Below are 112209 nucleotides of genomic sequence, written 5' to 3'. Positions count from 1 at the left end.
CCGCAAACCACTGAAATGGTTTCATGATCGCGGCGATCTGCCACGCTTTGAACGATTGTAAATCCCGAACGATCAGACCCAGCTTGAACCAGCCAACCTGAGCGGTTAATGAACGGCCGCGCCGTTTTCGGTCGCCGTAAGCGTTTACGTGAACCAACGCATCAACCGACGCCGTCGGGATCGATGCCATTTTCCAGGTTCAACGTGATCAACGCGTCCTTTCGTAGAGAAACCAGATGATCGTGGTTCGCAAACTGCCGGCGCGCTATGCGCCGATCGTGATGCCATTCGTGCTGTCCACCCTCATGACGGCGGTGGTATCGGTCATTTCGACGCTGCGGAGCCTGGGGGCAACGCTGGCGTTCCTGGCGACCTGGCCGGGCGCCTGGGGACTGTCCTGGCTCGTCGCCTTCCCGACCCTGCTCGTGGTGCTGCCGCTGGTCCGCCGGATCGTGGCCTGGCTCGTCGATGCGCCACCCGCCCGGTAACCTCGCCTAGGACAGCGCCCCCAGCACGCCTCTCGTCGCCTTGTCGATCTCCTCGACATAGCGGCGGCGGGCGAAGCTCTCGGTGAGGAAACCGACCACCTTGCGGCTGTCGGTGGAATCGACCACCGCCAGCATCTCCGCCTCGGCTTCGTCGAACACCGCCATCGCCGACTTCACGTTCATTTCCGGGATCAGCACGATGTCGATGAGGCGGGCGAGCTCGATCACCTGGATGTCGTCGGCGATGGTGTCGAGGTCGCTGGAGAACAAATCGGGCAGCAGGACGAGGCCGATATATTCGTCAGCATTGTTGACGATGACGATTCCCGGCCGCGAGCCGAGCGCGAACTCGCGGCGCGCGGCGGCAATCGTCGTGGTCGAGGGCACCTTGCCGACGTCCGAGCGCATCAGGCGCTCGACCGTGAGATTGCGCAGCCAGCCGACGTCGTTGGCGCTGCGGATGGTCTCGCCGCGCAGATGCAGGCGCCAGGTCGAGAAGGAATGGCCGAACATGAAGCGAACGCAGATCGAGGTCACGATGCAGCCGGCCAGCACCACGGCGGTGACGTCGACGTTGCGTGTCATCTCGAGCACGAGGAACGACATCGTGAGCGGGCCGCCGACGATGGCGACGCCGAGCGTCGCCATGCCCGTCAGCATCGCCACCAGCGGATCGATCGCGAAGTTCGGGCTGATGAGCAGCAGCACCGCGGCAAAGAACTTTCCGATCAGGCTGCCGACGAACAGCGAGGCGAAGAACAGGCCGCCGCGGAAGCCCGAGGCGAGCGAGATCAGGCAGGCCGTCACCTTCAAGGCGATGATCAGCGCGATCAGGCCGATCGTCATGTCGTGGAAGAGATCTAGCACCATGGCGCCATGGCCGGCCGCGAGAACCTGCGGCGTGATGATGGCGAAGCCGCCGACTATGAGTCCGCCGATCACAGGACGGAGCCAGACCGGCATCCACGCGAACAGCCGCTCGAACATCGGCGAGGAGCGCATCACGGCGATGCCGACGCCGCTGGTGATGAGGGCGAGCCCGATCAGCGCCAGATATTGCTCGACGCCGACGGCGCCGACCTTCGGAATCTCCAGCGAGTATGGCGCGCCGCCCAGCCATTGCGCGGTCAAGGCGCCCGCGAGGGAGGCGGCGAGGATCGGCGCGGCGCTGCCTACGGCATAGACGCCGACGATCAGCTCGCAGGCATAGAAAGCGCCGGTGATCGGCGCGCCGAACGCCGCTGCGATCGCCGCAGCAGCGCCGCAGCCGACCATCAGGCGCAGATCGTTGCGGCGGAGATTGAAGAACTTGCCGAGCTGCGAGGCGATGCCGGAGCCGATCTGAGTGTAGCCGGCCTCCAGGCCGACCGAGGCGCCGCAGCCGTTCGAAATCAGGGTCTGGCTGGACACCACCACGCTGTCGCGCATCGACAGATTGCCGCCGCGCAGCGCGTTGGCCTCGATGGGGTCGACCGCGTTCGATATCTTCATGCGCCGCCGCGACCATTCCATGATTCCGAGCGACAGCCCGCCAAGCGCAGGCGCGATCAATGCCGCCCAGGGACTGACGCTCGCGTGGGCGGACAGGTGGACATCAACGGGAATGCCGTAGATCACGACATGCGCGATCTGCGCGATGTGGGCCATCAGCGTCACGACCGCGCCCGCGAGCGTGCCGATCACGAGCGCCAGCGGGATCAGGTAGAACTCGTTGCTGCGCAGCAGGGCGCGCAGCCGAACCATGGTGCGGTTCGTCTTCTTGCGATCCACGAGATGTTTGATCCGCACTAACACCGTCTGGCCCGCCCTACCCTTCCGACAGGCCGTAGCCGGCCATGCGCTGACGCACCCGCTCGATCTCGTCGCTCGGGAGCAGCGGCGGTTGTCCGATCTGCAGACAGCCGTGATATTGCCGCGCCAGCGTCTCGACCTCGACCGCCAGCCACATCGCCTTGTCCAGGGTCTTGCCGATCGCGATCATGCCGTGATGATCGAGCAGGCAGGCGAGCCGGCCCTCCAGCGCCCGCACCGCGTGCTCGGACAGCTCCGCCGTTCCGAACGTCGCGTAGGGCGCGCAGCGGATGCTGTCGCCGCCCGCCGCCGCGATCATGTAATGCACGGGCGGGATCTCCATGCCCATGATCGCCAGGATGGTGCAATAGGTCGGATGGGCGTGCACGACGGCGTTGACGTCGGGCCGCGACTTCAGGATGTCGCGATGAAAGCGCCATTCGCTCGACGGCTTCTGGTCGGGCGCGTGCGAGCCGTCCATGGCCATGAAGACGATCTGGTCCGGACGCATGGCCTCATAGGGCACGCTGGTCGGCGTGACCAGGAGGCCGTCCACATGCCGGACGCTGATATTGCCCGATGTGCCCTGGTTGATGCCGAGCGCGTTCATGCGCCGGCAGGCGTCGATAATGGCCTGTCTCTTGCCGAGCTCGTTCGCTGTCATCGACATGTCGATTTCCTGTCGAGGGCTTATTGGACCGAGTTACGTCAAAGCAACATGACAGTGCAAGCGAAAGCGTCCCGGATCCCGTGACACTCCGGCCGAACGGGATAGCGACAGGTTAACAGATTGTCGCAGCTACTGGGGCAGGCCGATCCGGGCCGACCCGTTGATGGCGAACTGCACGGAATAGGCGGCGAGCAGCATGCCGAGGACGCGCGAGAGCCATAACAAAAGTTAAGGCTGGTGCGGAGGCAATGAGATCGAACGGTGCAATCGCAAAGCAACCATTCCCGACGATTGCCGTTTCACTGTGCATCGATACACGAACAGAAGCAGCCGAAGCAATTGCACGAGCCCCGTTCCAGAATTGATCCGCACGATCCCGTTGCCTGCAGCCGTTGGGCACTTCGATTAGGGACAAACGTCAGAGAGCTCAAGGCGGCGATTCATCAATTCGGCAGCGCAGCGGATGCCGTGGCGTACGGCCTTCAGCAGTGGCGGCGTAGCGCCTCGCGCGGGCAGTGGCAGGGGCGCAGCGGCGCACCGCAGATCGGCATTCTCTCCGATTCCATGGTCGCGCGCGGCGAACAGCTCGCCGCCGTTTCGATGGTCTGCGTCAATGCGATCGGCCTCGTCGCCGGCGCCGTGCCGCGGATTCTGCCCGCGGCGCCGGAGGCTGACATCGATGCCTATCTGGACAGGCTCGACGGCCTCTTCGTCGGCGGCGGACAGACCAACGTCCATCCGTCCCGCTATGGACAAACGGTCGACGAGAAGCGTGACGGCCCGTTCGACGAATTCCGCGACGAGGTCGCGCTGCGCCTGATCCCGCGGGCGCTGGCGCGGGGCATCCCCGCTCTGTTCATCTGTCGCGGCTTCCAGGAGCTGAACGTCGCTTTCGGCGGCACGCTGGCGAAAGAGCCAGACGATTTGCCCGAGGAGCAACGCCATGGCACGCCCGACGCGGACAACGAGGATGCCCGCTATCGGCTGCGGCAGAAGGTGGCCTTGCGCAAGGGCGGCGTCCTGCAGCAGATCTGCGGCGCGGATTCGATTCTAGTGAATTCGCTGCACAGCTTCCTGATCGCCGATCTCGCACCGGGTCTCGTCGCGGAGGCCGTCGCTGACGACGGCTCGATCGAGGCCGTCAGCGTCGAGGGCGCCAGCGATTTTGCGCTCGGCACGCTTTTCCATCCCGATTATTGGGCGAGCTCCGACCACGCCTCGGCGCGCATTCTGGCGGCTTTTGGAGACGCGGTTCGCCGCCACGCCAAGGCACAAGGGGCGGCGTAGGCGATGCACCGCTACCGCTTCGGCATCGAGGAGGAATATTTTCTGGTCAACCGCCAGTCCGCGGCGCCGCGATCCGAGCTGCCCAAGCCCTACATGGCCGCGGCGCAGAAGCGCCTCGGCGAGCGGCTGACCACCGAGATCCTGCAATCGCAGATCGAGGTGGCGACCCCGCCGCTGACGTCTTCGGCCGATGCGTTGGCCGAGCTCACGCATTATCGCGCGGTGCTCACCGAGGTCGGCAAGGACCACGGCGTCGGCATCATCGCGGCCGGCACACACCCGCTGGCGCAGCCGCAGCAGCAGCGCATGACGCGCAAGCGTCGCTACAGCAAGGTCATCAGCGATCTCGGGATGGTCGGCCTCGGCAACCCGATCAGCGGACTGCACGTCCATGTCGAGGTCCCCGAGCCCGATTTGCGCGTCGAGATCATGCACCGCCTGGTGCCGTTCCTGCCGCTGCTGCTGGCGCTCTCGACCTCCTCACCGTTCTGGTGCGGCTACCCGACAGGATTGCTGGGCTACCGCAATGCCGCCAACGATGCCCTGCCCCGGACCGGCTTTCCCGAGATGTTTCGGAACCTTTCCGAATACGAGACCTACGTGAAGACCTTGGTCGATGCCGGCATCGTCCCCAACGCCACCTATGTCTGGTGGGCGTTGCGGCCCTCGCTGCAGCATCCGACGCTCGAGCTGCGCATCACCGATTGCTGCACGGCGATCGCGGATTCGGTGGCGATCGCGGCGCTGTTCCGCGCGCTGGTCCGCCACGCCGTCCACCATCCCGAGCTGAACGCCACCTATTCGGCCGTGCACCGCGCGCTGGTGGAGGAGAATCGCTGGCGCGCCCAGCGCTACGGAACCGACGGCACCTATATCGACCTGGTCTCGTTCGAGCCGGTCTCGTTCAGAAGCTGGCTCGATTCGGTGATCGCCATGGTGGCACCCCACGTCGACCATCTCGGCATCGAAGACGACATCCAGCATCTGAAGTCGATCCCCAAGCGCGGCACGTCGGCCCACCTTCAGCTCGAATATTTTCGCGGCTTGCGCAAGTTCGGCCACTCGCCGCGGGAAGCAATCAGCGACGTGACGAAATGGCTGCGGACTTCCACCGAAGCCGGAGACTTCACCGCCCGGGGCGGCGAGCCGAAAGCGCAAGCGGTGCGGCAACCGCTGACCGACCCGGTCTGACGTCTCCGGCTGCGGTCGCATGGAACGAGGTTTCGACCGCCGACTTAGCTCAGCGTGATAGCAATGGACAATCGTGGAGACCAATCATGAGCGACAGCGGCATTAGCATGCTCCTGGGCCACGCCTCGGCCCAGATGCTCTGGCTCTGGTTCATCGGAGCGTTCGTGCTCGGCGGGGCGCTCGTTTACGGCGTGATGAAGGCGGGCAACTTGCGCCGCAGCGAGCGGGCGCAGCTCGATCGCAACACCGAGGCACGGCAGCGCCAGGAAGATCCCTACAAGCGCCCGACCTAGCTCTCGCGGGTGGCAGTTTGGAACTTTCGTTCATGGAGCGGCTTTGATCGCCCGAGGATTGAGGAGGGCGAGGCCTTCCCGTGTTACCTCATGAGGAGGACGTATGGCTAAACGAGCGAAGAAACGCACGACAAAGAAGACCGCGGCGCGCCGGCCGCGTCAGGCGCCGAAGATGCTCAGCGACCTGTTTCTGGAGACGCTGAAGGACATCTATTTCGCCGAGAACAAGATCATCAAGACCCTGCCCAAGATGGCCAAGGCCGCGAATTCCAAGGAGCTTACGGCCGCCTTCAACAAGCATTTGCGCGAGACCCAAGGGCAGGTCAAACGGCTCGACCAGATCTTCAAGATGCTGGGCAAGCCGGCGCGCGGCAAGCCCTGCGAGGCCATCAACGGCATTGCCGACGAGGGCGCCGAGATCATGAAGGAGTTCAAGGGCGCGCCGGCGCTCGATGCCGGACTGCTCGCGTCAGCGCAGTCGGTCGAGCATTACGAGATCTCCCGCTACGGCACGCTGCGCACCTGGGCCGAGGAGCTCGGCATGCAGGACGCCGCAAGGCTGCTCCAGGAGACGCTGGACGAGGAAGAGGCAACCGATCGCACGCTGACCGAGCTCGCCACCTCCGTGATCAACCTCGAAGCGGAACAAGAGTACCGCGCCGCAGCCTGACCCCCTGCCAATGAACGGAACGTCGCGGCCACGCCGCGGCGTTCGCTTGCCTTGATCGCACGGCGGCGCATAACACGTCAGCGCCACTGCACTGGATTTCCGCACTGGATTTCCTTGGAACCGGCCCCATATGCAGGCTTTCCCACCCCAGAGCCTGCATCATGCAACCCAAAAATCCCCTCGACTGGATGCTGTCCGAAGCCCTGGACTCGCTGACCCGCGCCGATCGGCTGCGCCAGCAGTTCGGCCGCCAGGAAGCCTGCTGGGAGCCGCCGATCGACGTGCTCGAGACCGAGCGCGAGCTCCTGATCCTGGTCGCGCTTCCCGGCGTCAATCCGGACAATGTCGAGACCGTCATCCATGACGGCGTGCTCGTCATCTCGGGTCAGCGCACCCTCCCGCCGGAGCTTCGCAACGCCCGCATCCATCGGCTCGAGCTGCCGCAAGGGCGTTTTGAGCGCCGCATTGCATTGCCCCTCGGCCGTTACGCCATCAGCCGCTTCGTGATGGACGGCTGCGTCGCACTGCGCCTCGCGAAATCCTGAGGTCGATCATGGCCACCGAACAGATGAACAACGAACAAAGCAATAACGACGTGAAGATCCCCGACGACGCGCTGATCATCGTCCCCGTGCGCGAGATGGTGCTGTTTCCCGGCGCGATCGCGCCGATCACGATCGGCCGGGCGAAGTCCATTGCCGCCGCGCAGCAGGCGCTGCGCGAGCAGCGGCCGATTGGCATCGTCCTGCAGCGCAGCCCCGAGACCAATGACCCCGGGCCGGACGACCTCTACAGGGTCGCAACCATCGCCAACATCGTGCGCTACATCACCGCGCCCGACGGCACCCATCACATCGTCTGCCAGGGCGTGCAGCGCGCGCGCATCCTCGACTTCCTGCCGGGGACGCCGTTCCCGGCCGCGCGCTTCCAGCAGATCCCCGAGCCGACCACGACCTCGCCCGAGATCGAGGCCCGCGCGCTGAACCTGCAGCGCCAGGCCATCGAGGCGATCGAGCTGCTGCCGCAGGCGCCGCCCGAGCTCGCCGCGATGTTCCAGGGCACCAGCGCGCCCGGCGCGCTGGCGGATCTGGCAACCTCGTTCATGGACATCAAGCCGCAGGACAAGCAGGAGGTGCTGGAGACCATCGACCTCGCTCTTCGCGTGGAGAAGGTGTCGAAGCACCTGGCCGAGCGGCTGGAGGTGCTGCGCATCAGCAACGAAATCGGCCAGCAGACCAAGGCCTCCTTCGACGAGCGGCAGCGCGAGGCGATCCTGCGCGAGCAGATGGCGACGATCCAGCGCCAGCTGGGCGAGGGCGACGGCAAGCAGGCCGAGGTCACCGAGCTGACGGCTGCGATCGCCAAGGCCAACATGCCGCCGGAGGCGGAAGCGCATGCCAAGAAGGAGCTGCGCCGCTACGAGCGCATGCCGGAGGCCGCCGGCGAGGCCGGCATGGTCCGCACCTATCTGGACTGGCTGATCGAGCTGCCCTGGGCGCTGCCCGCGGAGAAGCCGATCGACATCAAGGAGGCGCGAGCCATCCTGGATGCCGACCATTTCGGCCTGGAGAAGATCAAGAGCCGGATCATCGAATATCTGGCGGTGCGCAAGCTCGCCCCGCAGGGCAAGGCGCCGATCCTGTGCTTCGTCGGCCCGCCCGGCGTCGGCAAGACCTCGCTCGGCCAATCCATCGCGCGCGCGATGGATCGCCCCTTCGTGCGCGTCAGCTTGGGCGGCGTGCATGACGAGGCCGAGATTCGCGGTCACCGCCGCACCTATATCGGCGCGTTGCCCGGCAACATCATCCAGGGCATCAAGAAGGCGGGCGCGAGGAACTGCGTCATGATGCTGGACGAGATCGACAAGATGGGCCGTGGCGTGCAGGGCGATCCTTCCGCCGCGATGCTGGAGGTGCTCGACCCCGAGCAGAACGGAACGTTCCGGGACAATTACCTCGGCGTGCCCTTCGATCTGTCGCGCGTCGTGTTCATCGCGACCGCCAACATGCTCGACCAGATCCCGGGTCCGCTGCTGGACCGCATGGAGCTGATCAGCCTCGCCGGCTACACCGAGGACGAGAAGCTGGAGATCGCGCGGCGCTATTTGGTGCGGCGGCAGTTGGAGGCCAACGGCCTCTCGGCCGAGCAGGCCGAGATCGAGCCGGAAGCCTTGAAGCTGATCGTCAAGGGCTACACCCGCGAGGCTGGCGTGCGTAACCTCGAGCGCGAGATCGGCAAGGTGCTCCGGCATGCCGCGGTGCAGGTCGCCGAAGGCACGGCCGCGAAGGTCACGGTGACGGCAAAGGACATCGCCACCGTGCTCGGCCAGCCGCGCTTCGAGGGCGAGATCGCACTGCGCACCAGCGTTCCGGGCGTTGCCACCGGCCTTGCCTGGACGCCGGTCGGCGGTGACATCCTGTTCATCGAAGCCACGCGCGTGCCCGGCAAGGGCGGGCTGATCCTGACCGGCCAGCTCGGCGACGTCATGCGCGAGAGCGTGCAGGCTGCGCTGACGCTGGTGAAGAGCCGGGCCTCTCAGCTCGGCATCGATCCGCAAGCGTTCGAGAAGAGCGACATCCACGTTCACGTCCCCGCGGGCGCAACCCCGAAGGACGGGCCGAGCGCGGGCGTTGCGATGTTCACGGCGCTGACCTCCCTGCTCACCAACCGCACGGTGAGGAGTGACACCGCGATGACCGGCGAGATCTCGCTGCGCGGCCTGGTGCTGCCGGTCGGCGGCATCAAGGAGAAGGTGGTGGCTGCGGCTGCTGCCGGCCTGAAGCGGGTGATGCTGCCGGCGCGCAACAAGCGGGACTATGACGACATCCCGAAGAGCGCGCGGGACACCCTCGAGTTCATCTGGCTGGAGCGCGTCGACGAAGCCATCGCCGCGGCGCTCGAGCCGGCTGAAGCCAAGGAAGCGGCGGAGTAAAGGCGATGAAGAAACTGCTGGAAATAGCGAAGCGGTCGCGGAAGACGCAGCGGCTGCGCCAATTGCTCGATCGCGCGATCGACCGGATTCGCGATGGGCTCGCAGGACCCGAGCCGCGGCTTCAGCCTGCTACGGTCCGAGTGAAGCGCCGCAAGGGTTGAGCCCTCCGTCTCGAACCCTCGCGGCAGCCCCAGACAAAAGGCCCCCTCCTTCGAGGGGGCCTTTGCGTTGTTAGCCCACGGCGTCCTTGGCGGCCTTGACCGGGCGGGCGCGGACGATCTTCCGGGCCGGCTTGGCCTTGAACATCATCTCTTCACCCGTGAACGGGTTGGTGCCCTTGCGCGCCTTGGTCGCGGGCTTCTTGATGACCACGAACTTGGCGAAGCCCGGCACCAGGAACAGGCCGTTCTTCTTGAGCTCCTTGTGGCCGACGTCGGTCAGCGTCTCCATGACGTTCTTGACGTCACGCTTGGAAAGCTCGGTGGCGGTCGCAATCTTTTCGATCAATTGCGATTTGGACATCTGGGTCGGCATCGTGTCTCCTCTGATTCGTTGCCGGTTGCATATTAGACCAACCGTTGAAGGCCTATAGCCTTCTGCACAGTTTTGTCGCGAAATTACGGGCTTTTCTGGCCTGCTGTGACAAAAAACCCTGCTTTTTAGCTACTTCCAGAGCGGAGGAAGCCTCGGGCAGCGGTTTTTGCCTTGTTTCAAAGGCCCGCACGCAACCTTGCTAGAACTGATTCGCCGCTTTCGACAAGCGACGACCGGCCTCTTTATGAGAGGCCGGTCGTGTTTCACCCTGAAAAATAAGGGTCGGATCGCTGGTCGCCGGTCTTCTTCCCCGTAAAAATGGGGAGAAAGTCAGTGGGCGATTGGCTAGACGCGCTCGATGATGATGGCCGGCGCCATGCCGCCGGCGGCGCACATGGTGACAAGACCGCGCTTGAGGTCGCGCCGTTCGAGCTCGTCGAGCACGGTGCCGATCAAGATCGAGCCGGTGGCGCCGATGGGGTGGCCGAGCGCGATCGAGCCGCCGTTGACGTTGACCTTGGCCCGATCGAGCTTGAGGTCGCGGATATATTTTTCCGCCACCACGGCGAAGGCCTCGTTGATCTCGAACAGGTCGATATCGTCGATGGTGAGCCCCGCCTTGGCCAGCGCCTTGCGCGTTGCCGGCACCGGTGCGTTCAGCATGAGGGTCGGCGAGTCCCCCATGTTGGCCATCGCGACCACGCGGGCCCGGGCTTTAAGGCCATGCGCCTTGGCATAAGCGGGCGAGGCCAAAAGGATCGCAGCAGCGCCGTCGACGACGCCGGAGGAGTTGCCGGCGTGATGCACGAAGTCGATTTCGAGATCAGGGTACTTTTGCAGGATCAGGCCGCGATAGGTCGTGCCCTTGTCGTCGAGCGCGTAGTCCGCGACGGCGGGGAATGCCGGCTTCAGGCTGCTGAGGCCTTCCATCGTGGTCTGCGGCCGTGGGTATTCTTCATGATCCAGCGCCAGACTGCCGTCCTCGCGGTGGACCGGCACGAGGCTGTTCTTGAAGTGGCCGTTCGCGATCGCATGCGCGGCGCGCTTCTGGCTCTCCAGCCCGAGCGCGTCGACGTCGCTTCGGGTGATGCCTTCCAGCGTCGCGATCGCATCGGCGCAGACGCCCTGATGCGACTGCGGATGCCGTGCCCGCAGACGCAGATTGCCGCCGTCCATCATCATCGGACCGCCGCCGCGGCGTCCCTCCATCGACATCATCTCGCAGCCGCCGGCGATGACGAGGTCTTCCGCACCCGCCATGATCGAGCTTGCCGCCATGTTGACGCTGGTGATGCCGCTGCCGCAAAAGCGGTCGAGCGTCACCGCGCTGGCGCGCACGTCGTAGCCGGCATCGAGCGCCGACATGCGGCCGAGATCGCCGCTTTGCGTTGCCACCTGCGCGCTGCAGCCCCAGACGATGTCATCGACATCGGCGGTATCGATGCCGGTGCGGTCGGCGAGTGCGCGCAGCACGGTCGCCCCGAGCTGCTGCGGATGAATGCCCGACAGGGCTCCCTTGCCGGCCTTGCCGATGCCCCGCGGCGTGCGGCAGGCATCAATGATCAGCGCGTCAGGCATTGGCGTCGTCCTCTTGTTTATGGGTGTTGAGAACGGTTTTGAATAAGGGGGAGAAGAGAGTCAATGTGCGGCGCTCGCCCTTCGCCTCTCCCCGCGTGCGGGGAGGGGCCGGATTTTACGCGCAGCGGAAAATCCGGGTGAGGGGGAGCCTCAGCAAGAACGGTGACAGGGTGACAGATGGACTCGCGGAGAGAGCCCCTCACCCCTGCCCTCTCCCCGTAAGAACGGGGAGAGGGAGAAGAGCTACGCCCCCGCCGCGTTCTTCGCGATCACGTTGCGGTAGAAGCTGGCGCTGAGTTTTGCCGTGCGGACCTGGGTGTCGAAATTGACGTGGTACAGCCCGAAACGCTTGTTAAGGCCGTACACCCACTCGAAATTGTCCATCAGGCTCCAGAGGAAATAGCCGCGCACCGGCACGCCTTCGTCGGTGGCGCGCTGGAGCTGGGCGAGATAGTTGCGCAGATACATGATGCGATCGGTGTCGTAGATCTTGCCGTCGGGCGACACCACATCGTCGCCGGAGGTGCCGTTCTCGCTGATATAGATCGCATCCGTCTTCCAGATCTTCGCCGCCAGCTTCGGCACCCAGTAGATCGTCTCGGGCCCGACGCGCAGCCAGTCCGAATTCATGTGCGGGAACGATTTCGGGATCGGCAGCGGCTTGAAGCCCGCGCCCTGGTCGGAGGCCACCACGTAGTTCTGCGGCGCATAGATGTTGAGACCGAGAAAATCGACCGGCGAAGAGATGATCTTGAGCTCCGCATCGGTGTATTTCGGCGCGTTGGACCCGGCGTATTTCAGGAAGGCGTCGGTATAGCGGCCCGTCATGATGACGTTGAGGTAGCCGGCATTCATCTCGCGCAGCGCGGTCTCCGCGGCCCGCACGTTTTCCGGCGTGTCGAAGGCAGGCGCGCAGGCATCGATGTTCTCCGCCGGCCCCACCCTGGTGCCGCGGCGGCCATGGGCTCGCACCGCCTGCACCGCGAGCCCGTGCGCCAGCGCACTGTTGTGCCTGATCTGATTGACATCGGCTTGCGGCAGCTTCAAGCCCGGCGCGTCGATGCCGACGCCGTAACCGAAATAGACGAAGCGCCCGCTCTCGTTCAACGTGAACACGTTCCTGACGCGGTCGGTGAGGTGCGCGGCGATATAGGCCGCGTAGTCGCCGAAGATCTTGCAGGTCTCGGTCGAACGCCAACCGCCGAACCGGTCCTGGAGCGATTGGGGCAGGTCCCAATGATAGAGGGTCAGCCACGGCTCGATGCCGTTCTTCAGCAGCTCGTCGACGAGACGGTTGTAGAAGTCGAGCCCCTTCGGATTGGGCTTGCCGTCGCCGTCCGGGAACAGCCGCGGCCAGGCCACCGAGAAGCGATAGGCCTTGCAGCCGAGCTCCTTGATGAGGGCGATGTCCTCCTTGTAGCGGTGATAGTGCTCGTTGGCGCGGTCGCCGTTGGTGCCGTCCTCGATCTTGCCGGGGATGCGGACGAACTTGTCCCAGATCGAGGCCCCTCGCCCGTCCTCCTCGACCGCACCCTCGACCTGATAGGACGAGGTCGCCGTGCCCCAGAGAAAGCCCGCCGGAAAACCGGCTGCATTGCGCGGCGGCCGCGCCGGCTTGGCTTCGGCGACAAGCGGACTCGCAATCCCGGCTGCGGACAATCCCGCCAGCTTGGCAAACCGGCGGCGCGAGACCCCCTCCGTCATTGATGCTGCTCCACTTCTTTTCGTTTCGGGCCGGCACAATGAACAGTTCCGGGCGATTTGAGAAGCGGGTGCAGGAGGTCCCAGATCCGCCACCGCAGGCGCGGCAGCACAATGCCGTTCCCTTGCCGAGATGAACGCCTATTGAGTTCAAACCGGATTCTAGCTTCGGCCTGCTCCGATTGAACCGACCACAATCTGCATCAGCCACGCGATGCCCGCGTCTTTCATAGCCGCTTTGGTCGCGATGGCCCGGATCGTATCCGGTTTGCGCGCGAAAGGCAGCTCGACCAACACGAGGCCGAAACGGCTGGCGTGCTGCTCCACCAGTCGGCGCGGCAATGCGGCGATCAAATCAGACCCGGAAAGCTGGGCAAGCGCCATCATGAAATTCGGAACAGTCAAAGCGATGCGGCGTTCGAGGCCGCGCTTTGCCAACATCTCATCAACGAAACCGCGCGGTTCCCCACTGAGAGAGACCAGCAGGTGCTGTGATCGCGCGAACGCAGCATGGGTTGGCGCTTTTGCGAAGGGATGTCGCTTGCGCATGGCCAGCACGAACTCCTCCTCGTAAAGCCTGCGCGCCTCGAAACGCGGTGATACCGCCGGCAGCGGCAGCATTGCGATATCGAGCTCGCGTCGTTCGAGCATGTCTAGGCTTTGCTGCCAAGGTTCTCCGATTGCACCACCGCGCGGCGCAGGCATCAGGTGGATCAGCCCGATATCAATGTGGGGCGCCGCAGTCGCGATCGATTGCAACAGCGGACCGATCGCTGAGACCAGTACGGCATCGGGAGCGCCAATCGTAAATCGACGGCCACTTTGCTCCGGGTCGAACGGTGTGGCCGAGCCGATCAGCTGTTCGACGCGCGCGATGATCTCGGCCACCGGCTCGCCGAGCTCCAGGGCGCGCGCCGTCGGAACGACGCCCTTCGGCGTCCGCAGAAACAGCGGATCGTTCAGCAGAAGACGGAGGCGGCCAAGCGCATGGCTGACAGCCGACGGCGTCAGGCTCAGCCGAGCGGCTGCACGCGCGACATGGCGCTCTTCCAGGACCACGCGGAAGAGCACGAGGAGATTGAGGTCGATCCTGGATAAATCAATTTGGTTCAGCATGTTGCTGAAATCATATCGCTGGATTCATTGGGATCAAGGCTTCATGCATGGGCCTCGTCGTTCGATCAGGAGCTGAGAAATGACCAACAAACCGTCCGGGCTGAACAGGCGGCCATGCGAGCAGGAAAAGATATCGCGGCGCTCGATGATGGCCGCTACCGCAGCAATTCCCCTGTCCGGTCAGCTTTCGGCCGATGCGGCCGCTGGAAGCGACGCGATAGCAGGCCTCGTCGAACGCGCCCGCGAGAAGAATGCCGCCTTCATGCGTGGCGATGTGGACCGCTGGTCCCAGCTTGTCCGCATCGCGCCCGATTTCACGCTGATGCAGCCCTTTGGCGGGCCTACGAGTCGGGGATTCGACGCTAGTCCCCAGCGTCTGGCTGCCCTCTCCCGATACTTCAGGGAAGGCCAAACCGAACTTGAGGTTTTGCAAACCTATGCATCCGACGCGCTCGTCGCTCTCGTCATGGTCGAGCGCCAGCGCGCCGAGGTGGGCGGGTTGCCGGCTCAAGACTGGTCGCTGCGCGTGACCGAAGTCTACCGCAAGGACGGCACGGATTGGCAACTCGTGCACCGTCATGCGGATCCGCTGGTCCGAAGCATCACCTTGCAACAGGCGGCGACACTCGCCCGGGGATGGCCGGAGGAAAAATGACGAAGCGCTGCAGATGAGCTGGATTCGGAGCCGGCCGGCGGTCAGTCGAGACGACGTGCGATTTCGTCGCGATGATCAGCGCGAGCGCTTCGGCAATTTCGGCAGCTTGTCGGGATTGAATGCCGGCATCTGCCCTGGTGGTTCAGGTGGGGGCGGCTGTTGTTCCCTGAGGATGAGCGTTCCGTGGAGGATCATGCCCGGCGCCTGAGGTGCTGTCGCGGTGTAGGTCGCGATCTTGCCAGGGCAGCTTCCCTCGATCGTCAACGTCAGCTCTTGATCGTTGCCGAACACGGTGGCGCGTCCGTCGGTGTGACGCTTCGTCAATACGGTTGCGGTGAAGCGATCTCCATCGATCTGACAGGTGCCGTGATAGGTCATCAGGCTGTCACGGCCCCAGATCTGGCCGTCTGCGACATGGACGATCCCGGTACCCTGGTCGATGGACGTCTTGTACCAAGCGGCGTAGGTGCCGTCCTTCAGCATGGGAGCAGCCTCCCCTGGTATTCCCACGCCGACAATTGGCATCATTAGCGCCAATAAACGGTTAATGACCGGGCCCGTGCCAATCCGGTCTTTGCTTGCGCAGCTCGGCCTCGAGCTCCTCGATGATGCTGTGAAGCAGACACGCTGCTAGCGGATCGGTCACCTCGCGCTCCAGATGCCGGTACCGCGCAATCTGGAATTCCTGCTCTCTCAACTGCTGCTCAGTCATCACAGGCCCTCCGGCGAACCGACGCGGAGACGGCCGGAGAGTTTCGTTACAATTTTCAGATCATTTGCGATGGTTTCCAATCGGTTAAAGGCGCAAGCGGGCTGCGGATTGCCCGAAAAGGCTGCCGCGGGACCGGCGACACCAGCCTGAGCGCGGCGGTTGACGTCCAGACCGTTGCTTCCAATTGCGTGCGCGGCGGGCTTCTGCTAGCTTGAGGTACGTGCCTCATTTCACCTCGCCGGCCGGGTCGGTGACCCGCCTCTGCCGCAACGATGCGGGTAGCGGCTGATTGCCGTGCCGCTGGGGGTGAGGCATGCGCCCAATCTGGGTTCAAGCAGAGTTGGCCATCAAAGGGCCGACCGCCTTAGGGGAGGAATGATATGCAGCGTCTCTTGGTTGCAGGTGTGTCTGTTGCCTTCGCGATCGCAGCGGGTGTCGGCCCGACGGATGCGGCGGACAAGAAGGTTCTGGCCTTCGTCGTCAACGGGGCGTCCGACTTCTGGAAGATCGCCGAGGCCGGGATGAAGAAGGCGCAGGGCGAGCTGCCCAACTACGAGCTCCAGTTCAAATATCCGGAACAGGCTGCGGCCGCCGTGCAGCAGCGCGTGATGGACGACCTCGTCGCCGCCGGTGCCGCCGGCATCATGGTCAGCGCGGTCGATCCGAAGAACCAGACCGAGCATCTCAACAAGGTTGCGTCCCAGACGGTGCTGTTCACCACCGACAGCGACGCGCCGAAATCCAAGCGCGTGGCCTATATCGGCTCCTCCAACACCGACCTCGGCAAGGAGGCAGGAAAGCTGATGGTCAAGGCGCTGCCGAACGGCGGCAAATGCGTCGGCTTCGTCGGCCTACCCGGCGCCGACAACGCACGCGAACGCATCGAAGGCGTGAAGGAGACGCTCAAAGGCTCGAAGGTCGAGCTCGTCGACGTTCGCGGCGACGAGATCGACCAGACCCGCGCCAAGCGCAACGTCGAGGACATCCTCGCCGCCATGCCCGATGTGAGCTGCCTCGTCGGCTTCTACTCCTACAACACGCCGCGGATCTACGAGGTGCTCAAGGAGGCTGGCAAGCTCGGCAAGATCAAGATCATCGGCTTCGACGAGGATCCGATTACGCTCGGCGGCGTCAAGGAAGGCAGCATCGTCGGCACGGTGGTGCAGCAGCCGTTCGAATGGGGCTATCAGGGCATGAAGCTGATGGCGAACTACATCGGCGGCAACAAGTCCGGCATTCCGGCCAACGGTATCATCATCGTGCCCGGCAAGGTCATCGAAAAGGCGAATGTCGACGAGTTCATGGCCTCGATGAAGCAGATGCTGAAGAAATAGGAGATATCCGCGCTGCCCGCCCGCGCAGCCTGCCATGCCAGCACCGTTTCTCGAACTGGTCGACATCAGCAAGAGCTATCCAGGCGTGGTCGCCCTCGACCACGTCGGTCTCCAGGTGTCGCCCGGCGAGGTCGTTGCGCTGATCGGCGAGAACGGCGCCGGCAAGTCGACGCTGATGCGCGTGCTCGGCGGGGTCGTGGAGCCCAGCGGCGGCTTCATTCGTGTCGACGGCGCCGCGCGATCTTCGCTCACCGTGGCGGATGCGATCAAGGCGGGCATCGCCTTCGTCCATCAGGAACTGAACCTGTTCGACAATCTCGATGTCGCCGGCAACGTCTTCATCGGCCGCGAGCCCGTGCACGGCGGACCCTTGCGGCTGATCGACCGCAAACGGATGTATGCCGATGTCGCGCCGCTGCTGGAGCGGCTGGGCTGCGATTTCGCGGCCGATGCGCCGCTCGCCGACCTGTCGCTGGCGCAGCGCCAGCTCGTCGAGATCATGAAGGCGCTTTCGCTCGACGCTCGTCTCGTCATCATGGACGAGCCGACCTCGAGCCTGACGCTCGCCGAGACGGACCGCCTGATGCGCACCGTGGCCGGCCTGAAAGCCCACGGCGTCAGCATCATCTTCATCACGCATCGGCTCAACGAGGTGATGCAGTGCGCCGACCGTGCGGTCGTGCTGCGCGACGGTCGCGTGGTCGGCGCGCTGACGCGTGCGGAGCTCTCTCCGGCGGCGATGATCCGCTTGATGATCGGCCGCGACCTGAAATCGCTCTACGTGCCGCCGGCCGCGCCGCCCGGCGACAGCGTGCTGGAGATCGTCGATGCGGTCACCGACACCTATCCCGGCCGCGCCGTGAGCCTGTCGGTCCGCCACGGCGAGATCCTCGGGCTTGCCGGTCTCGTCGGGTCCGGCCGCACCGAGCTCGCCCGCGCCGTCTTCGGCATCGACCCACTGCGTGGCGGCACGATACGTCTCGATGGCGAGCCGATCCGTATCGCAAGCCCACGGGCCGCCATCGAGCAAGGCATCTATCTCGTTCCGGAGGACCGCAAGGGCGCAGGCCTGCTGCTCGACGTCTCGATCGCCGAAAACATCTCGCTGCCGGATCTGGCGTCCTATATGCGCTTCTGGCTGGTGGATACCGATCGCGAGAACGAGAACGCGGTGCGTCAGCGGGAGCGCCTCAATATCCGCGCGCCCGACGTCAAGACCGCCGTCGGCTCGCTGTCGGGAGGCAACCAGCAGAAGGTCGTGCTCGCCAAATGGCTGTCGATGCGGCCGAAGGTGCTGATTGTCGACGAGCCGACGCGCGGGGTCGACGTCGGAGCCAAGCAGGAAATCTACGGCATGCTGCGCCGCCTGACCGATGCCGGGGTGGCGATCCTGATGATCTCCAGCGACATGGAGGAGGTGATCGGGGTCAGCGACCGGCTCGCGGTGATGCATGAAGGCGCGATCTCGGGCTTCCTTGATCGCAGCCAGTTCAGTGAGCACAATGTGCTGCAGCTTGCCGTTGGCCACACAATCACGGCGGAGGGACCTTGAGCAAGAAAGACCTGAGCCTTCTCGTTCTGATTCTGGTGGTCGGGACCGTTGTCGCCCTGATCAATCCGAGATTCCTGTACGTCGGCAATCTCTCGAACACCGCCAACCAGATCGGGTTGTTCGGCATCTTCTCCATCGCCGAAGCCTTCATCATCATCATCGGCGGGATCGAGCTGTCGGTGGGTTCGGTGATCGCACTGCTGGGCGTCCTGTTCATCGACCTGATCGTCAATCACGACGTCAACTGGGTCGTAGCCCTCGCGATGATCGTCGCGGCCGGGCTCGTGATCGGCCTGGTTCATGGCACGCTGGTGACCAGGATGCGGATCCAGGCTTTCGTGGTCACGCTCTGCGGCCTTCTGATCTATCGCGGCGCGGCGCGCTATTACACCGAGGACGCGACGGCGGGCTTCGGCTTCGGCGCGAGCTTTCCGATGCTGGAATGGCTGGCCGCCGGCCGCACAAACGTGCTCGGATTCCCGCTGCCGCACAGCGTGGTGGCGCTCGCCGTGGTGGCCGTGATCGCCTGGGTGGTGCTTCACCGCTCGGTGTTCGGCCGCTATCTTCTTGCCGTCGGCAAGAACGAGGAAGCGGCACGCTACTCCGGCATTCGCACCAACCGCGTGATCATCTCGGCCTATGTCATCTGTGGCGGGCTGACTGCGTTTTCGGCGATCCTGATCGCGATGTACACCCGGTCGATTTCGCCGGCGGTGCACGGCTCGTTCTACGAGCTCTACGCCATCGCGGCCGCCGTGCTCGGCGGCTGCTCCTTGCGCGGCGGCGAAGGCTCGATCATCGGCGTCGTGCTCGGCACCGTGCTGCTCCAGGTGTTGCAGAATCTCGTCAACCTGCTGGGCATTCCGAGCTCGCTCAATTTCGCGGTGATGGGAACGGTGATCCTGGTCGGCGTGCTCGGCGATCAATATCTGGTGCAGCGACGCCACCGCGCGAGTGCGGCCAAAGGCCGGGAGCAGGCGAGCGTCGCTGCGGCTCCGCTCGAGCGCGTGAAGGTGGAGTGAAAATCTAGAACGTCACCCGCAACCCCGCGTAAAACGCGCGCGGCCTTGCCGGGCTCAGCGAGCGCGGGTCGGTGAAATCCGCGCCGCCATTGGTGAAGTTGGGCAAGGCGTCGCGGTCGAAGAACTGGCCGTAGGTCACGTAACGCTTGTCGAAGATGTTGTCGACGCGGCCGTAGAGCTGGACGTTCTTTGCGATCTGATAGGAGGTGTGGAGATTGAACACCGTATAGGACGGCAGCTTCGCGAACTGGTTGGACTCGTCGCCGACCAGATACTGGCTGGAGACGAACAGCGCGTTGCCGCCGACCTTCCAGACGTCGGTCACGGCATAGTCGACGCCGACCTTGACGCGGTGGCGCGGGACTGCCGGGATCTGATTTCCGGGCCTGACCTGAATGGTCTCGGAAGTATCGTCGGCAAACGGGCTTTCCGAGCCGAGCTCGAGCGGATCAAGGAAGCGGGCATCGACGAACGCGTAACTCGCCTGGAACTGCAGCGTCGGAGACTTGATGTTGACTTCGGCTTCGAGCCCCTGCCGCCGGGTGCGGCCTACGTTCGAAAAATAGCCGAAACCAGTCCGGCCAACGACCGGCACCGCCATGATGTCGTCGTGGTTGGTGGCGCGAAAGCCGCCGATCTTCCATCCGAGGGTGCCGATGTTCAACTCCTTGGTGCCCCGGAAACCGGCCTCCACGGTCTTGGAGACGACCTGCTTCAACGGTGGATCCGCAACCAGGAAGGCCGCAATGAGACAGGGCCTGGCGGGATCGGCGCAGCCGAGCTCGAGCGGTGTCGGCACGCGGTTGGCCTCGGAATAGCCGGCATAGGCGGTCAATTCCGGCGTGATCCTGTAGGTGCCGCCGATGATCGGATTGAAACGCGTGAAGGTGTGATCGCCGTTGAGCGCAGTCCCAAGCTGATCTTCCAACGTGATCCGCGCCGCATTGAAGCGGCCGCCCCCCGTGATGGCGAAGGCATCCGTGACGTTGAACGTATCCATCGCGTAGAGGCCGTTATACTGATTGACGGTCCGCAGCGAGACCGGGCCGGCGACGGGGTCCGCCACAGGAGTCGGTCCCAGGAAAACGCCGCTGCCGCTGACGACGTAGTTCTCTCCCATCGAGCCGATTTCGGAGGAGGCGTTGTAGCGCGTGACGCTGGCGTCATAGGTTGCGCCCACCACGAAGCGGTTGTCATGACCGAACAACTGGTCGGTGTTGGTGGCCTGCCCCGACACGCCGAACGTGGTCGAACGGATCGAGCCGCGGTCGATCGCGCCGAGGATCGTGCCCGGCGCAAATGGGTTGGCAAGCTGCACGCCGCCCGCGCCGTAGGCGGGTGAGGTGTCGTCGCCAAAGCAGAGCAGCGCCGGATCTGCAGCGCACTCCTCCACATCGGTCGGGTTGCCGTCGACGACCTTTTGCTCGTACCTGCGCACACGCGCGGTGCCTTCGAGCGTCCAGGTCGGCGTCGCGTCGACCTTGCCGGTCAGGTTGAGATAGCCGACGCGATTGGAGGTGGTCTGCGGCGTGGTGTAGGTCGCGCCCCAATATCTGTCGAGCAGCTCGGCCGGGACCGTGGCGCTGGCGCCGAAATCGTTCTTGGCCACGCCCATATTGGCGTGGAATTCGCTGTCGCCGGCCCTGTAGCCGACATCGCCGTAGAAGCGCCGCACGGTCGATTGGGAAAAATTGCGGAAGCCGTTGTCGCGCAGTCCTTCGAGCGCACCGTAGACGGCGAAGTTCTGGTCGACCTGCTTGCCCCATTGCGCCGAGCCCTGGATGCGGCCGAACGATCCGCCCATGAGGTCGAGCTCGGCGCCCTGATAGGTGAAGCCGTCCTTCATTTGCAGGTTGATCGCGCCGCCGAGTGCATTGAGGCCGAAGGCCGGATTGTTGGTCACCAGCGTCACCGACCTGATCGCGGCCGTCGGAATCAGGTCCCAATTGACGGCGTCCGAGAAGGCCTCGTTGATGCGGACGCCGTTCTGGTACACCGCAAGGCCTTGCGGCGTGCCCGTCACGGGCGAAGCGACGAAGCCGCGGAATTCGACATCCGGCTGGAACGGATTGCCGGTGACTTCGCTGATGTTGATGCCGGCGATGTTGTCGCGCAGCGCGTCCGTGACGTTCAGCGAACCGGTGCGCCTGATCTGGTTGGCATCGACGGCATTGATCGCCGACGGAACCTTGTCGACATCGAGACCCCGGCCGGTGCCCGGCGAGGTCGGATAGACGTAAAGGCGTGTCCTCGGCGCGGCCGATCCCGGCGCCCCCACGCGCGCAACAGGTCGCGACGGCGCCGCGCGCCGCGCCGAAGGTGGTGCGGTCACCTCGACCGGCGGCAGGTTCTGGACGTTGGTCTCCTCGTCCGGCGCGGCCCCGGCAGGGGTCGCATAGACCAAGCCCGATACCAGCCCGGTCGACACCGAAGCCATCAACAAAGCACGCTTGAACGAAACAACCTTGCCCATCCCCGCCTTCCCATCCGTGACCACCGACTGTTTTGATGTTCCGCCGATTGGTCGGGACGAGTTTATTCGGCCGCAATGGGGACGCCAGCCGCAAAAGGTCGGACCCTATCCACACCCATTTTCCCGACCAAATCGGGAATTTTTCCCGATCGCTTTGGATGCGATCAGGTTGCCGCTGTCGGCACCAGCGCTTCCACGGTCACACCGCCCTCACCCGAGACCACATTGAGCGTGCCGCCGAGCGCCAGGATCCGCTCGCGCATGCCGACGAGGCCGAAGCCGAGCTTCTGGCCTGGCTCCATGCCGCGGCCGTCGTCGCTGACCCGCACCCGGGCGCAGAAGCGGCCGCCGGCCTGCTCGACCGGCTCGATGACGACGCTGACCGAGGTCGCACCGGCGTGGCGGAACACATTGGTGAGCGCCTCCTGCACGATGCGGTAGATGGTGAGATCGGCGGTCTCGCCGGTGGGGCCCAGCGCCGGCGAGATCGAGGTCTCGATCGCAACGTCGGGATGCGACTCCCGCCACAGCCGCGACAGGGATTCGAGCGCCTGGCGCAGGCCGAGCTCGGCAAGGCCCACGGGCCGAAGACGCTCCAGCACGCGGCGATTGAACTGCTGGAGTGCATTGATCTGCTCCAGCATGGCGCTGCCATGTTTGCGCACGGCATCCGCACTCGGCTCGCGTCCGTCCGCCTGCTTCGCCAGCGCGCTCGCATGTGCGCGCAGCGAGAACAGATAGGGTCCGAACTCGTCGTGCAATTCGCGCGCGATCTCCTTGCGCTCGATGTCCTGCAGCGACACCGCGCGCTCGGCGAGGCGCCGCTTGTCCTCGACCGCTTCACCAAGCGTCGCGGCAAGATGGTTGAGCCTGGTGCAGATCGCCGCGAGCTCCGGCGCGCCGCCCGGCGCGACGCGGGCCTCGTAATGTCCGCTTTCGAGCTTCCCCATGGCGTCCGCCAGCGACTGTAACGGTGCCAGGGCACGGCCGACCACCTTCATCATCAGGAAAAACAGCGCAAGCGCGATCACCGAGCCGACCTCGAGCTGGGTCACGATGCCGTCCCAGATCTCGGCGATCTCGTCGTCGGGATGCGAGGTGATCACGAGCGAGCCGGGCTTGCCGCGGATCGAGACCGGCACGCTGACCGCGGTCTGCTCCGGATGGACCAGGCTGACGAACCAGGCCGGCGGGGCACGCGTGTCGACATCGGAGCCAAGCCGGCGGGGCGTCATCGGGTTCCCACCGGAATCGTGCAGCGCGATGCTGACATGGCGCAGGCGACTGAGATCGCGCGCGATCTGGTTCAGCCTGGCATCAGGATCGGGTGCCTCGTTGAGATCGGCAACGATCATCTCGATGAATTCGCGCGCGAGGCGGATCACGCTCTGGTCCTCGGCCTGCACGCGCGGGCCCGCCTCGGCGATCTGGCGGCCGATATTGACCGCGAGCCCCAGCGCCAGCAGCAGCGCCAGCAAGAGATTGATGCGCCCGCGCAAGGAAAGATTCTGCCACATTGGTCTCGCTCGTGCCTCGCGAAGGGTTGGCGCCTGTCCGACGACGTTGACAGAGGCGAACCGCCCGATATCTAATCGGAAGCGTACAGCAATCCCAGCCGGGTTGCATGAGCCGACACGAGACGCGCGTCTTGCCTGGTCAGTCTCATGCGGCGCAGAACAGGCAAGCTCCAAGGGAACGGGCTGTCGCGGGGAACGCCTATGCGCATTCTGATCGTCGACGATCATCCCATCGTCGCCTCCGGCTGCCGTGCCGTGCTGGCCGACGAAGGCGAGATCGAAATCTTGGAAGCCGCCGACGCCGAGGACGGCGAGTGCGTCTTCATCGTCGAACGTCCCGACCTCTGCATCATCGACATAAATTTGCCAACCGTCTCCGGCTTCGAGCTCGCGCGCCGCATCCTAGAGCGCGCGCCCGAGGCGCGCATCATCATGTTCAGCATGAATGACGACCCCGCCTTCGCCGCGCGTGCGATCGAGTGCGGCGCCAAGGGCTACGTCTCCAAGACCGGCGACCCCGACGACCTCGTCGAGGCGATCCGCGCCGTCGGAAGCGGCGGCACCTATCTTCCGACCGCGATCGCGCGCAGCATCGCCTTCGCCGGACCGACGCTGGCGCAAAACCCGCTGTCGAAGCTGAACGCGCGCGAGATGGAGATTCTGCGGCTGCTCAGCGCCGGCAAGAGCCTGTCCGAGATCGCGTGGCTGGTGCAATCGTCCTACAAGACGGTGGCCAATACCTCGTCCATCATGCGCCAGAAGCTCGGGGTGAAGACCTCGGTGGAGCTGGTGCGGCTGGCGATCGACAGCGGTGTCGCCTGACCACGCCACGAATTCGGTCACACAAGCGTTGCAATCTTGGTGTGGTGAGATGCCACGGAGCTCTTAGGCATGACGATTCAGACTGTCTCGACCAACAAATCCCATGGCGGCGTGCAGGGCGTCTATCGCCATGCCAGCCAGGTGACCGGAACCGACATGGTGTTCTCGGTCTATATCCCGCCGCATGCGGACGGCGCCAAGCTGCCCGTGGTCTGGTATCTCTCCGGCCTCACCTGCACGCATGCCAACGTCACCGAGAAAGGCGAATTCCGCAAGACCTGCGCCGAGCTCGGCCTGATCTTCGTCGCGCCCGACACCTCACCGCGCGGCCCCGACGTGCCGGGCGATGCCAACAACGCCTATGATTTTGGCCTCGGGGCCGGCTTCTATGTGGACGCCACGCAAGAGCCGTTCGCGCGCAATTATCGCATGTGGAGCTACGTCACGGACGAGCTGCCGAAGCTGGTTGCGGAGAACTTTCCGGTCGATGCCAAGCGGCAATCGGTGATGGGACATTCGATGGGCGGCCATGGCGCGCTGACGGTGGCGCTGCGCAACCCGCACCGCTTTCGCGCAGCCAGCGCCTTTGCCCCAATCGTGGCGCCCTCACTCGTGCCCTGGGGCATCAAGGCGCTGACCGGCTATCTCGGGCCGAACAAGGAGGCCTGGCGCAACCAGGACACGGTGGCGCTGATCGAGGACGGCGCCAAGTTCTCCGGCTTCCTGGTCGACGTCGGCGAGGCCGACAATTTCCTGAAGGAGCAGCTGAGGCCGGAGCTGCTCGAGGCCGCCTGCGCCAAGGCGGGCATCCCGCTGACGCTGCGGCGCCAGGCGGGCTACGACCACAGCTATTATTTCATCTCGACCTTCATGAGCGATCATCTGCACTGGCATGCGGAGAGATTGAAGGGGTGATGTCTTTCACCTTCTCCCCTTGCGGGAGAAGGTGGCGCGAAGCGCCGGATGAGGGGTTCTCTCCGCTCGCACGACCATTCGTGGGGATGGAAACCCCTCACCCGTCTCGCCGCTACGCGGCGAGCCACCCTCTCCCACAAGGGGAGAGGGAAAACCCCTTCACGGCTTCCCGTAGTTCGGCGCCAGCAGGCGGTTGCGGATGAGATAGCTCATCGTGCGCGACCAGGATTCATCCGTGTTGCCGCGCATGTCGGCGCTGGCGACCGCGACCATGTTGCCGGTCTTCACGTCGCGCAGATAGATGTTGAGATTGATGATCAGGTTGGAGACCTTCTGCACGAGGCCGGTGATCTCCAGATCGGCGCCGAGCTGGCCGGCGAGCTTGAGGTCGCAGCCGCCGCAGGCCTGCAGGTTCGCGCCACGGGAGGCCTCCCGTATCGGCGCGATGTCAAGCACCTGGAACCGGCCCGACTCTGCCAGCTCCTTGCGCAGCTGCTCGCTGATGCGCATGAGCCGCGCCTCTTCCGGCTTGGAGCCGTAGAACTCGCCCGGCAGGCTGGTGTCGACCAACTCGAAATCGAACACCGCGAGCTTCGGTGGATCGGCGAGCGCGCCCGCCCCCGTCGGCAGCAATGCTGCGATTGCCAACAATGCTCGCATGATCGTGATTCCCGGCCTCGCGCGCGCGGGGACGAAATGCGGGGTTGCACGGCCTGACAAATTGGTCATGCTTGAAGCAGAGACAATTCTTCACCGGCGGTCAAGCCGGGGAGATCGTCTGGAGGAAACATGATCCGATGGTTGGCCGGCCTGATCGGCTTTGGTCTTGCCGCGACGAGCGCGCTTGCGGCCGATCCCGTCACGATCGGCGTCGGCTATCTCGCAATCGCCGGCACCCGATCAACGCTGTCGCTCGCCGAGCAGCCTGCCGAGAACGACGGCCTCGCCGGCGCGCGCCTTGCCATCGAGGACAACAACACCACCGGGAAATTCACCGGCCAGCGCTTCACGCTGGAGGAGCGCCGCATCAGGGAAGGCGAGGACGTGGTGCAGGCTGCGACCGCGCTCGCCGAGAAGAACGGCTTCATCGTCGCCGACCTGCCCGCCGATGTGCTCTTGAAGGTCGCGGACGCCCTGCGCGACCGCGGCACGCTGCTGTTCAACGCCGGCGCGATCGACGAGCGGCTGCGCGAGACCGATTGCCGCGCCAACGTCATCCACACCGCGCCGACGCGTGCGATGCTCGCCGACGCGCTCGGCCAATATCTGGTGTGGAAGAAGTGGTCGCGCTGGCTGCTGGTGGTCGGCTCGCACGACGAGGACAAGCTGTTCGCGGATGCTATCAGGCGCACCGCGGCGCGGTTCGGCGCCAAGATCGTGCAGGAGCGAACCTTCGAGGACAAGGGCGGGGCGCGGCGCACCGATAGCGGCGTAGCGCAGATCCAGCGTCAGATCCCCGTCTTCACGCAGCAGGCACCGGCCTATGACGTGCTGGTCGCCGCCGACGAGAGCGAGGTGTTCGGCTCTTATCTGCCCTATCGCACCTGGGATCCGCGCCCGGTCGCCGGCTCCGCCGGCCTCGTGCCGCGCAGCTGGGACGCATCGCAGGATCAGTGGGGCGCGATCCAGATTCAGAACCGCTTCATCAAGCTGAATTTGCGCCGGATGACCGCACGCGACATGCAGGCCTGGACGGCGGTGCGCATGATCGGCGAGGCCACCTCGCGCACCAATTCCGGCGAGGTCAGGAAGGTCACCGATTTCATCAAGGGCCCGGATTTCTCGGTCGCCGCCTTCAAGGGCACGCGGCTGACCTTGCGCGACTGGAACCTGCAGCTGCGTCAGCCGATCCTCCTGGTCGACGGCCGCATGGTGGTGTCGGCGTCGCCGCAGGAAGGATTCCTGCACCAGGTCTCCGAGCTCGACACGCTCGGCTACGATCGCCCGGAGAGCAAATGCAAGCTGAAATGAGGATGCAGATGTCGCGGATGTGGCGTGTTGGACTTCTCTCCGCATTGGCGCTGGCGGCAGCCCCAGCGCATGCGTTCATCGCCTATGTCTCGAACGAGAAGAGCAATACGGTCTCGGTGATCGATACCGACAGCTGGACCGTGACCAAGACCATCAAGGTCGGCCAGCGTCCGCGCGGCATCGACCTTACCCGCGACGGCAAGTTCGTGATGGTCGCGGTCGGCGACGATGACACCATCCAGGTGATCGACGCCAATACCCAAACCGTGGTGGACAGCCTGCCCTCCGGACCCGACCCCGAGCTGTTCGCGCAGGATGCCGCCGGCAAGATGCTCTACGTCGCCAACGAGAACGACAACACGGTGACGGTGATCGACCTCGAGAAGCGCGCCCGGCTCGGCGACATCCAGGTCGGTGTCGAGCCCGAGGGCATGACCATCAGTCCGGACGGCAAGACGCTGATCAACACCTCGGAAACCACCAACATGGCGCATTTCATCGACACCGCCTCGCGCCAGATCGTCGCCAACGTGCTGGTGGACGCGCGGCCGCGCTACGCCGAGTACAAGCATGATTCTTCCGAGGTGTGGGTGTCCTCGGAGATCGGCGGCACCGTCTCGATCATCGACCCCAAAAAGCACGAGGTGATCGGCAAGATCACGTTCGAGATCCCGGGCCTGCGCAAGGAGGCGATCCAGCCGGTCGGCATCGGCATGACCAGGGACGACAAGACCGCGTTCGTCGCGCTCGGCCCCGCCAACCGCATCGCCGTGGTCGACGTCGCCTCGCGCAAGGTGACGAAATATCTCCTGGTCGGGCAGCGGGTCTGGCACATGGCGTTCACGCCGGACGAGAAATATTTGCTCACCACCAACGGTGTGTCGAACGACGTCTCCGTCATCGACGTCGCCGCGCAGAAGGTGATCAAGACCATTCAGGTCGGCGAGCTGCCCTGGGGCGTCGCGATCGCGCCATGACCAGCCCCGCCCCGATCGCCGAAGCCCAGGAGACGCCGAGACCCGAAGAGGCCGCGGTGCCGGCATTGTCGATCGACGGTGTCAGCCATGCCTATGGTCCGCGGCGCGCATTGACGAACGTGTCTTTCAATGTGCAGCCCGCGAGCTTCACGGCGCTGCTGGGACTCAACGGCGCCGGCAAGAGCACGCTGTTCTCGCTGATCACGCGGCTGTTCGGCATCCAGTCCGGCCGCGTCGGCATTTTCGGGCACGACGTCAGCAAGACCCCCGGCGAGGCGCTGCGGCTGCTCGGGGTCGTATTCCAGCCGCGCACGCTCGATCTCGACCTGTCGCTGACGCAGAACCTGCTCTACCACGCCGCCCTGCACGGCATTGGCCGCCGCGAGGCCTCGGCGCGCAGCGCCGAGCTGCTCGGCCGCATCGGCCTTGCCGATCGCGCTGCAAGCAAGGTGCGCGACCTCTCGGGCGGACAGATGCGGCGGCTGGAGATCGCCCGGGCGCTGCTGCACCAGCCGCGCCTCTTGCTGCTCGACGAGCCGACCGTCGGCCTCGACGTCAAGGCGCGTGCCGACATCATCAGCCACGTCCGCCAGCTCGTGACCGAGCAAGGCATCGGCGTGCTCTGGGCCACGCACCTGTTCGACGAGATCATGCCCGGCGACGATCTCCTGGTGCTGCACCAGGGCAAGGTGCTGGCGCAGGGGCCGATGAGCCGCGTCATCGCCGCAACAGGCGCGCAGGACGTCAACACCGCCTTCATGCGCCTGACCGGCGCGCAAACCATGCCTGGAGGCGGCGCATGAGCAGCATCGCGACGCGCGAGGCGCCGCGCGGCTTCTCGTTCGCCGAGTACATGACCTGCCTCAGCGGCATCGTCTGGCGCGAGGGCCTGCGCTTCCTGCATCAGCGCGAGCGCTTCGTCTCGGCGCTGGTGCGGCCTCTGGTGTGGCTGTTCATCTTCGCCGCCGGCTTCCGCCAGGTGCTCGGCATCTCCATCATCCCGCCCTACGAGACCTACATCCTCTACGAGGTCTATATCGCGCCCGGGCTGATGGCGATGATCCAGCTCTTCAACGGCATGCAATCCTCGCTCTCGATGGTCTATGACCGCGAGATGGGCAACATGCGCACGCTCCTGGTGAGTCCGCTCCCGCGCGGTTTCCTGTTGTTCTGCAAGCTGCTCGCGGGAACCGCGGTATCGCTGCTCCAGGTCTATGCGTTTCTGGTGATCGCCTGGCTCTGGGACATCACCCCGCCGCCCCAGGGCTATCTCACCGTGCTGCCGGCGCTGATCCTGTCGGGGCTGATGCTGGGCTCGCTCGGCATGCTGATCTCGTCGGGCATCAAACAGCTGGAGAACTTCGCCGGTGTCATGAACTTCGTGATCTTCCCGATGTTCTTCGCCTCCTCCGCGCTCTACCCGCTCTGGCGCGTGCAGGAGGGCAACCCCTATCTCTATTATCTGTGCGAGGCCAATCCGTTCACCCATGCGGTCGAGCTGATCCGTTTCGCGCTGTATGGCCAGATCAACTGGATCTCGCTGGCGGTGGTCGCTGCTTGCACAATCGTCTTCATGATCGGCGCGATCCTGGCCTATGATCCCTCGCGCGGGCTGGCGCGACGCGGGCCTGCGGGAGGCGAAGGATGATTGTTCGGGTTCTGGTCACCTCTGTACTGGTGCTCGCTGTCGCGAGCACGACGGCGCACGCCGCCGATCCGCGCTATCCGGACTGGCCGTGCACCCAGGCGAAGGTGCCCGAGATCTCGCTGGCGGCCGTGTGGGGCGGTCCGCCGCTCGACGACGTCCAGAACAAATGGAAGGACGACGCCAAGATCAGCGCGCTCGTTGCGAAACTGGCGGCTCGCAAGACGCCACTGGATGAGGCGGAAAAGCTGGTGAAGGAGTTTCTCGCGGGTTCCGCTGCCGACAAGACCGCGAACGCAAAGCTGCTGTTCGCCGGCCTGTTCGACACGCTCAACGCCCAGCGCTCCCAGGTCATGAACGGACTCGAGCGAGTCAGCCGCAAGCAGCGCGATGCCGCCGACAAGATCCGCGAGGAGGCAATTCAGCTCCAGGCCCTGCAAGGGGCCACACCGCGTGACGAGGCCAAGGTCCAGGCGCTCAGCAACGAGCTGATCTGGAAGACCCGGATCTTCGAGGACCGTAACAAGGTGGTGCGCTTCGTCTGCGAGGTTCCAACCTCGCTCGACCAGCGCCTGTTCGCGCTCGGACGCGTCATCCAGCAGGAAATGGAATAGCGTCAGTTACGCTGACCGCTCACGAAAAGTTCCCGCAATCGCCCCGGCAACGTTAACCTTTCGCCGCGCTATGTGCCGGAACCAAATCGATTTATGATGGCTTGTCGACGTGAACTCAAGACGTCGGGAGGCCTCGATGGGAACCACAAGAATCATGTTTGCGGGCGCTGCGGTCCTCAGCATGCTCGCAACCAGCGCCTTTGCTGACGACATGACCGGGATGATCACGCGGATCGATCGGCTCAACGGCACGATTTCGATCCAGCAGACCCAGAAGGGCACGGTCGGCGCCAGCACAGGCAGCGCCGGCGCGCTCCAGGAGTACAAGGCCAAGGATGCGGCGATGCTGGATGCCGTCCATGCCGGCGACAGGGTGAGCTATTCTGCGACCGAGACCAACGGTACGGGCACGTTGACGAAGTTGCAGAAGCAGAAATAACACCGTCGCTGCGTCTCCCGCTCACAGGGGGCGGCCAAGCACCTGCATCCAGTCATTTACTGGTCCGGGCGCGGCTCAGGCTGCGCGTCCTCCGTCGGGAGTTTGGCGCCCTCCCAGCCGTCGGTGCCGTCAGGATACCAGGCGATGTTGGCATAGCCGTAAGCGAGCGCACGCTTCGCCGCGTTCCAGGACATCCAGCAATCGGCGAGGCAATAGATCACCAGCAGCGCGGCCTTGTCGCCGCGTGAGGCGCGCGCGAGGCCACGCTGAAGATAATCGTCCATGGCGGGCGGCAAGTTGCCGTAGCCGGTGTCCGGCAGCCAGAAGCTGCCCGGAATGTTCCTGCGCGGCGCGTCACGCCACACCGTGCTCACAGGAAGGTTCTTTGGTTTCGGCGCGCGCGGCATCACGTCAACGAAGGTGCCGCTGTTCGCGCGCCAGATCGCCTCCGCCTCGCCGGTCGTGAGCACGCGCGCGCCAGCGAGCGTCGCCGGCACCGGCGCGCGATAATTGTCGGTACGATATCCCTCGGGCTCGAACGGCTCCTGCTGCTGCGCCGACGCCGGGGCCACGAGCAAGGCAACGACGAACGCAGCGGCAAGCGGCCGGCTCATGGCGCCTTCTTGGCCGTCTCCGCGCCGAGCGGCCGGTTGTTCTCGTCCAGCAGCGGCACGCCGAAATCGAGCAGGATCTTGTTGATCTCGCCCTGGTTCTCCTGGATCAACCGGTTGAGCTGCCGCTTCCAGTTCTGGTCGGCGGGTCGCACGCCCATGCCGATGCGATAGACCAGCTTGGACCCGGTGGTCTCCTTGACCAGCGGCATGACGTGCAGCGAGGGGCCGGCTTTCTTCGCATAATAGCCGGCCATCGGTCCCCAGAGCACGCCGGCGTCGATCTTGCCGGCAGCGAGGTCGTCGATCATCGCCTGCGCGGAATTGTCGAAGCGCGTGTCGATCATCAGCTGATAGGGCTTTGCATCGCCCATCAGGCCTGCCAACGCCATATTGGTCGCCGGCGGCGTGCCGGCGACGATGCCGATATGCTTACCTTTCAGGCGTGCGTCCTGCAGCGTGTCGACGTCCTCGAGCCCGCTGCCGGTCTTCGCAACCAGTGCATAGGTCGTGCGGTAGTAGGGATTGGTGCCCTGCACGAGGTCGTCGCCCTGCGGGTAGCCCATGATGACGTCGCAGCGATGCGCACCCAACGTCATGCGCACGAAGCCGGCGGCCTGCGGGAAGAACACGTAGTCCAGCTTCTTCTGCAGCTTGTCCGCCAGAAACTCGGCGAGCTTGTTCTCGAAGCCCTCGCCCTTCTCGTTCGAGAACGGCAGGTTGCGCGGGTCGGCGCAGACGCGCAGCACCTTCGGGTCGACCAGCTCGAATGAGAGATCTCCGGTCTCGTTGGTCTGCGCGATGGCGAGATCGCCATACGCACATGATGCGATCACGATCCAGAGTGAAAACCACCAGCGACGATGTCGTCCGGCCTGCGTCATCGCGCTTCCTCCTCGTTTTGTTTGAATGTAATCCATGCAACGCATGACGCGCCACGTGTGCCAACTTTTGCCGGCTTTGCTTTGTTGCAGTGCAATGAGGCCAATCCTTTGAACTGAGGCGGAAAAGTGTCTCGCATCGCTCTCGTGATCGCAGCCTTGTCCCTGGTAACAGCTACGCTAGCACGCGCCGGGGCGGGCGAATTGCCTGTGAGCGAAGTCGCGCCGGGAATCTTCGTACACTCCGGGGCCATAGCGCTGATGAGCCGCGAGAATGAAGGCGGCATCGCCAATATCGGCTTCATCATTGGAGGTGACGCGGTGGCCGTGATCGACACTGGCGGCAGCCTGCGCGAAGGCGAGGCGCTGCTGGCGGCGGTACGAGCGCGCACGCAAAAGCCGATCCGCTATGTCATCAACACCCATGGCCATCCCGACCATGTCTTCGGCAATGCTGCCTTCATGGCAGAGGGAACCAGCTTCGTCGGCCACAGCAAGCTGCCGCAGGCGCTGGCGAGCCGCGGGCCCTTCTATCTCGACAATTTCAGGCGCCTCATGGGCCCCGAGCTGATCGATCCCGTGAAGATCGTACCGCCGACCCTGCTCGTAACGGACACGCTCACGCTCGATCTGGGCTCGCGCCGCTTGACCTTGCGCGCTTGGCCGGCCGGGCACAGCGACAACGATCTGACCGTGTTCGACGAGAGCACCAAAACCCTGCTTGCCGGCGATCTCGTCTTTCTCGGCCACATTCCGGTGATGGACGGCAGCATTCGCGGCTGGCTCGCCACGCTGAAAGAGTTGGAGACGATCCCGGCGCTGCGCGTTGTTCCCGGTCACGGTCCTGTGAGCGACTGGCCAGCGGCGCTGAGCGATCAACGACGTTACCTGTCAACGCTGCTGTCCGACGTCCGCGCCCTGAACAAGAGGGGCGCGCCGATCCGCGCCGCTGCGGACAAGGCGGCCGCGGACGAGCGGCCGCACTGGCAGCTGTTCGAGGACTACAACGCCCGCAACGCAACTGCAGCATTTTCGGAAATTGAATGGGAATAGCGGGCGCGCTACGCTGGCAGGAGATCAGCTTCACGTAAACCGAGGAGCATAACCATGACGGCATGCACACGCCGCCTGCCCCTGTTCGCCCTGCTCCTCGGCATCGCCTTCGCCGTGCCGGCGCAGGCGGAGGCCTACGATCCCTGGCCGGGCCTGGTGCAGGACATCTTCAGCAACCGGCCGATGAACGACGGCGCCGAGGTCATCGGCATCGAGATGCCCTATCGCGCCGAGGATGCCGCCATCGTGCCGGTGACGCTGCGCAGCAAGCTGTCGCCCGGCGACAGCAGACGCATCCGTTCGATCACGCTGGTGATCGACCGCAATCCCGCGCCGATGGCCGCGAAGTTCGAGCTCGGGCCGGAGGCCAATGTCACGGAAATCTCCACCCGTGTGCGCGTCAACAATTACACCGACGTGCACGCGGTCGCCGAGCTCAGCGACGGCCAGCTCTACGTCTCGAAAGTCTATGTGAAGGCCTCTGGCGGCTGCTCGGCGCCGGCTGCAAAGAACGTGGAGGAAGCCAAGAACCGGCTCGGCCAGATGCGCTACCGGCAATTCGCCCGTGAAGAGGGTCCGGCAAGCCGGTTGCGCGAAGCGCAGATCATGATCGGCCATCCCAACAATTCCGGCCTGCAGATGGACCAGGTCACGCAGCTCTATATCCCCGCCTTCTTCATCAACCAGCTCAGATTGACGCAGGACGATAGCCCCGTGCTGTCGATGGAAGGCGGCATCTCGATCTCGGAAGATCCCAACCTGCGCTTCACCTATGTCTCCAACGGCGCCAAGCGCTTTCGTGCAGAGGCCAAGGATACGGAAGGGCATGTGTTCCGCAATGAATGGGATGTGGAGAAGCCGGGGACTTAGTTTCGTCAGACTTGCGCTGAAGCCCCCTTCCCCTTGCGGGAGAGGGTGGATCGCCGCGTAGCGGCGAGACGGGTGAGGGGTATGTTTCCGCGCCCACCTGCCTCTCATGCTGGAATATGCCGATAGAACCCCTCATCCGGCGCATCGCGACACCTTCTCCCACAAGGGGAGAAGGAAGATCGCACCGTCTGTGCCGCGATAGCTAAAAACACCTCACCTCGGCTTCCGCCTGCGCGCGCCTTAAGTCATTCACCGCCGAGTTGGCCTGCTCCGAGGTGCGAAACTGCACGCCGAGATCGCCGCGCACTTGCGACATGCTGAGCGCGGTCTCGGCGGTAACATAGCGCTCGTAGGGTATGATCGAGGCGACCACGTCGATGGAGCAGGAACATTGCTCGATCGCGGAGCGCGTCTCGCCGTTGGCCTTCATGCAGCCATAGACGTATTCCGCGCGCGCCGCGGTGGGATAATCATTGGCCTCTTCGGCCCGTGCCACGCATACGCTGGCAGCGAGCGCCGTCAATGCGGCGACAATCGGTCGTAGCCGTCCGGCCAGATCCATGCGCGTCCTCCCGCTGGTTGCGACCAAGGCTATGCTATGCGTATTGTGCTGAAAAGCACTCTGTCAGAGGAAACGGCTCACAAGGTGATGACAGTTTTGGCGCGAATTTGGGCGCTCGCAACGGTGCTGGCGCTAGCCGCACCTGCCGGCGCTGCGGACACAATCCGCCTTGCGGTGCAGAAGACCGGAACATTCTCGTGGGAGCTGGCCGCGATCCGAAGCGCCGGCCTCGACAAGGAGGCCGGCCTGGCGCTGGAGGTCACCGAGCTCGCGAGCACCGAGGCCGGCAAGATCGCGATGCGCGCCGGCAGCGCCGACATCATCCTGTCGGACTGGCTGTGGGTGTCGCGCGAGCGCACGCTCGGTGCGAAGCTCACCTTCTATCCCTATTCCAGCGCGCTCGGCGCCGTGATGGTGCCGGCCTCATCGCCGATCAAGACGCTCGCCGACCTCAAGGGCCGCAAGCTCGCGGTCGCCGGCGGGGCGATCGACAAGAGCTGGCTGCTGCTGCAGGCGCGGATGAAGCAGGACGGCATCGACCTCAAGTCGGAAGCAACCATCGTCTACGGTGCCCCGCCGCTGATCGCCGCCAAGGCGCTGGACGGCGAGATGGATGCGAGCCTCAACTTCTGGAATTTCTGCGCCCAGCTCGAGGCCAAGGGTTTCAGGCGCCTGACCGGCATCGAGGACATCTTGCCGAAGCTGGGTGCCAAAGGCGCGGTCGCCGCGGTCGGCTATGTCTTCGATGAGAGCTGGGCCGCGAGCCATAAGGAGGCCGTCGCGCGCTTCATCGCGATGACCCGCAAGGCCAAGGAGTTGCTGGCGACCTCGGATGCGGCCTGGGACAAGGTCGCGCCGCTCACCGGCACGACGGATCCTGCCCTGCTCAGGACCTACCGCGAGCGCTACCGCGACGGCATTCCGCGCCGGAGCATCGATGACGAGGAAAAGGACGCGCGCGTACTCTACCGCGTGCTGGCCGAGATCGGCGGCCGCGACCTCGTCGGCCCCGCAGCCGAGCTCGACCCCGGCACCTTCTATCACGCAGTCCCCGGAGACTGAGGTGCTGCGCCTGCTGTCGTTCGCCCTGTTCCTCGCGATCTGGTGGATTGCCGCGCTCGCGGTCGGCGGCGCAAAGCTGCCCTCCCCGCCGGCGGTGCTTCAGGTGATGATCGCGGAAGCATCAAGCGGCGCGCTGTTCCTGCATCTCGGCGCCACGCTGGCGCGCGTCGCGCTCGCCTTCACACTCGCGATGTCGCTCGGCAGTGCCATCGGCTATTTGATGGGCCGGGTGAAGCTCGCCGACCGGCTCGGCGATCCCTGGCTGATCCTGCTGCTCAACCTGCCCGCCTTGGTCGTGATCGTGCTGGCCTATATCTGGGCTGGCCTCACCGAGGCCGCCGCGATCGCGGCGATTGCCATCAACAAGCTGCCGACCGCCATCGTCACCCTGCGCGAGGGCACGCGCGCGCTCGACCGTTCGCTCGACGAGATGGCGAGCGTGTTCGCAATGCCGCGCTGGCGCGCCTTCCGCCACGTCGTGCTGCCGCAACTGGCGCCCTATATCGCGGCCTCGGCCCGCTCCGGCCTGTCGCTGGTGTGGAAGATCGTGCTCGTCGCCGAGCTGCTGGGGCGGCCGAACGGCGTCGGCTTCGAGATCGGCGTCGCCTTCCAGCTGTTCGACACGCCGCGGCTGCTGGCCTATTCCCTCACCTTCGCCGCCGTCGTGCTCGTCATCGAAACCTTGCTGGTGCAGCCGTTCGAAGCCCGCGCAAATAGGTGGCGGCCCCGTGCGGCTTGAGGTCGATATCACGGGCAAGACTTTCAGGAGTGCGGCGGGCGGAACGCACGAGGTTCTGGCGCCCGTCAAGTTCGCGCTGCAATCCGGCGAGGTCGGCGTGCTGATCGGCCCCTCCGGCTGCGGCAAGAGCACGATGCTGCGTATCATCCTGGGACTGGACCACGACTTTGCAGGCCACGTCGCGCGACCGCCGGAGGCGCGGATCGGCATGGTGTTCCAGGAGCCGCGCCTGCTGCCGTGGCGCTCGGTCGAGCAGAATGTACGGCTGGCTGCGCCCGATGTCGCTGATGCCAGGCTCGCCGAGCTCTTCAGGATTTTGGAGCTGGAAGCGCATCGCGACCACTATCCCGGTGAGCTCTCGCTGGGTTTGGCGCGGCGCGTGGCGCTCGCCCGCGCCTTTGCCGTCGAGCCGGATATTCTGGTGCTCGACGAACCGTTGGCATCGCTCGATGACGCTCTCGCCGGACGCTTGCGCGATGAAATTGCAACGCTCGTCGCGAGCCGGCCGGTGATGACGCTTTTGGTAACACACAGCCTGGACGATGCAGTGCGCCTGGGCGACCGGCTGTTCTTCCTGTCGCCGCGACCAGCGCGGATCGTGGCCGAGGTGCCTATCGGCATCCCGCGCGACACACGCGGCGAAGCCGAGATTGCGGCGATCAAGGCCGGCCTCGCGCAACGAACTCAAGGCGACCGCACTGAGCGAGATGCCTCATAGCCGGTCGCCTGGCGGACGTGCTAGATTAGCGGGCGGCGGAGCTGATGATGACACGAACAGTCGCCTTCGCAACGCTTGGTCTTGCAGCGCTTAGCCTCGCACTCGTTGCGGTGACGGCGGGCGCGCAGGACATGATGCGTGGCGTCGACCTCACCTCCCCCGCGATGGTCTCGGCTGAAATGACGAGGCCGGAGGTCGAGGCCATGTTGGCCAAAGCGAGCCCAAAGCAGCCTGCCGATTTCACCGGCAAACGCCTGTCGGGTCTCGATCTCTCGGGGCTGGACCTGTCCAACACGGTTCTCCGCGCCGCGCGGCTCAACAAGACAATACTTCGAGACGCCCGGCTGGACGGTGCGATCCTCGATCAGGCGTGGCTGCTGGATGCGGATCTTACCGGCGCAAGCCTGAAGGGCGCCAATCTATTCGCCTCGCAAATGGCCCGCGCGCGTCTCGACGGTGCGAACCTGTCAGGAGCGCGCATCGCTGCCGACCTCACCGGCGCAAGCCTGGTCGGCGCCTCGATCGCGGACGCGAATCTCGGCGCCGATATGCGCAACCAGTCGATGGGACTGATGCGCGCGGTGCTGAGATCCGCCAAGCTGGAACGGCTGAACGCGCGCAACGCCGATTTGTCGCGCGTCGACCTCGAATTCGCAGTCCTCAGGGGCGCCGATCTGAGCGGCGCATCACTGAAAAACGCCCAACTCGGCGGAGCCGATCTGACCGGCGCCATCGTCATCGACGCCGATTTCGACGGCGCCGATCTCGTCTCGGCGAAGCTGATCGCACCAAACGGGCTTGACCGCGCCAAGAATTTCGACAAGGCAAAGAACCGCGAGCGCCTGATCAAGGAATGACGGCGCCCTTTGGGAGGACTGGCTGATGCGTGGGGTTCTTGCTTTGATCGCGTTGTTGACGCTTGCCGGCGAAGCCGCCGCGCAGACCAAGGGCAAGGGCATAAGGCTCTGGAATCTCACGACGGAGACCATCTCCGGCTTCCAGCTCGCACCCGCCGGCAAGACCGACTGGGGTCCGAACCAGTGCCTGAATGACAAGGACAAGGAGGTCGACCACGACGAGCGGTTGCGCATCACCGGCGTCGAGCCCGGCCGCTACGACGCCAGGGTCAGTTACCCCAATGCACGGCAGTGCGTCGTCCGCGATATCGAGATCAAGGCGGATGCAGTGTTCTCGATTGCGGACAAGGATCTGAAGGACTGCACCAAGTAGCGTTCGAACCGATTCTGGCAGCTCACGCCTTGTCGTTCGGGTGCGGATATTCGCAGCGCCACTTCACCGCGTGCCACTTCGGATGCTCACCGACCCATTGCGCGATATAGGGCGGCGCGGCCATCGCGCATTGCCGCGGCGACCCGGAATAGTGGAACACCAGATGCCGCTCCTCGCAGGTCGCAGGCGAGAGCACCGCGCACACAGTCACCACCAGGTCAATCGGGTTCATGCCGGGATCCTCTCGCAAGGGGGCGATGGAGAGATTAGCACATGAAGCTACGCGCGAAGGAGGGGGAAGTTTCATAGCGCCGAAGCCTCGTCATGGCCGGGCTCGGCCATCCACGCCTTGCCTCGTGGAACAAAGAACGTGGATGCCCGGGCCGTCGCCTCGCCGAAGCGGCTTCGGCCGCGTAGCCGGGAGAAGCCCGAGCATGACGACCTTCCGTGTTAGAAGTTCACGCCGAACACCAATCGCGCCTGATGCCGCTCGAAATTGACGAGGTCGAGATTGCCGCCTGAGCCGGCCGGGCGCCCCCAGGCCTGCATGCTCCAGCTTGCGGTGAGCCGGGAACGCTCGGAGAGCTGGAAATAGGCGGTGGGGCCGACAAACAGGGCCTGGCCTGAGAACTCGCTAAGGCCGATGCCCTCATATTGCCGGAAGTAGCGCATCTCGCCGCCAAGCAGCACATTGGGCCGCACGCGAACCAGGCCGGCAAACGCGGCCCCGATCGTCGAGCTCTTCTCGGATGCCCCTCCAATCTCGAAGCGCGCCCATTCCGGCTGGTAGATCAGGTTGAGGGCGCCGATGGCGAAGTTCGGAATGAGTTCGCGGTCGAAGGCGAGCGTGAATTCGGTGCCGTACATCCGCCCGTTCGCGCCGCTGGTCTCGTCGATGCGGTCGCCGTGGAGCTCGGCCGCAATCGTGAAGCCGAATGGTGCGCGCTCGCGGTCGAGCAGGCGATAGCGCAGGTCAAGCGAGATGCCCTGGAAGTTGAACTGGCGGCGGTCGTCTATATCAGGGACGCCGGTGATGTGGTGCAAGCTGGCGGTGCCGCCGACCTCGACACGAAAATTCGGCAGCGGCACGACCTCGATCTCGACCTCATGTTCAAGGGCGCGATAAGCGCCCCCGCCTTTGCCGAAGCGCCCCGTCGTCTGGGTCTGGAATTCGCGCTCGCCGACATTGCCGATATCGGTGCCGATCATGAAGCCGAAGATGTGCTCGGTATCAAAACCTGCCTCGGCGCTGCTGCGCGCCGGCGCCAGCACGATCGCGCACACGATCACCGTCCAGAACTTGCAGGCTCTGCCGCCCATCCCGTGCCCCAAAGGCGCGCGCCGCTGTGATCCGGCAGCAGCGCTGACCGGGCGTCAGCGTAACACACTGCCGCAAAGCACGGTCGAAATTTTGCGGGGAAAGAATTGAAGCCCCTCCACGTGCGGCTTTCGCGCGATCCGCAAAGCATGGAGCACGGCGAGGCGCAGATCCGACACTGCCACGGCTCCGACGGCGTTTGCCATCGAAGCCGCGGCAGGTCGTCGGTCTTACTTGCGCGAGGCGCAGGCGTACATGTTGATTTCCATGCCGACCGGCACTTCCACGATCTTCGGAGCTTTCCAAGCCATTCGGGTCTCCCAAGGTATTGAGCGCGACATCGCGCGGCGAAAAACCTAGGGCTGCGTCGAGTGCAGTTCAAGCCTCGATTCGACTGCCGTCACGTCTGTGCCGATACTTCGCGGCCGCAATTTCTCTCTCGGACAAAGCAAGTTCCCTCCTGGTCAAACACGACCAGCGAGACACCGCCTTGTGCAATGCACCGCGCGTCCAATCGACAACGGTGCCGTCAGCAGTCCTTGTCGGCCATTTCGGCATTCGGCTTGGCGCCCGCGGCGCGCTGAGCCGCCGTCGGCTCGCTCTGCATTTGCCGCTGCGCATCCTCGGACGACGCCGGCGATTCACCGCTGGCCCGGTTCATCGTGCTGGTCGGCGGATGCTGGCTGCTATCGCTCGCCGAACCGGACGTGTGCGATTGCGCGGAGCCCACGGTGACAGGGCCAGAACCGGCATCCTTGTCGGTCTTGTCGGTGCTGGCGCTGCCGGTGTTGCAGGGACCGGCGACCGCAACCCCGGCGCTCAGCGTCAGGATTGCGCAGGCAGCAAGAAGGGAACGCTTCGTATTCATTTGCATCTCCTTTTCTCCCGCAGCGCAGCCCCGGCGCCGGCAGGACATGCGGAGAAACAGGCCGAGCAGCCCGATGTTCCCGAGCGTCAGGCCGGAATGATCGCAAACGTTACGCCCGTCATGCCCGTTCCGCTTGCGGCGCTTCACCGGAGCAATCGTACGAGCGCGCGCCCGGCACGCGAATTCAGCTCCTTCGCATCCAGCGTTCCATCCTTGTCGGGATTGGCTGCGTTGAAACGCTGCTCGACCACCGACAGATATTCGTCGAGGGTGAGGGTCCCGTCGCGGTCGGGGTCTGCCGCGGCGAGTTCTTTCGCGCTCAACCGTCCACGCAATTCGCGCGCATCGAGCGTGCCGTCGCGATCGGGATCGAGCTTTGCGAACGAGGCGGCGGCCACCTTCTTCACCTCGGCAAGATCGAGCGTGCCGTCATTGTCGGTGTCGAACAACTTGACCGCATTGCCGGAGGCCGACCACGCCGGACCGGCCGAAAGTGCAATCACAAGTGCAAGGGCAATCGAGCGAGCCGAAATCATCGAGACCTCCCTGACATAGCCCCCAGATCAATGGGGCAGAGCCGAGATAAACCCGCAAGCGGCCCTCGGTTCAAGTCCGGACCTGCAACTTGCGCGCGTCACAACCGGTAGAGATGCATTGCCCTGCTCCCAATAGTGCTTCGCGTCGCGGAATTTCTCAGCGTCTGCGCACAAGTTGGAGTTGCCTTTGTCAGGTTTCCGTCAGGGTGACCGCCGACGATATCGGCACGGCAGTTACGACTTTCGTATTGACGCGTTTTGGTTTCCGACGGAGTGTTGCAGCCGCAGCGTCAAAAGGCGCGCATTTTGGGAGGAACGGATGAAACGCTTTGCGATGGCCGCGAGCCTCGTCATGCTTGCGTCAACCTGTGCAAATGCACAAACCACCGAGCAGCTGGTCAAGGGTGCGACCGACACATCGAACGTTCTCAATTACGGAATGGGCTACAATCTCCAGCGCTTCTCGACGCTGAAGCAGATCAACAAGGATACGGTCAAGAATCTCGTCCCAATCTGGAATTACAGCTTCAATGACGATCGGAGCGAGGAATCACAGCCAATCGTCTATCAGGGCGTCATCTACGTCACCTCGCACAATGCCACGATGGCGGTCGATGCCAAGACCGGCAAGCAGATCTGGAAGAGCAAGATCGAATATCCGGCGGAGACGCCGCGAATCGTCTGCTGCGGCATCATTAACCGCGGCGTCGCGATTCACGAGGGCAAGCTGTTCCGTACGACGCTCGATGCCCACGTGGTTGCCATCGACGCCAAGAACGGCAAGGAGCTGTGGCGGCAGAAGGCAGCCGACATCAAGGAAGGCTATTCGATGACGGTGGCCCCGCTCGTTGCCGACGGCGTCGTCATCACCGGCATTTCCGGCGCCGAATTCGGCACCCGCGGCTTCATCGACGGCTGGGATCCGGCGACTGGCAAGCATCTCTGGCGAACCCACTCGATCCCCTCGCCGGACGAGCCCGGCGGCGACACCTGGAAGGGCGACACCTGGAAGCTCGGCGGCGGCTCGACCTGGATCACGGGCTCTTATGACGCCGAGCTGAACACGGTGTATTGGGGCACCGGCAATCCCGGCCCGTTCAACTCGGCGGTGCGCCCCGGCGACAATCTCTACACCTGCTCCGTGCTGGCGCTGGATCCCAAGACCGGCAAGATCAAGTGGCACTACCAGTTCTCGCCGAACAATCCGTTCGACTACGACGCCGTGGCCGAGATGGTGCTCGCCGACGTGAACATCGAGGGCAAGCCGACCAAGACGCTGATGAATGCCAACCGCAACGGCTTCTTCTACGTGCTCGACCGCACCAACGGGAAGCTGCTCGCGGCTAATCCTTACGTGAAGGTGAATTGGGCGACCGGCATCGACATGAAGACCGGACGTCCGATCGAGACCGACATCTCGAAGGACGCACGCGAGGGCAAGAAGGTGACGGTGTATCCCTCGATCCTCGGCGGCAAGAACTGGGAGCCGATGTCGTTCAATCCGCAGACCGGCCTCGCCTATGCCAACACGCTCGCCTTCGGCGGCAGGTACAAGACCGAGCCCGTCACCTACAAGCAGGGCGAATGGTACCTCGGCATGGACCTGACCGACCTCTGGGAATACGGCGACGGGCCGCGCGGCCATCTCAAGGCTATCGATCCCATGACCGGCAAATCGAAATGGGAAGCGCCGAGCGACATTCCGCGCTTCTCCGGCGTGCTCTCGACGGCCGGAGGCGTCGTATTCTCTGGCGCGCTGACCGGCGAGTTCGAGGCCTTCGACGCCGACACCGGCAAGAAGCTCTGGCAGTTCCAGACCGGCTCCGGCATCGAGGGACAGCCGGTGACTTGGCAGCAGGACGGCGTGCAGTATGTCGCCGTGACGAGCGGCTATGGCGGCGTCTACTCGCTGTTCTCCGGCGACGAGCGGCTTGCCAACGTGCCGCCCGGCGGCTCGCTGTGGGTCTTTGCGGTCAAGCAGTAAACACGGGTACGATGCTGAAAGTGATCTCTCACAAGACGGCGGCGATGATCGCCGCCGTCGCGGTGCTCTCGGTCGCGCATGCGGCGACCGCCCGCGCCGATGACACCACCGGCAATACCATGCAGGCGCAGATCGACCATGGTAAGTCGACCTACGCCTCGAAATGCTCCCACTGCCACGGCCCCAATCTGATGAATTCCGGCACCGTCACGCCGGATCTGCGTGCCATTCCCGACGACAAGACGCGCTTCGTCACCACGGTGAAGAACGGCAAGAACAACAAGATGCCACCCTGGGCCGACATTCTCAGCGACGACGAGATCGGAAACCTCTGGGCGTTCGTCTCCAGCCGGAGGAAGCCATGAGGGGCCGGCGCGTTGCCTGGAGCGTTGCGGCCGTTCTGTCCGCGATGGCGTCGGTCGCTCTCGCAGCCGACGATCCTCTGAAGGTCTGTCTCGACGAGGACCGGCCGCCGCTCTCGGTGCATCGCCGCGACAAGCCGGATGCCGGCTTCGACGTGCTGCTGGCGCAGGCGATCGCCGAGCGGATGGGACGCCCGCTGAAGATCCAGTGGTTCGAGAGCAGGCTGGATGAGGATTCGAGCCCGCAGCTCGAGGCCAATGCGTTGCTCTCGGACGGGCGCTGCTCGCTGGTCGGCGGCTACGCGCTGACGCAGGATTCGCTTGTCGCACCCGGGATGAAGACGGCGCGCTTGCCGGGTTTCGCCGGCGCCACGCGCGACGATCGGCGGCGCCGCGTCCCGCTCGGCGTGCTCGCGCCGAGCCAGCCCTACATCTATTCGCCGATGACGGTGGTGCTGGGGCCAAAGGCCCGCGGGCGCAAGGTCGGCGACATCGGCGATCTCGCCGGCCTTCGTCTCGCCATCGAAAGCGGATCGCTCGGCGACGCCATCCTGATGACCTTCGACAAGGGGCGCCTGATCGACAACATCACCCATCTCGTCCCCGGCCGCGACGATCTCCTCGGCGGACTCGAGCGCGGCGACCATGACGCGACGCTGATCGATCTTGCCCGCTTCGACGCCCATCGCGCCGCGCACCCGGACACGGCGATCACGGCGTCCGGCTACTATTATCCGATCGGAGCCAATCGCGGCTATGTCGGGCTCGCCAGCGATGGCGCGCTGATCGCGGCCGTCAACAAGGCGCTGACGGAGCTCACGGCTTCGGGCAAGATCGCCGAATTCGGCAAGCAGGCCGGCCTCACCTATCTGCCGCCGCGCGAGCCCGCGATCCTCGGCGATGTCTGGACGAAGATCATCCAGCGGTGAGGCTCCCGCGGCCCGAACGCAGTGCGAGCCAATGCGCCAATCTGTCTCGCCTGCGGCCCATGGCAGCGACGGCCTGATGCAGTAGGTTCGGCAAAAATCAGGGAGAGAATCATGTCCGCCAAGCTCGATCGCCGCCACTTCATCGCCGCCGGTACCGGTGCACTGGCGATGCCGTTCGTCGCGCGCGGCGCATCGGCACAGGGCGGCTGGCCGGCGCGGCAGATTCGCATGATCTGCAGCTATCCCGCCGGCGGCCAGACCGACCTGCTCGCGCGCGCCTATGGCGAGTTCATCTCCAAGCAGGTCGGCAAGACCGTCGTCATCGAGAACAAGCCCGGCGCCTCCGGCGCGATCGGGACGGCGGAAGTCGCCCGCGCCGAGCCCGACGGCCACACCATCCTGTGCTCGATCTCGACCACCTACATCATGAACCGGGTGGTGATGAAAAATCCCGGCTACGACATGGACAAGGATCTGACGCTCGTCAGCGTCATTCCCGGCGCGGGCCTGTTGCTGGTCGCGAACCCGAAAACCGGGGTCAAGACGCTGGAGGATTTCGTCGCCTTCGCGCGCAATAGCGGCAAGGTGAATTTCGGCACCTACAGCGCGGGCTCGGCCCCGCACATGACCGTCAACGAGCTCAACAAGCAGTACGGTCTCAACATCGAGCCGGTGCATTATCGCGGCGAGGCGCCGATGTGGACGGGAATGCTGGAAGGCACCCTCGATGCCGCGATGGGCAGCTACACGGCCGCGCAGTCGGTCCTGCAAAGCGACCGCGGCACGGTGTTCGCCGTGCATTCGAAGAAGGTCGATGCGATCCCCGCGATCAAGACCCTTCCCGAGCAGGGCGCGACGTCGAAATTCTTCACCGTGAGCGGATTTACCGGCTGGGCCGTGCCCAAGGCGACGCCGCAAGCCGTCGTCGACCGCCTGGCCGAGCTCTGCGTCGCCGCCAACACCGATCCGAAAGTGAAGGAGGTTCTCTCGACTTTCGTGCTCGAGCCCGCGATCGGCTTCAAGGAGACTAATGCGCTGTACCAGCGCGAGCTGCCGATCTGGATCGAGAGCGCGAAGTCGTTGGGCCTCGAGCCGGCCTGATCAGAAAGTTGGGCGCATCGGAAGGACGGCCTCGCCGCTTCTGGAAAAACCGCGTCTAATGCTCGCCCGAGCTCGCCGCGCCCTGCTGTGCCTTGTGGATCGAGGACGGCACCACGCCGAAGTATTTTCGGAACACCCGGCTGAAATGCGATGAGCTGGAGAACCCCCAGGAGAAGGCGACGTCGGTAATAGTCTTGCCGGCGTGGGCCTCGAGCTCCTGGCGGCAGTTCTGCAGCCGCGCCTGCCAGATGTAGTCGCTCACCGTGGTGCCGCGCTCCGAGAACAGCATGTGCAGATAGCGCTTGGAGCAACCGAGCTCGGCCGAGATCTGGTCGATGCACAGATCCGGGTCGCGCAAGTGCTCCCGGATGAAGAACTGGGCGCGCACATACATCGCTTCGGGCCCGACACGATCGAACATCGTGTCGGCTTCGCGCAGCGGCAGCAGCAACAGGTCGATCAGCGAATCGGCGACGCCGACCGCGCTGTTGGCCGACAGCTTTGCCGCCTCGTCGAAGGTGGCATGGACGAAATCGTGGGCGATCCGCCCGGTCCCCGTCTTCGCCGTCAATTTGCACGCCGGCATCCGCTGCGACGGGAATCCGCGGTCGCGCAGCAGCGCCTTCGGCACGATCACCACGTCGTGACGGGTAAAGGCGGGACTGATGATCGAATGTGGACAGGAGACGTCATAGGCGATGATGTCGCCCGGATTGATCTCGATGTGACGGCCTTCTTGTTCGAAATAAGACACGCCGTAGGTCTGGAAGTGGATTTTTATGTACGGGTGTTCATTGGCCTTGGCGCGCGCCAGCGTGTGCGCGATGCGATGCTGGCTGACCTCGATCTGGCAGAGCTTCAGGCGCGAGACCGTGGTGTAATCGATGCGACCTTCGAGCGAGGACGCTTCCAGCGGATCGACGTCGAAATGCCCGCACAGGCTCGTGAGCCCGTCGATCCAGCTCTGGATCTGCCGCTTCGGCGTCATTCCGGTCGTCGAGAGCGTGTGAATGGTGTCGGACATTAATCCAGCCACTGATTTGATCCGGAGGTTCGGCGCGAATCGCAACCAGCGCTGCCGGAGCCCTCAGCCGTGATTGCGTGACGTTTACCTCGCATTTGAGCGGTCTCTTGCAACGAGCGCCATCGTTCCATTGCCACTCTTGAAACTTAATCCTCCGCCTTAGTTGCAGCGCCGTCAAGGGGAACCTGAGCGCCGAGGCCGGCCTCGAGGGCGCACCGAAGCCGCTGAATTCGCTACTGCAAAATCAAAATCTTCACCTCCGTGCGCTGTCGAGCAAACCGCCTTCGCTCTTGGGCAAGTTTCCCGATGGCGAAGCCGTTAGGGATTGCGGCAGGAACAACAAGAACGGGCCGCTCCTGCACGTGGACCCGTGGCTCTCATCAGGAGGAGGAAACAGCACAGCATCGTTTCTGGTCCCCATCGTGACCGCCCTGCACGAGCAGACGCCGGACGAGAAGCCCGGCGATTGAGCAATGCTTCGGAAATAATAAACGAGACCAACGGAGGAATGACTATGCGCAAGGTGCTTCTGGCGACCTGTCTTGGTTCGGCGGCGGCTCTCGCCGTCGGCAGCGCTTCAGCAAATGACGAACTGATCAAGATGTCGCAAAACCCGAAAGACTGGGTGATGCCGGCGGGCGACTACGCCAATACCCGCTATTCGAAGCTAAACCAGATCAACGCACAGAATGTCGGGAAACTCCAAGTTGCCTGGACCTTCTCGACTGGCGTACTGCGTGGCCACGAAGGCGGCCCGCTGATCATCGGCAACATGATGTACGTCCATACGCCGTTCCCGAACAAGGTCTACGCCATTGACCTTTCGCAAGAGAACAAGATCGTTTGGAAATACGAGCCGAAGCAGGATCCCAACGTCATCCCCGTTATGTGCTGCGACACCGTCAACCGCGGCCTGTCCTATGGCGACGGCAAGATCATCCTGCATCAGGCCGACACCAACCTCGTCGCGCTCGACGCCAAGACCGGCCAGGTGGCCTGGTCGGCGACCAACGGCAATCCCGCGAAGGGCGAGACCGGCACGTCGTCTGCGCTGGTCGTCAAGGACAAGGTCCTGGTCGGCATCTCCGGCGGCGAGTTCGGCGTGCAGTGCCATGTCACCGCATACGACCTCAAATCCGGCAAGCAGGTCTGGCGCGCCTATTCCACAGGCCCGGATGATCAGATCAAGGTCGATCCGGCGAAGACGACCTCGCTCGGCAAGCCGGTCGGCCCGGACTCTTCGCTGAAGAGCTGGCAGGGCGATCAGTGGAAGATCGGCGGCGGCTGCACCTGGGGCTGGATCTCCTACGATCCCGCTCTGAACCTCGTCTATTACGGGTCGGGCAATCCCTCGACCTGGAACCCGAAGCAGCGTCCCGGCGACAACAAATGGTCGATGGCGATCTTCGCCCGCGATGCCGACACCGGCATGGCGAAGTGGGTCTACCAGATGACGCCCCACGACGAATGGGACTATGACGGCGTCAACGAAATGATCCTCAGCGATCAGCAGATCAACGGTCAGAACCGCAAGCTGCTGACGCACTTCGACCGCAACGGCCTCGCCTACACGATGGACCGCGAGAGCGGCGAACTGCTGGTCGCCGAGAAGTACGACCCGAAGGTGAACTGGACCAGCGGCGTCGACATGGACAAGAACTCGCCGACCTACGGCCGTCCCAAGGTCGTCGCACAATACTCGACCGAGCACGGCGGAGAGGACAAGAACACAAAGGGCATCTGCCCGGCCGCGCTCGGCACCAAGGACCAGCAGCCGGCAGCCTACTCGCCGGACACGCAGCTGTTCTACGTTCCGACCAACCACGTCTGCATGGACTATGAGCCGTTCAAGGTGAGCTACACCGCGGGTCAGCCCTATGTGGGTGCGACGCTCTCGATGTATCCGCCGCAGGGCGAAAGCCACATGGGCAACTTCATCGCCTGGGACAACAAGACCGGCAAGATCGTCTGGTCGAACAAGGAGCAGTTCTCGGTCTGGTCGGGTGCGCTCGCAACCGCCGGGGGCGTGGTGTTCTACGGCACGCTCGAAGGCTACCTGAAGGCGGTCGACGCCAAGACCGGCAAGGAGCTCTACAAGTTCAAGACTCCCTCGGGCATCATCGGCAACGTCACCACCTATGAGAACAATGGCAAGCAATACATTGCCATTCTCTCCGGCGTGGGCGGCTGGGCCGGCATCGGACTGGCGGCAGGCCTGACCGACCCGACCGCAGGCCTCGGTGCGGTCGGCGGCTACGCGGCCCTCAGCAACTACACGGCGCTCGGCGGTACCCTGACCGTGTTCTCGCTGCCGAACTAAACCCGTCAGCATCGCTCCGGCGCGTGGATCGCTCCACGCGCCGGCTCGTCTCCACCGAATGCCGACCGAGGAACAATCTCTTGCGTCAAATCTGCTCTGTCATTGCTGTGATGATGATCTTCGTTGTGTCCGGAGGAAGCGCGGTCGCAGAGGGTCCGGGCGACCCGACCGCCGTGAAGAAGGAAGACGACGGAAAGTGGCTCGATAAGGACGGAAACCCGACCTACAAGATTTCGGCCGACGGCACCGTGGACTGGTTCACCTATTCCGGATACCGCCGCTATCATTCGGACTGTCACGTGTGTCACGGCCCCGACGGCATGGGATCGACATACGCGCCGGCGCTGAGGGATTCCGTGAAGTCGATGAGCTACGGCGACTTCCTCGGCGTGGTCGCCTCCGGCCGCAAGAACATCTCGGCCGCGCAGGAGAACGTCATGCCGGCCTTCGGCGACAACCCGAACGTCGCCTGCTACATGGACGATCTCTACGTCTATCTCCGCGCGCGCTCCACCGACGCCTTGGGCCGGCAGCGTCCTGCGAAAAAGGAGGAGAAGACGGAGGCCTATACCCAGGCTGAAGACGCCTGCATGGGCAAGAAATGAACGTTACGAGGGCTGCCAGGACTACTTCTTGGCGCCTGATGAGAATTTGAGGAGCTACCGATGAAGACACGTGCCGCCGTTGCTTTCGAAGCCAAGAAGCCGCTCGAGATCGTCGAGGTCGATCTGGAAGGCCCGAAGGCCGGCGAAGTCCTGGTCGAGATCAAGGCGACGGGCATCTGCCATACCGACGCCTACACGCTCGACGGCTTCGACAGCGAGGGAATCTTCCCGTCGATCCTGGGACATGAGGGAGCCGGCATCATCCGCGAGATCGGCCCCGGCGTGACCTCGGTGAAACCGGGCGATCACGTCATCCCGCTCTACACGCCGGAATGCCGGCAGTGCAAAAGCTGCCTCAGCCAGAAAACCAATCTCTGCACCGCGATCCGCGCGACGCAGGGCAAGGGCGTGATGCCCGACGGCACCAGCCGTTTCTCCTACAAGGGCAAGCCGATCTACCACTACATGGGTTGCTCGACCTTCTCGAACTTCACCGTGCTGCCCGAGATCGCGGTCGCCAAGATCCGCGAGGACGCGCCGTTCGACAAGAGCTGCTACATCGGCTGCGGCGTCACCACCGGCGTCGGCGCCGTCGTCAACACCGCCAAGGTGACGCCAGGCTCCAACGTGGTCGTGTTCGGCCTCGGCGGCATCGGCCTCAACGTCATCCAGGGCGCCAAGATGGCCGGCGCCGACAAGATCATCGGCGTCGACATCAACGATTCCAAGGAGGAATGGGGTCGCAGGTTCGGCATGACCGACTTCGTCAACCCGAAGAAGATCACCGGCGACATCGTTCAGCACCTCGTCGGCCTCACCGACGGCGGCGCCGACTACACCTTCGACTGCACCGGCAACACCACCGTGATGCGCCAGGCACTGGAGGCCTGCCATCGCGGCTGGGGCACCTCGATCATCATCGGCGTCGCCGAGGCCGGCAAGGAGATCGCCACCCGCCCGTTCCAGCTCGTCACCGGCCGCAACTGGCGCGGCACGGCCTTCGGCGGCGCGCGCGGGCGCACCGACGTGCCGAAGATCGTCGACTGGTACATGAACGGAAAGATCCAGATCGATCCGATGATCACCCACGTGCTCAAGCTCGAGGAGATCAACAAGGGCTTTGACCTCATGCACGAGGGCAAATCCATCCGTTCAGTCGTCGTGTTCTAGCTCGAAAACGTCACACCAAGGAGGATCGACCATGACTGTTGCACTCCATCCCTCGATCGACAACGGCATCAAGCAAGGCAGCGGCAGCTTCGCCGGCGGCACGCTGGCCTGCAAATGCAGCGACCACCCGGTGAAGGTCGGCATCAAGGGCGACGTCGCCCACAATCACGCCTGTGGCTGCACCAAGTGCTGGAAGCCGCAGGGCGCGACCTTCTCCGTCGTCGCCGTCGTGCCGCGCCAGAACGTCACCGTGCTCGAGAACGGCGACAAGCTCCAGATCGTCGACCCCTCCGCGGTGATCCAGCGTTACGCCTGCAAGGCCTGCGGCACGCACATGTACGGCCGGATCGAGAACAAGAACCATCCGTTCTACGGCCTCGACTTCATCCATCCCGAACTGTTCCAGGAGCAGGGCTCGCAGGCGCCGCAATTCGCCGCCTTCGTTTCCTCCGTGATCGAATCGGGTGTGAAGCCCGAGCAGATGGCCGGCATCCGTTCGCGGCTGAAGGAGATCGGCCTCGAGCCCTATGACTGCCTGTCCCCGCCCCTGATGGACGCGATCGCGACCCATGTCGCGAAGGCCAAAGCCGCTTAGGAAGACTGCCTGGACGCCCGCCTGAACTGGCCGGCCGCCGGATCTTGGCTACACCATCTGCAACTCGCTGGCGTTCGTTGCCGCCAGCGAGCCTCACGGGCCCCGCTGCCGGGACCACCGCGGCGCGATGCCGCCGCTTCTGCACCACGCGTGGGTGAGGACCATCGGCTCCTCAGTCCTGGTCTCTGAATGACTGCGCAGGACCGTCCGCTTCCTGCTTGAAGTTCGCGGTGCTCTGCGTTCTCCCTCCCTCGACTGAGGCCTACTGCTTCGTCCGTTCGGTGCAGCCGGCGGACGAAGCTTTTTTCGTTGCGTCCATTTGATAGGCAACGTGGCGGATGACGCGCCCTGCTTTTGACAAACCGTCGATGCAATCTTTTCCCGGTGAGAACACTCGGCTGTGAACGCCGGGTCGGCGCGATCTCTGCTAGGGTCGCGCCGTCACGATGCCGCACGACGTACAATCAATTAAGAAGAAAACGGGAGGTATCGAGCACATCCAGACATCGCTACCTGCGTTCCTGCCTCCCTCCGGGATTTGCCCGCGCGGGACTACGGCGGGATGTGGCGAGACGACGCACGAGCGGTCGCCGACCGGCGTCGGCGGACTTTGAATTTGGCATGCTTATGAAGAGCGAGGCACGATCATGATCAAGGTGAAGATCAACGGCCAGGAGCAGAGCTGGGACGGTGACCCGGATCTCCCGCTACTCTGGTTCCTGCGTGACGAGGCCGGTCTCACCGGCACCAAATACGGCTGCGGCCAGGCCCTGTGCGGCTCCTGCACGGTCATCGTCGACAAGCAAGCGGTGCGCGCCTGCATCACGTCCGTCAACGACGTCGCCGGACGCGAGGTCACCACGATCGAAGGGCTGCATCCGAACGGCGATCACCCGGTGCAGAAGGCGTGGCGTCAGGTCAACGTGCCCCAATGCGGCTTCTGCCAGGCCGGCCAGATCATGCAGGCCGCGGCGCTTCTGATGGAGAATCCCAAACCCTCGCACGACCAGATCCGCGAGGCGATGTCCGGCAACATCTGCCGTTGCGGCTGCTATCAGCGCATCGAGAATGCCGTCCATCTCGCATCGACGGGAGTGTGACATGAACTTCATCGACAATCCCCGCAAGCTTCGCGGCTTCGAAAAGCACATCAAGGTCGAGAAGGTGTCGCGCCGCAGCATCCTGAAGGGGCTCGGCGTCACCGGCGGCTTCGTGCTCGCCGCCCCCGTGATGTCGCGCCAGGCGCTCGCCTATGAGACCGGCGCCGGCAAGATGCCGCACGGCGTCGTGGTCGATCCGCGCGTGTTCGTTTCGGTAGGCGCGGATGGCATCGTCACCATCGTCGGGCATCGTTCGGAAATGGGCACCGGCGTGCGCACCAGCCTGCCGCTGATCGTGGCCGAGGAGATGGAGGCCGACTGGTCCAGGGTCAAGGTGCAGCAAGCCCATGGCGACGAGGTCAAGTTCGGCAACCAGGACACCGACGGCTCGCGCAGCACGCGGCATTATCTGATCCCGATGCGCCAGATCGGCGCCTCCGCCCGCACAATGCTGGAGCAGGCCGCGGCCAAGCGCTGGGGCGTGCCGGCGACCGAGGTCAAGGCGGTCAACCACGAGGTCGTGCACAGCGCCAGCGGGCGCAAGCTCGGCTTCGGCGAGCTCGCTGCCGACGCCGCCAAGGAATCGGTGCCCAGCATCGAGGGCCTCAAGCTGAAGGACCCCAAGAACTTCCGTTATCTCGGCAAGGGCCAGATCGGCATCGTCGATCTCCACGACATCACCACCGGCAAGGCGAACTACGGCGCCGACGTGCGGCTGCCCGGCATGAAATATGCCGTGATCGCCCGTCCGCCGGTGACCGGCGGCAAGCTGGTCAAGTTCGAGCCGGCGGAGGCGCTGAAGGTCCCCGGTGTCGAGAAGGTGATGCAGGTGCGCGGCTGGCCGTGGCCCTCGAAATTCCAGCCGCTCGGCGGCGTCGCGGTGATCGCGCGCAACACAGGCGCGGCGATCAAGGGCCGCGACGCGCTGAAGCTGACCTGGGACGACGGTCCCAACGGCAAATACGACTCCGTCGCCTACCGCAAGGAGCTCGAGGAGGCCTCGCGCAAGCCGGGGCTCGTGCTGCGCAAGGAGGGCGATGCGGACGCTGCCCTGAAGAGCGCCGACAAGGTGATCGTCGGCGAATACTACCTTCCGCATCTCGCCCATGTCGCCATGGAGACGCCGGTGGCGGTCGCGGACGTCAAGGGCGACAAGGCCGAGATCTGGGCGCCGGTTCAGAGCCCCGGCGGCACCCGCGAGGACGTCGCCAAGACGCTCGGCATTCCCGAGGCCAACGTCACGGTCAACGTGACGCTGCTCGGCGGCGGGTTCGGACGCAAGTCGAAATGCGACTTTGCGCTCGAAGCCGCGCTGCTCTCGAAGGAGCTCGGCGCGCCGGTGAAGGTGCAGTGGACGCGGGAGGACGACATCCACAACGGCTTCCTGCACACCGTCTCGGTCGAGCGGATCGAGGCCGGCCTCGACAAGAGCGGCAAGGTGATCGCCTGGCGCCACCGCAGCGTGGCTCCCAGCATCGCCTCGACCTTTGCCGCCGGCACGGTGCATCAGGCGCCGTTCGAGATCGGCATGGGCCTGGTCGATATGCCGTTCGAGATCGCGAACATCTCGTGTGAGAACCCGCAAGCCGCGGCGTTCACCCGCATCGGCTGGTTCCGCGCGGTCTCGAACATCCCGCGCGCCTTCGCCGTCCAGTCGATGGTCGGCGAGATCGCGCAGGCAACGGGCCGCGACCAGAAAGACATGCTGCTCGAGCTGATCGGCTCGCCTCGCATCGTCAAGCCCAACGTGAAGGACCTCTGGAATTACGGCGAGCCCCAGGACAGCTACCCGATCGACACCGCGCGCCTGCGCAAGGTGGTCGAGCTGGTCGCCGAGAAGGGCGAATGGGGACGAAAGGTGCCGAAGGGCCACGGTCTCGGCATCGCCGTGCACCGCAGCTTCGTCAGCTACATCGCGACCATCGTCGAGGTCGCCGTCGACGACAAGGGCAAGCTGACGGTGCCGCGGGTCGACACGGCGATCGATTGCGGCACCTATGTCAACCCCGAGCGCATCGCTTCGCAGATCGAGGGCGCGGCGATCATGGGGCTCAGTCTCGCCAAATACGGCGAGATCACCTTCAAGGACGGCAAGGTGCAGCAGAAGAATTTTGACGACTTCCAGGTCGTCAGGATGGACGACTCGCCTGTGGTGACCAATGTCTACATCGTGCCGCCCGGACCCGACACGCCGCCGAGCGGCGTCGGCGAGCCCGGCGTCCCTCCGTTCGCGCCAGCCCTGATCAACGCGATCTTCGCAGCGACGGGAAAACGCATCCGCGCGCTTCCGATCGGCAAGCAATTGGAGGCGTGAGACGGAACCGAAGTGCGAGGCGGAACAGAAGCCGCCTCGCGCCGTTTCCATCGATCTGACAGGAGCAGATCGATGACCAACATCTCAAGGGCGCTCGCAGTCTCGCTGTCGGGCGCCTTTCTTTTGACCGCCGCGGGCGCATTCGCCCAGAGCAACACGACGCCGCCGACCACCGCGACGCGCCCCACCGGCCCCGACCAGACTTCGCTGCCGAACGCCAACGCCCCACCCGCCTCCGCCACCCAGACCACCGGGCAGCACAATCCGGATCCCAAGATTCGCGAGATGAACCAGAAGGAGAAGGACAAGGTCGAGCGCGAGGGGAAGTAGTTATCTGGCGCTGCGCAAACAAATGCGGCGGATGTTGCCATCCGCCGCATTCGCCACCCCCCGCTGCTCCGCTTCTTTCGATCCGCCCGCGGAGCTATTTCTTCAGCGCGAAGACCCAGACGACGCCGCCCTGCGGCACGTTGGCTTCGATGCCGATATTGTTGGTCACGAGCGCATCCTGGATGCGCTGCGCGTCGACGCCCCAGCCCGACTGGATCGCGATGTACTGCGTGCCGTCGATCTCATATGACACCGGCATGCCGACGATGCCGGAGTTGGTCTTCTGCTCCCACAGCAGTTCGCCCGTCTTGGCGTGGAAGGCGCGGAAATAGCGGTCGTTGGTCCCGCCGACGAAGACGAGATCGCCAGCGGTCGCGGTGACCGATCCGAACAGATGCGACTTGGGGAAGTTGTGCTGCCAGACCTTCTTTCCGGTTGCGGGATCCCAGGCCTGGAGCTCGCCAAAATGATCCGCGCCCGGCTTTGTCTTCAGGCCGATGTCTTCCGGCTTGGTGCCGAGCCAGAGCTCGCCCGGCTTGAGTGGCACTTTCTCGCCGGTAAAGCCGCCGCAGAAATTCTCGTTGGCAGGCACGTAGACGAGGCCGGTCCTCTGGCTGTAGGCCGCCGATGGCCAATCCTTGCCGCCCCACAGCGAGGGACAGAACTCGACGCGCTTGCCGATCACCGGCTTGTGCGCTGGATCCACGATCGGCTTGCCGGTCTCGTCGATGCCCTTCCAGACGTCAGTGAAGACGAACGGCCATCCGGCGACGTAATTGATCTTGGTCGGAGTCCGCTCCAGCACCCAGAAGATCGCATCGCGTCCCGGATGGACCAGGCTCTTGATGGTGCGGCCGTTGCGCTGCAGATCGATCAGCATCGGCGCATCGACCTCATCCCAATCCCAGGAATCGTTCTGGTGGTATTGGTAATAGGCCTTGATCTTGCCAGTGTCGGGATCGAGCGCGAGCACCGATGCTGTGTAAAGATTGTCGCCGGGATGCGAGTCGCCGGGCCATGGCGCGGCATTGCCGACACCCCAATAGATCGTCCTGGTCTCCTTGTCGTAATTGCCTGTCATCCAGGCCGACCCGCCGCCGTTCTTCCAGTCGTCGCCTTGCCAGGTGTCATGACCGGGCTCGCCTTCACCGGGGATGGTGTAGGTCCGCCACAACTCTTTGCCCTCCTTGGCATCATAAGCAACGATATAGCCACGCACGCCGAACTCGCCGCCGGAGCCGCCGACGATGACCTTACCGTCGACGATCAAGGGCATCAGGGTGAGGTACTGCCCCTTCCTGTAGTCCTGCACCTTCGTGTCCCACAGCACCTTGCCGGTCTTGGCATCGAGCGCGACCACGTGGTCGTCCGTGGTGGCGAGGTAGAGCTTGTCCTCCCACAGACCGACGCCGCGGTTGGTCGGATGCAGCTGGAACAGATCGTCAGGAAGCTGCCGCTTGTAGCGCCAGTATTCGTCGCCGGTCTTCGCATTCAGCGCGATCACCTGGCCCATTGGGGTCGTCACGAACATCACGCCATTGTTGACGATCGGCGGGGCCTGATGGCCTTCGACCACGCCAGTGGAAAAGGTCCAGACCGGTGTGAGGTTCTTCACGTTGGAGGTGTTGATCTGATCGAGCGGGCTATAGCCGTGCCCGTCATAGGTGCGCCGGTAAAGCATCCAGTTGTGGGGCTCGGGGTTTTCCAGCCGCTGCGCGGTGACCGGAGAATAACTCTCGATCGGCCCCGATAGAGCGGCGGTTGAGGCAAGACACGTGAAGGCGACCAAGCCGGACAGTAACCATTGCTTCCTGATCATGGAAGTTTTCATGGACGTTCCCCTTTTTCATCCGCTTGAATTCTTGTTGTGAATTCTTGTTGTGAATTCTTGTCGTTCGTCCCGTCTTCCGCCCTTCGGCGGTGGCGGCTAGTCGTGAGGCGGGCCCAGCCCGCAACCGTCCATCATCCTGGCTGTGTGCCACCTACCTTTCCCATGAAATTGCCGGCGACGCTGAGCGAACCGTCAGCGAGCGCCAGCGGCAGCGCTGCTAGCCGCCGCGGCGCCGGCCCGAACACGACCTGCGCGCCCGCGCGGGGATCGAATTCGGAGTTGTGGCACATGCACTTGAAAACCTCCTTGTCGCCGACATCGCTCTTCACCCAGGCGGTGACGGGACAGCCGGCATGCGAGCAGATCGCCGAATAGGCGATGATGCCGTCGACGGCGCGCGCGCGGGTCTTCTCGTCGAGGTCGGCGGGATCGAGCTTGATGATCAGGATTTCGTTGAGCCGCGAGGCGCTGCGCACCACCGATGTGGTGGGGTCCTTCGGCCAGGCATGGATCGGCGGTCCACCGACCCGTAGATCAGCCGCAGTGATGAGCTTTCCCTCCTGGTCACCTTCGGAGAAGACGAGCAGATCGCCTTTCTGCGGCCGCTCATCCGAGCCGGGCGGATCCTCACCTGCGCGGGCCCTGGTTGAACAGCCGAGACACGCCGTCGTGGCCATCGCACCGAGCAGCAGGGATCGCCGTGTCTGTTCGGTGCCCGCTTCGACGTCGGGTTCCGTAGCATTTTCGGAAGATGATGAATGGGTATCGAACGATGCGCGAGCCATGCCCGCTAGCAGGCGCTGGAACTCTGCCGAAAACAAGGCGAAGACTTGGCGCCGCAGTGCATCAATATGGCTTTGCTCGCGTTGATTGCGTAGGAGTAAATGCGTTCAAGCGCGTTTTCGCGATTTCTACATCGCGTTGCGCGAATGGCATGATGATTTCGCAGATCAGATCCGATGATGGAGGAATTGCTGCGACGCCACGATGCGATGCGGAATCCCACGCAGGCATCGTGTCCTTCACGACCTGAGCACGTGACGCGGCGAAGCGATGCGGCCCGCAAGTGTTGCCGACGCCATCTCAAAGCTGTCCGCGATACGACGCGCCTTGTCGATGAAGAGTGCAGCCGCCGCCGGCGGGCAGACCTCGCGCGCGGTCTGCTCGAACAGGTCGAGCCAGCGATCGAAATGGCCGCCGGCCAGGCTGAGCGGCAGGTGTGCCCGCATCGGTGAGCCATGATAGCGGCCGCTCATCAGCACGACCGACGACCAGAAATCCCTGAGCTTGGCGAGATGCTCGTCCCAATTCTGCACGACGCCGAAGACGGGCCCCAACAGCGCGTCCTCGCGCACGCGTCCGTAGAAGCGGGTGACGAGTTCTCCAATCATCTCCTCGGTGATCCCGGTTCGCTCGATCGCATCCTGGGTCAACAGGCTCCGGCGCGCGGCCGCAGCTTCCCGCTCGGCCTTCAGTCGATCCGACATGTCCTTTGCTATCCGTTCCGTTATCCCCGCAGGCCGCCCGTTCGACATTGTCGGGCCTATCGCACGCGGCGTCTTTGTCGCAGCGCAAATTGCGGGATCTGGCGGCGGACGCTAAGGCGCCCGCCGCCAATGCCTTCGTCAGGCGGAATAAGTGTAAAAGCCCTGCCCGGTCTTGCGGCCGAGATGGCCGGCATCGACCATCTCTTTCAGCAGCGGCGCTGGCCGATATTTAGGATCGTTGAAGCCCTTGTAAAAGACCTCCATCACCGAAAGCATGGTGTCGAGCCCGACGAGATCGGCAAGTGCGAGCGGCCCGATCGGATGGTTGCAGCCGAGCTTCATGCCCGCGTCGATCTCTTCCGCCGTCGCGATGCCCTCCTGGAGCGCGAAGATCGCCTCGTTGATCATCGGACACAGGATGCGGTTGACGGCGAAGCCCGGGCTGTTCTTGGCCGTGATCGCCACTTTGCCGACGCGCTTGGCGAAATCCAGCGCCTTGGCATGGGTGTCGTCCGAGGTCTGCAGGCCGCGGATGAGTTCGAGCAGCGCCATCACCGGCACCGGGTTGAAGAAGTGCATGCCGATGAAGCGGTCGGGACGGTCGGTCGCGGCGGCGAGCTTGGTGATGGAGATCGAGGAGGTGTTGGTCGCGACCAGCGTGCGCGGCGACAGGGTGGCGCAGAGATCCTTCAGGATCTTGACCTTGAGCTCCTCGTTCTCGGTCGCGGCCTCGATGACGAGGTCGCAATCCGACAGCTTCGCCCGGTCCGTGGTGCCGGTGATGCGCTTGAGCGTCGCCTCGCGGTCGGCCGCCGACATCTTCTCTTTTTTGACCAGCCGCTCGAGGCTTCCGCCGACGGTCGAAAGGCCGCGGTTCACCGCCGCATCGGAAATATCGACCATTACGACCGAGAGGCCGGCGGCCGCGCAGACCTGCGCGATGCCGTTCCCCATGGTCCCTGCCCCGATGATGCCAACGGTCTGGATCATTGCGTCACATCCTTCATCCTTGCGGGCGCGCCAGTCGCAGCCCGGCTCCATTGTTCCTGCATTAGGGTCTAGCACCGCCATTGGGCCGGCGCGACCCGATCCTGTTCCTTAGCGCATCCGAGGCCGGAAGAAAGCCGCCCGCGGGGCCGGCCAGGTGCCTCGATTGTGGGTCCCTGGCCGCGTTTACCGATCATCCTGAGCCCTTCTCCAACGGCTCCGGCGGGGCTGCCCACCCCCTCGCCCCTTGATTATGGCAGCGGCAGCAGCGAGAAGGGCGGCGCGGGGCTACCGCGGAACAGGGGCTTGCCCGAGACCGGATGAACGATTTCGCACGATCCATCGGTGCCGCCTTTGCGCTGATCGGCGACGCCGACACCGAGCTATTGGGCATCGTCGCCCTGTCGTTGCGGGTCAGCCTGACCGCCAGCATCCTGGCGCTCCTGATCGGCGCCCCCTTTGGAGCCCTGCTTGCGATCACCCGCTTCCGGGGACGCCAAATCATCATCATTCTGACCAATGCCCTGCTCGGGCTTCCGCCGGTCGTGGTCGGGCTCGCGCTCTATCTCTTGCTGTCGCGGTCCGGCCCGTTCGGGGCGGCGGGCTTGTTGTTCACGCCGGCCGCCATGGTGATCGCGCAGACGCTGCTGGCGACGCCGATCGTGGTGGCGCTGGTGCACCGGCCGGCAAGCCTGTTGTGGGCGGAGTATGGCGACCTGGCGCGGATCGACGGGCTGTCGGCCCTGCGCAGCATGGCCCTGCTGTTCGCGCTCGGCCGGACCTCGTTGCTGACGGCCTTTCTCGCCGCGTTCGGGCGCGCCATTGCGGAAGTCGGTGCCATCATCATCGTCGGTGGCAACATCCGCGGCTTCACCCGCACGATGACGACGGCGATCGCGCTGGAAACCAGCAAAGGCGAGCTGCCGCTGGCGCTCGGACTCGGGCTGATCCTGCTCGCTCTCAGCGTCGCGGTCTCGACCGTCGCCTTCGTCCTAGTTGGGCGCGTTGGGGAAAAATAGCTGCTCGCCGCCGACCTTGTACCCGGCGATCGCTTGCTGCCCTTGCGGCGAAACCAGCCAGTCGACGAAGGCCTGTCCCTCCTTTGCCTTCACGTTCGGATGCTTTGCAGGATTGACCAGCATGACGCCGTACTGATTGAAGAGCCGCTTGTCACCCTCGGTCAGGATGGCGAGTTCGCCACGGTTCTTGAACGACAGCCAGGTGCCGCGGTCCGACAGGAGGTAGGCATTCGACGACGAGGCCATGTTCAGCGCCGGACCCATGCCCTGGCCGATCTCCCGGTACCAAATGTCCTTGCCGGCACTGAGGTCGACGCCAGCCTCCTTCCATAGTCTCAGCTCGGCCGCATGCGTGCCGGACTTGTCGCCGCGCGAGATGAACGGCGCCTTTGCGGTCGCAATCTTGCGCAGCGCCTCGGCCGCATCCTTGCTGCCCGAGATCTGCGCCGGATCGCTCTTGGGGCCGATGATGACGAAGTCGTTGTACATGACGTCGAAGCGCTTCACGCCCTGCCCTTCGGACATGAACCTGTCCTCGGCAGGCCTGTCGTGGACGAACACCACGTCGGCATCGCCGCGCCGCCCGATGTCCAGCGCCTGGCCGGTGCCGACGGCGACGACCTTCACGCCGATGCCTTCGGCCTTCGAGAACAGCGGCAGCAGATGACCGAACAGCCCCGACTGTTCCGTCGAGGTGGTCGAAGCCACGGTGATGGTGCGGTCCTGTGCGGATGCGATGGAGGAGTAGAGCAGGACCGCTCCGATGATGACAAGCTTCCTCATGCGACGTCCTCGGCCAGACAATGACGGTTCTGAATAGCGGCTCGCGGCGACGACGGGAACCCCAAGCTTGGATTGCAACGAGAGTTGATGCGGGCGGTGCACCTCGTCTGACAGAAAAAACGCGCCGGCGCGGGCTAGGCACGCCTGCAAAACAAGAAGTGAAAAAACAACCCCATGCACAGTAGCGATGGGGTTGAAAGGCTTGAGCATTTCGGTGTTGCCGAAGACGCGCTTGCGGCGTCGGGCAAAACAGGGGTATTATTGCATCATCGGCTGCTGTGCGGGTTGCGTAACTCGGGCGGATGCGCGCTGGATGCGCGGATGTTCTGCAATTGGTCCACCCTACATTGACACGGATGTGACGGCCGGGGCAGGTTTTCATATTGCTGACGAATCAGCGATTGCCTCACGCTGAGCACCTCTTGGACAACTCCCAGTGCTTTCGAGACTGATATCGTTGCTGCGCCGCATCCCTGCGGTGAACTGGGCGTTTTCCCGACTCCGGCCTGTGCCGCACAGCGGCAACATTGAGGTCGCGCCGACCGCCACGGACGCTTCGCCCGCCATCATCGAAGACGTCGAGGTCCCGGCTCAAGCTCCAAGCGCCGAGATCAGCACCGCCCCGGTGCGCGACGACGCTGCCCCCGCCACCAAGGCTCTGGTCGCGGAGAACGATGCGGCTGTGTCTGTCGTCGCGGAGAATCCGTCCGACGAAATCCGTATCAGCGGGGACTCCTCTCCGGAGACCGTGACGGAAATCGAGGCGCCCGCGACGCCGCCAGCCTCCGAGGAGGTGCTGGCTGCATCGGTCGGTGCGGAGAGCGAGCCAGTTGCAGCCTCTGATCTCGCCATCGTTGATGATGATGCATCGCCTGCTGAGATTCCTGCAGAGGTCGACTCCGCCGTCGTAGAAGAGGTTGTGATTTCGTCAGCGGAGGTCGCGACCGCCTTGACTGATGTCCCTGATGTCATCATCGAGGCAGCCTCCTCGCCCGACGTTTCCGCTGCCGTCGATCCGGTCGCCGTCGAAGAAGTCGAGCTTCTCCGCGCCGAGGCCGATAGCGTCACGACTGATGCCTCTGAAGCCAGCGCCGACAGCGAACCGGCGCTCGTAGTCGAAAGCCCGCAAGTCCCTACAAACGATGTTCCGCTCGCTGCGGCGACTAACGACTCCTTGAGCGGTGTCACCGATATCGAGCCGGCTCCGGCTCTCGCGTCTCCTTCGCCAGAGATCCGCAACGTCCCGAAAGTTCGCGCGAGAGCCGCAGAGCCCGCCGACCGCGCGGCGCTGATCCGGCAGCGCTGGGCGGAGAGCGGAATCAGGATGTGGAATCCGCGGCTGCACGGCACCGGCGAAGCCGCGCTGAACATCCAGGGAAGCATCGGGCTGCTGCCCCCGGCACCCGGCGAGACAATGCCGCGCTACGACAAGCTGGAATTCAGGATGCTCGGCGGACAGATCGTCTGTGAGGGCGTGATCGTCGAGGCACCGGTTCAGGCGAGCCATCGGAGCTTCACGCAGCTTGCCGAGCCGCGGACCAGCGAGCGCGTCCGCGAACCGGCGCGCGAGCGCCAGGCCGTCCTCGCCTGATCCGACCGTGGCCATGTGCTAGGCTGATGTCGCGCATGGGCGATAGCAGGCGGTAGCTGCAGCGATTTCGGGCGACCTGTGCCTGAGACGTGCGCACGCTGCGGCCGGATATCCTTAACGGGACCTCACCAATGCACGCGACCGGAAAATGCAGAGGCAGCGCGCAACCAGTGCTGGCCTAGGCCGGGTCAGGATCGATCTAACGGGCCCTTTACCCCTGCCGTGCAAGATTGCCTACGTTTTTCAGGGGATCTGGGGCTCGTATTGCAATGCCTATTGCCGATTTGAAATCGCATCTTGCCGCCGCGATGCGATTGTTTCGCGTTCCCGCCGACAATCCGGACCTGACGCGGGCGCAGTTCGACGCCTTCTCCAAGCAGATCCCGCTGCTCTACTTCATCCTCATCAGCAACACGATTGCGGTCGCCTACACCTATGTGAACGTGGCGCCGGACTGGCTGACGATGATCGTGCCGGCCGTGCTGACGGTGCTCGCGGGCTTGCGGACCTTCTGGTGGCTGCGCCAGCGCCGGCTGGTGCGCAGCGACGCCGACATCCTGCGCAATCTGCGCGCCACCAACTGGCTGACCCTGCCGATCGGTGCCGGCTTCACCGCCTGGTCCTTCGCGCTCTACCCCTACGGCGATCCCTTCGCCAAGAGCCAGGTCGCGTTCTACATGGCGGTCACCGTGATCGGCTGCATCTTCTCGCTGATGCATCTGCGCTCAGCGGCGCTGATCGTGACGCTGATCGTCGACGTGCCCTATGTGCTGTTCTTCTTCGCCACGGGCGAGCCGACGCTGAAGGCGATCGCGGTCAACAACCTCCTGGTTTCCGCCGCGATGGTGACGGTGCTCTTCATCTACTACCGCGACTTCGCCGATCTCGTCGCCAGCCGCAAGTCGTTGCTCGCGCAACAGGCGGCGACGCAGGCGCTCTCTGACGAGAACTTCCGCCTTGCCAATCTCGATTCACTCACCGAGCTGCCGAACCGCCGCCGCTTCTTCGCCGAACTGTCGAGCGCCTTCACCGATGCCGAACGCAGGAACGTTCGGATCGCGGTCGGCATCATCGATCTCGACGGTTTCAAGCCGATCAACGACAATTACGGCCATTCGGTCGGAGACCGCGTCCTGATCGAGGCCGGCCGGCGCATCCGCGAGGTCTGCGAGGGTTTTGGTCCGCAGCGGGTCGAATTCGCCCGCCTCGGCGGCGACGAGTTCGGCCTGGTCGTTTGCGGCGACCCCGACGATGCGGACCTGCTGCGGCTGGGCCAGCGCATCGGTGACCAGGTCAGGCTTCCCTATCAGCTCGACACTGCCCATACCGGGCTGTCCTGCTCGATCGGCTTTGCCTCGTTTCCCCAATCGGCAACGACCGCGGAAGCACTCTATGAATGTGCCGACTATTCGCTCTATCATGCCAAGCGCCATCTGCGCGGCCGCACCGTGATCTTCTCGAGCGAGCTCGAGGCCGAGATCCGCAGTCGTGGAGTCATCGAGAATCTGCTGCGCACCGCCGATTTCAGCACCGAGATGGACCTGGTGTTCCAGCCGATCGTCGATGCCATGAGCGAGCACACCGCCGGATTCGAGGTCCTGGCGCGCTGGCGCAGCGCCCGCCTCGGCCTGGTCTCCCCGGCCGATTTCATTCCGGCCGCCGAGCGCATCGGACTGATCCGGCCGCTGACGCAGGCGCTGCTGGTGCGCGCGCTCGCCATCGCCAGGACATGGCCCGATCACATCCGCCTGTCGTTCAATCTCTCAGCCCACGATGTCTGTGCGGCGGAGGGCATCCTGCCGCTGATCTCGATCATCGAGAAGAGCGGGCTGCCGCCGCGCCGGATCGATTTCGAGATCACCGAGACCGCCGTCACCTTCGACTTCGTCCGCGCACAGCAATCGATCGCAACGCTGAAGGCAATGGGCTGCGGCATTTCGCTGGACGATTTCGGCACCGGCTATTCGTCGTTGAGCCACGTGCACCGGTTGCCGCTCGACAAGATCAAGGTCGACCGCAGCTTCGTTTCCGACATCAACGAGAATCCCGTCAGCCACAAGATCATCAAATCGCTCACCGGTCTCTGCGACGACATGGAGATCGCCTGCGTCGTCGAGGGCGTCGAGACGCGTGCTCAGCTCGACACCTTGCGCCGCCTGGGATGCGACTTCATTCAAGGGTATTTTTTCGCAAAGCCCATGCCGGGCCCTGCCGTGACCGGGTATCTCACCGACGAATCCCGCCGACTCGGGCTGTACGCCGAAGCGACATCGCGAGTGCCGGCCTGAGCAGGCGCGGCATGCCGCAGCGCGGCCGGATGTCTTGGTCGAAAGGAATGCGGCGCATCGCTGGATTTGTCGCGCGGCCGCCCCCCTTTTGCTGACTGCCTCAATGCCATTTCGCTGCACTGTGCAGGAGGTCAAGCAGCATTGTGCTGATAGCGATCACTGCAAGCGCGTACGGGGCTGGAACGGTCGCCGTCGGCGTCGTGCTTCGACCGAACCTGAGCACGCTGAACACGAGCGCCATCGCCAGAACCGAGTAGATCAGGAAGATCGAGATAGTCGCGCCCGAAAGCAGCTCGGGGTGATTGTGGCAAGCGACGACGAACCGGCAGAACAATTGCTGCACCAGGTCCTCGCTCTTGCCGACGAGCATGTCTCCCAGAAAAAATGAAATCGCGATCAGCGTAACCGCGGCGGCCCAATGCGTGATCAGCGCCACCGACCAGGCTCGCAACTTGACTTCACGCTCGAGCTTCGGCTCGACCGCAACCCGCACCTGCATCGGAACAATCCGGGACAGGACGAAGCTCACAAGAAGGATCAGCAGCATGCAGGACGAGACTGAAACGATGATCCCCAGCCATTCGTTACTCTTCAGCGCGCCTGCATAGCGCGTGAGCGTGTAGTATTGAAGCGGAACGGTCGCCCATACCCAATTGATAATTCTGCGCTCACGCTCGGGATCCGAGACGATCGCCGCGTTCGGAAACGGCGTCGCCACGATACGCCAGCCGACCCCCTGATGCGCGGTGCCGGGCTCCGCTGCCGTCATTGTCCCGCCCCATCCTTCCATATGATCGTAGCTGTCATGCGCTCGCCCTTCGGTACGCGATGTATCACGAAGTCGGTACGGATCGGCCGCCAAGTCTTCGCCTGCTCCACCGCGTAATAGTCGCGATTCCAGGTAAATATCTGGCCGCGCAGCGAAGAGGCGGTGGGACGCGGCGAGGTGAAGCTGAAGCAGACGGGCCCTGGTCCCCGCACATAGGCGAACTCCGAGGAAAGCCCGGCATAGCGCTGCGACCGTGCAGTCGGCTCGTCCGCAGCAACCGGGCCCACAACTTCTGTTGCGCGCGTCACCAGGACGGCGTTCGGCCGCACGTCGGGAAATCCATAGGCGCCGTGCAGTGGGCCGACCTTATTTGAATCGTCTGTGCGGAAGCACCCGCGACCGGCATCGCTGACCTCGAAATGGAAATAGGTGCGCAGCCCCGAATCTTCGCGCCGGTCCTTCGCCCGCTCGGCGTGATGATCGAAGTAGCGGTTCAGCGACACGTATCGGCTGTTCTCGGTAAACGAGGCGAACTCGTCGCCGGCGAAAGGCTGCACGAGATTGCCGCGCTGGCAGGAAGTCCGGACCTCCCCGCGATAGACCAGCGCCTGATCAGCCCGTAGGCCGGCATCGGCCGCCTTTGTCTGCGAGCGGATGTGATAGACAACCTCCTCGTTCTCGCCGACCGTACGTGGCCCGACGGGAATGTAGTAGAATTGTGCGTTGATATCGTATTTGAACTCCCGCGGCACAGGCACCGGCGCCGCGTCCTCCAATCGCTTGACATAGAGACCGGGCGGCGCATTTGCCAATTGGGCGCAGTTGAAGTCGGCCTGCGCCAGCGACGCGGCCGGCGCGCACAGTAGCAGAAGCGCCGCAATGCCTCCGGCTGTCGTTCGAGCGCGAGACGGGCAGAGCATGAAAAATCTCCTTCGGTCCGAGAATCACTTTGGGTATCTGTCATCGAGCACGGCAAACAGGTCCGCGATCTCCGATCCGCATCCGGGTCGGACGTCGCTGAGAGCTTCTTCCATCACGAAAGCGCCGAGCGCGCGGTACGCCTCAAACTGGGTCTCGCCGAACCATTGGTTCGCCGTCGACTCGTGCGGAAATTCGGGATGCTGATTGAAATAGGCAATGACCGATGTGGGCTCGGTGCCGAACAGGACGGGCTTCACGTAGAATAGCAGACCGTGCCGGCGCTCCGCCTTCGCCTCATCATCAAGGTCGGGCGGGGCAGCACCATCATCGGGGTAATAAATGTCTGCGAGCGAGCAGGGTTCGCCCTTGTGGGGCGAGGCTTTTCCGCTCGTGTCAAGCGGCCGCCGGAACTTGATGCGTACGCCGAAATCGATCGAGACCCGCCGAACCAGATTCCCGAGATCCTCGTAACCGTAGTTGGGATCGCAGGCCGCGTCGCTGATCATGATGTACTTGCAGCGGCGGCGGATCATCTCGTATGCGCCGAGATTCTCGAAATGACCACCGTCCGACAGGTAGACGTACGGGTCGGTCGCCTTGGTCATTCCCATTGCCTCGCGGAACAGCGGCTCGTAGGCGGGCCGCGGCCCTTGGCGGAAGAAAGTGGCGGCGCCTTCCGGACCAGGATTGCCGGCCCACATGCCAAGCCGCACGTTGAACATCGTCATCAGCACGCCGAGCGATGGTGAGGAGTGATACCCCATGTTCGGACTGGCGGCGGCACCTGAGATTGTCACCGCGGTGCCGAGCGACATGCCGCCGTTGTAGTACGCGGCCGGACGGAAGCAGCCCTCGATCGGGACCGCATCCGGCGACGGGCGCCATTTCTGGTCACCCGAGCCGATATATTGGGGCGTGGCCACGAACGAAAGCGCTCTGCGCTCCTGCAGCTGGAGTTCCTGCGATGCCAGCGTGTTCAGAGCCATGTTGACGACGAGGAATTGAGGTGGCGGCGTGGGTTCGTGCGCCGGTTTTCCCTTCAGCGGCTCGGCCTTGCTTGGCCAGATATCGCGCAGCTTGAGGTTATCGCGCTCGTCGAAATCGGTGAACAAGTTCGGCGTGCGACCCGTATGCGACGCGCCCAGGAATGTACGGATCAGGCGGTTGCGATAGATGTTGTGCAGCGAGAAGCGATTGATATTGACGAAATGCGACACAATGAGCCCGAGGACGGTAAGGCCTATGAAGGCCCATAGCGTCCAGGTCATCGCCATCAAGAGAGGCACGTGTGGAGTCGGCGCGCTCGTGAAGTACGATCGCGTGAGCGGCTTGCCGAACAGCATATCGTCGAACTGCCACGAAATCAGGATCGCGGCGCTTGCCAGGAAAACGGGCATGGCGCAACCGAGGATGGCGCGGTAGAGGACAGCCGTCCACGAATTGACCTGCTCTCGCTTCATGGCAGCCGTTGATGGCGCCTTGCCGAGCACCGCGATCAGGATGCCGGCGAGGACGCCGGCGGCGGCAATGAGCTGCGGGCCGAGCGTCGGCCGCAGCTTGAACATCAGCGGCGACCCGAAAAGCACCAGCACCGTAACGATGAGGTAAATGCCGGCAACAAGACTGTGATAGCCCGCAGCCCGCGCCAGCCATTCGCGCTCGGCATCTGCCCACGGGGTCTTGCTGGCGAGGCCAATATACGCCAGCTCGCCGAAGAACAGCGCGCTCATTGCCAGCGGAGGGCCGAAGGTGATGATCGCCAGGTCGCGATCCATCCAGTCCGGCTTGATCATTGGGAAAGCGTAGACGACCAGGGCAGCGGCTGCTCCGGTCACCGCGCCGGCGATGGTGAAGCTGAAGGCGGTCAGCACCACGTATCGCTTGGCGGGCTCCGTCGCGACCGTAGAATCAGTGGATTTGGGGGACGCCGCGCTCGCCGAGTCGCTGCCCGTTTCGCTGGAATCGAGTTCCGCCTTCCGCGCGAAGTAGAACGCCAGGAGCCATACCGTGAGGCCGATCACCGCACCCGTGCCTGTGATACTCACCGCGTCGGCAAGACCGAAGTTCCTGTTCGTTGCGAAGGCCGTTGCCGCAGCGGTCATCGTGAAAATGGTGCCGAACGCCATCGGAATCAACTCGTTGCGATTGAAGCGCAATCCCTGCGAAACTTCGCTCTCCCAGCCGGGCCGTTGTCGCAGCGAATCCACCAGTGAGGCGCCGATCAACGCCAGCCCGATGCTGGCGAGCAAGGCGGGCAGTTCCTGCAACCATTCGACCCGATCAAGCAGCCAGACGCCCATTGCCCCGAACTTCACGGCGATGATGCCGGCAATGACAAAAGGAAATATGATCATCCAGTTGAGCAGCAGATTGCGCGTGAACAACGCTACGATCGTCAGGGTATCTGGGGACAGCAGGCCCGAATGCGGAGCCAGGTAGCGGCTGTACCTTCGGAGATGAGACAATGGCGAGTCGGGCGCCGGCCTCGCCCAAAGGTCCAGCTGCTTCTCAACCTTGTCGTAGTCGGTACGCTGTACCCAAGCGGTGAGGAAGGCACCGACGTAGCCTCCACCCGAGACGGTCGAGAGATAGTCAAAATGCTTGAGCAGCTTTCTAGACGCGAGCGCCTGGATCACGCCAAGCGCAAATGCCGCGCTACGGATGCCGCCACCGGATAACGAGAGCGCTGAGAGCTGCATATCGAGCGCGTTGCCACCGTCGCTACGGCCGCCAAGCGACTCGCGGCGCTTGCGAATCCAAGCCAACTCGTCGGCATGCACCTCATCCCATCCGATCGGTCGGACGTCAGTGGCACGACCGCCGAACCCCAGCAGGTCCGGCACAACCGAGATCTTGCGGCGCAAGATCCCTCCCAGACCCTCCCCGCCTGTTCCGTCGGGCGGCGCTCGCCCATCGTCAGCCATGTCAGCCACCTGTACACGCCGGCGACGCATGATGCCGCAAACCTGAGCTAGCAAGAAACAAAAAAACTCGCTCAGGTCGAAATAAATGGTTGACATCCCGGCAAGGTATTCGGAGCGAGGGACGGCCCATTGTTGCGATAGGGCCGATGAGGGCCGGCGCGATGGTTCGCTATCTCATGGATGAACCCCGTCGTCGGAGGCGTACGCCGAAACCGCTCTCTGGTGCCGGCCCGAGCGGCTCACACTGCGGCGGCGACGATGCCAAAGCTGCCGGTCGATACGCCCCGCGGCGTTCGGAGGGACCGTAACCCTCACCCGGACTGCATCTCGCGATACGATCCAGCTCTCGCTGCGGGAGAGGTGGACAAGAGAGCTGTAGCTACGTCGCCAGACTCGGCAGATCGAGCCCCTTGTCGCGCGCGCACTCGATCGCGATGTCGTAGCCTGCATCGGCGTGCCGCATGACGCCGGTGGCGGGATCGTTCCACAGCACGCGCTCGATCCGCTTCGCAGCCTCGGGCGTGCCGTCGGCGACGATCACCATGCCCGCGTGCTGCGAATAGCCGATGCCGACGCCGCCGCCATGATGCAGCGACACCCAGGTCGCTCCGCTGGCGCAATTGAGCAGCGCATTGAGCAGCGGCCAATCGGACACCGCATCCGATCCGTCCTTCATCGCCTCGGTCTCGCGGTTGGGGCTCGCCACCGAGCCGCTGTCGAGATGATCGCGGCCGATCACGATCGGCGCCTTCAATTCGCCACGTGCCACCATCTCGTTGAAGGCAAGGCCGAGGCGATGGCGGTCGCCGAGACCGACCCAGCAGATCCGTGCCGGCAGGCCCTGGAACTTGATGCGCGCCTTTGCCATGTCGAGCCAATTGTGCAGATGCTTGTCGTCAGGCATTAGCTCCTTGACCTTGGCATCGGTCTTGAAGATGTCCTCGGGATCGCCCGACAGCGCGGCCCAGCGGAATGGCCCGACGCCGCGACAGAACAGGGGGCGGATATAGGCGGGCACGAAGCCGGGGAAATCGAAGGCGTTCTTCAGGCCCATGTCCTGTGCCATCTGGCGGATGTTGTTGCCGTAGTCGAGCGTCGGAATACCCTGGGCATGGAAATCCAGCATGGCCTGGACATGCTCGACCATCGACGTCTTCGAGGCGCGCTCCACTGCCTTCGGATCGGACGCGCGCTTGGCTTCCCATTCGGCAAGCGTCCAGCCCTTCGGCAAGTAGCCGTTGATGGGATCGTGCGCGCTGGTCTGGTCGGTGACGATGTCGGGCTTGACGCCGCGGCGCACCAGCTCAGGGAAGATCTCCGCGGCGTTGCCGAGCAGGCCGACCGAGACCGCCTTGTTCGTCTTCGCGGCGTCCGCCATGATCGCGAGCGCTTCATCAAGCGTTGCGGCTTGCCGGTCGAGATAGCCGGTCCGCAGGCGCATCTCGATGCGGCTCGGCTGGCATTCGACCGCAAGCATCGAAGCGCCGGCCATGGTCGCCGCCAGCGGCTGCGCGCCGCCCATGCCTCCCAAGCCGGCCGTGAGAATCCATTTACCGGCGAGGCTGCCGCCGTAATGACGCCGACCGACCTCGACGAACGTTTCATAGGTGCCCTGCACGATGCCCTGGCTGCCGATATAGATCCAGGAGCCCGCCGTCATCTGGCCGTACATCATCAGGCCCTGGCGATCGAGCTCGTTGAAATGATCGAGCGTCGCCCAATGCGGCACGATGTTGGAATTCGCGATCAGCACGCGTGGTGCATCGGCATGGGTCCGGAACACGCCGACCGGCTTGCCGGACTGCACCAGCAGCGTCTGGTCGGCTTCGAGCTTGCGCAAGGCCGCAACGATCCGGTCAAAACTCTCCCAGTCGCGCGCGGCGCGGCCGATGCCGCCATAGACGACGAGCTCGCTCGGGCGTTCCGCGACGTCAGGGTCGAGATTGTTCATCAGCATGCGCAGCGGCGCTTCCGTGAGCCAGCTCTTGGCGCTGATGTCGCTGCCGCGGGGAGCGCGGATGGTACGGTCATTGTCCAGACGGCGGTTCATGCGGGCCTCTTCAGACGAGTCTCGGAAACGGATCGGTGGGAAGCTGGGCGAGCGCAGCAGCTGGAAGCGCATCGGCCTCGATCAATGCAGCGGCCTTGGCCAGATCGCCGGCCATGTAGCGATCGGCGCCCAGTGCGGGCACCTGCTCGCGCAATGCGGCAATGACGGCGACCAGCGGCGCACTGGTTGCATGCGGCGCGCGCAGCGTGATGCCTTGGGCAGCGACCAGAAGCTCGATGCCGAGGATGGCGGCGAGATTGTCGGCCATGTCGGACAGGCGCCGCGCAGCATGCGCGGCCATCGAGACATGGTCTTCCTGATTGGCGCTGGTCGGCGTCGAATCGATCGAGCAGGCGAGCGCACGCTGCTTGTTCTCGGCATAGAGCGCGGCCGCCGTCACCTCGGCGATCATGAAACCGGAATTGATGCCGGGATCTGGCGTGAGGAACGGCGGCAGTCCGAAATTGAGCGCGGGGTCGACCAGCGTCGCGATGCGCCGCTCGCTGATCGCACCGATTTCCGACAGCGCCAGCGCGATGGCATCTGCGGCAAACGCCACCGGCTCGGCGTGGAAATTGCCGCCGGAGACGATCTCCCCGGTCTCGACCAGCACCAGCGGGTTATCGGTGACGGCATTGGCCTCCACGATCAGCGTGCGCGCGGCCTGCGTGATCAGATCGAGCGCGGCACCGGCAACCTGTGGCTGGCAGCGCAGGCAATAGGGATCCTGCACACGCTCGTCGCCTTCCAGGTGAGAGAGGCGGATGTCGCTGCCGTCGAGCAGCGCGGTCAGCGTCGCGGCCGCCGCGATCTGGCCGGCATGGCCGCGCAGCGCCTGAACTTCAGGGCGGAACGGTGCCGTCGAGGCCATCGCCGCATCCACCGACAGCGCACCGGTCACGAGCGCGGCGCGGGCGAGGCGAAATGCGCGCAACACGCCCGAGAGGGCGTAGGCGGTCGAGAATTGCGTGCCGTTGATCAGCGCGAGGCCTTCCTTGGGCCCAAGGGTCAGCGGCTTGAGGCCGGCGGCGGCGAGTGCCTCGCTGCCGGACACGATCTTGCCATCGACAATCGCCTGCCCTTCGCCAATCATCACGGCCGTCATATGCGCGAGCGGTGCCAGATCGCCGGAGGCGCCGACCGAGCCTTGCTGCGGCACCAGCGGATAGACGCCACGGGCCAGCATGTCCTGCAACTGCTCGATCACCGCGCGGCGCACGCCGGAAGCGCCGCGGCCGAGCGAGACGATCTTCAGCGCCATCATCAGGCGGACGATGAGCTCCGGCGTCGGCTGGCCGACGCCGCAGCAATGCGAGACGATCAGGTTGCGCTGAAGCAGCGCGGTCTGGTCCGGCGGAATGCGCTTCGACGCGAGCTTCCCGAAGCCGGTGTTGATGCCGTAGACGGGGACGTCGGCCTGCGCGGCCTGCGCAACGATCAGCGCAGCCGCATCGATACGCGGCCAGAACGAAGGATCGAGCACGACGGGGGCGCCTTCGAGCACCCGCGAGAGATCGTCGAGGCTCACTGTTCCCGGCTTGACGACGATCGCTGTCTCCTGCTCCGTCACTGCCCCCTCCATACCCGCTTGTGCAGCGGATTGAAGCCGATGCGGTAGACCAGCTCGGCCGGCCGCTCGATCTCCCAGATCGCGAGGTCGCACCATTTGCCGGTTTCCAGTGTGCCGATCTCGTTCAGCAGGCCGAGCGCCCGCGCGCCTTCACGGGTAACGCCGGCGAGGCACTCGGCCACATTCATCCGGAACAATGTCGCGCCCATGTTCATCGCGAGCAGCAGCGAGGTCAGTGGCGAGCTGCCGGGATTGCAGTCGGTCGCCAGCGCCATGGGAACGTTGTGCTTGCGGAACGTCTCGACCGGCGGCTTCTGCGTCTCGCGAATGAAGTAGAACGCGCCGGGCAGCAGCACGGCGACAGTGCCGGCCCTCGCCATGGCGGCGGCACCGGCTTCGTCAGTGTGCTCGAGATGATCGGCTGAGAGCGCCGAGAATTTCGCGGCAAGCGCAGCGCCGCCGAGATTCGAGAGCTGGTCGGCATGGAGCTTGATCGGCAGTCCAAGTCCCCTCGCCGCTTCGAACACCCGCGCAGTCTGTTCGGCGGAGAATGCGATGCCCTCCATGAAGGCATCGACGGCATCGGCGAGGCCCGCGTTTGCGATCGCCGGCAGCATCTCCTTGCAGACGAGATCGATGTAACCATCCTTGTCGCCACCCGCCTCGACCGGCAGCGCATGCGCGCCCAAGAACGACGTGCGGATCGTAACCGACCGCTCACGGCCGAGGCTGCGCGCAGCCGCGAGCTGGCGCATCTCGGTTTCTGTGTCGAGGCCGTAGCCGGACTTGATCTCGACCGTGGTGGCGCCCTCAGCCGTCAGCGCGTCGAGCCGCGGCAGCGCGCCTGCGACGAGCTCGGCTTCGCTCGCCTTGCGCGTTGCCGCCACAGTCGAGACGATGCCACCGCCGGCGCGCGCGATCTCCTCATAGCTTGCCCCCTTCAGGCGCAGCTCGAATTCGTGCGCACGATTGCCGCCATAGACAAGATGAGTATGGCAGTCGACGAGACCGGGCGTAATCCAGCGCCCCTCGCAATCGATCCGCTCGATCGCGTCTGCATCGGCGGGAAAATCCGCTTTCGCGCCGGCATAGGCCATGCGACCGCCGCGTGCGGCGATGAGACCATGCTCGATCTCGCCAAGATCGGCACGATCGACCCGCATCGTCGCGAGGCGGGCATTGTGCCAGATCCGGTCGAAGCGCTCTGCCATGCGTGTATCCCTTCGCCCTGGGGATGCTTGACTTATATGTCTAGACATATAATCGTAAGACGGTTCTGTCCAGCCGGCGTGTAGATCATGACCCGACTGCATTTCGCTTCCGCGCTCCTGCCTTCCGGCTGGGCCAATGACGTGCAGGTGGTGATCGCCGCCGGCGCGATCGCCGCGGTGACGCCGGGCGTGGCGCCGTCCGCCGGCGACGAGCGCCATGCTATCGCGCTTCCCGGACTTGCGAGCCTGCACAGCCACGCCTTCCAGCGCGGCATGGCAGGCCTTGCCGAATTGCGCGGCGATTCCACCGACACGTTCTGGACCTGGCGCGAGACGATGTATCGCTTTGCGCTGGCGATGACGCCCGACGACGTCGCGGCTGTGGCGACGCTGCTGTATGTCGAGATGCTCGAGCAGGGTTTTACCCGCGTCGGCGAATTCCACTATCTGCACCACGACCGCGACGGCTCGCCCTACGCTGACCCCGCCGAGATGGCCACGCGGATTGCACAGGCGGCCGAAGCCTCGGGCATTGCGCTGACGTTGTTGCCGACTTTCTATGCGCATGGCTCGTTTGGAGGCGCAGCGCCGCATGCCGGGCAGCGCCGCTTCATCTGCCCGGTCGATCAGTTCGCCGCATTGATGACGGCCTCGCGCCAGGCGATCAGCGCCTTGCCCGGCGCCAATATCGGCATCGCTCCGCACAGTTTGCGCGCGGTCACGCCGGACGAGCTCGCCGCGATCCTTCCGCTCGCCGAGGGCGGGCCGGTGCACATCCATGCCGCCGAGCAGGTGAAGGAGGTCGAGAATTGCCTCGCCTGGTCGGGCCGGCGTCCGGTGCAATGGCTGCTGGAGCACGCGCCTGTCGATCGGCGCTGGTGCCTCATTCACGCGACCCACATGACGAGTGAGGAAGTGACGGCTTTCGCCAAGACAGGCGCGGTCGCCGGCCTTTGCCCGATCACGGAGGCGAGCCTCGGCGACGGCACTTTCTCGGCGCGGGAGTTTGTCGACGCCGGTGGCCTTTTCGGCGTCGGTACCGATTCCAACGTGTTGATCGGCGCCGCAGACGAGTTGCGCCAGCTCGAATACGGCCAGCGGCTCAAGCACCGCCAGCGCAACGTCCTCTCCGGCGGCGCAGGTCGCTCTACGGGACGCTCGCTGTTCGACGGGGCGCTCGCCGGCGGCGCGCGGGCGCTGGCGCAGCCGACGGTCGGCCTCACACCCGGCGCGCGCGCCGATATCGTCACGCTCGACACGGCGCATCCTTCGCTGGCAGGGCGCGCGCGCGATGCCGTCATCGACGGCTGGATTTTTTCTGCCGGCGGCGCCGCCATCGATTGCGTCTGGGCCGGCGGCCGCAAGGTGGTCGAGGGCGGTCAGCATGGATTACGCCAAGCCGCACGCGAACGCTTCAACGCATCGATGCGGAGGCTCGTTGCATGAGCCTCGTCACCGATGCCGACAAGCCGACGCTCTACAAGCGCATCCGCGGCGACATCGAGCAGCGCATCCTGACCGGCGAGTGGCCGCCCGGCCATCGCATTCCCTTCGAGCACGAGCTGGTCGCGCGCTACGGCTGCTCGCGCATGACCGTGAACAAGGCGCTGTCTGAGCTGGCGCAGGCCGATCTGATCGAGCGGCGCCGGCGTGCCGGCTCGTTCGTGCGCCGGCCGCAGCATCAGTCGGCGGTGCTCAAGATCGCCGACATCCGCGCCGAGATCACCGCGCTCGGGCGCAGTTACGGCTACGAGCTGATCGGCCGCAAGCTGCGCGCGGCGACGGCCGCCGATCGCGACCGGCTCGGCGTGAAGAAGGCCGGCAAGGTGGTCGCGATCACCTGCCGGCACAGCGCCGACAAGGTCCCGTTCGCGGTCGAGGACAGGCTGATCGACCTCTCGTCTGTGCCCAATGCTGCGACCGCGGATTTTTCGCGCGAGCCGCCCGGCTCGTGGCTGCTTCACCATGTCCCATGGACCGAGGCCGAGCACACGATCAGCGCCATCGTTGCGGACGACCGCGCGGCGGAAGCGCTCGCGATCGCCGTCGGCGCCCCCTGTCTCGTGATCGACCGCTATACCTGGCGCAGCGCACGCACGATCACCGCCGTGCGCCTGCTCTATCCCGGTGACTCTCACCGCCTTGTCGCGCGATTCAAGGGTGGCTGAGAGGATATGTCGGCACAAATCGTGCAACGCTTCGCGGAACCGCCCATATGGGCCGGCAGAGATCAACAGGACGTCAAACCATCGATCGGCAAGAGGACGATAATCATGCGTAGTTCGACAGTATTTGCGACAATCATTGCTCTCGCGGCCTCCACTCCGGCGCTCGCCCAGGACGTCAAGGTCGGCATCGGCATTTCCGGGTGGACCGGCTTCGCGCCGCTGACGCTGGCGAAGGAGGCCGGCATCTTCAAGAAAAACGGCCTCGACGTCACCATCAAGAAGATCCCGCAGAAGGACCGCCATCTCGCCATCGCCTCCGGCGACATCCAGTGTGCGGCGACCACGGTCGAGACCTGGATCTCCTGGAACGCCAACGGCGTCGCCACCAAGCAGATCTTCCAGCTCGACAAGAGCTATGGCGCCGACGGGATGGCCGTGCGCAACGACATCGCCGCGATCAAGGACCTGAAAGGCAAGACCGTCGCCGCCTCCGCGCCGGGCACCTCGCCCTACTTCGCGCTGGCCTGGATGCTGAAGAAGAACGGCCTCACCACGAAGGACGTGACGGTGGTGAACCTCGAGCCGGCGGCTGCGGCGCAGGCCTTCGTCTCCGGCCAGAACGATGCGGCGATGACCTATGAGCCATACTTGTCGACGGTGCGTGCCGCGCCGGACAAGGGCAAGATCATCGCCACCACGCTGGACTATCCGATGGTCATGGACACGTTCGGCTGCACGCCGAAGTTCCTCACCGACAATCCCAAGGCCGCCAAGGCGCTCGCCGACAGCTATTTCGAGGCGCTCGAGACGATCGCCAAGGACCAGGCCAAGTCCTACGAGATCATGGGCGCCGACGTGAAGCAGACCGGCGAGCAGTTCGGCAACTCGGCGAAATATCTGCGCTGGCAGGACAAGGCCGCGAACCAGAAGTTCTTCGCGGGCGAGTTCCTGACCTTCAACAAGGAGGCCGCCGAGCTCCTGCTCGAGATCGGTATCATCAAGGCCGTGCCGAAGGTCGAGGACCTCTACGACGCGAGCTTCATCAAGTAACGTTCTCCAAGCTGCCGGTTCCGCCTCAAGCGGAGCCGGCGCACCATTCGGATACAGTTTGATGCGTCCTCTGGATCCCGTGACATCGAAGCAACGTGCGGCATATGGCCTGGCGTTCTTCGTGCTGTTCGTCGCCCTCTGGTCATGGGCGACGTTTGGCGGGCATGTGTCGAAGACTTTCCTCGCCAATCCGCTCACCATGGTGCAGGAAGGCCTCGAGCTGCTCACCAAGCACGGCTTCCTGTTCGACATCGGCATGACGATCTGGCGCGTCGTCGGCGGCTTTGCGCTCGCGGCGGTCATTGCGGTGCCACTCGGCGTGCTGATGGGCGCCTACAAGCCGGTCGAAGCCTTCCTCGAACCCTTCGTCTCATTTGCACGCTATTTGCCCGCCTCGGCCTTCATCCCGCTGCTGATCCTGTGGGCCGGCATCGGCGAGCTGCAGAAGCTGCTCGTCATCTTCATCGGTTCGGTGTTCCAGGTGATCCTGATGGTCGCGGTGACGGTCGGCGCCACGCGGCGCGATCTGGTCGAGGCCGCCTATACGCTTGGCGCCAGCGACCGCGGGATCATCCGCCGGGTGCTGCTGCCTTCCTCCGCGCCGGAGATCGCAGAGATCCTGCGGCTGGTGCTGGGCTGGGCCTGGACCTACGTCATCGTCGCCGAGCTGATCGGCTCGTCCTCGGGCATCGGTCATATGATCACCGACAGCCAGGCGCTGCTCAACACCGGCCAGATCATCTTCGGCATCATCGTGATCGGATTGATCGGCCTGATCTCGGACTTCCTGTTCAAGGCGTTCAACGCCTGGCTGTTTCCCTGGAAGCTGGCATGACCATTCTTAGGATCGAGCAGGTCTCGCGCACCTTCCCCGCGCGCCACGGCAACGCGCCGACCAGGGCGCTGGAGCCGACCGATCTCACGATCGGCAACAACGACTTCGTCACCATCCTCGGTCCCTCCGGCTGCGGCAAGTCCACGCTGCTGCGCATCGTCGCCGGCCTCGACCGTCCGACCGGCGGACGTGTCACGCTGGACGGACGCGAGGTGACCGGCCCGGGCGCCGATCGCGGCATGGTGTTCCAGTCCTACACGCTGTTCCCCTGGCTGACGGTGCGCGAGAACATCGCCTTCGGCCTGCGCGAGCGCGGCGTGTCCGAGGCGGAGCGACACAAGATCGCCGATGCCTTCATCCGCCAGGTCGGGCTGTCCGGCTTCGAAAACCATTGGCCCAAGCAGCTCTCCGGCGGCATGCAGCAGCGCACCGCGATCGCACGCGCGCTCGCCAACGATCCGAAGATCCTGCTGCTCGACGAGCCGTTCGGCGCGCTCGACAACCAGACCCGCGCTTTGATGCAGGAAATGCTGCTCGGGATCTGGGAACGCGACCAGAAGACCGTGCTGTTCGTGACCCACGATATCGAGGAAGCCATCTTCCTCGGCAGCCGCGTCATCGTGATGAGCGCGCGCCCCGGCCGCATCAAGGCCGAAATCAATGTGGACCTGCCGCATCCGCGCTCCTACAAGATCAAGACCACGCCTGAATTCGTCCAGCTGAAGGAACGGCTGGTCGAGGAGATCCGAACCGAGGCGCTGAAGGTTGTCGAACATGCCTGACGCTCGTGCCGACGGACATCGCGTTCTCGCCGACCTCCATGCACTGCGTGCCTTCGGCGCCTACAAGACCGGCGTGCACAAGCCGACCTTCTCCGAGCCGCACAAGCTGTCGCTGGAGTGGCTCGTCCAGAAGCTGCCCGAGGCCGAGCTCTCCGCGACGATTGACGGCATCGGCAATGTGTTCGGGACGAGCTCGAAGTCCAGACCGAAACTGCTGGCGGGCTCGCACCTGGAAAGCCAGAACTATGCCGGCTGGCTCGACGGCCCGCTCGGCGTCGTCTATGCGCTGGAGGCGGCGCGCGTGCTCAATGCCGACGCTTCGGTGAACGGCGCGGTCGAGGTCGCCGCCTGGTGCGACGAGGAGGGACATTTCGGTCATTTCCTCGGCTCGCGCTCCTATGTCGGACAGGTGACCGAGGCCGACATCGACGCCGCGCGCGACCGCACCAGCGGCCGCACCATGCGCGATGCCCTGGCCGACATGGGGCTGGCGGGGCGTCCGCGCATCACCGCCGAGCCGGGACGGCACGTCGGTTATCTCGAGGCGCATATCGAGCAGGGCGACACGCTCGAAAGCGGGCGCCTGGCGATCGGCGTCGTGACGTCCATCGTCGGCATCTGGCAGTACCAGATCAACTTTGCCGGCGAGCAGAACCATGCCGGCACCACGTGCATGGCGGTGCGCAAGGATGCGGGCCTGGCGCTGGCCAAGTTCTGCGTGGCGATCGACGAGCGTTTCCCCGCCGCCTGCGGCCCGCGCACGGTCTGGACCACCGGCCGCATCACGCTCGATCCGGGCGCACCGAGCATCATTCCCGTTGGCGCGGAGATGTTGTTCCAGATCCGCGACGACGACCCGTTTGTCATCGCGCGGCTGGAGCAACTGCTGCGGACCATGGCGGACGAAGCCAGCGCAAATGGCCCCTGCACCGTCACGGTGACGAAGCTGCGCACCGGCGCCCCCGCGATGATGAATGCGGGCTTTCAGGACGCGATCGAGGCCGCGAGCAAGGCCGTCGCCGGTGGCCGTTCCATCCGCATGCCGAGCGGGGCCGGCCACGATGCGCAGATGCTGGCGACCGTCATGCCCGCCGGCATGCTGTTCGTGCCGTCGATCGGCGGCATCAGCCATCACTGGACCGAGAACACGGCGGATGCCGACATCGTGACGGGCGCAGAGGTGTTCGTCGAGGCGTGCCGGCGGATCCTCGGGGGCTAGGTCGAGGCATGCAGCCGTTGAGCGCCTGCCACGACCATTCGAGCAGGGCTCTGCCATAAAGCCGCGGCAATCCTCGGGCCTGTCGACCGTCTCCTCCCCTGCTTCCCGGAGTTCCCATGTCTTCTGCCGACCGGCCGGCAACCCGCCTCGCCACCCGGCTTGCCTTCCTCGTTGCGGGCTTCGGCATCGCGTGCTGGGCACCCCTGGTGCCGTTCGCGAAGGCGCGGCTCGCCGTCGACGACGGAGTTCTCGGCCTGCTCCTGCTCAGCCTCGGCATCGGCTCAGTGATCGCGATGCTGCTGACCGGCGTGCTCAGCGCGCGCTATGGCAGCCGGCCGATCATCGTCGCGGGCGGGATCGGTCTGACGCTGGTGCTGCCGCTGCTGGCGGTCGCAAGCTCGCCGCTGTCGCTGGCGCTGGCGCTGCTTGCGTTCGGCGCCGCGCTAGGCTCGATCGACGTCGCCATGAACATCCACGCCGTGGAGGTGGAGCGCGCCGCGCGACGCCCGCTGATGTCCGGCTTCCACGCCCTGTTCAGCATCGGCGGCTTCGCCGGTTCCGCGCTGATGACGGCGCTGCTCTCTCTGCAGCTCGGCGCGCTCGCCTCGACGTTGATCTGCTCCGTGCTGATGCTGATCGCGATGCTCGTGACCTGGCCGCGCCTGCTTCGCTCGGTGCAGGTGCAGGAAGGCCCATTGTTCGTGCTGCCGCATGGATCGGTGCTGCTGCTGGCGCTGCTCGGCGCCATCACCTTCCTGGTCGAAGGCGCGATGCTCGATTGGGGCGCGCTGCTCGTGATCGGCGCCGGGCTCGTCAGCGAGGCCCAAGGCGGCATCGGCTACATCGTGTTCTCGATCGCGATGACGATCGGCCGGCTTAGCGGCGACGCCATCGTTGCGCGCATCGGAGACCGCACGACATTGCTGTGGGGCAGCCTCATCGCGATCGCCGGCTTCGTGGTGCTGCTCACCGCGCCCGTGGCAGCGGTCGCCATCGCCGGATTCCTGCTGATCGGGCTCGGCGCCTCGAACCTCGTGCCCGTGCTATTCCGCCGGGCGGCGCAACAAAAGGTGATGCCCACGGGACTTGCGGTCGCGGCGATCACGACGGCCGGCTATGCAGGCGTCCTGCTGGGCCCTGCCGGCGTCGGCTTCGTCGCACAGCTCGGCGGACTGCCGCTGGCATTCTGGCTGCTCGCCGCCTTGATGGGTCTCGTCACGTTGACGGCGGGGATCGTCACCGCGGAGCAGCGCCGGACCTTGCATGTCGATGCGTGAGCGGACTCGCGTCGGCTTTGACCGATGAGGAGGTGGACCGCCACAGCCGGCGAGCCACCTTCTTCAGGCTCTAGCCTCCGACTGCCGCAGCGCGCCGCGGCAGCTTCCAGCCCGGCCGGATGAAGTGGCAGGTGTAGCCGTCAGGATAACGTTCGAGATAATCCTGATGCTCGGGCTCGGCCTCCCAGAACTCGCGCGCGGGCGCGACCTCGGTCACCACCTTGCCGGGCCACAGGCCGGACGCCTCGACGTCGGCGATGGTGTCTTCGGCAATCCGCTTCTGCTCCTCGCTGGTGTAGAAGATCGCCGACCGATAGCTCGTGCCGATATCGTTGCCCTGACGGTTGAGCGTGGTCGGATCATGGATCTGGAAGAAGAACTCCAGCATGGTCCGGAAGCTGGTCCTGGCCGGATCGAACACGATCTCGATCGCTTCGGCATGGCCCTCGTGATTGCGGTAGGTGGCGTTCTTGACGTGCCCACCGGTGTAACCGACGCGGGTGGAGATCACGCCCGGCTGCTTGCGGATCAGATCCTGCATGCCCCAGAAGCAGCCGCCGGCCAAAACTGCGCGTTCCGTCGTCATGTGATGTGCTCCCAATGATCGCTCAAAAGCTTGTCCATCATATAGGCTTTCGGCCGCCCGGCCGAAAGCCGCGCGTTGACGCCCACCCGGTCGCTAGGGCTCGGTGCAGCCTCTCCCGCTTACGGGACAGGTCGCGCCGTAGGCGGGGTGAGGGCTTTCTCCTCCAGGAGACTATCCCATTGCGGAAACACCATCTCCCCAACCCTCTCCCGCAAGCGGGAGAGGGAGCGCACCTCCGCCATTGCAGCGATCTAGCCTCAGTCCATCGCCCTAGATCAGCTTGGAGTCGAGCGTGATGGCGGCGTTGAGCACCTTGGACACCGGGCAGTTCTTCTCGGCCTCGCCGGCGAGCCGGGCGAAGCCGGCATCGTCGAGACCAGGCACTTTCGCCCGCAGGGTCAGCGCGGATTTGCTGATCTTGAAGCCCTTGCCCTCGGGCTCGAGCGTGACGGCGGCTTCGGTCGAGAGCTCGTCCGGCGTGAAACCCGCCATCTGCAGGCCGAAGGCGAGCGCCATGGTGAAGCAGCCGGCATGGGCCGCGGCGATCAACTCTTCGGGATTGGTGCCCTTCTCGTTCTCGAAGCGGGTCTTGAATGAATAGGGCGTCCCGGCAAGCACGCCGGATTCGCTCGACAGATGGCCTGTGCCATCGCGACCAGTGCCCTTCCAGACTGCTGTTGCCTTGCGGATCATCTAAAGGTCTCCTTGTTTGCCTAAACCGGATCGAACGCGCGGATCGGCGGTAGATTGCCGGTGAACTTCTCCACCTCGACGGTCGTCAACTGGCCGGTGCAGCCCTGCGCCAGGGACGAGGTGCCGACGTCGCGGGTCAGCACGTTCGGATTGCCGTGAACGCAGAGCGGCGCCTCGTCTTCCGGATCCATCGGATCGTACCACGCGCCGGTCGGCAGCTGAACCACGCCTGATACGATGCCGTCGGTGACGCGGACCGCGGCAAGGCACGCGCCGCGCTCGTTGAACAGGCGGATGATGTCGCCGTCCTTGATGCCGCGCGCCTGTGCATCGACCGGGTTCATGCGCGCGACCTCGCGGTCGCGATGCTTTGAGCCCAGCGAATGTCCGCCGAAATCGAGCTGGCTGTGCAGGCGCGTCACGGGCTGGTTGGCGACGAGGAAGCACGGTGCCCCCGGCTTGGGAACATCGGTCTTGTCGAGCCAGACCGGATGTCCGGGACAATCCGCATCACCGTGCCCCGCGATCTTGGCCGAGTAGATCTCGATGCGTCCGCTCGGCGTCGGCAAGGCATGATTGTCGGGATCCTCGCGAAAGCGGCGTAGCCGGCCGCCGTCATCGGGCTGCTGCGGCACGACCAGGCTGCCGCGCGCCCAGAATTCTTCGAAGCTCGGCGCTTCGAGGCCGCGCTTGGCAAGCGATGCGCGGGTCGGCTCGTAGAGATGCTCCAGCCATTGCCGCGACGTGCGCCCTTCGGTGAACGGCTCGCGCGCCCCAAGACGCTCGGCGAGATCGGCGAAGATATCGTAATCGTCACGCGCGAGCCCGAACGGCTCGGCGATCCGGTGCATCGCGACCATCAGGGGATCGTTGGTGGAATAGCCGATGTCCTCGCGCTCCAGCGTCATCGTCGCGGGCAGCACGATATCGGCGTGGCGGGCGGTGGCGGTCCAGGCGAGCTCGTGCACGACCAGCGTGTCCACCTTCGCGAAGGCCTTGCGCAGGCGGTTGATGTCCTGATGGTGATGGAAGGGATTGCCGCCCGCCCAGTAGACCAGACGAATATCCGGATAGGTGCGCGTCTCGCCGTTGTAGCGATACGTGGTGCCCGGATTGAGCAGCATGTCGGCGATGCGCGCCACCGGAATGAAATCGGCAACGCCGTTGCGGCCCTGCCCCAGCGTCGGTCCCGGCACGTCGTTGACGCGGCGGCCGTAATAGCCGATCGCACCCAGCGAATAGGCATAGCCGCCGCCGGGGAGGCCGATCTGGCCGAGGGCCGCCGCCAGCACCATGCCCATCCACACCGGCTGCTCGCCATGCTCGGCGCGCTGCAGCGAATGGGAGACGGTGATGAGCGCGCGCTTTCCGGCAAGCCGCCGCGCCAGCTTGCGGATCGCATCCGCCGGGACGCCTGAGATCGCGGCGGCCCATTCGGCGTGCTTGGCTTGCCCGTCGCTCTCACCGTTGAGATATCGCAGGAAGATTGCCCAGCCCTCGGTGTAGCGGTCGAGGAAGGCCTGGTCGTGCAGCTTCTCACTGACCAGCGTATGGACGATGCCGAGCATCAAGGCAGTGTCGGTGCCGGGCACGCAACTCATCCATTCGGCGCCGGCCTCGACCGGCAGATCGTCGCGCAGCGGGCTGACCAGAACGAACTCGCAGCCGCGGCGGCGCGCCGCCGCCATGGCGCCGCGCTCGACATGCTTGCTGATCGAGCCGCCGGCCACCATGGAGTTCTTCAGCGCCATGCCGCCGAACGCCAGCACGATGTCGGTCTCGGCCGCGATCTGCTGCCAGGTGACGTTGCGCTTGGTGATGTCCTCGTAGCCGGCCAGGATCTGCGGCAGCAGCATCGAGGACGCACCGGACGAATAGGTGTTGACCGAGCGCACATAGCCGCCCAACGCGATATTGAGGAAGCGATGCACCTGGCTCTGGGCGTGATGGAAGCGCCCGGCACTCGACCAGCCATAGGAGCCGCCGAACACGGCGCCGGGTCCGCGGTTGTCGCGAATGCGGCCAAGCTCGTCGCCGAGGAGATCCAGCGCCTTCTCCCAGCTGACGGAGACGAACTCGTCACGGCCGCGGCGATCGTCCGGGCCCGGCCCGCGCTCGAGCCAGCCGCGGCGGATTGCCGGCTGGGCGATGCGCGCCTGGTGGCGGAGCGCGCCGGGAAAATTGTCGATGATGCCGTTCGGATCGGGATCGCCCGCATAGGCCCTGACCTCCAGCCCGGCCGCGCCCTGACGCGCGGAGAACACGCCCCAATGCGAGGTGTGCGGCTTGAAGCCGTCCGACAGGTCAAGACCGGGGTCGGGGAAGCCAATCGTATCGTCCATCTCTGATCCTTGTTCCGGCGGCGTCGGCAGGGGTGGTAATATACCGATCCGCTCCGGACGTCGTCGAGATCAGGGTTGACGGGAACGCTGACCTGCCCCGCGCAAAGCCAGCCTCAAGGCCGTTGACACTCCCGAGCGCCGTCGAGCGCGTCATGTCGCTCGTTTTGGCGCCGACGCTGCATCATCCACGTGCGCAGCAATCGACCAGCAGATTCCAGATCCGCTGCGTCTCTTCTCTCTTGTTCGCCTCCGGCACGTTCTCCGCGCTCGACCGATCGAACGCGGCGATGGTGTGGGGTTGGCGAGGCACGATCCACCGCTCCGAAATCGGGTCGTACCATTTGCCGATATTCTCAGTCACGTCGGTCGACTCACAGGTTGACAGGCTCGGGCGATGCGCCCCGCGCGGTCCTCGTTGGAGCCCGTGTGGCGCCACCCGATTCACCAATCAGGAGATCGCATGTTCGTTCCCAGCCCGCCGGCGTCAGCCCGGCCGGGCCGGATGCAGCGTGCGCGGATGCCGCTCGTGCAGCAATCGCGCCAGCTCCTCACGCTCGGTGTCGCGGCCCTTCATCGCGGTCTCGAACAGTGCCTCCTGGATGTCGCGAGGCATGTCGCCCCATACGTCCATCGCCGCACGTCCGAGCAGGCCCACAAAATGATCCACTCCATCGCTCATTCGGCTCTCCCGATCTGCACACGGGAATGGAACAGCGGCGGCCGCTCCGCGTTCCACTGCCATCATTGTGAAAAGGAGACGTCTTTTATGGGATTCTTCACCAAGGACATCCAGTCGATGGAAGACCTGCTGCTGCACGGGCTCCAAGACATCCACTACGCGGAACAGCAGATCCTGAAGGCGCTGCCGAAGATGATCGACAAGGCCACCAACAGGGATCTCGTCGCTGGGCTGAAGGCGCATTTGGAAGAGACCAACAAGCAGGTCGAGCGCCTCGACAAGGTCTTCGCCAAGCTCGGCAAGGAGCCGAGCGGCACGCATTGCCCGGCCATCGACGGCCTGATCAAGGAAGCCGACGAGACCGCCGGCGAGATCGAGGACAAGGCCGTGCTGGACGCCGCGATCGTCGCCAACGCACAGGCGGTGGAGCATTATGAAATGTGCCGGTACGGCACGCTGATCGCCTGGGCGGAAGAGCTCGGCCACGACGACATCGTGCGCTTCCTCACCACCAATCTGAACGAAGAGAAGGCCGCCAACACGAAGCTGAACACCGTGGCCCTGCGCAAAGGCGTCAACGCCAAGGCGTCCAGCGCTGCGTGATTGAAAGCGACTGATTGAGAGTGGCGGCGCCGGTAGTGCGGTGCCGCCACGGTGCTCGCCTGGATCAGATGAACGGCTTGCCGCCGGTGACGGGCAACGTCGCCCCCGACGTGTAGCTCGAAAGCGGATCGGCCAGCATGACATAGGCCGTCGCGAGCTCGGCCGGCTGGCCGGCGCGCTGCATCGGCACCTGCTTGCCGAAGTTCTTGACCCTTTCCTCCGACATGGTCGAGGGAATCAGCGGCGTCCAGATCGGCCCCGGGGCCACCGCATTGACCCGAATGCCCTTCTCGGCCAGCATCTGCGCAAGCCCGCCAGTGAAATTCTGGATCGCACCCTTGGTCGTGGCGTAGGCCAGCAGGCTCGGATTCGGCATGTCGGAGTTCACCGAGGCCGTGTTGATGATCGCGGAGCCCGGCCGCATGTGGGGGACGGCGGCTTTGGCCAGATAGAACATGGCGTGGATGTTGATCTCGAATGTCCGCCGCCATTCGTCGTCGCTGATATCCGCGATGTCCTTGAACGTCGCCTGATGGGCAGCGTTGTTGACGAGGATGTCGATGCCGCCGAGCTCCTCGACGGTGCGACGCACGATGGCGCTGCAATGTTCGGGATTGCTGATATCGCCCGGGATCAGGACGGCCTTGCGTCCCTCCCGCTCGACCAGCGCCTTGACCTCGGCCGCATCCTCCTCCTCGTTCAAATAGGAGATGACGATATCCGCGCCTTCACGCGCATAGGCGATCGCCACCGCGCGGCCGATGCCGCTGTCGCCGCCCGTGATGATGGCCTTCTTTCCGGCAAGACGGCCGGAGCCCTTGTAACTCTCCTCGCCATGATCCGGGCGCGGCTGCATGGCCCGGGTCGAGCCCGGCATCGGCTGCTGCTGCGCAGGATAAGGCGGCTTTGGATAATTGGTCATGGACAACTCCCGGCGTTTGCTGCGCTAACGGAGCGCCGCCGGAAGTGTTCCTGGCGTTGATTCCGTCATCGCACAGCGTGGCTGCACCCCAGAGATCCGATTACGACGTCATCTCTCGCACACCCTCCGAGCGTGTATGGCGATAGGCTTGCCGGGCTCCGCCCACAGGAACCCATTCGAGAACGGCACGCCCGGATAGGCTGCAGCAAGCCGGCGGTTGCCGCCGTCGACGTCGTCGCGACCATCCAATGCCTGGCGATCGTTCAACGCACCCTCCTGTTTCTCGCAAATGCCGCGCTGCCCCAGCGGCTTGCGGAACTCTCGGCTAGAAAAACTCCCGAGGATCGCTCACCATGGCGTCACCTTTGAGGACCATGTTGCGGAGAGCATCTTGAAACTCGCAGGTGTTTCAAGTGCGCTAAGATATTCCAAGCAATCGGACACGGACTTGACACCTGTAGCCAAATCGAACGAGCGGATTTTCGGACTCCTGAGCGCAGCTGGCGTGTTCTGCATCTGGTCCGGCTTTCTCGTCTTCTCGAGAGCCGGCATGCAATTCGGCCTGACACCCTTCGATTTGACCGCACTTCGGTTCCTGGTCACGGGCGCCCTGGTTCTTCCGTTCGCCAAGGCCTGGTGGCCGCGCCACCTGCCGCTGCACGCAATCCTGTCGATGTCAATTTGTGGTCCCGGCGCGCTATACAGCATTCTGATGTACTTCGGGTTGAAGGGGGCGTCGGCGGCATACGGGGGAGCGTTCGCCAACGGCTCGCTGCCGATCTTCACCATTCTGCTGGGATTGCTTGTCGCACGGCGCGTGCCGTCCCGGCGGCAACTCATTGCAATTCTCATTCTGTTCGTCGGCGCAGTGTTCGTTGCCCTTCCAGGCATGCGCGCCGGCGGCAATAGCGTGGCATCGGCCATCGGGTTCTTCCTCGCAGCGTGACGATGCCGCTTCCGTTCGGATTCGTCGCATCTGTGCGCTCAGTGCTGCCGCTCGCTACCTACCTCGCAGACATTTCACGGGCGGCAGGCTGCGAGCATGTAGCGTATCGTCGAAACCTTCTGCAGGGCGGACCGCTAGATCAGATTGCTCATTCTCAGTAGAGCCTCGTACGGTATCCTTCTTCCATCGTCTTCTCGGCCTCTTCGACCGCGATGGCGACAGTCTGCTCGGCGATGATCCGGCCGAGCGTCGGGAAACTGTTGCGCTCGACCTGAGCAGCCGGATCCCAGAGCTTCGAGCGCATCAGCGCCTTGCCACAATGAAAATAGGTCTCCTCGACATGGATCTTCAGCCCGATGATTGGGACCACGTTCTGCACCGCGAGCGGCGTCAACAGCTCGGCATCTTGCGAAATCTCGGCGCGGCCATTGACGCGCAGGGTCTCGTTGATCCCCGGCACCAGGAAGATCAGACCGATGCCGGGGGAAGCGATGATATTGCCGAAGGTGTCGACGCGGTTGTTGCCGCGCCGGTCCGGGATCAACAGCGTCTTGTCGTCGAGCACGGCGACGAAGCCCGGCGCGTCGCCGCGCGGGCTTGCATCGGCATGACCGTTGCCGTCGCTGGTGGCAAGGACGAGGAACGGGGAGAGCGCGATGAAGTCGCGACAGAACCTGTCGAGATGGCTGAGGACCTTCTTCTCGGCGAGCGGGCTGAGCTGCCCGAAATGCGCGCGCAGATCCTCTTGCGTCTTGACCGGCGGCTTGCCGCCTGCACCCTGGCTGTCCATTCGCGAACCTCCCTTTTTGCGGTGAGTTTCCTTCTTTCGGCTAATTGGCCTCGATGCCGCACCAGCTCGCGGTGAACAGCGCAAGCGCCTTGGTGACGCGCTTGACCGAGGCGAGATTGACGCGCTCGTTGAAGCCGTGCGCGCCTTCCATCGTGGCGCCGAAGCAAAACGCAGGCACGCCGAAATCGAGACCATAGAAGCGCGCATCGGTCAGTGCGGTTGACGAGAAGCTGGTCAGCTTGCGGCCGAACACATGCTCGTAGACCGGAGCGAGAACCGCCTCGCTTTCCTGAATCTCCGTCGCCTCGTAGCCCGGCGACAGGAAGCCGGACCAGACGATCTCCGGCGGATTGTTGGCGAGGAATGGATGCGAGCGCGCCGCCTTGGCGACGAAATCCACGATCTCGGCCTGGGCGTCGGCGATCTTCCAGCCGGGCAGCACACCAATGCGGCAATCGACATCACACCAGGCGGGCACGCTGGAGGCCCAGTCACCGCCCTTGATGATTCCAGGATTGAAGTTGAGCGGATGCTCGACCGATTTGAACGAGGGGTGCGTCTTCGCGCGCTCGTTCCATTCGGCCTCGAGACCTTCGAGCTTCTGGATCAGGTGGATTGCAGCCTTGATCGCATTTGAGCCGGTGCCGGCGCGTGCGACATGGACCGGTATCCCGCGCACTTTCAGGCGGAACCAGATCACGCCGACCTGGGCACGCATCAGCTTCTCGTCGGTCGGTTCGGGCAGGATGCAGACATCGGCACGATAGCCGCGCTGAAGTGTGGAGAGCGCGCCGAGGCCGGTGCTCTCCTCCTCGATCACCGATTGCAGGTGGATGCGGCCCTTGGGCCTGTAGCCCGCGGCCTTGATCGCATCGAGCGCGTAGAGCGCCGAGATTGTACCGGACTTCATGTCGCCGGCGCCGCGACCATAGAGCCAACCGTTCTCGACCACCGGCTGAAACGGTGGCCGCTCCCACATGTCGAGCGGACCTGCCGGCACGACGTCGCAATGGCCCTGAAGGATCAGTGAGCGGCCCTCTTCCCTGGCCGGCCGGAAGGTGCCGACAACGGAGCGGGCACGCGAGAAGTCGGTCTCGACCGGCCCGTAGCCCGGCAGCGCCTTCAGATCGTCCTGGTTGATGACCCAGTCATCGACCTCGTAGCCGCGATCGCGCAACAGCTTTGCGAACATGTCCTGACAGGGCGCCTCCGCCGCGCGCGTGCTCGGGATCGCCGTGAACGCGATCGTGGTGTCGATCTGCTCGTCGAAGGCGGCATCCACAGCGGCCTCGATGCGCTCGCGCGCGCCGGCTGGAAGGGGACGGCTGTCGGTCATGAACTCATCCTCGCTGTCGCTAGTGTGCCGGTCACGCTGGCAAAGCCCGGCTGGTCGAAGAAATCGCGGCCCGGGATCGCATCGAGCAGCTCGCGTGTGTAGGCGGCTTGAGGGGCCGTGAAAACGTCCGCGGTCGCGCCCTCTTCAACGATGCGCCCCTTCTGGAGCACGATGACGCGGTCGGCGATCTCGGCGGCGATCCGCAGGTCGTGGGTGATGAAGATCATGGCGAGCTTCATCTCCTGCCGGAGCTCGGCAAGCAGCGCCAGCACCTGAGCCTGGACGGAAACGTCGAGCGCCGACACGGCTTCGTCGGCGATGAGCACGCGCGGCTTGAGTGCCAGTGCGCGCGCAATACAGATGCGCTGGCGCTGGCCCCCAGAGAATTCGTGGGGATAACGATCGGCGGCGACGGCGTTGAGGCCAACTCGCACCAGCAGCTTTCTCGCCTGCTCCATCGCTTCCGTGCGCGACGTGCCAAAGGCCATTGGTCCGCGCGCAATGGCATCGCCGACCTTCTGGCGCGGATCGAGGCTCGCAAACGGATCCTGGAACACGATCTGGAGCTGTTTTCGCGCCTGGCGGAGCGCCTCGCCGCGGAGCTGGCGCAGATCCTGGCCGTTGAAGCGGATGGCACCGCCATCCGGCTCGGTCAAACGCATGATCATGCGCCCGAGCGTCGACTTGCCGGACCCGGATTCGCCGACGACGGCGAGCGTCTCGCCCTCGTACAAGGTCAGCGAGATGCCGTCGGCCGCGACGACCTCGCGCGGCGGCTGCAACAGGCCGCGCTTGACCCGGAATGTCTTCTCAAGACCGATGACTTCGAGCAGCGGTGTAGGATGGACCGCGGTGCGGCGGATCTCGTCGAGCCGCGCCTTCGGCACGGCATCGATCAACTCGCGGGTGTAGTCAGCCTTAGGACTGCGCAGGACTTCCTCGACCGTCCCCTGCTCCACCACCTTGCCGTGACGAAGCACCACGACGCGGTCGGCGACATCGGCAACGACGCCAAAATCATGGGTGATCAACAGCACGCCCATGCCGCGGTCGCGTCGGAGATCGTCGATCAGGCGCAGGATCTGACGCTGGGTGGTGACGTCGAGCGCTGTGGTCGGCTCGTCAGCGACCAGGAGTGCCGGACGGTTGGCCATCGCCATCGCGATCATGACGCGCTGGCGCTGGCCGCCGGACAGCTCGAACGGATAGCTCTTCTCAAGCAGCTTTGGATTTGGCAGCCCGACCTGCGTCAGGAGCTGCTGCACGCGTTCGTGCACCTCAATTGCCGACGGCATCGGCTTCTGATGGGTGAGGATCATCTCCTCGATCTGCCTGCCAACCCGCTTGAGCGGGTTCAGCGAGGATAACGGCTCCTGAAAGATCATCGCGGCTTCGCCGCCGCGCAGGCGGCGCAGCGCCTGCCGGTCGAGCTTTGCCGGATCTTGTCCTGCGACAGTCACGGCGCCCGCGGCAATATTGACGCTCTTCGGCAGCAGCGACAGCACCGCATGGGCGATCATCGACTTGCCCGAGCCGGACTCGCCGACGAGACAGACGACCTCGTTGGGCTTGACCTCGAAGGAGACGTTCTCGACCGCGAACGGGCGATCGCCGCCTTCGGGCAGCGCGATCGAGAGCCCCTCGACCGACAGAACGGGTGCCTTGGCTTGCACGGCGTCGCTCATGACCGGCGCCTCGATACACGCGGATTGAGCACATCGGAGAGACCTTCGCCGAACAGGTTGATGGCAAGCACGGTGATGAGGATCGCGAGCCCCGGAAACACGCTCATCCACCAGGCATTACGGATGACGGTGCGGCCAGCTCCGATCATGAAACCCCAGGACATCAGATTGGGATCGCCGAGGCCCATGAAGGACAACGCGCTTTCGAGCAGGATGGCGGTGGCGACCGTCAGGGAGGTCACGACCAGGATCGGCGAGATCGCATTGGGCAGGATATGGCCGAGCACGATCTGCAAGGTGCCCTCGCCCTGGCACAGCGCGGCTTCGACGAACTCACGATTGCGCAGGCGCAGGAACTCGGCGCGGGTGAGGCGCGCCAGCGGCGGCCAGCTCACGGCGCCGATGGTCAGGATGATCGTCAGCAGCGACGGGTTGAAGGTCGCGACCAAGAGGATCGCAAGCACGAAAGCGGGGATGGTCTGGAACAGCTCGGTCACCCGCATCAGCACGAGATCGATCTTGCCGCCGAAATAGCCGGAAATTGCGCCGATCGTGACGCCGATCACCATAGCCGCCATGGCCGAGGCGATGCCGATGACGAGCGACACGCGGGCACCATAGGCAACGCCGGCCGCAACGTCGCGGCCGAGCGTGTCGCCGCCGAGCAGCAGGCCGTCCTCGCCGGGCGGCGTGAACGGCGCGCTGACCATTTCCCAGGGCGAGACCGGAAAGACGGTGGGCGCGATGAGCGCGATGACGACCACGACAAGCAGCACGACGAGGCCGACCATGCCGCTAGGATGACGCAGGAAGGCGCGAACCGCATCCATCACGCAGCTCCTGTCGTCATGCGGGGATCGATCAGCCTGTAGATCAGGTCGGTCAGCAGATTGAGCACGATGACCACGATCGACAGAATGAGAAAAATGCCGAGCAGCACGGGATAATCACGCTGGAGCAGCGCATCGAAGGTCAGCCGGCCGAGGCCCGGCCAGGCGAACACCGTCTCGATGACCACGGCGCCGCCGACCAGCGCGCCGGCCTGCATGCCGGCCACGGTGACGACGGGCACCAGCGCGTTGCGCAGCATGTGGCCGACCACAATGCTGGGCCCGGACAGGCCCTTTGCGCGCGCGGTCTTGATGAAGTCCTGCTGGGCGACCTCGATGATCGAGGACCGCATCAGCCGGGCATAGATCGCGAGATAGATCGCAGCCAGCGAGGTCACCGGCATGATCATGTGCTTGGCGATGTCGAGCGCATGCTCCAGCGGCGAGAGCTTGACGTTGATGGTCTCGTAACCGAACGGCGGCAGCCAGCCGAGTGTCACGGAGAAGACCAGCACCAGCATCAGCCCCAGCCAGAACACCGGCGTCGCATAAAGCACCAGCGACAGCACGGTGAAAACCGTATCGAGCACGCTGCCCGCCGCCAGCCCCGCGAGCGCGCCGAGGGTCGTGCCGATCAACAGCGCGAGGCAGAAGGCCGTCACCGTCAACAGCAGCGTCGCCGGCAGCCGTTCCAGGATGAGATCGACAACCGCGCGGCGCTGGCGGTAGGAATAGCCGAGGTCGAGCCTGACGACGCGGCCGAGATAGCTTGCGAGCTGCACGGCGTAGGGCTTGTCGAGCCCATATTCCTTGCGCAGATCTTCCAGCAGCTTCGGATCGGACGCGCCGGATTGGCCGGCCAAGACCTGGGCGGGATCGCCAGGGGCGGCCCGCACCAGCACGAAGTTGAAAGTGGCGATGACGAGGATGACGGCGACGAGCTGGGCAATCCGGCTCAGTGCCATCAGCCCGATCGTCGCCGCGCTGCCGAGACGGATCACGATTTGTAGACCGACCCGAAGGTTTCGTGCGAGCCGATGCCGGTCGACACGATGTTCTTGAACGCCTTGTCGTAGATGATGGGATATTCGAGCTCCAGCGTCCAGGCGACCGGCACGTCCTCGACCAGGATCTGCTGCACCTTGGAATAAAGCTCCTGTCGCTTGGCCTCGTCGAGCGTGACGGCGGCCTCGTCGAACAGTCTGTCGACCTCAGGGTTGGAATAGCCTTCGGTGTTCGAGAACAGGATGCCTTTCTTGATGTTCGACGACACGTAAGTGCGGGAGACGCCGAGCGCGGGATCGCCGAGCTGGTAGAGCAGGTTCTGGGTCATCTCATAGTCCCAGTTGCCGACCTTTTCGGCCCAGCCGGCCATGTCGGTGCCGACGAGGACGAGATCGATGCCGACGCGGGCAAAGCTCTGGCGGAAGAACTCGCCGGCGCGCTGATAGGATTCGCCGTAAGGCGGCACGATGTATTTGATCTCAGCGCGCTTGCCGTTGGTGTCGGGCTTCAGTCCCATCTCGTCGAGCAGCGCCTTGGCCTTGTCGATCGAATAGTCGTAGCGCTTGACCTTGCCGTCGTAGAATTTCGTCTTGGACGAGATCGGGCCGGTCGCGACCCTGGCGCTGCCGAAATAGACCCGCTTGGCGAGCGCATCGCGGTCGATCAGGTGCATCACCGCCTGCCGGAAGCGCTTGTCGTTCATCGGCGCGATACGGTTGTTCATCTCGAGCCACTGGTGCGGCGCGAAATACTCATAGCCCTTGGTGGTGACTTCGAGGTTCTTCTGCGCCTTGAAGCGCTGCACGTCGAAGAACTCGACGTCGGTCCATTGCGCGAGTTGCACCGTGCCGTTCTCCAGCGCCAGCGCGCGCGATGCCGAGTCCGGGATGATGCGGTAGATGATCTCATCCAGGTACGGCTGGTCCTTCAGATAGTATCCTTCATGGCGCACCAGATGGACATGCGAGCCGCGCACCCATTCCTTCAGCTTGAATGGGCCGGTGCCGATTGCCTTGTCGTTCAGCGGGTTCTTGCGGTAGTCGGTGCCTTCATAGATGTGCTTTGGCACGATCGGCGCCGAGGTGCAGTCAAAGCAGCCGAGGAACGGCGCAAAGGGCTGCTTCAGCTTGAACACGACGGTGAGCGGATCGGGCGCCTCGGCCGAAGCGACGCGCGCAAAATTCTGCCGCGCGCGCGGATGCGTCTCGGTCAACACCTTCATGCAGCTGAACACGACGTCCTCGGACGTCATCGGCTTGCCGTCGTGGAAGGTGATGTTGGGAAACAGCTTGAACGTATAGGTCAGCCCGTCCGGCGAAATCTCCCAGGACTGCGCCATGCCCGGCATCGGCTTGAGGTCAGCGCCATATTTGAGAAGACTCTCGTAGATCTTGCCGCCGAGCGTTAGCGTCGGCTGCTGCTGGTTGAAGGCGGTGACCAGCAGCGGCGGCTCGGGCTGGATGATGGTGTTGAGTGTTCCACCGCGGGTCTGGCCGGCCGCTCGCGTGATGCCGAAGGGGATAGCGGCGCCGGCGGCCAGCATGGCCTGGGTGAATTCGCGTCTGTTCATCGAGCTCTCCGTGTCGCATATCGGCGTGAGAAGGACCTTGCCAGACGCCGTATTCGGCTTTGACGAATCTGGCCGGCGCGAGCATTGTTGCCAAACGCCCTGTCCCGCGCTACCTGATCGGGGACAAGAACCATCGCGATCGGGCCATATCTGGCCCGGAAGATGCATAAGAGCCTTGCAGAAAAGGACTTGGATCGGGAGTTCACGACACGTGAAAGTCGTAGCGCGGCGAGATGTGACTGGCGAATTGCGCACCTGCAGCAAACAGGAGGGCCCCGCAGCGGCCGCCAACTATGCCGGACAACTTCAGGCGATCGCGCGGCCGGTCGCCGCGATGACCGCAACTTATCCGAACGAGAGCACCAGCACGCGGCACGCGCATCGGCGCGACCAGTTCATCCTGCAGATCACCGGCGTCACGGCGATGATGACCGAGCGCGGTCATTTCGTGGTTCCACCCGGCCATGGTTTATGGATTCCGGCTGGCGTTGTACATCAGTCGCGCGCCTGGGGTGAAGTCGAGGCCCAGACGATCTATGTCACGCCTGATCGCCGACGAGGAACGTCGGAGACGTGCCGCCTGGTTCGTGCATCCTCGCTCGTCGAAGCCCTGATGGACGAGGCGGTGCGGATGCCGCAGACCTACGACCAGGACGGACGCGACGGCAAGCTTCTCGAACTCCTGCTCGCCGAGATCTCACACATGCCGGAGGTGACGCTTCACGTGCAGGTGCCACCGGACCCCCGCCTTGCGGCGATCTGTAAGGCAGTGCTTGGCGACCCCTCCTCGGACCTCACGCTCGACGACTGGGCAGACAAATGCAGCCTCAGCCGGCGAACGCTGACGAGGCTGTTCCGCCGCGAGACCGGTCAGAGCTTTTCAGTGTGGCGACAACGCGTGCGGCTCCTGGAAGCTTTGGCACGCCTGGGCGCAGGCGAACCCGTCACATGCGTAGCGCTGGACGTGGGCTATGACAGCCCGAGCGCATTCGCCGCCATGTTTAAGCGCGAGCTAGGCGCTGCACCGCGGCATTATCTTCGCTGGACAGATCAAGAAGTCGTGCTGCGCTAGTCGCTAGCGACGACGCCGGTTCGTCGAGATGAAAGCCGCGCCGAGACAGCCATCTTGTAGTAAAGGTGGTCGCGCCAGCACGTGCGTTCGCCCGTAGCGAGGACCATCTTGCAGCAGAACCATGATGTGTCATCGCGGGCTGAAGCGTACAGGCGCCGTGATGGATCGCCTGGCGCCTGCCGGAGGTGCCGGTACCGGCGAGGCACGGTGCACCAGCGCGATCACCTCTCGGTCGAGTTCAGCCGAGCCTGCCGAACGGGCGAGGCTTGCGGAGAGCACCTTGCCTCGAGGTCGTTCACTCCGTAGACGATGTCGTCCGATTGATCCATAGTATTGCAATCGAACGACTTGTGTTGCGCCTTCGCGTGCTTGCCGGGCGCGGCGTCGACTGCTGAAACAGCGTCCGGTGGTCCGGCGACATCGGGGGTAGAATGACGAGACTTTTCCGGCGAATGCGATGGTGTCGGAGCGGAAGTCGGTCGAGGAGGCTACGATGTTCGTCGGATTTGGGAAATAGCGGCGCGCGGCGCGCTGGAAGTACAGCAGTGATATGCGCCATGGTCCGACACGCAATTGTGCTGGCGGCGGCTTTTGCCGCTGCCTTAGCACCTGCCACATGCTTTGGCGAAAGCAGCAAGCCGTTGCCCGCCAAGGCGACGCAGGAATTGCCGGCCGAGCTGCTCGCGCTGCTCGAACAGAAGAAGATGCCGAAATATTCCCCCATCCTTGTGCGTCTTTTCAAGGACGAGGCAGAGCTCGAAGTCTGGAAGCAGGACACGGCCGGCCGTTTCCAATTGCTGAAGACCTATCCGATCTGCCGGTGGTCGGGCGATCTCGGGCCGAAATTGTACGAGGGCGACCGACAGGCTCCGGAAGGCTTTTATACAGTTACGCCTGAGTTGATGAACCCCAACTCCAATTTCTATCTCTCGATCAACCTCGGCTATCCGAACAGCTTCGACAGGGCAAACAAGCGAAACGGCAGCTTCCTCATGATCCACGGCGACTGCTGGTCGAGCGGTTGCTATGCCATGACGGACGAGCAGATCAGCGAGATTTATTCGCTGGCGCGTGACTCATTCCGCGGCGGCCGAACATCGTTCCAGGTCCAGGCCTATCCGTTCCGCCTGACACCGGTGAATCTGGCGCGCCATCGAAACAATCCCAACCTGCCCTTCTGGGAAATGCTCAAGGTCGGCAACGATCATTTCGAGACGACACAACTCGAACCCAAAGTGGATGTGTGTAACCGCCGCTATGTGTTCGATGCGCAACCTTCCCCGAGTTCGCCGCACCCTCTCGTGTTCAATCCGATCGAGAAATGCCCTCCCTTTGTCGTCAATCCGGAAATCGCGCGAAGGGCGCTGGAAAAACGGCGCGCCGACGAGCGCGCGTACGCGCAATTGCTTGAAGACAACGTGCCAGTTGCCCCGATCTACAGCGGATTCGACGGCGGAATGAACAAGGCTTTTCTCGCACGGTATCCGGGCAGGGTGACGCTTGCGAAAGTGATGCCATATGCATCCTACCTGCCGCAATTGCCACCGATCCCCTGGACCGACAATGATGGTTCGTTGACGAGCAAATGGTTTGGTACCTGGTCCTCCAGATCGTCTATGTGTGATACGGCGCGTGCCGGCTTCCCATCGCGCCAGTGCTGAACACCTGTTGCGACTCAACAGTCCAGAGTGTTGTCTCGCTACCATTGTGTCAGATGGCGTGCGTAGTCGTTCCACTCCTCATGCTTCAGCTTGAGATAGGCGGGTACGAACTCCCCGAGATGATCCCGCAGCACGCTTGAAATGTTCGAGCGCTCGCAAGGCATCGAGCAGATTCATCGGGAGCCGCTTGGCCGAGGTCACGGTGTGCCTGAAGCTCTCGCGGAACCTGCGGAGGCCCGACCGATTGGCCGGGCGCATGCATTAGCAGCAATCGCTCTGTAGGTACGGCAATCGCTCTGGCGCAGCAGCAGACCCGATCCGCTAAATCATCGGCCGACATCCAAGCGGACGGAGAAAAACGATGATCTGGAAAAACATTGTCAGTCCTCGTGTGATCGCACCGGCTTCTGCGCGCTGGTCCGCAAAGTCTGTTTTTTGCTCGAAGACGGCTGTGACCGTGTCCGACATCGCCAGCATTCTTCAGAACCTATTTTTGGACCTACGCGATAGCTACCGGCCCGAGCTGCACTACATGCGTGGTCCTGGCCCGAAATGGCGGGCCAAGCATCAGCCTTGGCCAAAGTTCGCCGGACCAGAAGCGAACTGAGGTCCTGCGAACGGTACGCATCGGGGATGCTGCCGTCGGCAAGCTTTGTCGCAGAAACGGACAACGCGGGAAGGATTCGGGAAAGACGTCCAAGTTGTCCTGCCCAAGAACTTTACCAACTCTAGATCACGAGGTCCCGTCCTGCCCAAGTTCCCCCGCGGCCTTGCCGGCTCCGCATCCATAGCCGCCGCCATGAAGACGGTTGCCGGTCTTCCGCCAAAGTCACGTGCAAGCTTTGCCAATGGCCGATGCGTTCGCGGCACCTATACCCCATCGGACCAGGCGAAGGAGGTCACGAAATCCTGTAGCTTCACCAAGCCTTCGCGCCTCCTGGCGCGCTTCTCGGTGGCGGAAGGCCCAGACACCAACTACCTGTTATTGCGCGGATTCAGCTTCCGGCTTGGCAGCGATGGCGAGCGCTCGGATATTTTAACCCAGAGTGCCCCGGTTCATTTCGCGAGGACCCCCGACCAGATGCTGGCTTTCCTTCGAGCCCGTACTCCAGGACCCGACGGCAAGCCGGATCTGGAAATGGTCGAGACATTTTCAGTTGCCAATCCCGAGACGCTGCATCAGGCGAGCTACATCGCCGCGCATCCGCCTGCCGCAAGCTTTGCCTCAACAACCTATTGGGGCGTGCACGCGTTTCCCGCGACCAATTCAAGAGGCGAGACAAGGTTCATCAAGTTCAAGGTCACGCCAGTCGGCGAACAGGCGGCGAGGCGCAGGGCCGCAGCCAACGCAAAACCCACCGAGCTGCTGCACGACCTCGAATCCCGGATCGCGGCTCGCGATATGAGGTTCAGTGTGATGGCGCTGCTGGACCGTCCGGGCGACCCGGTCATGGACGTGACCGTCCGATGGCCCGATGAGGACGGACGCGAAGCGGTACGGCTGGGAACGATCGTGATCACTGGTGTCGAAGAAAATGATGCCTGCGACGAACCCGTGTTCAATCCGGCAACTCTGGCCGAAGGAATCGGTCATCCGTTGGACGAGATGTTTGCGGTGCGTCGCGCCGCTTACGCTATCTCGCAGGCAACGCGTCGCTGAGCGAAAAGGCTTCTGCCGGGGCTCCGATCACTTCTTGCTTTCCGGTGCACCCTGCGCCTCGCGGCGCCACGTTCCCGGGCTGACGCCGACCACAGACGAAAACACCCTCGTGAAGTGGCTTTGATTGGCGAACCCGGCCGATATTGCGATTTCCGACAGCGACAGGTCGCGAACCGTCATCAGTTGCTTGGCCGCCTTCACACGCTGGCGCAGCAGCCACTGGTGCGGCGGCAGGCCGGTGGAGATGCGAAACGCGCGCGAAAAGTGGCTGATCGAAAGATCGAACTCGGCCGCGATTTCCTGCAACGAAAGCTTTCCGCCGAGATCGGATTCCAGCCTTTCGCAGACGCGCTTGACCTGCCACGGCGCAAGGCCGCCGCGATTCGGTTCAGTGCAGGGACGTAGCCCGCCGTAGGCCTGGGCGACGTGTGCGGTGAGCGCGAGCATCATGTGATCGATGAAAAGCTGGTTCGTCTCGTCTGGCCGACGCAGCGCTTGTTGCAATGACGCGCCGATATGACGGACGACCGTGTCGTCATGGCCTACGCCGAGTTCACAGGCAAGCTGACCGACGCGCGGCATGCGGGGCTGCTCAGTGAGAGCGTCGAGCGCCGAGCGCGGCAAATAGAAAAACAGGGAGTGGAACGGCTTGTCGATCACGTAGCGCGGATCGCGCTTGAGATCGTACAGATAGGTCGCTCCCGCGGGAACATCCGCTTTCATCACGCACTTGCCATTTTCCCAGAGTTCGCAGTCGGGATAATCGTGAAGTTTGAGGCTGACGACGAAAGCATCCTCCGCGGTAAAGGAACCGGAAAGACCCGGCACTGGATTGTCATCCCGGGTTTCGGTGACCGCGAGCTCCACCCCGCGCAGCGAACTCGTTATCAGCGAGGGCGGCGCATCCTTCAGGTGCAAAAACCGCCCGAGCTTCCGGCCGAAGGCGCTCGCCTGGGTCATAGGATAACTCTCTCAGCGAAGTTGGACTGACAAGCGCCCGCACGTGATTTCGTGAACCATTATCTGACGCTAGCGCACGGTCGTCCAGTTTCGTCGTGGCAGTTTCGTGACACAAAGCTCGATGTCTGCTCGAGAACGTCAGCGATTTTGTCCATTCGCTGCCGCTTACGACGGCTCCCGGCGTCGATTGCCTATTTCGACAGCAGTTAACCGCCACCGTCCGCCGCGCTGATTGCGACTTAATCGCGGCGCGGGCGCCTAGCATCAGCTTACAGCAGGATCAGGCAAAGCACGGGAGTTTTGAGAAAGACGCTGGGCCTCTACCCGCTTAGAACGCGCGCCGAACGCTCAACGATGCTCCTCGAAGCTAGGACAGGTTCATGAGCCAGCCAATCTTGCGCGATCATTCGCACCAACAAAACCAGTCAGACGCTTCCGGCGCGCAGCAGCGTTATTTGCAGGTTTCCGACCGCCGTCCTGCCGATGTTGAGATGGCACGCGTGCTTCACACCAAACCACTCAGCATGGCTTTGGACCCCTCTGGGAGCGCGATCGCTCACTGGAAACATGAGCCATTGCACGACGTCGTCGAGCCTATGAGCCATCACGTCATCATGGCTTACAACGGCTCGATGCAGCGCATGGAGCGTCGGACAGGCAGATCGGTTGCGATCGGAACGTTTCGGCCTGGTGTATTGATAATCATTCCGGAAGGATCAAGCTCACGATGGGATATTCCGAAACCTGTTGATGTCGTTCAGCTCTATCTTCCTCACGCAGTGCTCAAGCGCGTCGCTGACGAAGCCAACACCGCCACACCGATCGACCTCGTGGAGCGAACGGCGCATCACGACCCCATTACGTCCCGATTGATCTTGAGCGCGACGGATGTCCTGGAGAGCAATGAGGCGCTGGATACGCTGTTCAGGCACCAATTAATAGACCTCCTGGCCACGCGTCTTCTGGCTGCGCACACCGGCTCGCCAACGACGATCCAGCCAACAATGGGCGGACTTTCGCCGAAGGTCCTGCTCCGTGCCACCGACCGCTTGCGCTCGGACAGCGATTCGGACGTCTCGCTCGCGGCGCTGGCTTCGGATGCCGGTCTATCGCGCTTTCATTTCTGCCGTGCCTTCAAGGAAAGCACCGGGCTTTCGCCTCATGCCTGGCTGCGCCAGTACCGGCTCGAGCAGGCCATGAGCATGCTGCGCGATAGCGATGAATCCGTCGTCTCGATCGCGGCGGCCCTCGGCTACTCCTCCCAGACCGCCTTCGCCGCGGCATTCAAGAAACTGACCGGCGAAACGCCAAGCGACTGGAGACGTCACAAGCGTTGACGGCATTCGTTCTACCGTAACAAGCTTTTCCCGCACTTATGGCCGACCACGTCCATGGCTTTCCCCCACGGCATCACTGCGGTTCTAGCGGTGAGTGGGAAATCGGCGGTGTTTGGAGCGGCGCGTTCTCGCACGATGACACTCATCGACCGGGCTCAACCTCGCGATGGGTATTCCCGGGTTCTTGAAACATGATGCTGTAATCCGCAGACAACAGTCGAGCGCGTTGTCCGGCACGGCATCCCCTGCGATCTCTTGGACCGCGATCCGGTCGGTCATTGACGCGTTGTCGCCGATGGCAATGCCGCCGCACCGGCGAACACTTGCGCGGACATCGATACCGATGTCTCACTCGCGAGGCGGGCTTGTCGAGCTTCCACTTCTGCCGAGCCTTCAAGGAAAGCACCGGGATCTCTCCGCCCGTTCGGCTGCGCCACAGTACCGCTCGATCACCATGAACATGCTGCAAGTCGCCGACGCATGGTTTTTCTTCGCTGGCGACGGAGCTCGGCTACGCGGTCTCGTACGCCCTCGCCGTGGCGTTCAGCGATTGGTTGGGCGAAAGCCCTGGCGCAACGCCGCATGCGTTAGCAGCAATCGCTCTGCAGGTACAGCAATTGCTCTGGCGCAGTCGCATCTTCGGTCCGCTAGATCATGAGGGTGCCCCACGCCCCAGCAGACGGAGACAACATGCTCAGGAAGAACTTGGTCGACCGGCTTGCAATCACTTCACGCCGAAAAGGCTTCGTGACCGCACTCGTGTACGGACTTTCGTTGGGAGTTCGCTTCACTTCAGCAGCGGGGGAGGAGGTGGAAATTCCAGCGCAGGCCGTGCAACGGACCAGCCCCGTGATTTCCATCATGTCCAAAGTAGGCGCCCAGCTCCCCTACCAGAACTGGGGCCCGAGCCCAGCTTTGCCCGTGACCCTTAACCGTGGCTGGGCATCCCCTTTCGGAGGCTGCCGCGCGGCTTGTGAAAACCCCATGCCGATGTCTTCGGCACCGAACTGCCTACCATAGGCCCGCCGGTCTTCGGTCCGCCTGTTCGCGTCGGCGTCGATCGGAGGATGCTTGCCGCCAGAGAGAAGCGGCGGTGCACTACCGAGAAAATCAAACCAAGGAGTAGATCACATGCGACTTGTTATCATAGGAGCCGGCTTCGCTGGCATGTACGCCGCACTTTCCGCAGCCCGCCTGCGCGATATCCAGGGCGTTTCGCCCGAGGAGCTCGAGATCGCGCTGGTCGCGCCAGAGCCAACGCTGGTGGTCCGGCCGCGGCTGTACGAACCGAAGCCCGAGACCCTGACGGCGCCACTGCTGGATGTGCTCAAGGCCGTCGATGTTACTTACGTGCAAGGCAGCGCCGAAACCATCGACGCCAAATCCCGCACGGTGGGCATCGTCGCCACCAAGGGTGCGAAGAAGACCCTTTCCTACGACCGGCTGGTGGTGGCGACCGGCAGCCGGCTATTCCGTCCGAACATTCCGGGCCTCAGCGAGCACGGATTCAGCGTCGACTCGCTCGATGATGCAATCGCCCTCGACAAGCATTTGCACGGCCTGGCGAAACGGCCGGCGGCGAACGGGCGTGACACGGTTGTCGTTGCCGGCGGCGGTTTCACCGGCATCGAGGCGGCCACCGAGATGCCCTCGCGACTGCGCGGAATCCTCGGCAAGGACGCCAAGACGCGCGTCATCATCGTCGACCGCAACAAGGCGATCGCGCCTGATATGGGCGAAGGCCCCCGTCCTGTCATCGAAGAGGCCCTGCGCAAGCTCGGCGTGGAAACCCGGCTTGGCGCCGGCATTACATCGCTGGACGAATCCGGCGTCACGCTTTCCGACGGCGAACACATCGAGGCCGCGACCGTGATCTGGGCGGCAGGTATTCGCGCGGCACCGTTGACCCAGCAGATCCCGGCCGAGCGCGACAATTTCGGCCGCCTACTGGTCGACCGGGATTTGCGCGTGCCATCAGTGCCAGGTGTCTTCGCTACCGGCGATGCCGCCAGGGCCGCAAGCGACGATATCGGCAATTACGCGCTGATGTCGTGTCAGCACGCCACGCGAATGGGCGCTTTTGCCGGCAACAACGCCGCCGCCGAACTGCTGGGCGTTCCGACCAAGCCCTATCACCAGAAGGGCTATGTCACCTGCCTGGACCTCGGCGAAGCCGGTGCCCTGTTCACCGTTGGCTGGGAACGCAAAGTGGCGATGGTCGGCGAGGTCGCCAAGAAGACCAAGCAGGAGATCAACACCGTCTGGATCTATCCGCCGCAGCCCGAGCGTGCCGCCGCGCTGGCCGCTGCCGATCCGGAGCGTGTGACTGACGTGAGTGGCTTCTTCTAGATGCTTCACGCGAAACGGGCCGCGCTTCTCGCTGGCTGCGCGGCCAACTCAACCGAGATCAGCCAGTAGCCTTGAACATGAAACAGGAGATCGAACATGGACGTCGACACGAGCCTTGCCAACACCTCACACCCCGGCGGACCGGGGCCCAACGAACTGGTTCCGTCGCGCTACGCGGTTCAGGTCGGCGACATTGACGTGCTGGTCGTCAGCGACGGCGTGCTACCGCTCCCAACCGCGATGCTGGCACACAACATCGACCCGGCCGTCCGGGCGACCTGGCTGAAAGACATGTTCCTGCCGCCCGACGCTTACGATTGGGCGCTGAATGTGGTCGTGGTGCGCAGCGGCGACCGGACCATACTCGTCGATGCTGGGCTTGGGCTCGACCCGGACTTGCACTTGCCGCGCGCCGGGCAATTGATCAAGCGACTGGAGGCCGCCGGCATCGATCTTGCGTCCGTGACCGACGTGGTGCTGACCCACATGCACATGGACCACATCGGTGGGCTGCTCGTCGAAGGGGTCAAGGAACGGCTACGTCCGGACCTGCGGATCCACGTGGCGGCCGCCGAGGTCAAGTTCTGGGAGGCGCCCGATTTCTCCCACGTCGCCATGCCGCCGGGTTTCCCGGACGCGCTTCGATCGACCGCCAAGCGGTTCGTGAAAGAGTACCGCAGCCAGCTACGGCCGTTCGAGGAGGAGTACGAGGTGGCACCGGGAGTGATCGTCACTCGCACCGGCGGCCACACCCCCGGGCACAGCGTGGTCCGCGTGGCGTCCGGCGGCGACCGGCTGACGTTCGCCGGCGACCTCGTGTTCGCGGTCGGGTTCGAGCACCCCGACTGGTACAACGGCTTCGAACACGATCCCGAGGAGTCGGCCCGCGTTCGTATCAATCTGTTGCGGGAACTGGCTGAGACCGGTGGACTGCTGGTGGCCACTCACCTGCCGTTCCCGTCCGTCGGACATGTGGCAGTCGACGGCGACGCCTTTCGCTGGGTGCCGGTCTTCTGGGACTACTGATCGCACAGTTCGATCGAGAGGCGCATCGTAAGCACCTCATTCGATAAGGGCCGCGTTACCGGCGCCGGAGCGCGGCCCGCTCACCCAAAATCCTCTTGGAGCTCGACCTCGATGAAACACGAGACCGTGCGCGCCTCGCAAGTCAACGGCTGCGCCTTCTGCGTGCACATGCATATCAAGGAAGTCACCCTCCACGGCGAGTGCGCGCTCCCGTTGATGACCCCGGCGCAACCTGAGTGTCCGCGCAAAGATGCTGCTGGCTTCACGGACCCTCCGCACGGCGATCGCGCCTCGAAGCCGCGCGATGGGAGAGTGTGATGAACGTCGTTGTCTTTGGTTCAACGGGGTCGACAGGACGGCTCGTCGTTGAGTCCGCCTTGTCCGCGGGTCACGTCGTCACTGCCTTTGTCCGTGACCCGAAGCGCATGCCCTTGACGCATCCGAATCTCAGGATCGTCGAGGGCGATGCAATGGATGCAGCCTCGGTGGCATCTGCGGTCCAAGGTGCGGATGCGGTGATCTGCACGTTGGGGATGGTACCTCAGGCGAAGGAGGATCTGGGTCGACGCCAGCCCGGTGTCCCGGTTTGCTCGGTGGGAACCAAGAACATTCTGGCCGCCATGCCTCCAGGCCAGGGCCGACTCATCGTTGAGAGCTCGGTGAGTGTCGGTGAGAGCTACCGCACCGGGAGTTTTGGCGCAGGCTTCATGGTCAAGCTCGCACTCAAGGAGGTGATGGCAGACAAGGAGGCGCAGGAGGCAGCTGTCCGGGAGAGTGACTGCGATTGGACGATCGTTCGACCGGCGACGCTGACATTCAAGCGTGCTCGCGGAAACCTGAAGGCCGGGACCGATCTGCGCTGGAACATCACCTCAACAGCCACCCGCGCGGACGTGGCCGAGTATTTGGTCAAGATCCTCGATGACCCCGCGACATACAAGAAGGCCATAACGGTGCGCAACTAGGTTTGGCGACGAATTGCGGTGAACCGCGATCTCCGCCGATGGCGGCCGGAACGCGAGTGAATGGGCAGAGCTGTCAGCGACAACAACCGTTGCAGGAGGGTATTGTGGTGCATGCTAACAAGAAGGCGGTCGGCTTGGTGCTGTGCCTCGGCGCTGTCGTGCTTGTGGCTGGTGGCTGGGCGTATGCCCATTCGAACGAGACATTCACCGATAACGCCTATATTCGCGGCGAAATGACCTCGCTCGCGCCGAAGGCTGCAGGCTACGTCACGGCCGTGGAGGTTCAGGATAACCAGACCGTTCGTGCAGGCGACGTCCTGTTCCGGATCGACGATCGCGACTACCGCGCACGCCTGGCGCAAGCCGAGGCCAATGTCGAAGCCGCCCAAGCCCGCCTCACCAATGTCGATGCGGAGATCCAACTCCAGCATGCCCTGATACGGCAGGCCGAAGCTCAAAGACTTGCGAGCGTGGCCGAGCTGAATCTGGCGCGAAAGGCCTCCGATCGCCGCCGCGAACTGATCCGCACCAACGCGGTCAGCCAGGCGCAGGTCGATGAAAGCGATGCGGCGCTATCGAGAACCGAGGCGGGGGTGTCGGCGGCGGCGGCAACGGTGGAGGCCCAGCGGGCACGCATCGCCGTCCTTGCCAGCCAGCGCGAAGCTGCACTTGCTGCAGTGGCGCAAGCGCACGCCGCACGCGATCTCGCCCAGATCGATCTCGACCACACCGTGGTGCATGCGCCGGTCGACGGCGTCGTCGGCAACCGCCAGGTTCGCGTCGGCCGGCTTGTCACGCCGGGCACCTCCTTGCTCGATATCGTTCCGGTCAAGGACGTGTGGGTGGTGGCGAACTTCAAGGAAAGCCAGATCGAACATATCCGGCCCGGTCAGCGCGCCCGCATCAAGGTGGACGGCTATCCGAACCAGACGATTGAAGGTGTGGTGGACAGCTTTGCGCCCGGCAGCGGTTCTGCGTTCACCCTGCTCCCCGCTGACAATGCGACGGGGAACTTCATTCGTGTCGTTCAACGGGTGCCTGTGAAAATCCGCTTCGACAGAAATCCATTGCCCGGCCGCGTCGTGCCTGGCCTGTCGGCGCGTGTCCAAATAGATCGAGGAAGCGGCACATGACCGCGATCGCCGACGCCACGCCAGGCTACGACAGGCGCGCGGCAGGAAGCATTCTTGTCGCAGGCATCGTGCTCGCCACTCTGACGGAGGCGATCGCAAGCACCGTCCTGTCGCTCGGACGCAACGACATCATTGGCGACACCCATGCGACTCCCGACGAGTTCGCCTGGCTGGACATCGGATACACCGCAACAAAGCTAGTCGGGTTCATGGCCGCCTCCTGGCTCATGACACGCACCAGTCCGCGCCGCCTGATCATCGGTTCGACGCTGGTCATGGGCACTACCTGCGGCATCGCCACCATCACGTATCGGTTAGATCTGCTGGTCGCACTCCGCATCATACAGGGCTTCTCCGGCGGCACCTTGCTTGTCGCGGGACAGTCGATCATTTTTCTCGCCTATCCGCGATCCTGCCAGCCGATCCTTCAGGCTCTGTTTGCGATGGGGTCTGTGGTGGCTCCTGCGACCATCGCTCCGGCGCTCCAGGGATGGTTGATCGACAGCCAGTCGTGGGCATGGATCTTCTTCGGCGTTGTTCCGGTAGCCCTCGCCGCTATCGGACTTCTGCTGATCGCAGACGGCCCCAGGCCCGTTGCGGCTGCGCGCCTTCCGTTCGACTGGGTCGGCTTCTTGCTGATCTCAGTCACATTCTTCTGCTTCACCTATGTTCTCAACCAAGGCAGCCGATGGCGCTGGTTCGAAGAGCCTCGCATCGCGTGGCTGACCGTGATCGGCGCAGCCGCCTTGCTGGCGTTTCTCAGCCAACAGGCGATGGCCAAAAGCCAAGGCTTGTTCGATTTCACCCTGTTCCGGTCGAGCGATTTTTCCTTCGCCTTCATCGTCAGTTTCGTCGCCGGTGCCGCCTTGTTCGGCAGCGCGTTCCTGATCCCGTCGTTTGCCGTGTCCGTACTCGCGTTCACGCCAAGTGAGGCCGGCCAGCTCCTATTGCCGAGCGGCGCGCTTTTCGTCGGCGCGCTCCTCATTGCTGCCTTTCTCATGCAGGTCAGGGGCGCTCCCCCTATCGCCACGGTGCCGTTCGGAATCCTGATGATCATGGCCGCGATGTGGATGCTGTCCGGCTCGACCAGCGAAAGTGGCGCCGACGACATGATGGCCGCCATCCTGCTTCGCGGCTTTGGACTTGGCTTCCTCTTCCTGTCGATCACCCTTATCGCTTTCAGCGACCTCAACGGCCGCAATCGAGCGTCCGGCATCGGTCTTTTCAACGCCGGGCGCCAGCTCGGTGGCCTCATGGGGGTAGCCGGGCTCCAGACCATGATCGACCACAATGTCACCACCAATGCCACGGTGCTCAGCGCCAGTGTCACCGCAGGCCTTCCCGCGGTCAGCGAGCGGCTGGGAACGACGAGTGCCATGCTCGCAGCACGAGGAATGGACAGCGTGGCCGCCGGCCGGACTGCGATGGGTCTGTTGGGTCGAGCCCTCACCGGTCAATCCACGGTGATCGCTTTCGACACCGCGTTCGCTGCCATCGCTCTTCTTTTCGTCATCGCTGCGCCGGTTCTGGTCACCATCAAGATCGCGTTTGCCCTGCACGCGAAGAAGCGCGCGGCGCAGTTAGCCCGAACCGAGGAGCCGTACATGACATACCCCGCGTCGAAACCCTCCCGCCAAGCCAATGCCGTGTCGAGGCCAGACCCTCGCGCCGAGATCGTGCTGGCGGTCAGCGAGGCCCTCGCCCATCCGAGCGGCGCGCCCGCTGACCTCGATAGTATTTTGGACCGAAGCGGATACTCGAAGGAAGACATTCTATCGGCATTCAAGTGCGTCGACGAGCTCATCGTCGCGATCGCCGAACACAAAGCCTCCCTCATATCGCAGCCGTTGGTGAGGAGAGCGCACCCCGGCACCGTAGATGATGCACGCGAGACACTCATCGCGTTCGGCCGCGTTGCCTGGGAGGAATACTCGACCACCCTGGTCGGGTTCGTTCGGATGATGATGACCGAGGGTGCACGCAATCCTGCGCTGAAGAAGCGGGTGCACGAGGCGGGACAAGCGATTGTCACACTCAAGCTACGGGAGTTTCTGTCCGCAGCAAATGAGCGGGGGATCCTGTCGATATCGGACGCTCAGCTATACGCCGAGCAATTGCTGGGACTACTGAGAGAACCGCTCTACCAGGCGCTGATGCTGACTCCGGCAATGAGCCTGGAAGCCCCAGCCGCCGACCGCGTCAGAGCCGGTATCGAAAGCTTCATTCATGGATGCGGGAGCACGCGGAGCATGAAGCGATGAGCGCAGCCAATGATATTGGCCGGTCAAGATGGTCTGGCCCGAGCGAGAGCCCTTCAAGACTGAAGGTTGTCGGCGACGTCCCGGCGGACCTGGCGAACAGCATCGACGATAATGGGTCCCTGGTGACAGTCGACCCCGCCGACTGGATCGTCTGTTTCGTGCCCGGCCTTCGACGGCAATGGTGGCATCGCTTCGTCCATCACAGACATAAGCATGTCTTTGCGATGCGGCCCACGAGCACGGGGAGTTGGCTGCTCGTCGAGCCGTGGTGGACGCGCATGATGGTGACGATCCTGCCACCGGCCGATGCCGTCAGATTTCTTCGGTGGGGTGCGACGGGCGATATCCTGCGGGTCCGCGAAGCGGTCCCGGGCAAAGCGAGCCAGCTTCGCGGTTGGTCGAACTGCGCGGTTCTCTCGGCGTTCTTGCTCGGCCGACCGAGCTGGACATGGACGCCGCACGGTCTCTACCGGCAGCTACTGCGCGAAAGGTCAACGCGGCGCGAGAACGTGCAGCAACTTCTCGTCGACCAGTTCACCAAAGTCGTCAGCCATTACTCGTCCAACGCGCTGAGTGTCAGTGCCGACCAGCTTTCCTTGCCACTCAGGGAGCTACTCATCATCATTGGGCGCAATCTCCTCGAAACGATGATGACGCCGTCGTTGCTGGAGGTCTGTCATACAGCCATACTTGAAGCGGACCGCTACCCCGATGCGACACGGGCCTACGCGCAACATGGACCTACGCCAGCCATCGCGGTCCTTACGAAAATTCTGGCAAAAGCGAAGCAGGCCGGAGAAATCGATCTAGCACATTGCGAAGCCGGCGCCCGCCAGTTTCTTGGGATGCTCCATGGAAACGTCCATCTGGAGGCCGTGCTTCAGCTCGGCGACGTACCAACGCTTTCCGACATCGATTTGCGCGCTCGCACCGCGGTGAAAGTCTTTCTCGACGGCGCCGAGCCTGACGAGAGGACAGGAATCGTTGCGCGAGCGGCATTGACGGCATGACTGGTGCCACTCGCAGCGACAATCCTACTGTGAGGTGGGGTTGCCATGGCCAGGATGCGCCGGTCTCTCTACATACTCGCAGCACGGCGCAGCTGCCCCCATGCGTCGCCGACGACAAAGAAACGAAGTGGGAGGATGCCGGCTATGTCGGCCGGCTCTAATCCAGACAGAACGTTGAAAGCGGTTCTGTCGGGCGGCCTTCGGGTCGGCTTCGCCTCCGCCTCGGCGGGTAAAGTAGATCACAATGCCGAGAGTGGCCCCGCCGATTGGTCGCCAAAATCACCGTTTGAAAAACCGTTTCAGTTCGGTCGTCTCAAACGGTTCGCGAGGGCAAGTCCTTGAAGAACTTGGTGGGCGCACCAGGGCTCGAACCTGGGACCCGCTGATTAAGAGTCAGCCTTGGGTTGAGAACGATCAATGACTTGCTGGTCGCACGACCGGGCTTATCCGACTGAAAGTGGGCGTTCGTCACACGATCAAAGTGCTGCATTTCACCGGCTAACATCCGCGCGGTCGGAGCATCCGCGGGGTAGACCCTGGCATCTGGTTGGCGCCGTGTCTCTTGCAAGCTACCGTTAGAGCGGCTCACGCGACGGATTGGAGCCTTTTCCGTTCCGATTGATCGAATCCTCGGGTACCCTCATTCTGCCGCGTCGGCGGAACTGGCGAAGTTGATAGATAGCTGCATGGAGAGCGGAGATGGGCCGGCTCGATAAGCAGATGGATCCGTTCCACCCTGCCGCGCATCTGACGACGTCGGATGGCGTCCCCGACAATCTTGGGCTTGAGCAAGTCGACACGTCGTCGTCCGTTGAACCGGCCCGAGAGAAAGCCGCCTCGTCACC

General features: G+C 64.2%; 107 protein-coding genes and 4 pseudogenes. 64 read left to right on the top strand and 47 right to left on the bottom strand.

Going from position 1 to position 112209, the window contains the following annotated elements; all coding sequences use genetic code 11:
* Positions 1-236 precede the first annotated feature (236 nt).
* Positions 237-488: a DUF2798 domain-containing protein gene (locus I6F31_RS11320; protein ID WP_225142667.1), complete on the top strand. Its 252-nt coding sequence runs from the start codon at positions 237-239 to the stop codon at positions 486-488.
* A gap of 6 nt (positions 489-494) precedes the next feature.
* On the opposite strand, the gene I6F31_RS11315 is transcribed toward I6F31_RS11320, so the two are convergent.
* The 3 genes and pseudogenes from I6F31_RS11315 to I6F31_RS36685 form a co-directional block, all read right to left on the bottom strand.
* A complete protein-coding gene (locus I6F31_RS11315; RefSeq protein WP_225142665.1) occupies positions 495-2282 on the bottom strand; it encodes a chloride channel protein in 1788 nt (595 codons plus the stop codon).
* 13 nt (positions 2283-2295) lie between these two features.
* Positions 2296-2949, bottom strand: a complete 654-nt coding sequence (locus I6F31_RS11310; RefSeq protein WP_225142663.1) for an L-fuculose-phosphate aldolase — start codon at positions 2947-2949, stop codon at positions 2296-2298.
* A 129-nt stretch (positions 2950-3078) separates the two neighbouring features.
* Positions 3079-3165 (bottom strand): annotated as a pseudogene (locus I6F31_RS36685) (MarC family protein); the annotation flags it as partial.
* Between the two features lie 252 nt (positions 3166-3417).
* Here I6F31_RS36685 and I6F31_RS11305 point away from each other — a divergent pair.
* The 7 genes from I6F31_RS11305 to I6F31_RS11275 all read left to right on the top strand — a co-directional run bounded on the left by I6F31_RS11305 (position 3418) and on the right by I6F31_RS11275 (position 9483).
* Positions 3418-4236: a gamma-glutamyl-gamma-aminobutyrate hydrolase family protein gene (locus tag I6F31_RS11305; protein ID WP_244608944.1), complete on the top strand. Its 819-nt coding sequence runs from the start codon at positions 3418-3420 to the stop codon at positions 4234-4236.
* Between the two features lie 3 nt (positions 4237-4239).
* The gene (locus I6F31_RS11300) at positions 4240-5427 is read left to right on the top strand and encodes a carboxylate-amine ligase (RefSeq protein WP_225142659.1); all 1188 of its coding nucleotides are present in this window, start codon (positions 4240-4242) and stop codon (positions 5425-5427) included.
* Between the two features lie 86 nt (positions 5428-5513).
* Positions 5514-5720, top strand: a complete 207-nt coding sequence (locus tag I6F31_RS11295) for a hypothetical protein (protein ID WP_036007833.1) — start codon at positions 5514-5516, stop codon at positions 5718-5720.
* A 103-nt stretch (positions 5721-5823) separates the two neighbouring features.
* The gene (locus I6F31_RS11290; RefSeq protein ID WP_036007836.1) at positions 5824-6390 is read left to right on the top strand and encodes a ferritin-like domain-containing protein; all 567 of its coding nucleotides are present in this window, start codon (positions 5824-5826) and stop codon (positions 6388-6390) included.
* 161 nt (positions 6391-6551) lie between these two features.
* Entirely contained in the window at positions 6552-6935 is a 384-nt protein-coding gene (locus I6F31_RS11285; RefSeq protein WP_024342525.1) for an Hsp20/alpha crystallin family protein, read from the top strand.
* An 8-nt stretch (positions 6936-6943) separates the two neighbouring features.
* Complete coding sequence (gene lon, locus I6F31_RS11280; RefSeq protein WP_225127643.1) at positions 6944-9322, top strand: endopeptidase La; 2379 nt, start codon at positions 6944-6946, stop codon at positions 9320-9322.
* A gap of 5 nt (positions 9323-9327) precedes the next feature.
* Entirely contained in the window at positions 9328-9483 is a 156-nt protein-coding gene (locus tag I6F31_RS11275; RefSeq protein ID WP_225127644.1) for a hypothetical protein, read from the top strand.
* Between the two features lie 70 nt (positions 9484-9553).
* Here the strand turns inward: I6F31_RS11275 and I6F31_RS11270 are convergent, their stop codons facing one another.
* The 4 genes from I6F31_RS11270 to I6F31_RS11255 form a co-directional block, all read right to left on the bottom strand.
* The gene (locus I6F31_RS11270; RefSeq protein ID WP_018320691.1) at positions 9554-9856 is read right to left on the bottom strand and encodes an HU family DNA-binding protein; all 303 of its coding nucleotides are present in this window, start codon (positions 9854-9856) and stop codon (positions 9554-9556) included.
* Positions 9857-10201: 345 nt separating this feature from the next.
* A complete protein-coding gene (locus I6F31_RS11265) occupies positions 10202-11434 on the bottom strand; it encodes an acetyl-CoA C-acetyltransferase (RefSeq protein WP_225172282.1) in 1233 nt (410 codons plus the stop codon).
* Positions 11435-11677: 243 nt separating this feature from the next.
* Complete coding sequence (locus I6F31_RS11260; protein WP_225148109.1) at positions 11678-13138, bottom strand: GH1 family beta-glucosidase; 1461 nt, start codon at positions 13136-13138, stop codon at positions 11678-11680.
* 159 nt (positions 13139-13297) lie between these two features.
* A complete protein-coding gene (locus I6F31_RS11255; protein ID WP_225148108.1) occupies positions 13298-14251 on the bottom strand; it encodes a LysR family transcriptional regulator in 954 nt (317 codons plus the stop codon).
* A gap of 79 nt (positions 14252-14330) precedes the next feature.
* Here I6F31_RS11255 and I6F31_RS11250 point away from each other — a divergent pair, with 79 nt between their 5' ends.
* The gene (locus I6F31_RS11250) at positions 14331-14906 is read left to right on the top strand and encodes a nuclear transport factor 2 family protein (protein ID WP_225148107.1); all 576 of its coding nucleotides are present in this window, start codon (positions 14331-14333) and stop codon (positions 14904-14906) included.
* Positions 14907-14981: 75 nt separating this feature from the next.
* On the opposite strand, the gene I6F31_RS11245 is transcribed toward I6F31_RS11250, so the two are convergent.
* Together I6F31_RS11245 and I6F31_RS11240 are read right to left on the bottom strand one after the other, a co-directional pair.
* Positions 14982-15389 carry a hypothetical protein gene (locus tag I6F31_RS11245; RefSeq protein ID WP_225148106.1) on the bottom strand — a complete coding sequence of 136 codons (408 nt, stop codon included), beginning with the start codon at positions 15387-15389 and terminating at the stop codon, positions 14982-14984.
* 61 nt (positions 15390-15450) lie between these two features.
* Positions 15451-15618 (bottom strand): hypothetical protein, encoded by a 168-nt coding sequence (locus tag I6F31_RS11240; RefSeq protein WP_167361689.1) that lies wholly within the window; start codon positions 15616-15618, stop codon positions 15451-15453.
* A gap of 380 nt (positions 15619-15998) precedes the next feature.
* Between I6F31_RS11240 and I6F31_RS11235 the strand changes: the two genes are divergently transcribed.
* Genes I6F31_RS11235 through I6F31_RS11225 form a run of 3 tightly spaced genes read left to right on the top strand, consistent with a single transcriptional unit; the run spans position 15999 to position 19526 of the window.
* The gene (locus I6F31_RS11235) at positions 15999-16952 is read left to right on the top strand and encodes a sugar-binding protein (protein WP_036007875.1); all 954 of its coding nucleotides are present in this window, start codon (positions 15999-16001) and stop codon (positions 16950-16952) included.
* Positions 16953-16986: 34 nt separating this feature from the next.
* Positions 16987-18504 carry a sugar ABC transporter ATP-binding protein gene (locus I6F31_RS11230; protein ID WP_225148105.1) on the top strand — a complete coding sequence of 506 codons (1518 nt, stop codon included), beginning with the start codon at positions 16987-16989 and terminating at the stop codon, positions 18502-18504.
* Entirely contained in the window at positions 18501-19526 is a 1026-nt protein-coding gene (locus tag I6F31_RS11225) for an ABC transporter permease (protein ID WP_036007882.1), read from the top strand. The genes I6F31_RS11230 and I6F31_RS11225 overlap by 4 nt, the downstream gene beginning before the upstream one ends.
* A gap of 4 nt (positions 19527-19530) precedes the next feature.
* Here I6F31_RS11225 and I6F31_RS11220 read toward each other — a convergent pair whose 3' ends face one another.
* Together I6F31_RS11220 and I6F31_RS11215 are read right to left on the bottom strand one after the other, a co-directional pair.
* Positions 19531-21999, bottom strand: coding sequence for a TonB-dependent receptor (locus I6F31_RS11220; RefSeq protein WP_225148104.1), 2469 nt, complete (start codon positions 21997-21999; stop codon positions 19531-19533).
* Positions 22000-22163: 164 nt separating this feature from the next.
* Complete coding sequence (locus I6F31_RS11215; RefSeq protein WP_225148103.1) at positions 22164-23516, bottom strand: histidine kinase; 1353 nt, start codon at positions 23514-23516, stop codon at positions 22164-22166.
* A 201-nt stretch (positions 23517-23717) separates the two neighbouring features.
* Here I6F31_RS11215 and I6F31_RS11210 point away from each other — a divergent pair, with 201 nt between their 5' ends.
* Both I6F31_RS11210 and fghA read left to right on the top strand, forming a co-directional pair.
* Positions 23718-24338 (top strand): response regulator transcription factor, encoded by a 621-nt coding sequence (locus I6F31_RS11210; protein WP_036007891.1) that lies wholly within the window; start codon positions 23718-23720, stop codon positions 24336-24338.
* 69 nt (positions 24339-24407) lie between these two features.
* Positions 24408-25253 (top strand): S-formylglutathione hydrolase, encoded by an 846-nt coding sequence (fghA, locus tag I6F31_RS11205; RefSeq protein ID WP_225148102.1) that lies wholly within the window; start codon positions 24408-24410, stop codon positions 25251-25253.
* A 159-nt stretch (positions 25254-25412) separates the two neighbouring features.
* Here fghA and I6F31_RS11200 read toward each other — a convergent pair whose 3' ends face one another.
* The gene (locus tag I6F31_RS11200; protein WP_225148101.1) at positions 25413-25982 is read right to left on the bottom strand and encodes a DUF3280 domain-containing protein; all 570 of its coding nucleotides are present in this window, start codon (positions 25980-25982) and stop codon (positions 25413-25415) included.
* A gap of 60 nt (positions 25983-26042) precedes the next feature.
* Here I6F31_RS11200 and I6F31_RS11195 point away from each other — a divergent pair, with 60 nt between their 5' ends.
* From I6F31_RS11195 to I6F31_RS11170, 6 genes are all read left to right on the top strand, one after another.
* Entirely contained in the window at positions 26043-27224 is a 1182-nt protein-coding gene (locus I6F31_RS11195) for an ABC transporter substrate-binding protein (RefSeq protein WP_225148100.1), read from the top strand.
* 8 nt (positions 27225-27232) lie between these two features.
* Positions 27233-28201, top strand: coding sequence for a YVTN family beta-propeller repeat protein (locus I6F31_RS11190; RefSeq protein ID WP_225133401.1), 969 nt, complete (start codon positions 27233-27235; stop codon positions 28199-28201).
* Positions 28198-29004 (top strand): ABC transporter ATP-binding protein, encoded by an 807-nt coding sequence (locus I6F31_RS11185; protein WP_225185403.1) that lies wholly within the window; start codon positions 28198-28200, stop codon positions 29002-29004. The genes I6F31_RS11190 and I6F31_RS11185 overlap by 4 nt, the downstream gene beginning before the upstream one ends.
* Positions 29001-29849, top strand: a complete 849-nt coding sequence (locus tag I6F31_RS11180; RefSeq protein ID WP_225185402.1) for an ABC transporter permease — start codon at positions 29001-29003, stop codon at positions 29847-29849. Before I6F31_RS11185 ends, I6F31_RS11180 begins: the two co-directional genes overlap by 4 nt.
* Positions 29846-30460, top strand: a complete 615-nt coding sequence (locus I6F31_RS11175; RefSeq protein ID WP_225127658.1) for a hypothetical protein — start codon at positions 29846-29848, stop codon at positions 30458-30460. Before I6F31_RS11180 ends, I6F31_RS11175 begins: the two co-directional genes overlap by 4 nt.
* 136 nt (positions 30461-30596) lie before the next feature.
* A complete protein-coding gene (locus I6F31_RS11170) occupies positions 30597-30899 on the top strand; it encodes a copper-binding protein (RefSeq protein ID WP_036007909.1) in 303 nt (100 codons plus the stop codon).
* 56 nt (positions 30900-30955) lie between these two features.
* Here I6F31_RS11170 and I6F31_RS11165 read toward each other — a convergent pair whose 3' ends face one another.
* Both I6F31_RS11165 and I6F31_RS11160 read right to left on the bottom strand, forming a co-directional pair.
* The gene (locus I6F31_RS11165) at positions 30956-31513 is read right to left on the bottom strand and encodes a PQQ-dependent catabolism-associated CXXCW motif protein (RefSeq protein WP_036042023.1); all 558 of its coding nucleotides are present in this window, start codon (positions 31511-31513) and stop codon (positions 30956-30958) included.
* Positions 31510-32394, bottom strand: a complete 885-nt coding sequence (locus tag I6F31_RS11160) for a substrate-binding domain-containing protein (RefSeq protein ID WP_225185401.1) — start codon at positions 32392-32394, stop codon at positions 31510-31512. Before I6F31_RS11160 ends, I6F31_RS11165 begins: the two co-directional genes overlap by 4 nt.
* Before the next feature lie 126 nt (positions 32395-32520).
* Here I6F31_RS11160 and I6F31_RS11155 point away from each other — a divergent pair, with 126 nt between their 5' ends.
* Together I6F31_RS11155 and I6F31_RS11150 are read left to right on the top strand one after the other, a co-directional pair.
* Entirely contained in the window at positions 32521-33444 is a 924-nt protein-coding gene (locus tag I6F31_RS11155; RefSeq protein ID WP_225112025.1) for a quinoprotein relay system zinc metallohydrolase 2, read from the top strand.
* Positions 33445-33498: 54 nt separating this feature from the next.
* A complete protein-coding gene (locus tag I6F31_RS11150) occupies positions 33499-34314 on the top strand; it encodes a quinoprotein dehydrogenase-associated SoxYZ-like carrier (RefSeq protein ID WP_225185400.1) in 816 nt (271 codons plus the stop codon).
* Between the two features lie 202 nt (positions 34315-34516).
* Here the strand turns inward: I6F31_RS11150 and I6F31_RS11145 are convergent, their stop codons facing one another.
* Entirely contained in the window at positions 34517-34876 is a 360-nt protein-coding gene (locus I6F31_RS11145) for a hypothetical protein (RefSeq protein ID WP_109142938.1), read from the bottom strand.
* Positions 34877-34963: 87 nt separating this feature from the next.
* On the opposite strand from I6F31_RS11145, the gene I6F31_RS11140 reads away from it, so the two are divergent.
* Genes I6F31_RS11140 through I6F31_RS11120 form a run of 5 tightly spaced genes read left to right on the top strand, consistent with a single transcriptional unit; the run spans position 34964 to position 38625 of the window.
* Complete coding sequence (locus tag I6F31_RS11140) at positions 34964-35938, top strand: ABC transporter substrate-binding protein (RefSeq protein ID WP_109142937.1); 975 nt, start codon at positions 34964-34966, stop codon at positions 35936-35938.
* Position 35939: 1 nt separating this feature from the next.
* The gene (locus I6F31_RS11135; RefSeq protein ID WP_036007920.1) at positions 35940-36677 is read left to right on the top strand and encodes an ABC transporter permease subunit; all 738 of its coding nucleotides are present in this window, start codon (positions 35940-35942) and stop codon (positions 36675-36677) included.
* Positions 36667-37395, top strand: coding sequence for an ATP-binding cassette domain-containing protein (locus tag I6F31_RS11130; protein WP_225185399.1), 729 nt, complete (start codon positions 36667-36669; stop codon positions 37393-37395). Before I6F31_RS11135 ends, I6F31_RS11130 begins: the two co-directional genes overlap by 11 nt.
* Positions 37396-37442: 47 nt before the next feature.
* Entirely contained in the window at positions 37443-38252 is an 810-nt protein-coding gene (locus tag I6F31_RS11125) for a pentapeptide repeat-containing protein (protein WP_225127874.1), read from the top strand.
* A 25-nt stretch (positions 38253-38277) separates the two neighbouring features.
* Positions 38278-38625: a hypothetical protein gene (locus I6F31_RS11120; protein WP_225131824.1), complete on the top strand. Its 348-nt coding sequence runs from the start codon at positions 38278-38280 to the stop codon at positions 38623-38625.
* A gap of 22 nt (positions 38626-38647) precedes the next feature.
* On the opposite strand, the gene I6F31_RS11115 is transcribed toward I6F31_RS11120, so the two are convergent.
* From I6F31_RS11115 to I6F31_RS11095, 5 genes are all read right to left on the bottom strand, one after another.
* The gene (locus tag I6F31_RS11115) at positions 38648-38857 is read right to left on the bottom strand and encodes a hypothetical protein (RefSeq protein ID WP_036007926.1); all 210 of its coding nucleotides are present in this window, start codon (positions 38855-38857) and stop codon (positions 38648-38650) included.
* 218 nt (positions 38858-39075) lie between these two features.
* Positions 39076-39945 (bottom strand): hypothetical protein, encoded by an 870-nt coding sequence (locus I6F31_RS11110; protein ID WP_225185398.1) that lies wholly within the window; start codon positions 39943-39945, stop codon positions 39076-39078.
* 228 nt (positions 39946-40173) lie between these two features.
* Positions 40174-40254: a pyrroloquinoline quinone precursor peptide PqqA gene (pqqA, locus tag I6F31_RS11105; RefSeq protein WP_008562446.1), complete on the bottom strand. Its 81-nt coding sequence runs from the start codon at positions 40252-40254 to the stop codon at positions 40174-40176.
* A 218-nt stretch (positions 40255-40472) separates the two neighbouring features.
* Positions 40473-40958: a hypothetical protein gene (locus tag I6F31_RS11100; RefSeq protein WP_225127670.1), complete on the bottom strand. Its 486-nt coding sequence runs from the start codon at positions 40956-40958 to the stop codon at positions 40473-40475.
* Entirely contained in the window at positions 40955-41347 is a 393-nt protein-coding gene (locus I6F31_RS11095; protein WP_036007934.1) for an EF-hand domain-containing protein, read from the bottom strand. The genes I6F31_RS11100 and I6F31_RS11095 overlap by 4 nt, the downstream gene beginning before the upstream one ends.
* Before the next feature lie 319 nt (positions 41348-41666).
* Here I6F31_RS11095 and I6F31_RS11090 point away from each other — a divergent pair, with 319 nt between their 5' ends.
* The 4 genes from I6F31_RS11090 to I6F31_RS11075 all read left to right on the top strand — a co-directional run bounded on the left by I6F31_RS11090 (position 41667) and on the right by I6F31_RS11075 (position 45723).
* Positions 41667-43331 carry a methanol/ethanol family PQQ-dependent dehydrogenase gene (locus I6F31_RS11090; RefSeq protein WP_109142933.1) on the top strand — a complete coding sequence of 555 codons (1665 nt, stop codon included), beginning with the start codon at positions 41667-41669 and terminating at the stop codon, positions 43329-43331.
* An 11-nt stretch (positions 43332-43342) separates the two neighbouring features.
* A complete protein-coding gene (locus I6F31_RS11085; protein ID WP_036007938.1) occupies positions 43343-43696 on the top strand; it encodes a cytochrome c in 354 nt (117 codons plus the stop codon).
* The gene (locus I6F31_RS11080; protein WP_036007940.1) at positions 43693-44622 is read left to right on the top strand and encodes a transporter substrate-binding domain-containing protein; all 930 of its coding nucleotides are present in this window, start codon (positions 43693-43695) and stop codon (positions 44620-44622) included. Before I6F31_RS11085 ends, I6F31_RS11080 begins: the two co-directional genes overlap by 4 nt.
* 111 nt (positions 44623-44733) lie before the next feature.
* On the top strand, positions 44734-45723 hold the full coding sequence (locus I6F31_RS11075) for a tripartite tricarboxylate transporter substrate binding protein (protein ID WP_225152320.1): 990 nt from the start codon (positions 44734-44736) through the stop codon (positions 45721-45723).
* 55 nt (positions 45724-45778) lie between these two features.
* Here the strand turns inward: I6F31_RS11075 and I6F31_RS11070 are convergent, their stop codons facing one another.
* Positions 45779-46747: a helix-turn-helix domain-containing protein gene (locus tag I6F31_RS11070; protein ID WP_025037738.1), complete on the bottom strand. Its 969-nt coding sequence runs from the start codon at positions 46745-46747 to the stop codon at positions 45779-45781.
* A 514-nt stretch (positions 46748-47261) separates the two neighbouring features.
* Between I6F31_RS11070 and xoxF5 the strand changes: the two genes are divergently transcribed.
* The 7 genes from xoxF5 to I6F31_RS11035 all read left to right on the top strand — a co-directional run bounded on the left by xoxF5 (position 47262) and on the right by I6F31_RS11035 (position 55181).
* On the top strand, positions 47262-49067 hold the full coding sequence (gene xoxF5, locus I6F31_RS11065; protein WP_036029357.1) for a lanthanide-dependent methanol dehydrogenase XoxF5: 1806 nt from the start codon (positions 47262-47264) through the stop codon (positions 49065-49067).
* A 113-nt stretch (positions 49068-49180) separates the two neighbouring features.
* Positions 49181-49672 carry a c-type cytochrome, methanol metabolism-related gene (locus I6F31_RS11060; protein ID WP_036007993.1) on the top strand — a complete coding sequence of 164 codons (492 nt, stop codon included), beginning with the start codon at positions 49181-49183 and terminating at the stop codon, positions 49670-49672.
* Positions 49673-49732: 60 nt separating this feature from the next.
* Positions 49733-50842 (top strand): S-(hydroxymethyl)glutathione dehydrogenase/class III alcohol dehydrogenase, encoded by a 1110-nt coding sequence (locus I6F31_RS11055; RefSeq protein WP_027574628.1) that lies wholly within the window; start codon positions 49733-49735, stop codon positions 50840-50842.
* A gap of 31 nt (positions 50843-50873) precedes the next feature.
* The gene (gene gfa, locus I6F31_RS11050) at positions 50874-51437 is read left to right on the top strand and encodes an S-(hydroxymethyl)glutathione synthase (protein ID WP_036007953.1); all 564 of its coding nucleotides are present in this window, start codon (positions 50874-50876) and stop codon (positions 51435-51437) included.
* A gap of 647 nt (positions 51438-52084) precedes the next feature.
* A complete protein-coding gene (locus I6F31_RS11045) occupies positions 52085-52537 on the top strand; it encodes a (2Fe-2S)-binding protein (RefSeq protein WP_024342565.1) in 453 nt (150 codons plus the stop codon).
* Position 52538: 1 nt separating this feature from the next.
* Entirely contained in the window at positions 52539-54851 is a 2313-nt protein-coding gene (locus I6F31_RS11040; RefSeq protein WP_225127673.1) for a molybdopterin cofactor-binding domain-containing protein, read from the top strand.
* A gap of 72 nt (positions 54852-54923) precedes the next feature.
* Entirely contained in the window at positions 54924-55181 is a 258-nt protein-coding gene (locus tag I6F31_RS11035) for a hypothetical protein (RefSeq protein ID WP_036041998.1), read from the top strand.
* A gap of 94 nt (positions 55182-55275) precedes the next feature.
* Here I6F31_RS11035 and I6F31_RS11030 read toward each other — a convergent pair whose 3' ends face one another.
* The 4 genes from I6F31_RS11030 to I6F31_RS11015 all read right to left on the bottom strand — a co-directional run bounded on the left by I6F31_RS11030 (position 55276) and on the right by I6F31_RS11015 (position 59489).
* Positions 55276-57000: a methanol/ethanol family PQQ-dependent dehydrogenase gene (locus I6F31_RS11030; RefSeq protein WP_225152521.1), complete on the bottom strand. Its 1725-nt coding sequence runs from the start codon at positions 56998-57000 to the stop codon at positions 55276-55278.
* Between the two features lie 143 nt (positions 57001-57143).
* Entirely contained in the window at positions 57144-57797 is a 654-nt protein-coding gene (locus tag I6F31_RS11025) for a Rieske 2Fe-2S domain-containing protein (protein ID WP_036007969.1), read from the bottom strand.
* Between the two features lie 237 nt (positions 57798-58034).
* On the bottom strand, positions 58035-58499 hold the full coding sequence (locus I6F31_RS11020) for a group III truncated hemoglobin (protein ID WP_036029348.1): 465 nt from the start codon (positions 58497-58499) through the stop codon (positions 58035-58037).
* Positions 58500-58637: 138 nt separating this feature from the next.
* Positions 58638-59489, bottom strand: a complete 852-nt coding sequence (locus tag I6F31_RS11015) for a 3-hydroxybutyryl-CoA dehydrogenase (RefSeq protein WP_036007996.1) — start codon at positions 59487-59489, stop codon at positions 58638-58640.
* Between the two features lie 317 nt (positions 59490-59806).
* Here I6F31_RS11015 and I6F31_RS11010 point away from each other — a divergent pair, with 317 nt between their 5' ends.
* The gene (locus I6F31_RS11010; protein ID WP_036007971.1) at positions 59807-60505 is read left to right on the top strand and encodes an ABC transporter permease; all 699 of its coding nucleotides are present in this window, start codon (positions 59807-59809) and stop codon (positions 60503-60505) included.
* On the opposite strand, the gene I6F31_RS11005 is transcribed toward I6F31_RS11010, so the two are convergent.
* Positions 60479-61288, bottom strand: a complete 810-nt coding sequence (locus tag I6F31_RS11005) for a substrate-binding domain-containing protein (protein ID WP_225133404.1) — start codon at positions 61286-61288, stop codon at positions 60479-60481. The two genes, I6F31_RS11010 and I6F31_RS11005, sit on opposite strands and share 27 nt — an antisense overlap.
* A 457-nt stretch (positions 61289-61745) precedes the next feature.
* Between I6F31_RS11005 and I6F31_RS11000 the strand changes: the two genes are divergently transcribed.
* The gene (locus I6F31_RS11000) at positions 61746-62879 is read left to right on the top strand and encodes a hypothetical protein (RefSeq protein WP_225133233.1); all 1134 of its coding nucleotides are present in this window, start codon (positions 61746-61748) and stop codon (positions 62877-62879) included.
* 269 nt (positions 62880-63148) lie between these two features.
* Positions 63149-65167, top strand: a complete 2019-nt coding sequence (locus I6F31_RS10995; RefSeq protein WP_225185397.1) for an EAL domain-containing protein — start codon at positions 63149-63151, stop codon at positions 65165-65167.
* A gap of 100 nt (positions 65168-65267) precedes the next feature.
* On the opposite strand, the gene I6F31_RS10990 is transcribed toward I6F31_RS10995, so the two are convergent.
* The 6 genes from I6F31_RS10990 to hutI all read right to left on the bottom strand — a co-directional run bounded on the left by I6F31_RS10990 (position 65268) and on the right by hutI (position 74612).
* Positions 65268-65936, bottom strand: coding sequence for a hypothetical protein (locus tag I6F31_RS10990; protein WP_225185396.1), 669 nt, complete (start codon positions 65934-65936; stop codon positions 65268-65270).
* Positions 65933-66712, bottom strand: a complete 780-nt coding sequence (locus I6F31_RS10985) for a hypothetical protein (RefSeq protein WP_225185395.1) — start codon at positions 66710-66712, stop codon at positions 65933-65935. Before I6F31_RS10985 ends, I6F31_RS10990 begins: the two co-directional genes overlap by 4 nt.
* Positions 66713-66880: 168 nt before the next feature.
* Positions 66881-69721 (bottom strand): patatin-like phospholipase family protein, encoded by a 2841-nt coding sequence (locus tag I6F31_RS10980; RefSeq protein ID WP_225185394.1) that lies wholly within the window; start codon positions 69719-69721, stop codon positions 66881-66883.
* 439 nt (positions 69722-70160) lie between these two features.
* Complete coding sequence (hutU, locus tag I6F31_RS10975; protein ID WP_225114636.1) at positions 70161-71831, bottom strand: urocanate hydratase; 1671 nt, start codon at positions 71829-71831, stop codon at positions 70161-70163.
* A gap of 10 nt (positions 71832-71841) precedes the next feature.
* On the bottom strand, positions 71842-73401 hold the full coding sequence (gene hutH / locus I6F31_RS10970) for a histidine ammonia-lyase (RefSeq protein WP_225185393.1): 1560 nt from the start codon (positions 73399-73401) through the stop codon (positions 71842-71844).
* Positions 73398-74612 carry an imidazolonepropionase gene (hutI, locus tag I6F31_RS10965; RefSeq protein ID WP_225185392.1) on the bottom strand — a complete coding sequence of 405 codons (1215 nt, stop codon included), beginning with the start codon at positions 74610-74612 and terminating at the stop codon, positions 73398-73400. The genes hutH and hutI overlap by 4 nt, the downstream gene beginning before the upstream one ends.
* An 87-nt stretch (positions 74613-74699) precedes the next feature.
* Between hutI and I6F31_RS10960 the strand changes: the two genes are divergently transcribed.
* The 7 genes from I6F31_RS10960 (at position 74700) to I6F31_RS10930 (ending at position 81943) form a co-directional block, all read left to right on the top strand.
* Positions 74700-76058 (top strand): formimidoylglutamate deiminase, encoded by a 1359-nt coding sequence (locus tag I6F31_RS10960; protein ID WP_225185391.1) that lies wholly within the window; start codon positions 74700-74702, stop codon positions 76056-76058.
* Positions 76055-76780: a histidine utilization repressor gene (gene hutC, locus I6F31_RS10955; RefSeq protein WP_225185390.1), complete on the top strand. Its 726-nt coding sequence runs from the start codon at positions 76055-76057 to the stop codon at positions 76778-76780. The genes I6F31_RS10960 and hutC overlap by 4 nt, the downstream gene beginning before the upstream one ends.
* A gap of 105 nt (positions 76781-76885) precedes the next feature.
* Positions 76886-77830, top strand: coding sequence for an ABC transporter substrate-binding protein (locus I6F31_RS10950; protein ID WP_036029324.1), 945 nt, complete (start codon positions 76886-76888; stop codon positions 77828-77830).
* Between the two features lie 61 nt (positions 77831-77891).
* Entirely contained in the window at positions 77892-78665 is a 774-nt protein-coding gene (locus I6F31_RS10945) for an ABC transporter permease (protein WP_036008029.1), read from the top strand.
* Positions 78662-79447 (top strand): ABC transporter ATP-binding protein, encoded by a 786-nt coding sequence (locus I6F31_RS10940; RefSeq protein WP_225185389.1) that lies wholly within the window; start codon positions 78662-78664, stop codon positions 79445-79447. Before I6F31_RS10945 ends, I6F31_RS10940 begins: the two co-directional genes overlap by 4 nt.
* The gene (locus I6F31_RS10935; protein WP_225185388.1) at positions 79440-80666 is read left to right on the top strand and encodes a Zn-dependent hydrolase; all 1227 of its coding nucleotides are present in this window, start codon (positions 79440-79442) and stop codon (positions 80664-80666) included. The genes I6F31_RS10940 and I6F31_RS10935 overlap by 8 nt, the downstream gene beginning before the upstream one ends.
* Before the next feature lie 116 nt (positions 80667-80782).
* On the top strand, positions 80783-81943 hold the full coding sequence (locus I6F31_RS10930) for an MFS transporter (RefSeq protein WP_225185387.1): 1161 nt from the start codon (positions 80783-80785) through the stop codon (positions 81941-81943).
* A gap of 70 nt (positions 81944-82013) precedes the next feature.
* Here the strand turns inward: I6F31_RS10930 and msrA are convergent, their stop codons facing one another.
* The 4 genes from msrA to I6F31_RS10910 all read right to left on the bottom strand — a co-directional run bounded on the left by msrA (position 82014) and on the right by I6F31_RS10910 (position 86243).
* Entirely contained in the window at positions 82014-82529 is a 516-nt protein-coding gene (msrA, locus tag I6F31_RS10925) for a peptide-methionine (S)-S-oxide reductase MsrA (protein WP_036008049.1), read from the bottom strand.
* A gap of 270 nt (positions 82530-82799) precedes the next feature.
* Positions 82800-83222, bottom strand: coding sequence for an OsmC family protein (locus I6F31_RS10920; protein WP_036008052.1), 423 nt, complete (start codon positions 83220-83222; stop codon positions 82800-82802).
* A gap of 20 nt (positions 83223-83242) precedes the next feature.
* Complete coding sequence (locus I6F31_RS10915) at positions 83243-85564, bottom strand: molybdopterin guanine dinucleotide-containing S/N-oxide reductase (RefSeq protein ID WP_225185386.1); 2322 nt, start codon at positions 85562-85564, stop codon at positions 83243-83245.
* Positions 85565-86048: 484 nt separating this feature from the next.
* Positions 86049-86243 (bottom strand): hypothetical protein, encoded by a 195-nt coding sequence (locus I6F31_RS10910; RefSeq protein ID WP_036029310.1) that lies wholly within the window; start codon positions 86241-86243, stop codon positions 86049-86051.
* Positions 86244-86330: 87 nt separating this feature from the next.
* Here I6F31_RS10910 and I6F31_RS10905 point away from each other — a divergent pair, with 87 nt between their 5' ends.
* Positions 86331-86846 (top strand): ferritin-like domain-containing protein, encoded by a 516-nt coding sequence (locus I6F31_RS10905; RefSeq protein WP_036008066.1) that lies wholly within the window; start codon positions 86331-86333, stop codon positions 86844-86846.
* Positions 86847-86910: 64 nt separating this feature from the next.
* Here the strand turns inward: I6F31_RS10905 and I6F31_RS10900 are convergent, their stop codons facing one another.
* Both I6F31_RS10900 and I6F31_RS10895 read right to left on the bottom strand, forming a co-directional pair.
* On the bottom strand, positions 86911-87768 hold the full coding sequence (locus tag I6F31_RS10900; RefSeq protein WP_225148535.1) for an SDR family oxidoreductase: 858 nt from the start codon (positions 87766-87768) through the stop codon (positions 86911-86913).
* A gap of 108 nt (positions 87769-87876) precedes the next feature.
* Positions 87877-88035, bottom strand: coding sequence for a hypothetical protein (locus I6F31_RS10895; protein WP_225185385.1), 159 nt, complete (start codon positions 88033-88035; stop codon positions 87877-87879).
* Between the two features lie 124 nt (positions 88036-88159).
* Here I6F31_RS10895 and I6F31_RS10890 point away from each other — a divergent pair, with 124 nt between their 5' ends.
* On the top strand, positions 88160-88714 hold the full coding sequence (locus I6F31_RS10890; protein WP_225185384.1) for a DMT family transporter: 555 nt from the start codon (positions 88160-88162) through the stop codon (positions 88712-88714).
* Positions 88715-88868: 154 nt separating this feature from the next.
* Here the strand turns inward: I6F31_RS10890 and I6F31_RS10885 are convergent, their stop codons facing one another.
* The 6 genes from I6F31_RS10885 to I6F31_RS10860 are packed head-to-tail and all read right to left on the bottom strand — an operon-like array spanning position 88869 to position 95930.
* Positions 88869-89504: a pyridoxamine 5'-phosphate oxidase family protein gene (locus I6F31_RS10885; protein WP_225185383.1), complete on the bottom strand. Its 636-nt coding sequence runs from the start codon at positions 89502-89504 to the stop codon at positions 88869-88871.
* A gap of 40 nt (positions 89505-89544) precedes the next feature.
* Positions 89545-90840 carry an ArgE/DapE family deacylase gene (locus I6F31_RS10880; protein ID WP_225185382.1) on the bottom strand — a complete coding sequence of 432 codons (1296 nt, stop codon included), beginning with the start codon at positions 90838-90840 and terminating at the stop codon, positions 89545-89547.
* Entirely contained in the window at positions 90837-92525 is a 1689-nt protein-coding gene (locus tag I6F31_RS10875; protein ID WP_225185381.1) for an ABC transporter ATP-binding protein, read from the bottom strand. Before I6F31_RS10875 ends, I6F31_RS10880 begins: the two co-directional genes overlap by 4 nt.
* Complete coding sequence (locus tag I6F31_RS10870; protein WP_225185380.1) at positions 92522-93355, bottom strand: ABC transporter permease; 834 nt, start codon at positions 93353-93355, stop codon at positions 92522-92524. The genes I6F31_RS10875 and I6F31_RS10870 overlap by 4 nt, the downstream gene beginning before the upstream one ends.
* On the bottom strand, positions 93355-94356 hold the full coding sequence (locus I6F31_RS10865; RefSeq protein ID WP_109142913.1) for an ABC transporter permease: 1002 nt from the start codon (positions 94354-94356) through the stop codon (positions 93355-93357). Before I6F31_RS10865 ends, I6F31_RS10870 begins: the two co-directional genes overlap by 1 nt.
* Positions 94353-95930 carry an ABC transporter substrate-binding protein gene (locus tag I6F31_RS10860; protein WP_225185379.1) on the bottom strand — a complete coding sequence of 526 codons (1578 nt, stop codon included), beginning with the start codon at positions 95928-95930 and terminating at the stop codon, positions 94353-94355. The genes I6F31_RS10865 and I6F31_RS10860 overlap by 4 nt, the downstream gene beginning before the upstream one ends.
* A 211-nt stretch (positions 95931-96141) precedes the next feature.
* Between I6F31_RS10860 and I6F31_RS10855 the strand changes: the two genes are divergently transcribed.
* Positions 96142-97002: a helix-turn-helix transcriptional regulator gene (locus tag I6F31_RS10855; RefSeq protein WP_225185378.1), complete on the top strand. Its 861-nt coding sequence runs from the start codon at positions 96142-96144 to the stop codon at positions 97000-97002.
* 129 nt (positions 97003-97131) lie between these two features.
* On the opposite strand, the gene I6F31_RS10850 is transcribed toward I6F31_RS10855, so the two are convergent.
* Complete coding sequence (locus tag I6F31_RS10850) at positions 97132-97281, bottom strand: energy transducer TonB (protein WP_338060694.1); 150 nt, start codon at positions 97279-97281, stop codon at positions 97132-97134.
* Positions 97282-97435: 154 nt separating this feature from the next.
* Between I6F31_RS10850 and I6F31_RS10845 the strand changes: the two are divergent.
* Positions 97436-97519 (top strand): annotated as a pseudogene (locus I6F31_RS10845) (nitroreductase); the annotation flags it as partial.
* A 40-nt stretch (positions 97520-97559) separates the two neighbouring features.
* On the top strand, positions 97560-98663 hold the full coding sequence (locus I6F31_RS10840; RefSeq protein ID WP_346656479.1) for a murein L,D-transpeptidase family protein: 1104 nt from the start codon (positions 97560-97562) through the stop codon (positions 98661-98663).
* A gap of 38 nt (positions 98664-98701) precedes the next feature.
* On the opposite strand, the pseudogene I6F31_RS10835 reads toward I6F31_RS10840, so the two are convergent.
* Positions 98702-98870 (bottom strand): annotated as a pseudogene (locus tag I6F31_RS10835) (type III glutamate--ammonia ligase); the annotation flags it as partial.
* 154 nt (positions 98871-99024) lie between these two features.
* On the opposite strand from I6F31_RS10835, the gene I6F31_RS10830 reads away from it, so the two are divergent.
* Both I6F31_RS10830 and I6F31_RS10825 read left to right on the top strand, forming a co-directional pair.
* Positions 99025-99270: a hypothetical protein gene (locus tag I6F31_RS10830; RefSeq protein WP_157784020.1), complete on the top strand. Its 246-nt coding sequence runs from the start codon at positions 99025-99027 to the stop codon at positions 99268-99270.
* Positions 99271-99462: 192 nt separating this feature from the next.
* Positions 99463-100323 carry a catalase gene (locus I6F31_RS10825; RefSeq protein WP_225185377.1) on the top strand — a complete coding sequence of 287 codons (861 nt, stop codon included), beginning with the start codon at positions 99463-99465 and terminating at the stop codon, positions 100321-100323.
* Positions 100324-100350: 27 nt separating this feature from the next.
* Here the strand turns inward: I6F31_RS10825 and I6F31_RS10820 are convergent, their stop codons facing one another.
* Positions 100351-101283 carry an AraC family transcriptional regulator gene (locus I6F31_RS10820; protein ID WP_225148541.1) on the bottom strand — a complete coding sequence of 311 codons (933 nt, stop codon included), beginning with the start codon at positions 101281-101283 and terminating at the stop codon, positions 100351-100353.
* 491 nt (positions 101284-101774) lie between these two features.
* Between I6F31_RS10820 and I6F31_RS10815 the strand changes: the two genes are divergently transcribed.
* From I6F31_RS10815 to I6F31_RS10775, 9 genes and pseudogenes are all read left to right on the top strand, one after another.
* Positions 101775-102620, top strand: a complete 846-nt coding sequence (locus I6F31_RS10815) for an AraC family transcriptional regulator (RefSeq protein ID WP_225114641.1) — start codon at positions 101775-101777, stop codon at positions 102618-102620.
* 1131 nt (positions 102621-103751) lie between these two features.
* Complete coding sequence (locus tag I6F31_RS10810; protein ID WP_036008100.1) at positions 103752-104969, top strand: NAD(P)/FAD-dependent oxidoreductase; 1218 nt, start codon at positions 103752-103754, stop codon at positions 104967-104969.
* Between the two features lie 96 nt (positions 104970-105065).
* Complete coding sequence (locus I6F31_RS10805; RefSeq protein WP_225148543.1) at positions 105066-105995, top strand: MBL fold metallo-hydrolase; 930 nt, start codon at positions 105066-105068, stop codon at positions 105993-105995.
* 111 nt (positions 105996-106106) lie between these two features.
* A complete protein-coding gene (locus tag I6F31_RS10800; protein ID WP_225148544.1) occupies positions 106107-106313 on the top strand; it encodes a hypothetical protein in 207 nt (68 codons plus the stop codon).
* On the top strand, positions 106313-106960 hold the full coding sequence (locus tag I6F31_RS10795; RefSeq protein ID WP_036032483.1) for an NAD(P)-binding oxidoreductase: 648 nt from the start codon (positions 106313-106315) through the stop codon (positions 106958-106960). The genes I6F31_RS10800 and I6F31_RS10795 overlap by 1 nt, the downstream gene beginning before the upstream one ends.
* Before the next feature lie 89 nt (positions 106961-107049).
* Positions 107050-108093: an HlyD family secretion protein gene (locus I6F31_RS10790; RefSeq protein WP_225185376.1), complete on the top strand. Its 1044-nt coding sequence runs from the start codon at positions 107050-107052 to the stop codon at positions 108091-108093.
* Positions 108090-109667: pseudogene (locus tag I6F31_RS10785) on the top strand (DHA2 family efflux MFS transporter permease subunit); the annotation flags it as partial. The gene I6F31_RS10790 and the pseudogene I6F31_RS10785, both read left to right, overlap by 4 nt.
* 30 nt (positions 109668-109697) lie before the next feature.
* On the top strand, positions 109698-110354 hold the full coding sequence (locus I6F31_RS36500; RefSeq protein ID WP_225185645.1) for a TetR/AcrR family transcriptional regulator C-terminal domain-containing protein: 657 nt from the start codon (positions 109698-109700) through the stop codon (positions 110352-110354).
* Entirely contained in the window at positions 110351-111364 is a 1014-nt protein-coding gene (locus I6F31_RS10775) for a TetR/AcrR family transcriptional regulator C-terminal domain-containing protein (protein ID WP_225114614.1), read from the top strand. The genes I6F31_RS36500 and I6F31_RS10775 overlap by 4 nt, the downstream gene beginning before the upstream one ends.
* The last annotated feature ends 845 nt before the right edge of the window (positions 111365-112209 follow it).

It is taken from the genome of Bradyrhizobium sp. NBAIM01 (assembly GCF_020194115.1).
GTDB lineage: Bacteria > Pseudomonadota > Alphaproteobacteria > Rhizobiales > Xanthobacteraceae > Bradyrhizobium > Bradyrhizobium yuanmingense.
Note: the sequence above shows the minus strand (reverse complement) of the source record. Positions and strands in the feature narration are given on the sequence as shown.

What these genes read in the sequence shown, in the direction of transcription:
- I6F31_RS11320 (WP_225142667.1), top strand. Translation starts at nt 237, where the DNA reads ATGATCGTGGTTCGCAAACTGCCGGCGCGCTATGCGCCGATCGTGATG.
- I6F31_RS11310 (WP_225142663.1), bottom strand. Translation starts at nt 2,949, where the DNA reads ATGTCGATGACAGCGAACGAGCTCGGCAAGAGACAGGCCATTATCGAC.
- I6F31_RS11300 (WP_225142659.1), top strand. Translation starts at nt 4,240, where the DNA reads ATGCACCGCTACCGCTTCGGCATCGAGGAGGAATATTTTCTGGTCAAC.
- I6F31_RS11295 (WP_036007833.1), top strand. Translation starts at nt 5,514, where the DNA reads ATGAGCGACAGCGGCATTAGCATGCTCCTGGGCCACGCCTCGGCCCAG.
- I6F31_RS11290 (WP_036007836.1), top strand. Translation starts at nt 5,824, where the DNA reads ATGGCTAAACGAGCGAAGAAACGCACGACAAAGAAGACCGCGGCGCGC.
- I6F31_RS11285 (WP_024342525.1), top strand. Translation starts at nt 6,552, where the DNA reads ATGCAACCCAAAAATCCCCTCGACTGGATGCTGTCCGAAGCCCTGGAC.
- lon (WP_225127643.1), top strand. Translation starts at nt 6,944, where the DNA reads ATGGCCACCGAACAGATGAACAACGAACAAAGCAATAACGACGTGAAG.
- I6F31_RS11275 (WP_225127644.1), top strand. Translation starts at nt 9,328, where the DNA reads ATGAAGAAACTGCTGGAAATAGCGAAGCGGTCGCGGAAGACGCAGCGG.
- I6F31_RS11270 (WP_018320691.1), bottom strand. Translation starts at nt 9,856, where the DNA reads ATGCCGACCCAGATGTCCAAATCGCAATTGATCGAAAAGATTGCGACC.
- I6F31_RS11265 (WP_225172282.1), bottom strand. Translation starts at nt 11,434, where the DNA reads ATGCCTGACGCGCTGATCATTGATGCCTGCCGCACGCCGCGGGGCATC.
- I6F31_RS11260 (WP_225148109.1), bottom strand. Translation starts at nt 13,138, where the DNA reads ATGACGGAGGGGGTCTCGCGCCGCCGGTTTGCCAAGCTGGCGGGATTG.
- I6F31_RS11255 (WP_225148108.1), bottom strand. Translation starts at nt 14,251, where the DNA reads ATGCTGAACCAAATTGATTTATCCAGGATCGACCTCAATCTCCTCGTG.
- I6F31_RS11250 (WP_225148107.1), top strand. Translation starts at nt 14,331, where the DNA reads ATGACCAACAAACCGTCCGGGCTGAACAGGCGGCCATGCGAGCAGGAA.
- I6F31_RS11245 (WP_225148106.1), bottom strand. Translation starts at nt 15,389, where the DNA reads ATGCTGAAGGACGGCACCTACGCCGCTTGGTACAAGACGTCCATCGAC.
- I6F31_RS11240 (WP_167361689.1), bottom strand. Translation starts at nt 15,618, where the DNA reads ATGACTGAGCAGCAGTTGAGAGAGCAGGAATTCCAGATTGCGCGGTAC.
- I6F31_RS11235 (WP_036007875.1), top strand. Translation starts at nt 15,999, where the DNA reads ATGCAGCGTCTCTTGGTTGCAGGTGTGTCTGTTGCCTTCGCGATCGCA.
- I6F31_RS11230 (WP_225148105.1), top strand. Translation starts at nt 16,987, where the DNA reads ATGCCAGCACCGTTTCTCGAACTGGTCGACATCAGCAAGAGCTATCCA.
- I6F31_RS11220 (WP_225148104.1), bottom strand. Translation starts at nt 21,999, where the DNA reads ATGGGCAAGGTTGTTTCGTTCAAGCGTGCTTTGTTGATGGCTTCGGTG.
- I6F31_RS11215 (WP_225148103.1), bottom strand. Translation starts at nt 23,516, where the DNA reads ATGTGGCAGAATCTTTCCTTGCGCGGGCGCATCAATCTCTTGCTGGCG.
- I6F31_RS11210 (WP_036007891.1), top strand. Translation starts at nt 23,718, where the DNA reads ATGCGCATTCTGATCGTCGACGATCATCCCATCGTCGCCTCCGGCTGC.
- fghA (WP_225148102.1), top strand. Translation starts at nt 24,408, where the DNA reads ATGACGATTCAGACTGTCTCGACCAACAAATCCCATGGCGGCGTGCAG.
- I6F31_RS11200 (WP_225148101.1), bottom strand. Translation starts at nt 25,982, where the DNA reads ATGACCAATTTGTCAGGCCGTGCAACCCCGCATTTCGTCCCCGCGCGC.
- I6F31_RS11195 (WP_225148100.1), top strand. Translation starts at nt 26,043, where the DNA reads ATGATCCGATGGTTGGCCGGCCTGATCGGCTTTGGTCTTGCCGCGACG.
- I6F31_RS11190 (WP_225133401.1), top strand. Translation starts at nt 27,233, where the DNA reads ATGTCGCGGATGTGGCGTGTTGGACTTCTCTCCGCATTGGCGCTGGCG.
- I6F31_RS11185 (WP_225185403.1), top strand. Translation starts at nt 28,198, where the DNA reads ATGACCAGCCCCGCCCCGATCGCCGAAGCCCAGGAGACGCCGAGACCC.
- I6F31_RS11180 (WP_225185402.1), top strand. Translation starts at nt 29,001, where the DNA reads ATGAGCAGCATCGCGACGCGCGAGGCGCCGCGCGGCTTCTCGTTCGCC.
- I6F31_RS11175 (WP_225127658.1), top strand. Translation starts at nt 29,846, where the DNA reads ATGATTGTTCGGGTTCTGGTCACCTCTGTACTGGTGCTCGCTGTCGCG.
- I6F31_RS11170 (WP_036007909.1), top strand. Translation starts at nt 30,597, where the DNA reads ATGGGAACCACAAGAATCATGTTTGCGGGCGCTGCGGTCCTCAGCATG.
- I6F31_RS11165 (WP_036042023.1), bottom strand. Translation starts at nt 31,513, where the DNA reads ATGAGCCGGCCGCTTGCCGCTGCGTTCGTCGTTGCCTTGCTCGTGGCC.
- I6F31_RS11160 (WP_225185401.1), bottom strand. Translation starts at nt 32,394, where the DNA reads ATGACGCAGGCCGGACGACATCGTCGCTGGTGGTTTTCACTCTGGATC.
- I6F31_RS11150 (WP_225185400.1), top strand. Translation starts at nt 33,499, where the DNA reads ATGACGGCATGCACACGCCGCCTGCCCCTGTTCGCCCTGCTCCTCGGC.
- I6F31_RS11145 (WP_109142938.1), bottom strand. Translation starts at nt 34,876, where the DNA reads ATGGATCTGGCCGGACGGCTACGACCGATTGTCGCCGCATTGACGGCG.
- I6F31_RS11140 (WP_109142937.1), top strand. Translation starts at nt 34,964, where the DNA reads ATGACAGTTTTGGCGCGAATTTGGGCGCTCGCAACGGTGCTGGCGCTA.
- I6F31_RS11125 (WP_225127874.1), top strand. Translation starts at nt 37,443, where the DNA reads ATGACACGAACAGTCGCCTTCGCAACGCTTGGTCTTGCAGCGCTTAGC.
- I6F31_RS11120 (WP_225131824.1), top strand. Translation starts at nt 38,278, where the DNA reads ATGCGTGGGGTTCTTGCTTTGATCGCGTTGTTGACGCTTGCCGGCGAA.
- I6F31_RS11115 (WP_036007926.1), bottom strand. Translation starts at nt 38,857, where the DNA reads ATGAACCCGATTGACCTGGTGGTGACTGTGTGCGCGGTGCTCTCGCCT.
- I6F31_RS11110 (WP_225185398.1), bottom strand. Translation starts at nt 39,945, where the DNA reads ATGGGCGGCAGAGCCTGCAAGTTCTGGACGGTGATCGTGTGCGCGATC.
- pqqA (WP_008562446.1), bottom strand. Translation starts at nt 40,254, where the DNA reads ATGGCTTGGAAAGCTCCGAAGATCGTGGAAGTGCCGGTCGGCATGGAA.
- I6F31_RS11095 (WP_036007934.1), bottom strand. Translation starts at nt 41,347, where the DNA reads ATGATTTCGGCTCGCTCGATTGCCCTTGCACTTGTGATTGCACTTTCG.
- I6F31_RS11090 (WP_109142933.1), top strand. Translation starts at nt 41,667, where the DNA reads ATGAAACGCTTTGCGATGGCCGCGAGCCTCGTCATGCTTGCGTCAACC.
- I6F31_RS11085 (WP_036007938.1), top strand. Translation starts at nt 43,343, where the DNA reads ATGCTGAAAGTGATCTCTCACAAGACGGCGGCGATGATCGCCGCCGTC.
- I6F31_RS11080 (WP_036007940.1), top strand. Translation starts at nt 43,693, where the DNA reads ATGAGGGGCCGGCGCGTTGCCTGGAGCGTTGCGGCCGTTCTGTCCGCG.
- I6F31_RS11075 (WP_225152320.1), top strand. Translation starts at nt 44,734, where the DNA reads ATGTCCGCCAAGCTCGATCGCCGCCACTTCATCGCCGCCGGTACCGGT.
- I6F31_RS11070 (WP_025037738.1), bottom strand. Translation starts at nt 46,747, where the DNA reads ATGTCCGACACCATTCACACGCTCTCGACGACCGGAATGACGCCGAAG.
- xoxF5 (WP_036029357.1), top strand. Translation starts at nt 47,262, where the DNA reads ATGCGCAAGGTGCTTCTGGCGACCTGTCTTGGTTCGGCGGCGGCTCTC.
- I6F31_RS11060 (WP_036007993.1), top strand. Translation starts at nt 49,181, where the DNA reads ATGATCTTCGTTGTGTCCGGAGGAAGCGCGGTCGCAGAGGGTCCGGGC.
- I6F31_RS11055 (WP_027574628.1), top strand. Translation starts at nt 49,733, where the DNA reads ATGAAGACACGTGCCGCCGTTGCTTTCGAAGCCAAGAAGCCGCTCGAG.
- gfa (WP_036007953.1), top strand. Translation starts at nt 50,874, where the DNA reads ATGACTGTTGCACTCCATCCCTCGATCGACAACGGCATCAAGCAAGGC.
- I6F31_RS11045 (WP_024342565.1), top strand. Translation starts at nt 52,085, where the DNA reads ATGATCAAGGTGAAGATCAACGGCCAGGAGCAGAGCTGGGACGGTGAC.
- I6F31_RS11040 (WP_225127673.1), top strand. Translation starts at nt 52,539, where the DNA reads ATGAACTTCATCGACAATCCCCGCAAGCTTCGCGGCTTCGAAAAGCAC.
- I6F31_RS11035 (WP_036041998.1), top strand. Translation starts at nt 54,924, where the DNA reads ATGACCAACATCTCAAGGGCGCTCGCAGTCTCGCTGTCGGGCGCCTTT.
- I6F31_RS11030 (WP_225152521.1), bottom strand. Translation starts at nt 57,000, where the DNA reads ATGATCAGGAAGCAATGGTTACTGTCCGGCTTGGTCGCCTTCACGTGT.
- I6F31_RS11025 (WP_036007969.1), bottom strand. Translation starts at nt 57,797, where the DNA reads ATGGCTCGCGCATCGTTCGATACCCATTCATCATCTTCCGAAAATGCT.
- I6F31_RS11020 (WP_036029348.1), bottom strand. Translation starts at nt 58,499, where the DNA reads ATGTCGGATCGACTGAAGGCCGAGCGGGAAGCTGCGGCCGCGCGCCGG.
- I6F31_RS11015 (WP_036007996.1), bottom strand. Translation starts at nt 59,489, where the DNA reads ATGATCCAGACCGTTGGCATCATCGGGGCAGGGACCATGGGGAACGGC.
- I6F31_RS11010 (WP_036007971.1), top strand. Translation starts at nt 59,807, where the DNA reads ATGAACGATTTCGCACGATCCATCGGTGCCGCCTTTGCGCTGATCGGC.
- I6F31_RS11005 (WP_225133404.1), bottom strand. Translation starts at nt 61,288, where the DNA reads ATGAGGAAGCTTGTCATCATCGGAGCGGTCCTGCTCTACTCCTCCATC.
- I6F31_RS10995 (WP_225185397.1), top strand. Translation starts at nt 63,149, where the DNA reads ATGCCTATTGCCGATTTGAAATCGCATCTTGCCGCCGCGATGCGATTG.
- I6F31_RS10990 (WP_225185396.1), bottom strand. Translation starts at nt 65,936, where the DNA reads ATGACGGCAGCGGAGCCCGGCACCGCGCATCAGGGGGTCGGCTGGCGT.
- hutU (WP_225114636.1), bottom strand. Translation starts at nt 71,831, where the DNA reads ATGAACCGCCGTCTGGACAATGACCGTACCATCCGCGCTCCCCGCGGC.
- hutI (WP_225185392.1), bottom strand. Translation starts at nt 74,612, where the DNA reads ATGGCAGAGCGCTTCGACCGGATCTGGCACAATGCCCGCCTCGCGACG.
- I6F31_RS10960 (WP_225185391.1), top strand. Translation starts at nt 74,700, where the DNA reads ATGACCCGACTGCATTTCGCTTCCGCGCTCCTGCCTTCCGGCTGGGCC.
- hutC (WP_225185390.1), top strand. Translation starts at nt 76,055, where the DNA reads ATGAGCCTCGTCACCGATGCCGACAAGCCGACGCTCTACAAGCGCATC.
- I6F31_RS10950 (WP_036029324.1), top strand. Translation starts at nt 76,886, where the DNA reads ATGCGTAGTTCGACAGTATTTGCGACAATCATTGCTCTCGCGGCCTCC.
- I6F31_RS10945 (WP_036008029.1), top strand. Translation starts at nt 77,892, where the DNA reads ATGCGTCCTCTGGATCCCGTGACATCGAAGCAACGTGCGGCATATGGC.
- I6F31_RS10940 (WP_225185389.1), top strand. Translation starts at nt 78,662, where the DNA reads ATGACCATTCTTAGGATCGAGCAGGTCTCGCGCACCTTCCCCGCGCGC.
- I6F31_RS10935 (WP_225185388.1), top strand. Translation starts at nt 79,440, where the DNA reads ATGCCTGACGCTCGTGCCGACGGACATCGCGTTCTCGCCGACCTCCAT.
- I6F31_RS10930 (WP_225185387.1), top strand. Translation starts at nt 80,783, where the DNA reads ATGTCTTCTGCCGACCGGCCGGCAACCCGCCTCGCCACCCGGCTTGCC.
- msrA (WP_036008049.1), bottom strand. Translation starts at nt 82,529, where the DNA reads ATGACGACGGAACGCGCAGTTTTGGCCGGCGGCTGCTTCTGGGGCATG.
- I6F31_RS10920 (WP_036008052.1), bottom strand. Translation starts at nt 83,222, where the DNA reads ATGATCCGCAAGGCAACAGCAGTCTGGAAGGGCACTGGTCGCGATGGC.
- I6F31_RS10915 (WP_225185386.1), bottom strand. Translation starts at nt 85,564, where the DNA reads ATGGACGATACGATTGGCTTCCCCGACCCCGGTCTTGACCTGTCGGAC.
- I6F31_RS10910 (WP_036029310.1), bottom strand. Translation starts at nt 86,243, where the DNA reads ATGAGCGATGGAGTGGATCATTTTGTGGGCCTGCTCGGACGTGCGGCG.
- I6F31_RS10905 (WP_036008066.1), top strand. Translation starts at nt 86,331, where the DNA reads ATGGGATTCTTCACCAAGGACATCCAGTCGATGGAAGACCTGCTGCTG.
- I6F31_RS10900 (WP_225148535.1), bottom strand. Translation starts at nt 87,768, where the DNA reads ATGACCAATTATCCAAAGCCGCCTTATCCTGCGCAGCAGCAGCCGATG.
- I6F31_RS10885 (WP_225185383.1), bottom strand. Translation starts at nt 89,504, where the DNA reads ATGGACAGCCAGGGTGCAGGCGGCAAGCCGCCGGTCAAGACGCAAGAG.
- I6F31_RS10880 (WP_225185382.1), bottom strand. Translation starts at nt 90,840, where the DNA reads ATGACCGACAGCCGTCCCCTTCCAGCCGGCGCGCGCGAGCGCATCGAG.
- I6F31_RS10875 (WP_225185381.1), bottom strand. Translation starts at nt 92,525, where the DNA reads ATGAGCGACGCCGTGCAAGCCAAGGCACCCGTTCTGTCGGTCGAGGGG.
- I6F31_RS10870 (WP_225185380.1), bottom strand. Translation starts at nt 93,355, where the DNA reads ATGGATGCGGTTCGCGCCTTCCTGCGTCATCCTAGCGGCATGGTCGGC.
- I6F31_RS10860 (WP_225185379.1), bottom strand. Translation starts at nt 95,930, where the DNA reads ATGAACAGACGCGAATTCACCCAGGCCATGCTGGCCGCCGGCGCCGCT.
- I6F31_RS10840 (WP_346656479.1), top strand. Translation starts at nt 97,560, where the DNA reads ATGGTCCGACACGCAATTGTGCTGGCGGCGGCTTTTGCCGCTGCCTTA.
- I6F31_RS10830 (WP_157784020.1), top strand. Translation starts at nt 99,025, where the DNA reads ATGATCTGGAAAAACATTGTCAGTCCTCGTGTGATCGCACCGGCTTCT.
- I6F31_RS10825 (WP_225185377.1), top strand. Translation starts at nt 99,463, where the DNA reads ATGAAGACGGTTGCCGGTCTTCCGCCAAAGTCACGTGCAAGCTTTGCC.
- I6F31_RS10820 (WP_225148541.1), bottom strand. Translation starts at nt 101,283, where the DNA reads ATGACCCAGGCGAGCGCCTTCGGCCGGAAGCTCGGGCGGTTTTTGCAC.
- I6F31_RS10815 (WP_225114641.1), top strand. Translation starts at nt 101,775, where the DNA reads ATGGCACGCGTGCTTCACACCAAACCACTCAGCATGGCTTTGGACCCC.
- I6F31_RS10810 (WP_036008100.1), top strand. Translation starts at nt 103,752, where the DNA reads ATGCGACTTGTTATCATAGGAGCCGGCTTCGCTGGCATGTACGCCGCA.
- I6F31_RS10805 (WP_225148543.1), top strand. Translation starts at nt 105,066, where the DNA reads ATGGACGTCGACACGAGCCTTGCCAACACCTCACACCCCGGCGGACCG.
- I6F31_RS10800 (WP_225148544.1), top strand. Translation starts at nt 106,107, where the DNA reads ATGAAACACGAGACCGTGCGCGCCTCGCAAGTCAACGGCTGCGCCTTC.
- I6F31_RS10795 (WP_036032483.1), top strand. Translation starts at nt 106,313, where the DNA reads ATGAACGTCGTTGTCTTTGGTTCAACGGGGTCGACAGGACGGCTCGTC.
- I6F31_RS36500 (WP_225185645.1), top strand. Translation starts at nt 109,698, where the DNA reads ATGACATACCCCGCGTCGAAACCCTCCCGCCAAGCCAATGCCGTGTCG.
- I6F31_RS10775 (WP_225114614.1), top strand. Translation starts at nt 110,351, where the DNA reads ATGAGCGCAGCCAATGATATTGGCCGGTCAAGATGGTCTGGCCCGAGC.